This is a genomic window from Polaromonas sp. P5_D5, from assembly GCF_054049435.1.
The window spans coordinates 1-111,573 of sequence record NZ_JBFUMJ010000006.1; the positions used below are offsets into that span (position 1 = coordinate 1).

General features: G+C 62.9%; 106 protein-coding genes, 23 tRNA genes and 1 pseudogene (1 of these 130 only partly in view). 65 read left to right on the forward strand and 65 right to left on the reverse strand.

Translation table 11 applies throughout. The features are described 5' to 3' along the window. The 4 genes from ACXJKE_RS19615 to ACXJKE_RS19630 all read right to left on the reverse strand — a co-directional run. On the reverse strand, nt 1-586 hold a 586-nt coding region (locus ACXJKE_RS19615; protein ID WP_457282280.1), incomplete at its 3' end, for a GTP-binding protein. Between the two features lie 91 nt (nt 587-677). Beyond that, a tRNA-Thr gene (locus ACXJKE_RS19620) sits at nt 678-752 on the reverse strand. A 64-nt stretch (nt 753-816) separates the two neighbouring features. Next, nucleotides 817-890 (reverse strand) — tRNA-Gly (locus tag ACXJKE_RS19625). Between the two features lie 117 nt (nt 891-1,007). Further along, a tRNA-Tyr gene (locus tag ACXJKE_RS19630) sits at nt 1,008-1,093 on the reverse strand. A gap of 342 nt (nt 1,094-1,435) precedes the next feature. On the opposite strand from ACXJKE_RS19630, the gene ACXJKE_RS19635 reads away from it, so the two are divergent. After that, a complete protein-coding gene (locus ACXJKE_RS19635; protein WP_457282281.1) occupies nt 1,436-2,551 on the forward strand; it encodes a patatin-like phospholipase family protein in 1,116 nt (371 codons plus the stop codon). 78 nt (nt 2,552-2,629) lie between these two features. Here ACXJKE_RS19635 and ACXJKE_RS19640 read toward each other — a convergent pair whose 3' ends face one another. Beyond that, a complete protein-coding gene (locus ACXJKE_RS19640; protein WP_457282282.1) occupies nt 2,630-3,361 on the reverse strand; it encodes a uracil-DNA glycosylase in 732 nt (243 codons plus the stop codon). Nucleotides 3,362-3,372: 11 nt separating this feature from the next. Then, complete coding sequence (gene trpC / locus ACXJKE_RS19645; protein WP_457282283.1) at nt 3,373-4,179, reverse strand: indole-3-glycerol phosphate synthase TrpC; 807 nt, start codon at nt 4,177-4,179, stop codon at nt 3,373-3,375. A 183-nt stretch (nt 4,180-4,362) separates the two neighbouring features. Here trpC and ACXJKE_RS19650 point away from each other — a divergent pair, with 183 nt between their 5' ends. The 4 genes from ACXJKE_RS19650 to ACXJKE_RS19665 all read left to right on the forward strand — a co-directional run bounded on the left by ACXJKE_RS19650 (nt 4,363) and on the right by ACXJKE_RS19665 (nt 9,341). Next, nucleotides 4,363-5,142, forward strand: coding sequence for an inositol monophosphatase family protein (locus ACXJKE_RS19650; RefSeq protein WP_457282284.1), 780 nt, complete (start codon nt 4,363-4,365; stop codon nt 5,140-5,142). 67 nt (nt 5,143-5,209) lie between these two features. Beyond that, the gene (locus ACXJKE_RS19655; RefSeq protein WP_457282285.1) at nt 5,210-6,250 is read left to right on the forward strand and encodes an ABC transporter substrate-binding protein; all 1,041 of its coding nucleotides are present in this window, start codon (nt 5,210-5,212) and stop codon (nt 6,248-6,250) included. 73 nt (nt 6,251-6,323) lie between these two features. Beyond that, nucleotides 6,324-8,222, forward strand: a complete 1,899-nt coding sequence (locus ACXJKE_RS19660; protein WP_457282286.1) for an ABC transporter permease — start codon at nt 6,324-6,326, stop codon at nt 8,220-8,222. A 57-nt stretch (nt 8,223-8,279) separates the two neighbouring features. Continuing rightward, nucleotides 8,280-9,341 (forward strand): ABC transporter ATP-binding protein, encoded by a 1,062-nt coding sequence (locus ACXJKE_RS19665; RefSeq protein WP_457282287.1) that lies wholly within the window; start codon nt 8,280-8,282, stop codon nt 9,339-9,341. Between the two features lie 23 nt (nt 9,342-9,364). Here ACXJKE_RS19665 and trpD read toward each other — a convergent pair whose 3' ends face one another. Genes trpD through trpE form a run of 6 tightly spaced genes read right to left on the reverse strand, consistent with a single transcriptional unit; the run spans nt 9,365 to nt 14,621 of the window. Further along, the gene (gene trpD, locus ACXJKE_RS19670) at nt 9,365-10,405 is read right to left on the reverse strand and encodes an anthranilate phosphoribosyltransferase (protein WP_457282288.1); all 1,041 of its coding nucleotides are present in this window, start codon (nt 10,403-10,405) and stop codon (nt 9,365-9,367) included. 41 nt (nt 10,406-10,446) lie between these two features. Then, complete coding sequence (locus ACXJKE_RS19675; RefSeq protein WP_457282289.1) at nt 10,447-11,097, reverse strand: LysE family translocator; 651 nt, start codon at nt 11,095-11,097, stop codon at nt 10,447-10,449. A gap of 12 nt (nt 11,098-11,109) precedes the next feature. Next, a complete protein-coding gene (ltaE, locus tag ACXJKE_RS19680; protein WP_457282290.1) occupies nt 11,110-12,159 on the reverse strand; it encodes a low-specificity L-threonine aldolase in 1,050 nt (349 codons plus the stop codon). A 60-nt stretch (nt 12,160-12,219) separates the two neighbouring features. Further along, the gene (locus ACXJKE_RS19685) at nt 12,220-12,801 is read right to left on the reverse strand and encodes an aminodeoxychorismate/anthranilate synthase component II (RefSeq protein ID WP_457282291.1); all 582 of its coding nucleotides are present in this window, start codon (nt 12,799-12,801) and stop codon (nt 12,220-12,222) included. Nucleotides 12,802-12,804: 3 nt separating this feature from the next. After that, complete coding sequence (locus tag ACXJKE_RS19690; RefSeq protein WP_457282292.1) at nt 12,805-13,125, reverse strand: chorismate mutase; 321 nt, start codon at nt 13,123-13,125, stop codon at nt 12,805-12,807. After that, nucleotides 13,122-14,621, reverse strand: coding sequence for an anthranilate synthase component I (gene trpE, locus ACXJKE_RS19695; RefSeq protein WP_457282293.1), 1,500 nt, complete (start codon nt 14,619-14,621; stop codon nt 13,122-13,124). The genes ACXJKE_RS19690 and trpE overlap by 4 nt, the downstream gene beginning before the upstream one ends. Before the next feature lie 443 nt (nt 14,622-15,064). On the opposite strand from trpE, the gene ACXJKE_RS19700 reads away from it, so the two are divergent. Continuing rightward, nucleotides 15,065-15,652 (forward strand): chalcone isomerase family protein, encoded by a 588-nt coding sequence (locus tag ACXJKE_RS19700; protein WP_457282294.1) that lies wholly within the window; start codon nt 15,065-15,067, stop codon nt 15,650-15,652. A gap of 44 nt (nt 15,653-15,696) precedes the next feature. On the opposite strand, the gene gph is transcribed toward ACXJKE_RS19700, so the two are convergent. The 23 genes from gph to ACXJKE_RS19815 all read right to left on the reverse strand — a co-directional run bounded on the left by gph (nt 15,697) and on the right by ACXJKE_RS19815 (nt 19,749). Continuing rightward, a complete protein-coding gene (gene gph, locus ACXJKE_RS19705) occupies nt 15,697-16,407 on the reverse strand; it encodes a phosphoglycolate phosphatase (protein WP_457282295.1) in 711 nt (236 codons plus the stop codon). A gap of 300 nt (nt 16,408-16,707) precedes the next feature. Continuing rightward, nucleotides 16,708-17,268 (reverse strand): HNH endonuclease, encoded by a 561-nt coding sequence (locus ACXJKE_RS19710; protein ID WP_457282296.1) that lies wholly within the window; start codon nt 17,266-17,268, stop codon nt 16,708-16,710. Between the two features lie 35 nt (nt 17,269-17,303). After that, nucleotides 17,304-17,376, reverse strand: a tRNA-Val gene (locus ACXJKE_RS19715). A gap of 27 nt (nt 17,377-17,403) precedes the next feature. Continuing rightward, nucleotides 17,404-17,478, reverse strand: a tRNA-Lys gene (locus ACXJKE_RS19720). Between the two features lie 8 nt (nt 17,479-17,486). After that, nucleotides 17,487-17,562: transfer RNA gene (locus ACXJKE_RS19725), tRNA-His, on the reverse strand. Between the two features lie 15 nt (nt 17,563-17,577). Then, a tRNA-Ile gene (locus ACXJKE_RS19730) sits at nt 17,578-17,652 on the reverse strand. Between the two features lie 13 nt (nt 17,653-17,665). Beyond that, nucleotides 17,666-17,741: transfer RNA gene (locus ACXJKE_RS19735), tRNA-Asn, on the reverse strand. Nucleotides 17,742-17,768: 27 nt separating this feature from the next. Further along, nucleotides 17,769-17,954, reverse strand: a complete 186-nt coding sequence (locus tag ACXJKE_RS19740) for a hypothetical protein (RefSeq protein WP_457282297.1) — start codon at nt 17,952-17,954, stop codon at nt 17,769-17,771. Between the two features lie 35 nt (nt 17,955-17,989). After that, nucleotides 17,990-18,068: transfer RNA gene (locus ACXJKE_RS19745), tRNA-Arg, on the reverse strand. 14 nt (nt 18,069-18,082) lie between these two features. Then, a tRNA-Cys gene (locus ACXJKE_RS19750) sits at nt 18,083-18,168 on the reverse strand. Between the two features lie 9 nt (nt 18,169-18,177). Further along, a tRNA-Trp gene (locus tag ACXJKE_RS19755) sits at nt 18,178-18,254 on the reverse strand. Between the two features lie 17 nt (nt 18,255-18,271). Continuing rightward, nucleotides 18,272-18,356: transfer RNA gene (locus tag ACXJKE_RS19760), tRNA-Leu, on the reverse strand. 11 nt (nt 18,357-18,367) lie between these two features. Next, a tRNA-Leu gene (locus ACXJKE_RS19765) sits at nt 18,368-18,445 on the reverse strand. Between the two features lie 80 nt (nt 18,446-18,525). After that, nucleotides 18,526-18,601, reverse strand: a tRNA-Asp gene (locus ACXJKE_RS19770). 28 nt (nt 18,602-18,629) lie between these two features. Beyond that, a tRNA-Pro gene (locus ACXJKE_RS19775) sits at nt 18,630-18,705 on the reverse strand. Nucleotides 18,706-18,732: 27 nt separating this feature from the next. Next, a tRNA-Arg gene (locus ACXJKE_RS19780) sits at nt 18,733-18,812 on the reverse strand. Between the two features lie 21 nt (nt 18,813-18,833). Further along, a tRNA-Arg gene (locus ACXJKE_RS19785) sits at nt 18,834-18,912 on the reverse strand. Between the two features lie 21 nt (nt 18,913-18,933). After that, a tRNA-Ile gene (locus ACXJKE_RS19790) sits at nt 18,934-19,008 on the reverse strand. 10 nt (nt 19,009-19,018) lie between these two features. Next, nucleotides 19,019-19,097: transfer RNA gene (locus tag ACXJKE_RS19795), tRNA-Gln, on the reverse strand. Between the two features lie 10 nt (nt 19,098-19,107). Further along, nucleotides 19,108-19,198: transfer RNA gene (locus ACXJKE_RS19800), tRNA-Ser, on the reverse strand. Nucleotides 19,199-19,328: 130 nt separating this feature from the next. Next, nucleotides 19,329-19,406, reverse strand: a tRNA-Glu gene (locus ACXJKE_RS19805). A gap of 8 nt (nt 19,407-19,414) precedes the next feature. After that, nucleotides 19,415-19,499, reverse strand: a tRNA-Thr gene (locus ACXJKE_RS19810). A 174-nt stretch (nt 19,500-19,673) separates the two neighbouring features. Continuing rightward, a tRNA-Gly gene (locus ACXJKE_RS19815) sits at nt 19,674-19,749 on the reverse strand. Nucleotides 19,750-20,224: 475 nt separating this feature from the next. Here ACXJKE_RS19815 and ACXJKE_RS19820 point away from each other — a divergent pair. After that, complete coding sequence (locus tag ACXJKE_RS19820; protein ID WP_457282298.1) at nt 20,225-20,656, forward strand: hypothetical protein; 432 nt, start codon at nt 20,225-20,227, stop codon at nt 20,654-20,656. A 157-nt stretch (nt 20,657-20,813) separates the two neighbouring features. Here ACXJKE_RS19820 and ACXJKE_RS19825 read toward each other — a convergent pair whose 3' ends face one another. The 4 genes from ACXJKE_RS19825 to rpe all read right to left on the reverse strand — a co-directional run bounded on the left by ACXJKE_RS19825 (nt 20,814) and on the right by rpe (nt 26,637). Beyond that, nucleotides 20,814-23,342 (reverse strand): PAS domain S-box protein, encoded by a 2,529-nt coding sequence (locus ACXJKE_RS19825; protein ID WP_457282299.1) that lies wholly within the window; start codon nt 23,340-23,342, stop codon nt 20,814-20,816. Nucleotides 23,343-23,384: 42 nt separating this feature from the next. Beyond that, the gene (locus tag ACXJKE_RS19830; RefSeq protein WP_457282300.1) at nt 23,385-24,137 is read right to left on the reverse strand and encodes a response regulator; all 753 of its coding nucleotides are present in this window, start codon (nt 24,135-24,137) and stop codon (nt 23,385-23,387) included. A gap of 126 nt (nt 24,138-24,263) precedes the next feature. Then, a complete protein-coding gene (locus ACXJKE_RS19835) occupies nt 24,264-25,844 on the reverse strand; it encodes an adenylate/guanylate cyclase domain-containing protein (protein ID WP_457282301.1) in 1,581 nt (526 codons plus the stop codon). Nucleotides 25,845-25,941: 97 nt separating this feature from the next. Next, nucleotides 25,942-26,637, reverse strand: coding sequence for a ribulose-phosphate 3-epimerase (rpe, locus tag ACXJKE_RS19840; RefSeq protein WP_457282302.1), 696 nt, complete (start codon nt 26,635-26,637; stop codon nt 25,942-25,944). A 97-nt stretch (nt 26,638-26,734) separates the two neighbouring features. Between rpe and apaG the strand changes: the two genes are divergently transcribed. The 5 genes from apaG (at nt 26,735) to thiL (ending at nt 32,928) form a co-directional block, all read left to right on the forward strand. After that, nucleotides 26,735-27,130 carry a Co2+/Mg2+ efflux protein ApaG gene (apaG, locus tag ACXJKE_RS19845; RefSeq protein WP_457282449.1) on the forward strand — a complete coding sequence of 132 codons (396 nt, stop codon included), beginning with the start codon at nt 26,735-26,737 and terminating at the stop codon, nt 27,128-27,130. A 21-nt stretch (nt 27,131-27,151) separates the two neighbouring features. After that, nucleotides 27,152-29,113, forward strand: coding sequence for a site-specific recombinase (locus ACXJKE_RS19850; RefSeq protein ID WP_457282303.1), 1,962 nt, complete (start codon nt 27,152-27,154; stop codon nt 29,111-29,113). Nucleotides 29,114-29,511: 398 nt separating this feature from the next. After that, nucleotides 29,512-30,771, forward strand: coding sequence for a cation:proton antiporter (locus tag ACXJKE_RS19855; protein WP_457282304.1), 1,260 nt, complete (start codon nt 29,512-29,514; stop codon nt 30,769-30,771). Further along, nucleotides 30,761-31,900: a YbdK family carboxylate-amine ligase gene (locus ACXJKE_RS19860; protein WP_457282305.1), complete on the forward strand. Its 1,140-nt coding sequence runs from the start codon at nt 30,761-30,763 to the stop codon at nt 31,898-31,900. The genes ACXJKE_RS19855 and ACXJKE_RS19860 overlap by 11 nt, the downstream gene beginning before the upstream one ends. A 35-nt stretch (nt 31,901-31,935) precedes the next feature. Beyond that, a complete protein-coding gene (thiL, locus tag ACXJKE_RS19865; protein ID WP_457282306.1) occupies nt 31,936-32,928 on the forward strand; it encodes a thiamine-phosphate kinase in 993 nt (330 codons plus the stop codon). Nucleotides 32,929-32,956: 28 nt separating this feature from the next. Here thiL and ACXJKE_RS19870 read toward each other — a convergent pair whose 3' ends face one another. Then, nucleotides 32,957-34,354: an esterase-like activity of phytase family protein gene (locus ACXJKE_RS19870; RefSeq protein ID WP_457282307.1), complete on the reverse strand. Its 1,398-nt coding sequence runs from the start codon at nt 34,352-34,354 to the stop codon at nt 32,957-32,959. A gap of 78 nt (nt 34,355-34,432) precedes the next feature. Further along, nucleotides 34,433-34,624 (reverse strand): hypothetical protein, encoded by a 192-nt coding sequence (locus ACXJKE_RS19875; RefSeq protein ID WP_457282308.1) that lies wholly within the window; start codon nt 34,622-34,624, stop codon nt 34,433-34,435. A 147-nt stretch (nt 34,625-34,771) separates the two neighbouring features. Here ACXJKE_RS19875 and ACXJKE_RS19880 point away from each other — a divergent pair, with 147 nt between their 5' ends. The 9 genes from ACXJKE_RS19880 (at nt 34,772) to gshB (ending at nt 41,730) form a co-directional block, all read left to right on the forward strand. Then, nucleotides 34,772-35,686, forward strand: a complete 915-nt coding sequence (locus ACXJKE_RS19880) for a LysR substrate-binding domain-containing protein (protein WP_457282309.1) — start codon at nt 34,772-34,774, stop codon at nt 35,684-35,686. 5 nt (nt 35,687-35,691) lie between these two features. Then, the gene (locus ACXJKE_RS19885) at nt 35,692-36,228 is read left to right on the forward strand and encodes a phosphatidylglycerophosphatase A family protein (RefSeq protein WP_457282310.1); all 537 of its coding nucleotides are present in this window, start codon (nt 35,692-35,694) and stop codon (nt 36,226-36,228) included. Beyond that, nucleotides 36,225-36,740 (forward strand): CinA family protein, encoded by a 516-nt coding sequence (locus tag ACXJKE_RS19890; protein ID WP_457282311.1) that lies wholly within the window; start codon nt 36,225-36,227, stop codon nt 36,738-36,740. The genes ACXJKE_RS19885 and ACXJKE_RS19890 overlap by 4 nt, the downstream gene beginning before the upstream one ends. Nucleotides 36,741-36,825: 85 nt before the next feature. Then, nucleotides 36,826-37,314: a nuclear transport factor 2 family protein gene (locus tag ACXJKE_RS19895; protein ID WP_457282312.1), complete on the forward strand. Its 489-nt coding sequence runs from the start codon at nt 36,826-36,828 to the stop codon at nt 37,312-37,314. A gap of 34 nt (nt 37,315-37,348) precedes the next feature. Further along, nucleotides 37,349-38,281, forward strand: a complete 933-nt coding sequence (locus ACXJKE_RS19900; RefSeq protein ID WP_457282313.1) for an alpha/beta hydrolase — start codon at nt 37,349-37,351, stop codon at nt 38,279-38,281. A 15-nt stretch (nt 38,282-38,296) separates the two neighbouring features. Next, nucleotides 38,297-38,770: an OsmC family protein gene (locus ACXJKE_RS19905; RefSeq protein WP_457282314.1), complete on the forward strand. Its 474-nt coding sequence runs from the start codon at nt 38,297-38,299 to the stop codon at nt 38,768-38,770. Continuing rightward, nucleotides 38,767-39,384 (forward strand): DUF2238 domain-containing protein, encoded by a 618-nt coding sequence (locus ACXJKE_RS19910; protein ID WP_457282315.1) that lies wholly within the window; start codon nt 38,767-38,769, stop codon nt 39,382-39,384. The genes ACXJKE_RS19905 and ACXJKE_RS19910 overlap by 4 nt, the downstream gene beginning before the upstream one ends. Before the next feature lie 136 nt (nt 39,385-39,520). Then, entirely contained in the window at nt 39,521-40,768 is a 1,248-nt protein-coding gene (locus ACXJKE_RS19915; RefSeq protein ID WP_457282316.1) for a benzoate/H(+) symporter BenE family transporter, read from the forward strand. Next, a complete protein-coding gene (gshB, locus tag ACXJKE_RS19920) occupies nt 40,765-41,730 on the forward strand; it encodes a glutathione synthase (protein ID WP_457282317.1) in 966 nt (321 codons plus the stop codon). The genes ACXJKE_RS19915 and gshB overlap by 4 nt, the downstream gene beginning before the upstream one ends. 19 nt (nt 41,731-41,749) lie before the next feature. On the opposite strand, the gene ACXJKE_RS19925 is transcribed toward gshB, so the two are convergent. The 3 genes from ACXJKE_RS19925 to ACXJKE_RS19935 are packed head-to-tail and all read right to left on the reverse strand — an operon-like array spanning nt 41,750 to nt 44,242. Then, nucleotides 41,750-42,544 carry a class II glutamine amidotransferase gene (locus tag ACXJKE_RS19925; RefSeq protein WP_457282318.1) on the reverse strand — a complete coding sequence of 265 codons (795 nt, stop codon included), beginning with the start codon at nt 42,542-42,544 and terminating at the stop codon, nt 41,750-41,752. A gap of 1 nt (nt 42,545) precedes the next feature. Further along, nucleotides 42,546-44,033 (reverse strand): MFS transporter, encoded by a 1,488-nt coding sequence (locus ACXJKE_RS19930; RefSeq protein ID WP_457282319.1) that lies wholly within the window; start codon nt 44,031-44,033, stop codon nt 42,546-42,548. Between the two features lie 17 nt (nt 44,034-44,050). Then, nucleotides 44,051-44,242 carry a 4-oxalocrotonate tautomerase gene (locus tag ACXJKE_RS19935; RefSeq protein ID WP_411881369.1) on the reverse strand — a complete coding sequence of 64 codons (192 nt, stop codon included), beginning with the start codon at nt 44,240-44,242 and terminating at the stop codon, nt 44,051-44,053. A 277-nt stretch (nt 44,243-44,519) separates the two neighbouring features. On the opposite strand from ACXJKE_RS19935, the gene ACXJKE_RS19940 reads away from it, so the two are divergent. After that, a complete protein-coding gene (locus ACXJKE_RS19940) occupies nt 44,520-45,905 on the forward strand; it encodes a zinc-binding metallopeptidase family protein (protein WP_457282320.1) in 1,386 nt (461 codons plus the stop codon). A gap of 133 nt (nt 45,906-46,038) precedes the next feature. Then, entirely contained in the window at nt 46,039-46,374 is a 336-nt protein-coding gene (locus ACXJKE_RS19945) for a hypothetical protein (protein WP_457282321.1), read from the forward strand. A 21-nt stretch (nt 46,375-46,395) separates the two neighbouring features. On the opposite strand, the gene ACXJKE_RS19950 is transcribed toward ACXJKE_RS19945, so the two are convergent. The 6 genes from ACXJKE_RS19950 to ACXJKE_RS19975 form a co-directional block, all read right to left on the reverse strand. Beyond that, the gene (locus tag ACXJKE_RS19950; RefSeq protein ID WP_457282322.1) at nt 46,396-46,674 is read right to left on the reverse strand and encodes a hypothetical protein; all 279 of its coding nucleotides are present in this window, start codon (nt 46,672-46,674) and stop codon (nt 46,396-46,398) included. Nucleotides 46,675-46,703: 29 nt separating this feature from the next. Continuing rightward, nucleotides 46,704-47,141, reverse strand: a complete 438-nt coding sequence (locus tag ACXJKE_RS19955) for an OsmC family protein (RefSeq protein ID WP_457282323.1) — start codon at nt 47,139-47,141, stop codon at nt 46,704-46,706. Nucleotides 47,142-47,313: 172 nt separating this feature from the next. Then, nucleotides 47,314-48,132, reverse strand: a complete 819-nt coding sequence (locus ACXJKE_RS19960; RefSeq protein ID WP_457282324.1) for a fused MFS/spermidine synthase — start codon at nt 48,130-48,132, stop codon at nt 47,314-47,316. A 76-nt stretch (nt 48,133-48,208) separates the two neighbouring features. Next, nucleotides 48,209-50,752 (reverse strand): DUF1631 family protein, encoded by a 2,544-nt coding sequence (locus ACXJKE_RS19965; RefSeq protein ID WP_457282325.1) that lies wholly within the window; start codon nt 50,750-50,752, stop codon nt 48,209-48,211. 495 nt (nt 50,753-51,247) lie between these two features. After that, complete coding sequence (locus ACXJKE_RS19970) at nt 51,248-53,476, reverse strand: malate synthase G (protein ID WP_457282326.1); 2,229 nt, start codon at nt 53,474-53,476, stop codon at nt 51,248-51,250. Nucleotides 53,477-53,552: 76 nt separating this feature from the next. Further along, on the reverse strand, nt 53,553-54,260 hold the full coding sequence (locus tag ACXJKE_RS19975) for a haloacid dehalogenase type II (RefSeq protein ID WP_457282327.1): 708 nt from the start codon (nt 54,258-54,260) through the stop codon (nt 53,553-53,555). 248 nt (nt 54,261-54,508) lie between these two features. On the opposite strand from ACXJKE_RS19975, the gene atzF reads away from it, so the two are divergent. The 14 genes from atzF to ACXJKE_RS20045 all read left to right on the forward strand — a co-directional run bounded on the left by atzF (nt 54,509) and on the right by ACXJKE_RS20045 (nt 68,162). Continuing rightward, nucleotides 54,509-56,206, forward strand: a complete 1,698-nt coding sequence (atzF, locus tag ACXJKE_RS19980) for an allophanate hydrolase (protein ID WP_457282328.1) — start codon at nt 54,509-54,511, stop codon at nt 56,204-56,206. Nucleotides 56,207-56,270: 64 nt separating this feature from the next. Next, nucleotides 56,271-57,290 carry an ABC transporter substrate-binding protein gene (locus ACXJKE_RS19985; RefSeq protein WP_457282329.1) on the forward strand — a complete coding sequence of 340 codons (1,020 nt, stop codon included), beginning with the start codon at nt 56,271-56,273 and terminating at the stop codon, nt 57,288-57,290. A 5-nt stretch (nt 57,291-57,295) separates the two neighbouring features. Then, complete coding sequence (locus ACXJKE_RS19990) at nt 57,296-58,132, forward strand: ABC transporter permease (RefSeq protein WP_457282330.1); 837 nt, start codon at nt 57,296-57,298, stop codon at nt 58,130-58,132. Between the two features lie 158 nt (nt 58,133-58,290). Beyond that, nucleotides 58,291-59,112 (forward strand): ABC transporter ATP-binding protein, encoded by an 822-nt coding sequence (locus tag ACXJKE_RS19995; protein WP_457282331.1) that lies wholly within the window; start codon nt 58,291-58,293, stop codon nt 59,110-59,112. Between the two features lie 13 nt (nt 59,113-59,125). Beyond that, nucleotides 59,126-59,350 (forward strand): AtzG-like protein, encoded by a 225-nt coding sequence (locus ACXJKE_RS20000; RefSeq protein ID WP_457282332.1) that lies wholly within the window; start codon nt 59,126-59,128, stop codon nt 59,348-59,350. A 5-nt stretch (nt 59,351-59,355) separates the two neighbouring features. Continuing rightward, nucleotides 59,356-60,753 carry an AtzE family amidohydrolase gene (locus ACXJKE_RS20005; protein WP_457282450.1) on the forward strand — a complete coding sequence of 466 codons (1,398 nt, stop codon included), beginning with the start codon at nt 59,356-59,358 and terminating at the stop codon, nt 60,751-60,753. After that, nucleotides 60,750-61,136, forward strand: a complete 387-nt coding sequence (gene hpxZ / locus ACXJKE_RS20010; RefSeq protein ID WP_457282333.1) for an oxalurate catabolism protein HpxZ — start codon at nt 60,750-60,752, stop codon at nt 61,134-61,136. The genes ACXJKE_RS20005 and hpxZ overlap by 4 nt, the downstream gene beginning before the upstream one ends. A gap of 40 nt (nt 61,137-61,176) precedes the next feature. Then, nucleotides 61,177-62,280, forward strand: a complete 1,104-nt coding sequence (locus ACXJKE_RS20015; protein WP_457282334.1) for a BMP family ABC transporter substrate-binding protein — start codon at nt 61,177-61,179, stop codon at nt 62,278-62,280. Between the two features lie 40 nt (nt 62,281-62,320). Further along, nucleotides 62,321-63,412, forward strand: a complete 1,092-nt coding sequence (locus ACXJKE_RS20020; protein ID WP_457282335.1) for an ABC transporter permease — start codon at nt 62,321-62,323, stop codon at nt 63,410-63,412. Further along, nucleotides 63,409-64,329 carry an ABC transporter permease gene (locus ACXJKE_RS20025; protein ID WP_457282336.1) on the forward strand — a complete coding sequence of 307 codons (921 nt, stop codon included), beginning with the start codon at nt 63,409-63,411 and terminating at the stop codon, nt 64,327-64,329. The genes ACXJKE_RS20020 and ACXJKE_RS20025 overlap by 4 nt, the downstream gene beginning before the upstream one ends. A 32-nt stretch (nt 64,330-64,361) precedes the next feature. Beyond that, nucleotides 64,362-65,057, forward strand: a complete 696-nt coding sequence (gene biuH / locus ACXJKE_RS20030) for a biuret amidohydrolase (RefSeq protein WP_457282451.1) — start codon at nt 64,362-64,364, stop codon at nt 65,055-65,057. After that, the gene (locus ACXJKE_RS20035) at nt 65,054-66,643 is read left to right on the forward strand and encodes an ABC transporter ATP-binding protein (protein ID WP_457282337.1); all 1,590 of its coding nucleotides are present in this window, start codon (nt 65,054-65,056) and stop codon (nt 66,641-66,643) included. The genes biuH and ACXJKE_RS20035 overlap by 4 nt, the downstream gene beginning before the upstream one ends. A gap of 100 nt (nt 66,644-66,743) precedes the next feature. Continuing rightward, nucleotides 66,744-67,421 carry a cysteine hydrolase family protein gene (locus tag ACXJKE_RS20040; protein ID WP_457282338.1) on the forward strand — a complete coding sequence of 226 codons (678 nt, stop codon included), beginning with the start codon at nt 66,744-66,746 and terminating at the stop codon, nt 67,419-67,421. Between the two features lie 9 nt (nt 67,422-67,430). Next, nucleotides 67,431-68,162 carry a GntR family transcriptional regulator gene (locus ACXJKE_RS20045; protein WP_457282339.1) on the forward strand — a complete coding sequence of 244 codons (732 nt, stop codon included), beginning with the start codon at nt 67,431-67,433 and terminating at the stop codon, nt 68,160-68,162. Nucleotides 68,163-68,303: 141 nt separating this feature from the next. Here ACXJKE_RS20045 and ACXJKE_RS20050 read toward each other — a convergent pair whose 3' ends face one another. The 10 genes from ACXJKE_RS20050 to ACXJKE_RS20095 form a co-directional block, all read right to left on the reverse strand. After that, the gene (locus ACXJKE_RS20050; RefSeq protein WP_457282340.1) at nt 68,304-69,233 is read right to left on the reverse strand and encodes a dihydrodipicolinate synthase family protein; all 930 of its coding nucleotides are present in this window, start codon (nt 69,231-69,233) and stop codon (nt 68,304-68,306) included. A 50-nt stretch (nt 69,234-69,283) separates the two neighbouring features. Beyond that, on the reverse strand, nt 69,284-71,017 hold the full coding sequence (locus ACXJKE_RS20055; RefSeq protein WP_457282341.1) for an IlvD/Edd family dehydratase: 1,734 nt from the start codon (nt 71,015-71,017) through the stop codon (nt 69,284-69,286). 21 nt (nt 71,018-71,038) lie between these two features. Then, complete coding sequence (gene yjfF, locus ACXJKE_RS20060) at nt 71,039-72,073, reverse strand: galactofuranose ABC transporter, permease protein YjfF (protein WP_457282342.1); 1,035 nt, start codon at nt 72,071-72,073, stop codon at nt 71,039-71,041. Then, nucleotides 72,070-73,083 (reverse strand): ABC transporter permease, encoded by a 1,014-nt coding sequence (locus tag ACXJKE_RS20065; protein WP_457282343.1) that lies wholly within the window; start codon nt 73,081-73,083, stop codon nt 72,070-72,072. Before ACXJKE_RS20065 ends, yjfF begins: the two co-directional genes overlap by 4 nt. A gap of 34 nt (nt 73,084-73,117) precedes the next feature. Beyond that, nucleotides 73,118-74,644 (reverse strand): sugar ABC transporter ATP-binding protein, encoded by a 1,527-nt coding sequence (locus tag ACXJKE_RS20070; protein ID WP_457282344.1) that lies wholly within the window; start codon nt 74,642-74,644, stop codon nt 73,118-73,120. A gap of 55 nt (nt 74,645-74,699) precedes the next feature. Then, nucleotides 74,700-75,917, reverse strand: coding sequence for a multiple monosaccharide ABC transporter permease (gene mmsB, locus ACXJKE_RS20075; protein WP_457282345.1), 1,218 nt, complete (start codon nt 75,915-75,917; stop codon nt 74,700-74,702). A gap of 1 nt (nt 75,918) precedes the next feature. Next, nucleotides 75,919-77,424, reverse strand: coding sequence for a multiple monosaccharide ABC transporter ATP-binding protein (gene mmsA / locus ACXJKE_RS20080; protein WP_457282452.1), 1,506 nt, complete (start codon nt 77,422-77,424; stop codon nt 75,919-75,921). A 129-nt stretch (nt 77,425-77,553) separates the two neighbouring features. Further along, nucleotides 77,554-78,624, reverse strand: a complete 1,071-nt coding sequence (chvE, locus tag ACXJKE_RS20085; RefSeq protein WP_457282346.1) for a multiple monosaccharide ABC transporter substrate-binding protein — start codon at nt 78,622-78,624, stop codon at nt 77,554-77,556. A 65-nt stretch (nt 78,625-78,689) separates the two neighbouring features. Next, entirely contained in the window at nt 78,690-79,655 is a 966-nt protein-coding gene (locus ACXJKE_RS20090; protein WP_457282347.1) for an ABC transporter substrate-binding protein, read from the reverse strand. Nucleotides 79,656-79,708: 53 nt separating this feature from the next. Continuing rightward, on the reverse strand, nt 79,709-81,160 hold the full coding sequence (locus ACXJKE_RS20095) for an aldehyde dehydrogenase family protein (RefSeq protein ID WP_457282348.1): 1,452 nt from the start codon (nt 81,158-81,160) through the stop codon (nt 79,709-79,711). A 111-nt stretch (nt 81,161-81,271) separates the two neighbouring features. Here ACXJKE_RS20095 and ACXJKE_RS20100 point away from each other — a divergent pair, with 111 nt between their 5' ends. Next, complete coding sequence (locus ACXJKE_RS20100) at nt 81,272-82,231, forward strand: LysR family transcriptional regulator (RefSeq protein WP_457282349.1); 960 nt, start codon at nt 81,272-81,274, stop codon at nt 82,229-82,231. A 105-nt stretch (nt 82,232-82,336) separates the two neighbouring features. Here the strand turns inward: ACXJKE_RS20100 and ACXJKE_RS20105 are convergent, their stop codons facing one another. After that, the gene (locus ACXJKE_RS20105) at nt 82,337-83,122 is read right to left on the reverse strand and encodes an SDR family NAD(P)-dependent oxidoreductase (RefSeq protein ID WP_457282350.1); all 786 of its coding nucleotides are present in this window, start codon (nt 83,120-83,122) and stop codon (nt 82,337-82,339) included. 171 nt (nt 83,123-83,293) lie between these two features. Between ACXJKE_RS20105 and ACXJKE_RS20110 the strand changes: the two genes are divergently transcribed. After that, nucleotides 83,294-84,205 (forward strand): SMP-30/gluconolactonase/LRE family protein, encoded by a 912-nt coding sequence (locus ACXJKE_RS20110; protein WP_457282453.1) that lies wholly within the window; start codon nt 83,294-83,296, stop codon nt 84,203-84,205. Between the two features lie 49 nt (nt 84,206-84,254). Further along, nucleotides 84,255-85,181: an aldose 1-epimerase gene (locus ACXJKE_RS20115; protein WP_457282351.1), complete on the forward strand. Its 927-nt coding sequence runs from the start codon at nt 84,255-84,257 to the stop codon at nt 85,179-85,181. A gap of 14 nt (nt 85,182-85,195) precedes the next feature. Here the strand turns inward: ACXJKE_RS20115 and ACXJKE_RS20120 are convergent, their stop codons facing one another. Further along, nucleotides 85,196-85,924, reverse strand: coding sequence for an IclR family transcriptional regulator (locus tag ACXJKE_RS20120; protein WP_457282352.1), 729 nt, complete (start codon nt 85,922-85,924; stop codon nt 85,196-85,198). A gap of 108 nt (nt 85,925-86,032) precedes the next feature. Here ACXJKE_RS20120 and ACXJKE_RS20125 point away from each other — a divergent pair, with 108 nt between their 5' ends. Together ACXJKE_RS20125 and ACXJKE_RS20130 are read left to right on the forward strand one after the other, a co-directional pair. Then, nucleotides 86,033-86,977 (forward strand): hydroxymethylglutaryl-CoA lyase, encoded by a 945-nt coding sequence (locus ACXJKE_RS20125; RefSeq protein ID WP_457282353.1) that lies wholly within the window; start codon nt 86,033-86,035, stop codon nt 86,975-86,977. Beyond that, on the forward strand, nt 86,970-88,181 hold the full coding sequence (locus tag ACXJKE_RS20130) for a CaiB/BaiF CoA transferase family protein (protein WP_457282354.1): 1,212 nt from the start codon (nt 86,970-86,972) through the stop codon (nt 88,179-88,181). Before ACXJKE_RS20125 ends, ACXJKE_RS20130 begins: the two co-directional genes overlap by 8 nt. A 38-nt stretch (nt 88,182-88,219) precedes the next feature. Here ACXJKE_RS20130 and ACXJKE_RS20135 read toward each other — a convergent pair whose 3' ends face one another. Continuing rightward, nucleotides 88,220-89,152 carry a LysR family transcriptional regulator gene (locus ACXJKE_RS20135; protein ID WP_457282355.1) on the reverse strand — a complete coding sequence of 311 codons (933 nt, stop codon included), beginning with the start codon at nt 89,150-89,152 and terminating at the stop codon, nt 88,220-88,222. A gap of 101 nt (nt 89,153-89,253) precedes the next feature. Between ACXJKE_RS20135 and ACXJKE_RS20140 the strand changes: the two are divergent. The 15 genes and pseudogenes from ACXJKE_RS20140 to ACXJKE_RS20210 all read left to right on the forward strand — a co-directional run. Continuing rightward, a pseudogene (locus ACXJKE_RS20140) lies at nt 89,254-90,195 on the forward strand (ketopantoate reductase family protein); the annotation flags it as partial. 18 nt (nt 90,196-90,213) lie between these two features. Next, entirely contained in the window at nt 90,214-90,624 is a 411-nt protein-coding gene (locus ACXJKE_RS20145) for a VOC family protein (RefSeq protein ID WP_457282454.1), read from the forward strand. Between the two features lie 10 nt (nt 90,625-90,634). Beyond that, the gene (locus tag ACXJKE_RS20150; RefSeq protein WP_457282356.1) at nt 90,635-91,117 is read left to right on the forward strand and encodes a MaoC family dehydratase; all 483 of its coding nucleotides are present in this window, start codon (nt 90,635-90,637) and stop codon (nt 91,115-91,117) included. A 58-nt stretch (nt 91,118-91,175) separates the two neighbouring features. Beyond that, nucleotides 91,176-92,399, forward strand: a complete 1,224-nt coding sequence (locus ACXJKE_RS20155; protein ID WP_457282357.1) for a CaiB/BaiF CoA transferase family protein — start codon at nt 91,176-91,178, stop codon at nt 92,397-92,399. Further along, entirely contained in the window at nt 92,396-93,217 is an 822-nt protein-coding gene (gene aroE, locus ACXJKE_RS20160; protein WP_457282358.1) for a shikimate dehydrogenase, read from the forward strand. The genes ACXJKE_RS20155 and aroE overlap by 4 nt, the downstream gene beginning before the upstream one ends. Nucleotides 93,218-93,249: 32 nt before the next feature. Further along, nucleotides 93,250-93,948 carry a TetR family transcriptional regulator gene (locus ACXJKE_RS20165; RefSeq protein WP_457282359.1) on the forward strand — a complete coding sequence of 233 codons (699 nt, stop codon included), beginning with the start codon at nt 93,250-93,252 and terminating at the stop codon, nt 93,946-93,948. A 150-nt stretch (nt 93,949-94,098) separates the two neighbouring features. Continuing rightward, nucleotides 94,099-94,629 carry a TRAP transporter small permease gene (locus ACXJKE_RS20170; protein ID WP_457282360.1) on the forward strand — a complete coding sequence of 177 codons (531 nt, stop codon included), beginning with the start codon at nt 94,099-94,101 and terminating at the stop codon, nt 94,627-94,629. Then, nucleotides 94,626-95,909 (forward strand): TRAP transporter large permease subunit, encoded by a 1,284-nt coding sequence (locus tag ACXJKE_RS20175; protein ID WP_457282361.1) that lies wholly within the window; start codon nt 94,626-94,628, stop codon nt 95,907-95,909. The genes ACXJKE_RS20170 and ACXJKE_RS20175 overlap by 4 nt, the downstream gene beginning before the upstream one ends. 99 nt (nt 95,910-96,008) lie before the next feature. Beyond that, the gene (locus tag ACXJKE_RS20180) at nt 96,009-97,016 is read left to right on the forward strand and encodes a TRAP transporter substrate-binding protein (protein WP_457282362.1); all 1,008 of its coding nucleotides are present in this window, start codon (nt 96,009-96,011) and stop codon (nt 97,014-97,016) included. 82 nt (nt 97,017-97,098) lie between these two features. Beyond that, entirely contained in the window at nt 97,099-98,151 is a 1,053-nt protein-coding gene (locus ACXJKE_RS20185) for a Gfo/Idh/MocA family protein (RefSeq protein ID WP_457282363.1), read from the forward strand. 69 nt (nt 98,152-98,220) lie between these two features. Continuing rightward, a complete protein-coding gene (gene aroQ, locus ACXJKE_RS20190; protein ID WP_457282364.1) occupies nt 98,221-98,670 on the forward strand; it encodes a type II 3-dehydroquinate dehydratase in 450 nt (149 codons plus the stop codon). Nucleotides 98,671-98,691: 21 nt separating this feature from the next. Further along, nucleotides 98,692-99,480 (forward strand): SDR family oxidoreductase, encoded by a 789-nt coding sequence (locus tag ACXJKE_RS20195; RefSeq protein WP_457282365.1) that lies wholly within the window; start codon nt 98,692-98,694, stop codon nt 99,478-99,480. Nucleotides 99,481-99,578: 98 nt separating this feature from the next. Next, nucleotides 99,579-100,412: a shikimate dehydrogenase family protein gene (locus ACXJKE_RS20200; RefSeq protein ID WP_457282366.1), complete on the forward strand. Its 834-nt coding sequence runs from the start codon at nt 99,579-99,581 to the stop codon at nt 100,410-100,412. 100 nt (nt 100,413-100,512) lie between these two features. Beyond that, a complete protein-coding gene (locus ACXJKE_RS20205) occupies nt 100,513-101,445 on the forward strand; it encodes a LysR family transcriptional regulator (protein ID WP_457282367.1) in 933 nt (310 codons plus the stop codon). An 18-nt stretch (nt 101,446-101,463) separates the two neighbouring features. After that, a complete protein-coding gene (locus ACXJKE_RS20210) occupies nt 101,464-101,913 on the forward strand; it encodes a DUF2214 family protein (protein WP_457282368.1) in 450 nt (149 codons plus the stop codon). A gap of 21 nt (nt 101,914-101,934) precedes the next feature. Here ACXJKE_RS20210 and ACXJKE_RS20215 read toward each other — a convergent pair whose 3' ends face one another. Beyond that, nucleotides 101,935-102,576, reverse strand: coding sequence for a LysE/ArgO family amino acid transporter (locus ACXJKE_RS20215; protein WP_457282369.1), 642 nt, complete (start codon nt 102,574-102,576; stop codon nt 101,935-101,937). A 96-nt stretch (nt 102,577-102,672) separates the two neighbouring features. Here ACXJKE_RS20215 and ACXJKE_RS20220 point away from each other — a divergent pair, with 96 nt between their 5' ends. Further along, the gene (locus ACXJKE_RS20220) at nt 102,673-103,593 is read left to right on the forward strand and encodes an HTH-type transcriptional regulator ArgP (RefSeq protein ID WP_457282370.1); all 921 of its coding nucleotides are present in this window, start codon (nt 102,673-102,675) and stop codon (nt 103,591-103,593) included. A 147-nt stretch (nt 103,594-103,740) separates the two neighbouring features. Here the strand turns inward: ACXJKE_RS20220 and ACXJKE_RS20225 are convergent, their stop codons facing one another. After that, nucleotides 103,741-104,037: a PsiF family protein gene (locus tag ACXJKE_RS20225; protein WP_457282371.1), complete on the reverse strand. Its 297-nt coding sequence runs from the start codon at nt 104,035-104,037 to the stop codon at nt 103,741-103,743. Between the two features lie 134 nt (nt 104,038-104,171). On the opposite strand from ACXJKE_RS20225, the gene argS reads away from it, so the two are divergent. The 7 genes from argS to ACXJKE_RS20260 all read left to right on the forward strand — a co-directional run. Next, the gene (gene argS / locus ACXJKE_RS20230) at nt 104,172-105,857 is read left to right on the forward strand and encodes an arginine--tRNA ligase (RefSeq protein WP_457282372.1); all 1,686 of its coding nucleotides are present in this window, start codon (nt 104,172-104,174) and stop codon (nt 105,855-105,857) included. A gap of 54 nt (nt 105,858-105,911) precedes the next feature. After that, nucleotides 105,912-106,544 carry an SPOR domain-containing protein gene (locus ACXJKE_RS20235; RefSeq protein ID WP_457282373.1) on the forward strand — a complete coding sequence of 211 codons (633 nt, stop codon included), beginning with the start codon at nt 105,912-105,914 and terminating at the stop codon, nt 106,542-106,544. 128 nt (nt 106,545-106,672) lie between these two features. After that, a complete protein-coding gene (locus tag ACXJKE_RS20240; protein WP_457282374.1) occupies nt 106,673-107,320 on the forward strand; it encodes a thiol:disulfide interchange protein DsbA/DsbL in 648 nt (215 codons plus the stop codon). Between the two features lie 159 nt (nt 107,321-107,479). Continuing rightward, nucleotides 107,480-108,106: a lipopolysaccharide transport periplasmic protein LptA gene (lptA, locus tag ACXJKE_RS20245; RefSeq protein ID WP_457282375.1), complete on the forward strand. Its 627-nt coding sequence runs from the start codon at nt 107,480-107,482 to the stop codon at nt 108,104-108,106. A 14-nt stretch (nt 108,107-108,120) separates the two neighbouring features. Further along, nucleotides 108,121-108,912, forward strand: a complete 792-nt coding sequence (lptB, locus tag ACXJKE_RS20250; protein ID WP_457282376.1) for an LPS export ABC transporter ATP-binding protein — start codon at nt 108,121-108,123, stop codon at nt 108,910-108,912. Between the two features lie 145 nt (nt 108,913-109,057). Beyond that, entirely contained in the window at nt 109,058-110,593 is a 1,536-nt protein-coding gene (locus ACXJKE_RS20255) for an RNA polymerase factor sigma-54 (protein ID WP_457282377.1), read from the forward strand. Nucleotides 110,594-110,634: 41 nt separating this feature from the next. Continuing rightward, nucleotides 110,635-111,573, forward strand: the 5' portion of a protein-coding gene (locus tag ACXJKE_RS20260) for a THUMP domain-containing class I SAM-dependent RNA methyltransferase (protein WP_457282378.1). It continues 492 nt past the right edge of the window; the window shows 939 of its 1,431 coding nt (coding positions 1-939); the start codon lies at nt 110,635-110,637; the stop codon falls past the right edge of the window.

Below are 111,573 nucleotides of genomic sequence, written 5' to 3' on the forward strand. Positions count from 1 at the left end.
GCTTCAGCTTCATGATGGCTTCTTCGCCCAGGGGGCCCTTGTCGCCTTCCATGGCGAGCTTGGCGCTGCCGTGGATGATGGGGGTCTTGTCGCCGGGGAAATCGTATTTGTCGAGCAACTCGCGCACTTCCATTTCGACGAGTTCGAGCAGCTCGGCGTCGTCAACCATGTCGCACTTGTTCAGGAACACGATGATGTAAGGCACGCCCACCTGGCGGGCCAGCAGGATGTGCTCGCGGGTCTGGGGCATGGGGCCGTCAGCGGCGGAGCAAACCAGAATAGCGCCGTCCATCTGGGCGGCGCCGGTGATCATGTTCTTCACATAGTCGGCGTGGCCTGGGCAGTCGACGTGGGCGTAGTGGCGGTTGGCCGTTTCGTACTCGACGTGGGCGGTGTTGATCGTGATGCCGCGCGCTTTTTCTTCGGGCGCCGCGTCAATTTGGTCGTAGCCCTTGGCTTCGCCGCCGAACTTGGATGCCAGAACGGTCGTGATCGCCGCCGTCAGCGTCGTCTTGCCATGGTCCACGTGGCCAATCGTGCCTACGTTGACGTGCGGCTTGGTCCGCTCAAATTTACCTTTTGCCATTTTTTCAACTCCAGAAATTTATAAAGAGTTACAAAACCAGTTACCACTACAGCCAGCAACAGCGCCTCGTACGCCACACCGACTCAAAATTTGGTGCCCTTTGCGGGAATCGGACCCGCGACCTCTCCCTTACCAAGGGAGTGCTCTACCACTGAGCCAAAAGGGCTGAACTCAAAACCATAATTGCAACCCGGCGCAAGATTCAAAAGCAGAACCATAAAGCAGCTTTATGGAGCGGGAGACGGGAATCGAACCCGCGTCATTAGCTTGGAAGGCTAGGGTTCTACCATTGAACTACTCCCGCGCAGCTCTGCCAAATTCAACTCACACCAAAATCACTTACGACCCAAAACACGCTTTACGCGACACACTTTTACGTGATTACTTTGCGCCGCCCGCTTGCCAAAATCAAAACAAAATCTGGTGGATGAGGCTGGATTCGAACCAGCGTAGGCGTTAGCCAACAGATTTACAGTCTGCCCCCTTTAGCCACTCGGGCACCCATCCTTCAAGCGAACCTCGGATTATGCCACGGTTTTATGTCGGACGAAATGCCAAGGCATGGCAAAAAGCATTAAAAAAAGCTGCCGCATGCCTCGCCAGCGCATCTCCCGACCAAACCTTCACCCCGGGATGCCCGTGGGTACCGCGGAAAGCCCCCGAAAACGCGGCATAACCCGGTCCGGCCCTAATCCCCAGACCCTGCCGCACTCCCGTGGCGGCTGCGGCCAGGCTTCGGGCATGATGTGGCAGCCTTTCATCAATGCCAGAGTGAGTCGCATGGATATTGCCGTCCCGGGCACCCTCCCGCGCCACCGGCCAACCTGGATAACGTGAGACCGTCTACGCATGAGCACTGTCACCGTACCCGCACTGCCTTCCTCCCCCGCTGAGCCGTCTTCCCTGCGCCGGGTCAATCTTGCTTTGCAAGGCGGCGGATCGCACGGTGCATTCACCTGGGGCGTGCTGGATGCCCTGCTGGCGGACGAGCGCATCGAGTTTGACGGCATCAGCGGTGCCAGCGCCGGGGCGGTCAACGCCGTAGCGCTGGCACACGGATTCGCTACCGCCCAAAAAGACAATTCCCCCGAAAAAACCAACCCGCGGGAGGCGGCACGTGCGTCGCTCAGCCGGGTCTGGCAGGGCGTTGCCGCCATGGGCAGCCTCGGCTCCATGGCTGACAGCATCAGCAAGATGCTCATTGGGGGCTGGGCCGCTAACAAAGTGAGTGCAAACTTAATGAATAGTGCAATGACACAGTGGATGTCACCCTACCAGTCTAATCCGCTGGACATCAACCCTTTGCGCAAACTGCTGGAGGCAGAAATCGACTTTCACGCCATTGCGGCCATGCACACAACCAAGGCTTTCGTATCGGCAACCCACGTCACCACCGGCCGGGCAGAAATCTTTGCCGGCAAACGCCTGACTTTGCAGGCGGTGATGGCGTCCACCTGCCTGCCCACGCTGTTTCAGGCGGTTGAAATTGACGACCAGCACTATTGGGATGGCGGGTTTTCGAGCAATCCCTCGCTGCTGCCGCTCATCAGTGATTGCAGCAGCCGCGACATCATCGTTGTCCAGATCAACCCCTTGCGGCGCCCCGAGATTCCCCACACGCCTCACGACATCGCAGACCGGGTGAACGAGCTGACCTTCAACGCCAGCCTGCTGTCCCAGATGCGGACCATCGATTTCATCAACCGCCTGCTGGCCGATGGCCGCTTGCAGGAGGGCGAGAAATACAAGAGCCTGCTGCTGCACCGCATCGACGGCGGCGAGGCGCTGGAAAGCCTGCCCTCGTCCAGCAAGATGTCGGCCGATACGGCCATGATCGAAAAACTGTTTGAGATGGGCCAGGGCGCGGCCAAACGCTGGCTGCGCCGCCATTTCGAGGCGCTGGGCCTGCAAAGCACGGTCAATATCCGGCGCGACTACGTGGGCAGCCTTCCGGCGGAGTTTTAGCCCATCTTCAGAATTTATGGATTTTCGGCCTTCAAACCAAACAGGACAAGCGCGAGCAGCTATTAAAACAATAGCAAATCAGGCCTTTGGGTGTGCATCACGCCAGTCGCGCGCCTGTGAGAAATGGCCGCAACCAATAAAGGGCAAGGGTGGCCGCATGGCCGACAGCGGCGACGGGTGGTTGGCCACCAGCACCTTGTGACGCTTCGCATCAATCAACGACCGTTTGCTCTGGGCATGTGCACCCCACAGCATGAACACCACCGGGTGGTCGCCTTCCGCCACCTGGCGGATCAGGGTATCGGTCAATACCTCCCAGCCCTTGCCGGCGTGGCTGGCCGGCAGCCCTTCCTCGACCGTCAGGCAGGTGTTGAGCAACAGCACCCCATGTGTCGCCCACTTCACCAGGCTGCCGCCGGGCACCGGAAACTGGGGCGGCGGCGTCCCGAGGTCGCGCTGCAACTCCTTGAAGATGTTGCGCAGCGAGGGCGGCAGGGCCACACCGGGTGCGACGGAAAACGCCAGCCCCTCGGCCTGGCCCAACCCATGGTACGGATCCTGACCGAGGATGACAACACGCACTTCTTCGGGCGGCGTAAGCTCCAGCGCGCGCAACGGCTGCGGCGGAAAGATCGTCACACCCTCCGCCAGGCGGCCTCGCAGAAAGCCCAGCAACTTCTCGCCGGTGGGACTGCCAAAAAATGCATCGGTGGTCGGCCGCCAGCCGGGCGCTACCGGCCAGGCGGCGGGGTCAGCAGTGGTAAGCCGGTTGGGCAAAGGCGCCTTCATGGCGTCAAGCAGCTGGTTCATGGCTTTACAGCCTATCTTTTACCGAACAATTGAGCCAGTGCAAGGCCGGGTTCTTCCGCGCGCATGAAGGCCTCGCCGACCAGGAATGCATTCACACCTGCCTGACGCATGCGCTGCACGTCCGCCGGCGTGGCAATGCCCGACTCGGTAATCAGCAGGCGGTCCGCCGGCACCCTGGCCAGCATGCCCAGCGTGGTGTCCAGCGAGACCTCGAAAGTTTTGAGGTTGCGGTTGTTGATGCCGATCAGCGGCGTCTTGAGCTTGAGCGCACGCTCCAGTTCGGCTTCGTCGTGTACCTCGACCAGCACCGCCATGTCCAGCGACATGGCCAGCGCTTCAAGCGATTGCATCTGCGCGTCGTCCAGGCAGGCAGCAATCAGCAAAATGCAGTCAGCGCCCATGACGCGCGCTTCATACACCTGGTAAGGGTCCACCATGAAGTCCTTGCGCAGCACCGGCAGACTGCAGGAGGCCCGCGCCTGCTTCAGGTAATCAATGCTGCCCTGGAAGAACTGCTTGTCGGTCAGCACCGAAAGGCAGGCGGCGCTGATCTCGCCGTCACCTTCGGCATAGCTTTGCGCGATGTCGGCTGGAATGAAGTCGGCGCGCAGCACGCCTTTGGACGGGCTGGCCTTCTTGATTTCGGCAATCACCGCGGGCTGACCCGCTGCGATCTTGGCGCGCAGCGCACCCACAAAGTCACGCGTCAGGACACGCGATTCGGCATCTTCGCGCATCACGTCCAGCGGTTTGCGGCGGATGGCATCGGCAATTTCTTGACGCTTGACGGCAATGATTTGGTTCAGGATATCGGACATGCCCCGATTTTGGCAGATGCGGCCGGGCGACTCGCAGGGCCAGGTTTCGCGGCGTCTTAGCGCAAACCCGCTACAGCCGGATACGCCCCGGCACTAACATTTCGTTTTACCCGCTTTAGGTGCCACGCCTGACCCGGCTCGCACACAAGGCGACCTCCATCGGATATCCCCTACACCCTTCCCATGACCGCACTCACTGATGCCATTGAAGAAATTGTCCGTTCGGCCGGCACCATGATGCGCGACGCCTTCAACGCGCCAGACAAGCCCGCCTACTCGCTCAAGGGCCGGCAGGACTACCTGACCGTCACCGACGGTGCGGTAGAACAGTATGTGCGCGCGGAGATCGAACGGCGCTTTCCGGGAGACGCCGTGCTGGGGGAGGAAGCAGGAGGAGAAACCGGCGGCACAGCTCGCCTCTGGATTGTCGACCCGGTGGATGGAACGGCGAATTTCGCCCGGGCCATCCCGCATTTCTGCATCTCCCTGGGCCTGATGGTCAACGGCGAGCTCGAAGCCGGCGCCATCTATGAGCCCATGCACGACGAGCTCTTCATCGCGCAAAACGGCCATGGCGCATGGTGCAACGGCGTTCGGCTCCAGGTCAGCGAGCTGGCCGAGCTGGCCGCCTCCACGGTCGAAATTGGCTGGTCTTCGCGCCTGTCGCCAGACCCCTACCTCGCGCTGGTCAGCCAGTGCATGCATGCGGGCTGTTCGGTGCGCCGCGCGGGTTCCGGCGCGCTGGGGCTGGCCTATGTGGCCGCCGGGCGCTGCGAAGCCTACGCCGAAGCGCATATCAATTCATGGGACGTCGCGGCTGGCCTGCTGCTGGTGCGCGAGGCAGGCGGCCGCGTTAACGATTTCTGGGCCGAAGGCGGACTGACCCAAGGTAGCGCGGTGCTGGCCACCAACGCCAGGCTGGCCTCCGAACTAAGCGTTTTAACGGGTATACCGCTGCGCTGACGGCTGCTAAGGTGGCCTCAACGCCGCACCCCCAGGCGCTATTGACGACATAAAGAAGGAGACATAGATGAGACAGTTCACATTCAAATCACTCGTTCCGGGATTGCTTCTGGCGGCCATGGCGTGCGCGATATCGCCTTCGGTCCGCGCAGCCGAAGAACTGGTGGTTTACTGCAACGTCCAGGAAGAATGGTGCCGGCCCATGGTGACCGCCTTCGAAAAGGCCACCGGCATCAAGGTGTCAATGACACGCAAGAGCTCGGGCGAAACTTATGCCCAGATCAAGGCCGAGGCAGCCAACCCGCGCGGTGACGTGTGGTGGGGTGGCACGGGCGACCCTCATCTTCAGGCCGCTGAAGAAGGTCTGACCGAGCCCTACAAATCGCCCAAACTGGCCGACCTGCACCCTTGGGCAGTACGGCAAGCCGAGGCCTCCAAGTACCGCACGGTCGGCGTTTATGCCGGCGCCCTGGGGTTCAGCTTCAATACCGTCGAGCTGGCCAAACGCAAATTGCCCGAACCCAAATGCTGGGCAGATCTCATCAAGCCGGAGTTCAAGGGGGAAGTCCAGGTCGCCAACCCCAACTCCTCGGGCACTTCCTACACGCTGCTCGCCACACTCGTGCAGATCATGGGAGAAGACAAGGCGTTCGACTACCTGAAGGCCCTTCATCGCAACATCAACCAATACACCAAGTCGGGCGCTGCGCCGGCCCGTGCGGCAGCCACCGGCGAAAGCATGATCGGCATCACCTTCCTGCACGACGCCGTCACGCACGCCGTGACAGGCGCGCCCCTGAAGGTGGTCGCACCGTGCGAGGGTACGGGCTACGAGATCGGCAGCATGAGCATCATCAAGGGTGCCAAAAATCTGGCCAACGCCAAAAAATGGTACGACTGGGCCCTGACACCTGAAGCGCAGGACATTGCCACGGTCGCGCATTCGTACCAGAACCCCTCCAATAAAAAAGCATCCTTGCCGCCGCAGGCGCCCAAGCTGGCCGACGTCAAACTGATCGACTACAACTTCGCCAAGTACGGCGCTTCGGCCGAACGCTCGCGCCTGCTGGGCAAATGGGACAAGGACATCGGGGCACTGCCCAAGTGAGCGCTGAGCACATCCCGCAATTCCATTGCTCACTGATGAATCACGTCGCACCTTGACTACACCCATTGCAGTGATGGCAGCCGCCCCACGCGTGCGGGCTGATCCGCTGAGCTGGCTGCTGGCAGCACTGGGCATTGCAGCGGGCGTGCTGCTGATGCCGTGGACCCAGAGCTCAGCTTATGTTGCCGGCGGGTGCGTGCTGGCCGCCGTCGCAAGCCTACTGGCAACACGCGCCGGCGCTTTCAAGAGTGATGCCGCCATTTCCGGCATTGTCTGCATCCTGTCCCTGCTGCTGGCCATTTTTGTCATCTACCCAATCGGGCGCATGCTGCTGGCGGCTTTTGTGGACGAGCGGGGGAACTGGCTGATCCAGACTGCCGCCGCCCGGTTTTTCAGCGAGGACATCTGGGGCGCGGGTTGCATCGCCGGCAACGTCCGTTGCGGCGTGGCCATCAACTCCATCGTGCTGGCCACCCTTGCAGGCATCGGAAGCACGCTTTTCGGTTTTGCGCTGGCCCTGCTGGCCGAGCGCGGCGGTCAGCGTTTTCGCGGCAGCCTGCGCGTGCTGTCCATCCTGCCGGTGGTCACGCCGCCTTTCGTCATCGGCCTGGCCATCATCATTCTCTTCGGCCGCACCGGCATGGTGACGCAGCTGATGAGCGACTGGTTCGGCATTGCAAGGTCGCGCTGGATCTACGGCCTGCCGGGCGTACTGCTGGCGCAGGTGATTTGCTTTACGCCTTTGGCCTTCCTGCTGATCAGCGGCGCCTTGCGATTGGTCAGCCCGACGCTGGAAGAAGCCGGCCAGGTGCTGAGGGGTTCGCCGTGGCATGTATTTCGCACCGTGACCTGGCCCCTGGTGCGCCCCGCCATTGCCAATGCCTTCCTGCTGGGCTTTGTGGAAAGCCTGGCGGACTTTGCCAACCCGTTGGTGCTCTCCGGAAATTTCGAGGTGCTGTCGACGAAGATTTTCTTCGCCATCGCCGGGGCGCAGCACGACGCTTCGCGCGCCGCCATCCTCGCCGTCACCCTGCTGCTGCTGACGGTCGGCATCTTTGCACTGCAGCAGCGCTGGATCGGCAAAGCTTCCTATACATCCGTGAGCGGAAAAGGCGATAGCGGCCTGCCCGCCGCACTGCCCACCGGCGTCAAGTGGGGGGCGCTGGCGCTGGTTCTGCCCTGGGTCGCGCTGACCGTGCTGTCATACGGCATCATCCTGATCGGTGGCGTGGTCAAGGACATCGGAAGGTTTGACCTGACGCCCTCGCTGCAGCACTTTCAGACCGGGTTTGGGCTGAGTTGGGGCGCCGGGGGCCTGGTGTTTTCGGGCTCGGCGTGGAACAGCCTGTTCACCACGCTCGGCGTTGCCGCTGTTGCCGCACCCCTGACCACCGCGCTGGGCCTGCTGGGAGGTTATGTCGTGAGCCGACATGCATTCAAGGGTCGGCGGGCCTTCGAGTTCCTGACCATGGTGAACTTCGCCGTGCCGGGCACCGTCATCGGCGTGGCCTATATCGTCGCCTTCAACGTGCCGCCCCTTGAATTCACCGGCACCTTCGCCATCATCGTGCTGTGCCTGGTGTTTCGCAACATGCCGGTGGGCGTGAGGGCCACGGTATCAGCCCTGTCGCAGCTTGACCGGTCGCTGGACGAAGCATCCGCCACATTGCGCGCCAGCACATCACGCACGTTCGCGCGGGTCATCCTGCCGCTCTTGCGCCCGGCCATCATTGCCAGCCTGGTGTTCAGTTTTACGCATGCCATCACAGCCGTCAGCGCGGTGATTTTCCTGGCGACCGCCCAGCACAACCTTGCGACGGTTTACATCGCGGGCCGTGTCGAAGTCGGCGAATACGCATTGGCCATTGCCTATTCGTCCGTGCTCATCGTGATCATGCTGGCCTGTGTCCTGCTGATCCAGCGCTTCATTGGCAATGCGGAGCTGGGGCGGCGCGCGGTGTCGACCGCTTGAGCCTCTGCGCCATCGTCACATCTTTTTCGTTTCACTTATTTTTTAACAGGCCCTGCCATGACCCCGTCCCCCGCCGCTGTGGAGTTTCAAGGCGTCGTCAAGCGTTTCGGCAAGGTGGTTGCGCTGCATCCGCTTGATCTCACCATCGACAAGGCAGAGCTGGTGACCTTGCTGGGGCCTTCCGGCTGCGGCAAGACAACACTGCTGCGGCTGATCGCCGGCCTGGAGCTACCTTCCGAGGGCGTGATCCGCATCGATGGACGGGACGTGACCGGCAGGTCGGCCAACCAGCGCGACGTGAGCCTGGTTTTCCAGTCCTACGCGTTATTCCCGCACATGAGTGCGCTGGAGAACGTGTGTTACGGCCTGCTCGCATCCGGCATGAAGAAACCGCAGGCCGTGGCGTTGGCAAAAGCCAAGATGGATCTGCTCGGCATTGCCGATTACGCCGACCGGCTCTCGTCGGAGCTGTCCGGCGGGCAGCAGCAACGTGTGGCAGTGGCACGGTCACTGGTGCTGGAGCCGGCCGTGCTGATGTTTGACGAGCCCTTGTCGAACCTGGATGCCAAGCTGCGCCGCAAGGTGCGCCAGGACATCCGCGACCTTCAGCAGAACCTCAAGCTCACCGTGGTCTACGTGACGCACGACCAGGAAGAAGCGCTGGCGGTGTCGGACCGCATTGTGGTCATGCAAAAGGGACGCATTGCAACGATGGGCGCGCCGCGCGATTTGTACGAAGCGCCCGTCTCAAGTTTTGTGGCTGACTTCATCGGCGACGCCAACCTGATCAACGGCGAACTGGTCACACTGCAGGGCCAGCATTTCTTCCGCGCCGACCAGGTTGATGTGCGGGTGGTGCCGCCGCTAGGCATGCCGGACGGCGCTGTGGCGCTGGCCATACGCCCGCACCGCATCCGTATCGGCGAACTGGAAGCAAGCACGCTGACAGGAAAAGTCCTGCGGCAGGCTTATCTGGGTAGCCGGATCGAAAGTGTGGTGCTCACGCCGCTGGGTGAATTGCTGGTGTTCAGTGACGCCCTGCTGAGCGTGGCCGAACCAGGCAGCACGGTCGGCCTGCATTTCGCCGCAACCGACGCGCGCGTGACCGCACGGGAATAGATAGCTGCGCAGCCGGCAAGCCGTCAGGCGAGCTTCTGGCTGTGGCTGACCAGCTGATCGAGCTTGGCTCTGGCCGCGCCCGACTCCAGCGCCGCACGCGCCAGCACGATGCCAGCCTTCATGGAGTCGGCCACATTGGCGGCATACAGCGCCGCCCCGGCGTTCAGGACCACGATATCGCGCGCCGCGCCCGGCTGGTTGTCCAGCACGCCCAGCAGCATGGCCTTGGACTGCTCGGGGGTGTCTACGCGCAATGCGCGGTTGCTGGCCATAGGCATGTCGAAGTCTTCAGGATGGATTTCGTACTCGGTGATTTCACCGTTCTTGAGCTCGCCAACCACGGTGGCCGCGCCCAGGCTGACCTCGTCCATGCCGTCCTTGCCGTAGACCACCAGCGCGTGCTCGGCGCCCAGGCGCTGCAAAGCGCGAACCTGGATACCGACCAGGTCCGAATGGAACACGCCCATCAGGATGTTGGGCGCGCTGGCCGGGTTGGTCAGGGGGCCCAGGATGTTGAAGATGGTGCGCACGCCGAGTTCCTTGCGGATGGGCGCAACGTTCTTCATGGCCGGATGGTGGTTGGGCGCAAACATGAAGCCCACACCGACCTCGTCGATGCATTTCGCAATGGCTTCAGGCGACAGGCCGATATGGATGCCCAACGACTCGATCACATCAGCGCTGCCCGACTTGCTGCTGACGCTGCGCCCGCCGTGCTTGCTGACCTTGGCGCCAGCCGCCGCCGCGACGAACATGGAGCAGGTCGAGATGTTGAAGGTGTGCGAGCCGTCGCCGCCGGTGCCTACGATATCGACCAGATGCGTCTTGTCGGCCACATTGACTTTCGTCGAAAACTCGCGCATCACCTGCGCGGCGGCCGTGATCTCGCCGATGGTTTCCTTCTTGACGCGCAAGCCGGTGATGAGCGCGGCCATCATCACGGGCGACATCTCACCGCTCATGATCAGCCGCATGATGTGCAGCATTTCGTCGTGGAAGATTTCGCGGTGTTCGATGGTGCGCTGCAGGGCTTCCTGCGGAGTGATCTTGTGGGTGTTGGGCATGGCGTGTCTCGTTTCTTTATTCTGGGCTGGAAGAAAATGACTCAGCTCGCTGGATGGTCGGTCAAGGCGAGCTTGAGGCCGAAGGCAATGAACATGGCACCGGCTGCACGGTCCAGCCAGTGCATCCCGCGCTGCACGGCATCGCGCCGGGCCATCCAGGCCGCGGCCAGGGCCCAGCCCGAATTGACCGGAATGGCGTTCAGGTTGAACAGCACCCCCAACAAAACAAAGGCCAGGGCCTTGTTGTCGGTGCCGGGGGCGATGAACTGCGGCACGAAGGCCAGGAAAAAAATCGCCACCTTGGGGTTCAGCACATTGGTCCAGAAGCCTCCCATGAAGACGGCTTTCAGGCGCCGCTCCGGCTGGGCGGCAGCCGCCGCGGCGAGGTCGGTGGTGGCCTGCGGTGCCCTGGAAAACAAAATTTTCGCACCTATCCACAGCAGGTACGCCGCGCCTATCCACTTGAGCACGGTGAATGCCGTGGCCGAAGTGGCAAGCAAGGCACCGACGCCCACGGCCGCCGCGAAGATGTGGACGAAGCAGCCAGCCGTGATGCCGAGGCCGGCAACAATGCCGGCGCGCGCGCCCGAGCGCAGTGAATTGGTCACGATGTAAAGCACATCAGGGCCCGGCGTCAGGTTCAGCAGCCAGCCAGCCGCGATGAAAAGCAACAGGTGTTGAAAGTCAGGCATGGCTAAGTCCTTTCAGTTAAAAAACTGCCGGATGGCAGCGATGGCACGGTCCACGCCGGCAGTGTCCACGTCCAGATGGGTGACAAAACGCAGGCGGTACAGCCCCGTGGCCTCAATGCCCTGGCCGGCCAGGTGCTTGAGCAAGGCAGCGGACCGGTCCCGCGCCGCGCCGGTCAGGTCGACAAACACAATGTTGGTCTGTGGTGCCTCTACCTGCAGGCCGTCAATGCCCGCCAGGCCGTCGGCCAGGTATTTGGCCAGGGCGTGGTCTTGCGCGAGACGTCCGACATGGTGGTCCAGTGCATGCGACGCTGCTGCAGCCAGCATGCCCGCCTGCCGCATGCCGCCGCCGGCCATCTTGCGGATGCGGTGCGCCCGCGCGATGAATTCGCGCGAGCCGCACAGGGCCGAACCTACCGGCGCGCCCAGGCCTTTGCTGAAGCAAACCGATACGCTGTCAAAACAATCCGCAATGCGGCGCGCCTCCGCCAGCGGGTTGCTGCCCGTTTGCGCAGCCTGCGCCACAGCGGCGTTAAAGAGCCGCGCACCGTCCAGGTGGCGGGCCAGGCCGTGCTTCTTCGCCAGCACGGTCGCCCGCTGCACATACGCAAACGGCAGCAGCTTGCCGCCCAGGGTGTTCTCGAGCGCCAGCATCCGGGTGCGCGCGAAGTGCGCGTCGTCGGGCTTGATCGCTGCCTCGATCTCGGCAAGCGCCAGCGTGCCATCAGTGTGGTGGTTCAGCGGCTGCGGCTGCACGCTGCCGAACACCGCCGCGCCGCCGCCTTCCCAGCGGTAGCAGTGCGCCATCTGGCCGACGATGTATTCGTCACCGCGCTGGCAGTGGGAGAGGATCGCGCAAAGATTGCTCTGCGTCCCGGTGGGCACGAAGAGCGCGGCCTCAAAGCCCAGCAATCCGGCAATCTTTTCCTGCAGCGCATTGACGGCCGGGTCGTCGCCGAAAACGTCGTCACCCAGCGGTGCAGCCAGCATGGCCTCACGCATGGCGGCCGTGGGCCGGGTGACGGTATCGCTGCGCAGGTCAACGACTCTTTTATCAGTCATTTTTGCCCCCAGGGCAATATGAATAAGCGCGACCAGCTATCAAAGTAATAGCATCTTGGGTCATGCCGTCTGCTCCAGGAAGTTTTTCAGCATGGCGTGCCCGTGCTCGGTGAGGATGGATTCCGGATGGAACTGCACACCCTGGATCGGCAACTCCGTGTGGCGCACACCCATGATCTCGCCATCGTCGGTTCGCGCCGTGACGGCCAGTACGTCGGGACACGATTCTTTTTCGATCGCCAGCGAGTGGTAGCGGTTCACCACAAACTGCTCAGGCAACCCGGCGAACACGCCCTGCTGTGTGGTGGTGATGACACTGGTCTTGCCGTGCATGAGCTGCTGGGCGCGCACGATCTTGCCGCCAAAAGCGGCGCCTATGGCCTGGTGGCCCAGGCAGACGCCCAGAATCGGCAGCTTGCCGGCGAAATGCTGGATCGCCGCCACCGAAATACCGGCCTCGGCCGGTGAGCACGGACCGGGCGACACCACCAGCACGTCAGGAGCGCGCGCGGCGATTTCGGCCACCGTGATCTCGTCATTGCGAAACACTTCGACTTCGGCACCGAGCTCGCCAAAATACTGGACGATGTTATAGGTGAAGCTGTCGTAGTTGTCGATCATCAGGAGTTTGGTGCGCTTCATGGTTCAGTCTCCCTGGCGCAGGCGTGTGAACTCGCCGCGCTCAAAATCAATGGATGCGGCAATCATGGCGCGGTAGGTCGCTTCCATGATGGCCTCGGGGGCGCCGGCCGCACGGGCCTGTGCACGCACACGATCAACGATGAACTCGATGCGTGCGTTGTCGACAATCTGGCTGGCGCTTTGCTTGATGCGCGCGGCCTGCGCCACATAAGCGCTGCGCTCGGCGATCAGCGGCGCGATGCGGTCGTCCAGCGCATCGATGTGGCGGCGCACATCGGCCATGGTGTCGCAATGCTCTATGACGGGATGGGACAGCGTGCTCATTCCAGGCCCTCCTCCACCAGCTCGGACGCCCGCAGCAGCGCGCGCGCCTTGGCTTCGGTTTCCATCCATTCGAGTTCGGCCACGGAATCGGCCACCACACCGGCAGCCGCCTGCACATACAGCGTCTGGTCCTTGATGATGCCCGTGCGGATGGCGATCGCCACATCCATGTCGCCGGCATAGCTGAGGTAGCCGCAGGCGCCGCCGTAGAGGCCCCGCTTGGTCGGCTCGAGCTGGTCGATCAGCTCCATGGCATGGACCTTGGGCGCGCCGGTGAGCGTGCCCGCCGGGAAGGTGGCCTTGAGCACGTCCATGCTCGACATGCCGTCCAGCAGCGTGCCCTCGACATTGCTGACGATGTGCATCACGTGGCTGTAGCGCTCGACCGCGAAGGCTTCGGTGACCTTCACTGTGCCGGTTTTGGCGATGCGGCCGATGTCGTTGCGGGCGAGGTCGATCAACATCACGTGTTCAGCGCGCTCTTTGGGGTCGTTCACCAGTTCGTGTTCCACGGCCTTGTCGGCCTCAGGCGAAGAGGCACGGGGCCGCGTGCCGGCCAGCGGCCTGATCGTGATCTTCTGCCCCTCATCGACCTTTTCCTGCCTGACCAGAATTTCAGGAGACGCCCCCACCACGTGGAAGTCGCCGAAATGGTAGTAATACATGTAGGGCGAGGGGTTCAATGAACGCAGCGCGCGATACAGGCTCAGCGGGGACTCGGTGTAACGCTTCTTGATGCGCTGGCCGACCTGCACCTGCATGAAGTCGCCGGCTTCGATCAACCGCTTCGCGCGTTCCACGGCGGCGATGTAGTCTGCCTTGGCAAAGTCACGCTCAGCGGGATAACTCTGCGACGGTTTCACCACCGGCGCGCTGACGGAATACTTCAGCTGGTCCTTGAGTTCGCGCAGGCGTTTTTTGGCATTCGCGTAGGCCTCCGGCCGCGCCGGGTCGGCATAAACAATCAGGTAAAGCTTGCCCGACAGGTTGTCGATCACGGCGAGCTCTTCACACTGCAGCAACAGGATGTCGGGGCAGCCCAGTGTGTCGGGCGGGCAGGAGGCTTCGAGTTTCTTTTCGACGTAACGCACGGTGTCGTAGCCGAAGTACCCCGCCAGGCCGCCGCAAAAGCGCGGCAGGCCGGGCCGCAGGGCGACCTTGAAACGCTTTTGGTAGTCGCTGATGAAGTCCAGCGGATTGGCTTTGGAGGTTTCCACAACCTTGCCGTCCGTCACCACTTCGGTCAGGGTATCTGGCCCAAAACCGGATGCCCGCACCAGCGTGCGCGCGGGAAGGCCGATAAAACTGTAGCGGCCGAACCGCTCGCCCCCCACTACCGATTCCAGCAGGAAGCTGAACTTGCCGCCGTCTCTGGAATGCGCAAGCTTGAGATAAAGGGAAAGAGGTGTTTCGAGGTCGGCAAACGCCTCGACCATCAAGGGAATGCGGTTGTAGCCCTGGCCGGCCAGGCTTTTAAATTCGAGTTCTGTGATCACGGATGAGTCCTTCGCAAGGAGGCAACGCGCTCAAAGGCGTAGCCACCTGTCATTCAAAATACCCCGAAGCATGGGGCCGGGATGCTCCGGCAGGGCCGGAGCGCATCAAGGGGGGTGTCGCAAAAACCGCGGCAGATACACGGGCAAGTGGCAGTGTGCCAGCCCGCGTGCGCCTCAGGCGTGCGAGAAATGACAGGTACGCCAGGGCCAGGCTCCCCGGCCTGCACAACCTGTCTGAATGACGTGATGAATGAACATGAAGGACAAAGTGTAGCAAACAGCGGCCCATCGAGGCCTCCAGGCCAGCGCAGTTGGCAAAGTTACAACAACTGGTAGTAATGCTTATCTCGCAAACCCTCTTGTAAGGGAGGGTAGCCGCACCCAAAATGAACCCATAAAAAAGAACGCTCGTTCTATTTCCCCTATTATCTGGAGATAAATTCATGACTTTGACAACGCGATGCATGGCTGGCTTGGCCGGTTTGGTACTGTCGTTCAGCGCCCTGGCCGACCCTATGGAAGTTTCAGGCATCAAGCTCGATGACCCGGTCGAGGTGAGCGGCGCCAAGCTCCACCTGAACGGCGCAGGCGTTCGCTATAAAGCGGTTTTCAAGGTCTATGTCGGCGCGCTCTATCTCGGAAAAAAAGCAGTGACTCCTGAAGAGGTCTACGCGGCCCCGGGTCCCAAACGGGTCAGCATCACGCTGCTGCGCGAAATTGATTCGAACGAGCTCGGCAAGAGCTTCACCAAAGCCTTTGAAGAAAACACGCCGAAAAACGAGATGTCCAAGCTGATTCCCGGGCTGATCAAGATGGGACAGATATTCGCCAGCCAGAAAAAATTGGTGGCCGGGGACAACTTCACCATTGACTGGATTCCCGGCACCGGCACCATCATCACGGTCAAAGGCAAACCGCAAGGCGATCCATTCAAGGAAGCAGAGTTCTTCACCGCACTTCTGCGCATCTGGCTGGGCCCGCAACCGGCCGACTGGAAACTGAAGGACGCGATGCTCGGCAAACCCGCCTGAAGCGGCGCAAGTCACACTCTCTCAACGGGGCGCAAGCCCCGTTGTCATTTCTGAAACCGCAGCTCCGCCAGCGAGTCAATGAAGCCATCGGCATCCACAGCGCGAACCGGCTCGCCATGGTTATACCCATACGTCACCAGCAACACCGGACAGCCCGCTGCCCGAGCGGCCCGGGCATCGTTGCTGGAGTCGCCAATCATCAGCGTGCGGGCAGGCGAAGTACCGAGGCTCTCGCAGGTTTTCAGCAAGGGCAACGGGTCGGGCTTTTTCCGCTCGAATGAATCCCCGCCAAACACCTCCGCAAAAAAACCGTCGAGGCCTTTGAGCTTGAGCAGCTCACGGGCAAACGCCAGGGGTTTGTTGGTCAGGCAGGCAAGCGGCAATCCCGCCCGCTGCAACACATGCAAGCCCTCCAGGACACCCGGATAAACCGTGGAGTGCCAGCCATTGATGCGGGTGTAGTGCCGCTGGTAAGCGACGTAGGCCGCATCGTAAAGCGCTATTAAATCGATAGCTGTCAGCGCAATACCCATCTTCTCCTGGACATATTTCAGCGTGGTCTTGACGAGATGCTCCGAGCCTTTTCCAACCATGCGCTCCACTGCTGCAGCATCAAGCCCGAACGCCGGCGGGTGGCCCGGCAGCATTTCGGCCAGCATCAGGTTGAGGGCAGCCACAAAGTCGCCAAGGGTATCGACCATGGTGCCATCCAGGTCGATGATGGCAGCGTCAACACGGTCGTTGTCAAAAATCATTAGGGTTCAATACAAGGCAGTAACGCTCAAAACAGATAGCGGCCCGAACTGATGATACGGGTGGGTCATTCCTGGCACAGGAATTCTCCCCAAGACCAGTCACCGCCAGTACCTCATCGGGTTGATCTTAAAGGCAGATAGCCTGTTGCCTTCTGCCGCCGTGACTCCGGGCCGATCCTGCCATATGGCGGCAGTGGGCCGCGCACAGGCATGCTGGACGGCATGCCGATGATCCAGGGGACTATCGGCAATAAAAAAGCGGCGCACCACTTTCGCGACGCGCCGCTTCGGCTGCTGAACTCAATTCAGCCTGGATCCTTTGGGCAGCCGGGCGGCCAGCCACTCATGGACATCGGCCCGTACATTGCGGCCGCGCAGCAGGAAGTCTTCCCACAGCGACGGAACGTAAGGCAGGTAGACCAGCGGCATTCCAGCCTGCTCGGGGGTGCGGGCGCCTTTTCGGGCATTGCACGAACGGCATGCGCTGACCAGGTTGGTCCAGCTGTAGGCTCCACCCTTGCTGTCGGGAATGATGTGCTCGGCCTCGAGATCTTTTTCGAGGAAGACCTGAGCGCAATAAGCACAGGTGCAACGGTCCCGTCGCAACAGCTTGGGTTTCGATACGGCCGGCGTGACCTCAAACAGGTTGCGCCGCGGCGAACCGCGCAGGGCGATGATGGGCTGGATGACCATCAGCGATTGCCGGCCACGCGCCACATTCCACCCACCGCGAAGCGTGACGAGGGGGCTGTCGCCCTCCTCCCACGCCACAGTACCGGTGGCATAGTGCAACGCCGCATCTTCAGCCGTGATCCAGGCCTGGGGCGTCCCCTGGATGTCGAGCTGCAGAACGTGATGCATCGTGGCCTCCTGTAAGGTGAAAAGAATGAATTTTGTAGCTCTTGAGAGGATCGAACTCCCGACCATCGCCTTGTAAGGGCGCTGCTCTACCTGCTGAGCTAAAGAGCCGAAAAAACCGAAGAGCTGAATGACGAGTGGTGCGGGCAGAGAATTTCGAAATCTCGACCTACCGGTTAAAAGCCGGTTGCTCTTCCTCTGAGCTATGCCCGCAGGGGGGGTGGGGTGCAAGACCGGACTCGAACCGGTGACCCGCGGGGTCACATCCCGCTGCGCTGCCAACTGCGCCACTTGCACCAGAAAAAAGAAAATTGGTAGCCGCAGCTGGCATCGAACCAGCGACCTGTGCCTTATCAAGGCACTGCTCTACCACTGAGCTATGCGGCTATGAAGAAAAAATTGGCTCCACGACCTGGGGTCGAACCAGGGACGACGCGATTAACAGTCGCGCGCTCTACCAGCTGAGCTATCGTGGACTAACGGGGAGAGGGAACCAGGCGTGCTCACCACTCGCCGCATTCGCGGACGCGCTGATCGAGGTCGCGGTCATCTTGTGCATCTCCGCGCTTCGGCAAGACGTGACGATGCCGCGCGCTGCCGGCGGCGACGATGCTGCGCAGCAAGGCACGAACAATGCGACCGCGGGGTTTGGCCACCCTCCGGGAGGCCGCTGTGATTCTTGTTGTCATGGCAAATCTCCTTGAGGTTGGTTGAACGGGGAATGTGGCGCGCCTGGGCCGATTCGAACGGCCGACAAACCGGGGTAGAAGCCCAGCGCTCTTTCCTGGCTGAGCTACAGGCGCTGAAAGTAATGAGATGGAGGCGGTGGTCAGATTCGAACTGACGCGTGCTGACGCAGGCGGATTTGCAATCCGCTCCCTTCGACCACTGGGGTACACCGCCGGAAATCGCTGGCGGGCGCGAGAAGAATCGAACTTCTAACCTTCGGCTTTGGAGGCCGCTGCTCTGCCTGGTTGAGCTACACACCCATGAAAATCTAAAAAAATGGTGCCCCAGGCCGGCATCGAACCGGCATGCCCGAAAGCGCTGGCTTCTAAAGCCAGTGTGTCTTCCCATTCCACCACCGGGGCTAAAACTGTTCTGGTACTCAAGGGGAGACTCGAACTCCCAAAAGACCTGGTTTTGAAGCAGGCGCGTCTTCCGATTCCGCCACTTGAGCATTTATCTGGTGTCCAGCCCGGATTCGAACCGGCGCATGGGGTTATCGATCCATTGACCGAGGTAGCACGGCATGAATGGTGGCGGCCTGTACGGGAATCGAACCCGTGACCACATCCTGGACAGGGAAGTGCTCTACCAGCTGAGCTAACAGACCAAAAGAATGAAGAAGACCGGAATGAAGATGGTCCGTGTAGCAGGTCTCGAACCTGCGACCTCATGCTCCCAAAGCACGCGCGCTACCAACTGCGCCACACACGGATTGAATCGAGCTGAATGAAAACTGAATGGCCTCGCGTGAAAGATTTGAACTTCTGACCCTCTGCTTCGTAGGCAGATGCTCTGATTCCGGACTGAGCTAACGCGAGAAAAATCTATTGGGTTATTGCTGGTGCACGCAGGCAGACTCGAACTGCCGGCCTCGACCTCCGGAGGGTCGCGCTCTGAGTCCCGCTGAGCCATGCACGCAAATGGCTTGGGTGATGCAGGTGGTGGTTGCAGTTGGGACCGAGCCAACGACCGGCGGGTTATGAGCCCGCTGCTCTACCACTGAGCTATGCAACCCGAAAAAAAATGGCAGGCCGTGATGGATTCGAACCACCGAAATGTCGGGATCAAAACCCGATGCCTTGGACCAGCTTGGCGAACGGCCCATCAAAGAGATGGCGGAAGATAAGGGATTCGAACCCATGAGCCCACTTTCATGGGCTCTCGCTTAGCAAGCGAGTGCCTTGAACCTCTCGGCCAATCTTCCCAAAAATTCCCGGTTACGAGTTCCGGTGCCACCCTATCTTTGAGGCCGGTTTCCGCACTACGCTCTTGCAAGCACTGCGCTTCTTTACTGAACAGCTGCCAGCCAATTACCTGGCTGCCAGCGCTGGAGTTGGCGTCACGTAGGGGATTCGAACCCCTGTCTACAAGGATGAAAACCTTGTGTCCTGAGCCAGCTAGACGAACGTGACAAATACCCTGGCGCCCACGGTCGCGATTTGAACGGCCGACCCGCCGCTTACAAGGCGGCTGCCTTACCGCTCCATCGACTGAGCTGCGCGGGCGAAAAAACTGAATCCATTTCGGCTGTACCTGCATGTGGGCGGACGGCATGACACCGACCGAGGGTCTCCCACTGCACTGCATATCCGGGGCCATGAACCCCGGCTGCCAGCACACACGCCACCAGACCGTCTCCTCGGTCTCGCGCAGGTGACGTGAAACAGGCACACCCGAAATGGAGCGGACAGACGGCTTCGAACCGACGACATTGAGCTTGGAAGGCTCACGCTCTACCTACTGAGCTATGTCCGCAATTTTTGCGGGACTCGCTGCCATCCAGTGTTTGGCTGCTGTCCCGCTGCAAATTTTTAAAGACTCCCGCGCTTGAAGCGCATCGACGGCACGATCACCGTCAGGGAAAAACAAAAAGGCCCGGTTCCTTGCGGATACCGGGCCTCTGGGTGTCAGAGATTTAGAAGGTACGCTCAGGCGTCTCCTTCTCCCGGTTGTGTGGAATCCTCGTGGTTCTGCTTGGGCATGGCGGTCCGCAAAATGGACAACGCAAAAGAACTCAGCCCACGGCATTGGCCCAGATGAACGTCACGGCGACGCACGGCAGCACCGCCCCAGACGGGGGTGTTGTTTCTTGCGTTGGCGGCTATCGGTTTCATGATGAGTGCGTGGAAAGGGTTGATGTCAAAGTAGCGATGAAAGGTAATGTAAAATCTTTTTACACCGTCGTCAACGGGTCGATGCAAAATAATCTGGATTGTTGCAACCACGTCACATGGACTCCGAGAACGTCAATAGAAACCGGCGCAACAACCTGCTGATCATCATTCGGGAGTTCAGTGAGAAGGAGTTGGCCGCCGGCGAATCACCTGTCGGCATGCTGGGCCGTATCGCCAGACAGCTCGGCCTCAGCGCCGGGGGACTGAGCCAGTTCAAGGGTGACGCAAAGGGCACCGCGCGGAACATCGGCGATGCAGCGGCCGCGCAGATCGAGAGCAAGTCCGGAAAGCCAAAAGGCTGGATGGATACGGATCACGGCGGAGACGCAATCAATCCTGCAGAAAACGCTTTTATCGAACTCGCCCGCATTGCGTGGCGGACGACGGATGCCAAGGGCCGGCGGCTGCTGATGCAACTTGCGAAGCGGGGCTTTGGTGGACAGACTGGAGATGATCTATCCCACATGGCCAAGCCCGGTGACAAATGACGAATTTCTGCCGGGCCGGATACTGAGGGGTGAGGACTGCAACAACGCCGGCGGAACCTCATCTCGCAAAATCTGCATTACCCGCTCAAAGCCTCGATTTGGAGATACTTATTTCTTCATTCCAGATCGCGGTCCAGACGGCACAGCGCCGGTGCCATCAAAGAACGCCCCCGCGTTTCCCGTTGGAGCGGCTTTTGATGGCGCGCTTGATGCACTTCAGCAAGCGCTGCTCATCCAGCGGCTTTTCAAGCCACTCCGAGACGCCGAGCGACTGGTTTTCGGCATGCTGCCGGGCCTCTGCAGCGATAACCGACAAGACCAGCACCGGTAGCGTGGCGGTGCGCTTGTTGGCGCGCAGCTCACGAACAACGGTGAGGCCGTTTTCATAAGGCAGCTTGATATCCATCGTCATGGCGGCATACGTCTCCATCTTGAGGTAGTCGCGTGCCTGATCCGCGGTATGCGCCATGTCCGCGTCGTACCCGCCCTTGTCCATGATCATGCCGATAAGCTTGGCGACATCCGGGTCGTCCTCGCACACCAGCACGCGGGGACGTGCATACAGCCCCACCGGTGCGGTGACAGGGGGTGCTTCGCGCCATTCGGGCAAATCAAAGTAAAACGTCGTTCCCGCATTGCTCTCGGTCGTGAAACCGATGTTGCCCTCCATGCGCTCAAGAATGGCTTTGGAAATGCTCAGGCCAAGCCCGGTCCCGCCTTTCTGGCGGGTGTCGGAGGAGTCGGCCTGCGAGAACTTCTGGAAGATGCGCTGCCGGAATTCGTCGGGAATCCCGGGGCCCTTATCGGAGATCTCCACCCGGGCGCGACGGCCACGCTTGCGCACAGTCACATCGACCGTCCCCTCCGGAGGAGAAAACTTGATGGCATTGGACAACAGGTTGGTCACCACCTGGATCAACCGGTCGCTGTCAACGCAGACCTGCAGGGAATTTTCGGCCCTATGCAGGGCCAGCTTGACGCCGTGTTGAGCGGCAAAGCCCTCGTTATCTGCCAGGGCCCGCTCCAGCAATGGCTCAAGCTCCTGCGCCTGCAGCTCGAAACGCATCTTCCCTGATTCGATTTTCTCGCTGTCGAGAATGTCATTGATCAGCCGGATCAGCCGCTCGCAATTGCTTTGGGCAATGCCTACGAGGTTTTTGGCTTTTTCCGGAATTTCGCCGGCCACACCGCCCCATACCAGTCCCAATGACCCGCGTATTGACGTCAGCGGCGTGCGCAGCTCATGGCTGACGGTTGAAACAAATTCGGTTTTCATGCGGTCGATACGCTTGAGCTCGGTGACGTCCGTCCCAAGCGAGGAAAACCCGATGACCATGTCCTGCTCATCACCTTCCCCATATCGGGGAAAGTAGTTCATGACGTATTCGCGGCGGTCACCGCCGGCTGTCACATACTCGAACTCATGACGCACCGAGTAACCGGAAAGTGCTTCGCGTACATGCACCCTGACCTGGTCATACAGTTCGGCCCCCAGCACTTCCTGCATCGGCCGGTTCTCGATTTGTTCGGCTTTCAAACCAAACGCTTCTTCGTAGGCGCGGTTGTGGAATTGAAAGCGCTGCCCTCCGTCGATATAGGCAATCAGGGCCGGAACGGTATCGGTCAGCTGGCGCAATTGTTCCTCGCTGTTGCGAAGAGCCTCGGTAATGCGCACGCTCTCGGAGATGTCGTGAATGATGGCCGTGAAAAGCCGCTTTCCGCTCACATTGACATCGCCAAAGGACACATTGACGGGGAATTCGGTCCCGTCGTGGCGCTGGCCCAGGATCTTGACGTCCCACTCCCGGAAGCCGCGCTGGCGGCCGCCCAGCCCGGAGAAAAAGGCACTAAACCCCATGCGGTACCGCGTCGGCAGCAGCATGGTGACCTCCTGGCCAACCAGATCTTCGAGCCGGTAACCAAAAAGATGACGTGCTGCGCTGTTCGCGTGGACGATCAGGCCTTCGCCCGTTGCCGTGACCAGCCCTTCGGCCATGCTCTCAGTCACGGCCCGGCTCATGGCTTCGCTGTCCAAAAGCTGCGCCTCAGCACGGCGGCGCTTTTCCTGCGTCCGGAGAATCCTCTGGATCGCCCAGCCAAATATGCTGAGCGACAGCAGTCCGCCCATCAAAATCAGCTGCTTGACGGTTTGAGCAGTCTGGCGGGTTTCGGCCTTGGTGCGTTCAAGGGCTGACTCTTCACCCCCCTTGATACGGCCAACCAGGATTTCGATTTCATCGTGGAGCTGGCGGTTCAAGGGGCCACCCACGACGGCAATAGCGGCTTCCAGACCGGATTGCTGGCGTGCCGTAACAGTCTGTTCCATCAAGCCGACCGTTCGCGTGATCGCATCTTTCAGTGCAAGCCAATCTGCAGCGGAGGTGACAACATCCTGGCCGGGCCGCATGCTTTCGAGCGCCTGCTGGATCTGTGCAAGGGACTGCCGGTAGTCAGCCAGGTCGCTGGGGGCATTGGTCAGCAAATAACGCCGCTGCAGGGATTCCGTCGCCTTGAATCCAGAAACCACGCGCTGGAGAACGAGCGCCTTTTCCCGCGCTTCACTTTCACTCTGCGCATCGCTAATCAGCGAATTGATGGTGACATAGGATGCCGCAATACTCAGGGCGATCAGGACCATTCCGGCACACAGGGCCACGTTGATGCTTGAGCGAAAGGGCATTTTCATGGCGCTTGGAGCTTCTTCAGGCCTGTTCGCCGCAAAGGCGTGCTATTGGGTGCCCAGCACGGTGCGGACGGCCTGAATCAGTGATTCCGTCTCTACAGGCTTGGTGACATACCCGTCGGCACCACCCGCCAGGCCCTTCAGCACGGACTCCCGCGTTGCCTTGGCGGTCAGCATGATGACCGGAACGTCCTTGAGCACGGGATGGGAGCGAATCCGCAGCAGGATGTCGAAGCCGTCCGCATCCGGAAGCATCACGTCCAGAAGCACCAGATCGGGAATCGGCTGCTTGCGAAATTCCGCCACGATCTCGGCACGGGAACCGGCCGTGCGAACGTCGAACCCCTCGAACGTCAGATAACTTTGCAGAAATTTGGCGAGGTGCTCCTCGTCGTCCACGATAACAACTGACAGGCGTTCGCCAGCTGCGTGGGCACGGGGTGCTCCGCGTTTGCGCGCAATACGCACGTAATAGTTGGACTTCTTGAGCGTGGCCGCACAGGAGTCGGCTTCCGCGTCCGCCGCTGTCAGGGCCAACGGGCTGAGGTGGAGTTGCAGTGAGGCCGCAAACGGATCGGGCTGAACCATTTCCACGAGCCCCTTGGCATAGAGCAGATCGAGCGTGCCGTCTACTGTGGCACTGCCTGCTTCACCCATGCTCTGCCGGATCTGCGCGACCGTCAGGATGCCATCAAGGCGCACCAGCAATTCAATCTCAGGCTGCGAAATCGACGTGGCGGCACTGCGCAGTTCCTGTTGACCTTTGGGTGTAACCGCATAAATGTTGTTTGGATGCACTGTGGATGTCCTTTCGCGGGTAACGGGTAACAGTCGTGGCATGAGCCTGAATGCATTCTGATTCTAGTGGCTTGCGATGTAAGGAAACGATACACCTGCAGGTCCGGCCCCTCATGGATCGCCTCGCTAAGAGCCTGCGGCGGCCGGATCCGTCGGTGGTAACCCTGACTGCAGCGCAGCAATCAGCTCGCCCAGGGATGACTCCAGTTTCCCCAGTAAATCGTCCAGACTTTGGCGCGGCAGGCCCTCATTGATGGCCTGCTCAAGCGCGGCCGCATCCGCCGGCACGCGAATGGCTCCGATCTGGGCCGAAACGCCCCGCAGGGAATGGCTGAGCAGTTCGGCATTCTTCAGGTCGCCCGCATCCAGCGCTTCGCGAATGTGCCGGGGAGTATCCCGGCGGCCGTCGAGGTAGCGGCGCAGCATCGACAGATAAAACCCCTTCATGCCCATTGCGCGGGTCAGGCCGACGCTGAGATCCAGGCCGGCAATGCTCTCAGGCAACGTGGCGTCTGCGGCATCCGCCATGGGAATTCCCGTACCCGGCGTTTTGACGGTATCCCGCGGCGGCGGCTGCAACGTTGGCGGGGTCGCTGTCGCAACAGCCTGCGGCAAGCGCGCCGGTTTCAGCACGGCATAGACCGGAATGGGCTCCGCAAATCCCTTGGCCGTGACGGCAGGCCGTGCTTCGGCCTGGATTTCCGCCTGGACCAGTGCATGGGTTTCGCGGGAGATCAGCATCTGGCCGGGCTCTGCGGCCTGCTCAAGCCGCGCGGCAAGGTTCACCTCCCGGCCAATAATGGTGTAGTCCATACGCAGCTTGCTGCCGAAATTTCCGACATCGCAAAACCCGGAATGAATGCCGATGCGTATTTCAAAAGCCTTGTCGATACCCATCGTTTTCCACCGCACCTGAAGCTCATCAAGCCGCACCAGCATGGCCACCGCCATCCGGACGCACTGCACGGCATCCTGCTGCCGGCCAAGGGTGTGCGGGTCCCCGAAAAAAATCACGATGGCATCGCCGATGAATTTGTCCAGCGTGGCGCCATAGTCGGCCGCGATTTGCGACATCTCTTCAAAATAGCTGTTCAGCAGGAACGTGACTTCTTCCGGTTGCCATTTACCGGTCGATTCGGTGAAGTTCTTGATGTCCGAAAAAAACACCGTGAGCCATTTGCGCTGCGTCTCGATTTCAGCCTGGCGCGACCCGTCAAAGAGGGACTGGTAGACCTGCGGTGCCAGGTAACGCGACAGTTGTTCTGACAGGGTCTTCAGGCGCTTGGCATTGGCGCTGCGTTCAAGATGCATCCTGACGCGCGCCAACAGGATGGGCGGGCTGACGGGCTTGGTGATGTAGTCGGTGGCCCCCAGGTCCAGCCCATATTGCTCCTCCTCCACACTGGCAAGCGCCGTCAGGAAGATCACCGGGATATCAGCCGTGCGCGGATCGCCCGCCAGTTGCCGCATCACCTCGTAGCCGTCCATGCCGGGCATCATCACATCCAGCAGGATGATCTCGGGGCGCACACCTGAAGTTGCCGCCTGCAGGCCCTCCTCGCCCGACGCAGCGGCAATCACCTCATACCGGTCCTGCAGCAGCGTCGCGAGAAAATAACGTATGTCCTCGGTATCGTCCACCACCAGGATGCGCGCCCTCCGCGCGGAGGGCGTCTCGCTAACCGGCGGCTTCACAGGTTCAGTCATGATGCGGCTCTTCCATGAATGCCGGGCCAGTTGCGGCCCTACCGGTTTTCGGGCAGAGAGATATGGGAGACAGGGGTCTGCATCGTTGCAGTCTGCCTTATTTCACCAGCTCCACCCGCATGGCGTCAATCACCGCCCTGTAGTCGGGTTTCCCGAAAATCGCACTGCCCGCGACAAAGGTATCGGCACCGGCCGATGCCACGCGCGCGATATTGTCGGTCTTGATGCCCCCGTCGACTTCCAGGCGAATGTCTTTTCCCGAAGCATCAATGCGTTTTCTCGCATCTTCTATTTTGCGCAGCGCGGAGTCAATAAAGCTTTGTCCGCCAAAGCCCGGATTGACGCTCATGATCAGGATGAGATCAATATCCTCAATCACCCAGTCCAGCACATCCAGCGGAGAAGCCGGGTTGAACACCAGCCCCGCTTTGCAGCCTTTTGCCTTGATGGCCTGCACGCTGCGGTGCACATGGCCCGACGCCTCGGGGTGAAAACTGATGAAGTCGGCACCTGCATCGGCAAAGGCTGCAGCCAGTGCATCGACGGGCTGCACCATCAGGTGGACATCCACCGGCACGGCAGTGCCATCAGCTTTTTTTGCATGAGGCTTGAGGGCCTGGCAAATCATCGGCCCAAAGGTCAGGTTGGGCACATAGTGATTGTCCATGACGTCGAAGTGGATCCAGTCGGCTCCTGCAGCAATCACGGCTTTGATCTCGTCACCCAACCGGGCAAAGTCGGCAGACAAAATGGAGGGGGCGATCCGGTAAGTGGGTGGCGTGTTTTTAGGCATGGCCGGATTGTCGCAGCAAGCCGCCGCCGCGTCATGCCCGCACGCATGGCAGCCTCCCGGGCAGGCGGTTAACATGGACGCCAACCGTTTACCTGCCATGCCCAAATACCAGTTCTCCTGCGAAGTCGTTCCGCAATACCAGCCTGACCAGTCGGCCCCGGAAGACCACATCTACGGGTTTTCCTATACCGTCACAGTAACCAACACCGGCGACGTGACCGCCCAGCTGATTTCCCGCCACTGGATCATCAGCGACGCCAACGGTCACAACGAGGAAGTCAAAGGGCTTGGCGTTGTGGGTCACCAGCCGCTGCTCAAGCCGGGTGAGTCCTTCCAGTACACCAGCGGATCGCGCCTGCGCACGCCCACCGGCACCATGCACGGCAGCTATTTTTGTGTGGCCGAAGATGGCGAACGTTTTGACGTACCCATTGCCATGTTCGTTCTGGAAGCACACAACGGCAGCGCCCCGCACGGCCGGGTGCTGCACTGAACGGATGGGTTTGACCGGCTGATGAAGGATCTTGCTTCCCTCCTGAAGGCGCTCGACCCCGACGCCGACCTGGCCCAGCGCCACGTCTGGCTGATCAAGCTTTTCGAGTGGATTCGCGGCGACCAGACTTCCGTGCCTGCGGCCGTGTCACGAGTACAGGCGTTGATGGACGCCGTGGAGATGCAACCCGAAGTGCGCACACGGCTGCAAGCCTGGTGGCAAACGCTGATGCAGACCGTTGACATCACCACCTTGCTGGCCGACTTCGGCTTTGCTCCGCGCACGGCGTTTGTCAGCGAGCTGGCCGAACGCCTGCGTCGCAAGCTGCTACCCGGAACGCCCGAAACCACCGATGCTTCGGAGCTTTTCCCACTGGTCGCCCCCACACGTTTCGATGCCCAGTGGATGGGCGCACTGGAAGACGCCCAGATCAGCCGCCTCACGCAGCTGTTGTCGGCCAGCCCAAAGCTGGATGCACTGCACTGGCAATACAGCCTGATGGACGCCCTGACGTATTGCACCGCGCAGATTCGCGCCACCGGTTTTGCGCCGGAGCTGCGTCTGCGCATGAACCGCGCCACGCCACACGCCCGGGCCTTCCATGCCTTGCCCGCTGATATCGACGAGCTGCGCAACGCGTTCTTCAAGCCTGACCGGAACGAAGCCCAACTGCAATCCGCCATCGCACAGTACCGTGAGCGACTGGACGCCTGCCGCCAGGCCGTCAACAGCATTTACGTGCATCTTGAAGACCACGGTATCTCCGTCGGCATGGTGTTTCGCCTGCGCCAGTTGCGCGAACGCATCCTGCGCGTGCGCGAACTGCTGGACGCTCTGCTTTCGGCCAAACCCGGCATGGCTGCGCTGAAACTGCTGACGCGCCGCGTCATCACGGCGCAGGAGAGTAAAAGCATAGGCGCGCTGATCAGCGCCAACTCCACGCTGCTGTCGGCCAAGATGGCTGAGCGCAGCGCAGAGACCGGGGAAACCTACATCACCCGTACCCGCGAGGAATACCGCGAAATGCTGGGCAAGGCCATGGGCGGCGGAGCGATCACCGCTTTCACCACGCTCCTGAAATTCATGGTCGTGGCAGTTGGTCTTTCTGCCTTCTGGGGCGGCTTCTGGTCCAGCGTCGTCTATGCCGGCAGCTTTGTTGTCATCCAGCTGCTGCATTTCACATTGGCCACCAAGCAGCCTGCCATGACCGCACCGGCGATGGCGGCCAAGCTCAAGGACATCGGTTCGGTCGATACGACCGGCCCCATTGAAGCGTTTGTCGACGAGGTGACGCACCTGGTGCGTTCGCAAGTTGCGGCGGTGTGCGGCAATGTATTCATGGTCGTTCCGGCCGTGCTGCTCGTCAACACGCTGATCCAGGTCGTTCTGGGCCGGCCCATGATCAGCGTCGCCGACGCGCACCACGTGCTGGAAACCCTCACCGTGATGGGCCCCGCCCTGCTATGGGCCGGGTTCACCGGCGGCATCCTGTTCGCAGCCAGCATGATCGGGGGCTGGACCGAGAACTGGTTTGTACTGCATCATCTTGACTCGGCGATGCGCCACAACCCGCGCATCACTTCCGTGCTGGGGGGCGAGCGCGCTGCGCGCTGGTCCGGCTTCATGCGCGACAACATTTCGGGTTTCGCGTCCAACATCGCACTGGGTTTCATGCTCGGCCTCATACCGGCCTTTACCGGTTTCTTCGGGCTTGAACTCCAGGCCCGCCACGTCACCCTGTCAACCGGACAACTGGCGGCGGCCGGCGCCTCTCTCGGGCTCGAAGCATTCCGGCACTGGCAAATCTGGTCCTGCATTCTTGCCATTCCCCTGATAGGCGCGCTCAACCTCGGCGTGAGTTTTTACCTGGCGTTTCGCCTGGCCCTGCAGGCGCACAACGTGAGCAACCTGGACCGGGCCCGCATACGCATCGCCATCTGGGCACGCCTGCGCAGCCACCCGCGCAGCTTCTTCATGCCCTAAACAAGCAGCACCCCCGTCCAGGCTCACTGCGTGTAGCCTGCTCCCCCCTCGAGGGGGCGGCGCCTGCGGTCTGGCAAAGCCAGTCCCGCGGCACCTCTGGTAGTGCCCACTGAATTCTTCAAGCAAGCAGGGGCCGCGGAACCGGCTTTGCCGGGCCGCAGGCGCCGTCCCCTGCAAGGGGAAAAGGGCTACACGCGGTGAGCCCGATAGGGGTGTGCTTCATGTTCAGGTCTTGTCCTACAGCCCCCGCCGCGAGGCGCCTGTAAATTAATGCAACGTTTCTTTTCAAGAACACCATCGGGCTTCACGCCGCCAAGGCTGGCCACTCAACGCGCAACATGCCGCAGACACAGGCATGCTTGTAGAAGAAGTCCTGACGACAGTGGAGACAACCCCGTATGAACGAAATCCTGGCCATATGGGCTGAGTGGATCAAGCCGTCGGCAGGTTTGCCGACCGTGCAATGGTCCATCCTGCTGGCGGTAGCCGCCGCCGCCGGCCACCTCGCCAACCGCTACACCGGCCTGCCCAAGGTCATCGGCTATTCACTCGTCGGCGGCCTGGCCGGCCTGGCCGGTTTTACCGGCGCCGTGTGGCCATTGCAGGGCACCGGGCTTTTCCTGCTGGAGCTGGGCGTTGCCGTGGTGCTGTTTGAAGCGGGCGGGCGCATTCCGCTGCGCTGGTTTCGCCACAACCCCATGGTGCTGGTGCAAAGCCTGGCTGAATCTGCCCTCACCTATGTTTTTGTCCACTGGGCCCTGAGCAAGCTGGGTGTGCGCGAGATCGTTGCGGAGTCGCTCGCGCTGCTGGCCATGGCCGCTTCACCGGCCGTTCTCTCGCGCGTGGCGATCGACACAGGCGCCGCCGGGCCGGTGACGGAGCGCGCCCTGGTGCTGTCAACGCTGGGCACCCTGTATGCCCTCACACTGTGCAGCGCCCGCGCCGGCCTGATGCCGCGGGGCGAAGCCGCGCTGTCAAGCCCGCTCTATGCAGTGCTGGTGGTGCTGGGCCTGTCTGTCGTGGTCGGCGCTGTGCTCGCCCTCACATTGCGCATCGCCTTGCGGGTGATGAGCCCCACCAGCGAAAACACCGCCATCCTGCTGCTGGCACTGATCGCCACAGGTGCGGCGCTTGCAGCCCACTTCGGCGGCTCGGCGCCGCTGGCGGCCCTGCTGGGCGGCATGCTGCTCAAGCAACTGAACCCGCGCCCCTGGTCATGGCCGCGGCAGATGGGCACGGCCTCGTCGATGCTGACCATGCTGATGTTTGTGCTGGTCTCCGTCGTCGCCGCGCAAGCAGACTGGAGCGGGCCTGTTGCCGGGCTCGTCATCGGCATGGTCGTGGCCCGCATGGTTGCCAAGATTGCCGGTGTCGCCATCGGCAACGTGGGCAGCGGCGCCAGCTGGAAGCAGGCCCTCTGGGTCGGCTGCGCGATGTCGCCGATGTCATCGGTGGCGCTGCTGCTGGTCTCACAGTTTGCAGCGGCCTCAGGCGCGACCGGGCGCCAGATTGCCAGCGTGGCCCTGCCTGCGATCTTGCTGATGGAAGTGCTGGGTGCCGTGCTCGCCACCGTGGCCATCTACCGCTCAGGCGAAAGCTCCAAACCCTGGGCGCCGCTCACACGCAGCCCTTCAACAGGACCTGTTCATGAGTCTTGAACCTTTCCAGAAGTCCGCAGCCCTCTCGCTGGGTGTCGAGCTTGAACTGCAGCTCGTCAATACCCACGACTACGACCTCGCGCCGTATGCCGAAGACATGCTGCGCCTGATGGCCAAAATTCCGCTACCCGGCGCCGTGGTGCCGGAGATGACGTCCAGCATGATCGAGATCTCGACCGGCGTGTGCCATAACGCCTCGGAGGTGCTGGGCCAGCTTTCGCAGATTCGCGACGCGCTCGTCAAGAGCGCCGACAAGCTCAACATTGCGGTGGTGGGCGGCGGCACGCATCCGTTCCAGCAATGGCACGAGCGCCGCATTTACGACAAACCGCGCTTTCGCGAACTGTCGGAGCTGTACGGCTACCTTTCCAAGCAGTTCACGATCTTCGGCCAGCACGTGCACGTGGGCTGCCCCGACGCCGACAGTGCCTTGCTGACGCTGCACCGCATGTCGCGCTATATCCCGCACTTCATTGCCCTGTCGGCGTCTTCGCCTTATGTGCAGGGGCAAGACACAGCGTTTGATTCGGCGCGGCTCAACTCCGTGTTTGCCTTTCCGCTGTCGGGACGTGCACCGTTCGCGTTGACGTGGGACGACTTCACCGTCTACTTCGACAAGATGACGCGCACCGGCGTGGTCAAGAGCATGAAGGATTTTTACTGGGACATCCGGCCCAAGCCGGAGTTCGGCACCATCGAGATCCGCGTGTTCGACACCCCGCTGACCGTGGAGCGTGCCACCGCGCTGGCCGGCTTTGTGCAGTCACTGGCCTCCTGGTTCATGCACGAACAGCCCTTCATGCCGGTCGAAGACGATTACCTGGTCTACACCTACAACCGCTTCCAGGCCTGCCGCTTCGGGCTGGACGCAGTCTATGTCGACCCGGCCACGGGCGGGCACATGCCGCTGCGCGAGCACATCCTGCTGACCATGGCACAGATTGAACGCCATGCCACCGGCATGGGTGCCGGTGCGTCGCTGCACCTGCTGCGCAACAGCGTGGAGCGCGCCGACAATGACGCCCGCTGGCTGCGCGAAAAGCAAGGCGAGGAACACCTGCTGGCCGAAGTCATACGCCAGGCGGCCGACCGTTTCCGCGGTGGCGTCACGCACCAACAACATCCCTGATCCGGCTTTGCCGGATACCCTTGTATGCTCGGCATATGGGTGAATTTGACCTGATCGCACGCTATTTCACGCGCCCCACCGGCCGGGCCGTCCTGGGTGTCGGTGACGACTGCGCATTGCTGCAGCCCGCGCCCGGCACACAGCTGGCCATCTCCAGCGACATGCTGGTCGAGGGCCGGCATTTCTTTGCGGATGTGGATCCTTTTACGCTGGGCCACAAGGCGCTGGCCGTCAACCTTAGCGACCTGGCCGCCTGCGGCGCCCAGCCCCTGGCATTCACACTGGCCCTGGCCTTGCCCCGTATCGACGAGGCCTGGCTGGCCGCGTTTTCGCAGGGCCTGCTGGCGCTGGCCGACGCGCACGGCTGTGAACTGGTGGGCGGCGACACCACCCAGGGTCCGCTCAACATCTGCATCACGGTGTTTGGCGAAGTGCCTGTGGTCGGCGGCAAGAGCCAGGCATTGCTGCGTTCCGGCGCAAAGCCCGGCGACGACATCTATATCAGCGGCACGCTGGGTGACGCCCGGCTTGCCCTGGAGGCGCTGCGCGGCGCCCTGGCCCTGCCTCCAGGCGTCCTTGCACAGACCCGCCAGCGGCTCGAACAACCCACGCCGCGCGTCGCCCTCGGCCTGGCCCTGCGGGGTGTTGCTTCTGCCGCCATCGACGTGAGCGACGGCCTGCTGGGTGACTTGCAGCACATCCTCAAGGCGTCCGGCGCCGGTGCCACCATCGACAGCTCGGCCACTATCAATTTGATAGCTGCTTGCGCTCATCCTGATTGGCCTGAAGGCACAATTCCCCATGAAAAGCAGTTGGAATGCGTACTGGCCGGCGGGGATGACTATGAGCTCGCCTTCACCGCGCCGCCCTCCGCGCGTGAGGCCGTGCGGGCAGCTTCACGGCTTGCCGCAACGCCCGTCACCCGCATCGGGCAAATCGACTCCCAGCCGGGCCTTCGCCTGATCGACGCACAGGGAAAAGCTGTTTCGCAGCAGTTTTCCTCGTTTGATCACTTTGCCCGGAAGTAAGAAGCGTCGGAAGAAAGCGTCTGCGCCTTTACTTCGCGTCCACCAGGGTGCGAATGTCCAGCAAGGTCAGCTCATTGGCATCCGGCTTGCCGATTTCACGGCCTGACGAATACGGGAAATTGTTGTCGTTGACCAGCACGATGTGCGTGGCGTCAACAATCGCCAGCCCTTCAGGGCCCAGGTGCGGCAATGAAAACACCGCTTCATTGGGCCCCAGCCTGGCCAGCCGCTGCGGATTGGCGATGCGGGTCAGGTCGACATAGGCCACCTTGCGCACAAAGCCGTCCGCATCGCTTGCCGCCAGGTCGATCTTGTAGACACGCTTGAAACGCGCGGGCCGGGTGAAGCAGTCGGTGCGCGCTTCGCCTGGGCACGCCGGCGACTGGCCTTCGGTGCTGTCGTCGCGTTCAATCACCAGACCGGTCGTGGCGTCCAGCAACTGGAAGTCGGCGGCGACGTTGCCCACTTCTTCCAGCAGGTACTTCCACTGCTTGCCGGTGAAACTGCGCGAGGCTGCATCCACCTCATTGATGCGTACATAGGTTTTGTCGCCTGCCTTTTCCACGCTTTTGGCGGCGGTATCGAACAGCGGGCCTTCAAACATCGGGTACAGCTTGCTGCCGTCGGGCGATCGGGCCATGGCTTCAAACCCGTTGGAACGGCGCACCTCAAACAGGGCCTCGCCCGGCAGGTTGGGCAAACGGCCCTGCATGTAGTGATCGGGCGATGCCAGCAGCTTGCCGTTGATGACCGTCTCGGTCACGCCCAGCACGCGGCCCTGAAAGTCCGTGCGCAAGAGGTAGGGACCATACTCGTCGCCGATCCACCATTCGTTGCCCACCACCTGGATGGACTCGGGATCGAAATCGATGCCGGTGAGATAACGGCGCTGCGTGTTTTCGTTCTGGATGTGAAAAGGCACGCGCTTGTCGGGATCGCTCAGGAAGACGGTGCTGCGCCGCCGGACCTGGCCTTTGGCCCAGTCCACCGACAACCGGTGCACCATCAGCAGCGCGTCCTGCGAATTGACCTTGTTGCCAAAGCCGTTGTCGGTCAGCGCCAGGAAGTCGCCTTTGCCCAGGGACACAATACCCGAAAACCCCTGCACCGACTGCCCCTTCATGGGCAGGGTGCCGCCGGAAGCACGCGGGTATTTGGGGTCGCCCACAAAAGTGTTGGCGCTTTCGCTGCCCAGCCGCTCATTGCGCTGACGTTTTGCATTGGCAAATTTCCCGGCCGTGGCGAAAAAAGGACCTGCATCGCGAGGCGCTGCCACGGCCGTGGTGGCACTCAGGGCTGCATGGCCGGCAAGAACCGCCTCCACCGCCGGGGCCGCCTGTGTCTGCGCGCGCCCGGCACCTGAAGCCAGGCACAACGCGCAAGCCGCCGCCAGGGTCAATCCATTCATCTTTGTCAAAACCGACATGCTTATCCTCCGTATTGAAGCGGTGGACTTTGACGCCTTTCTGTGAAGCGGCTGTGACAGGCGGGTGCACCCGCGTGTTCAGGTCTCGGTGTGTTTGCGCAGCCGGGCATGGCGCGCCAGACTCTGTACAAACCGGGTTGCGGCCCGCAGGGCGGCCGGGGCGGCCCCATTGCCGAAATTCTCCACGGCCTCGCGGCGTAGTTGCCTGGCTCGCTGCCCGGCCAGATCGATCAGGCGATTGTGCTCGTCAAGCGAAAGGGTGCGGTTCATGATGTTTTCCTTTTCTGTCCCCGGGGTTTGCGGGGGGTGAAAGCACTGTAGGAAAAGCACGGCCCGCCGGAAACGGCATGGTCCGCAAATGGGTCTTGCGCTGGCTGCAAAGCCGCCCGCAGGCCTTGTACTGGTTACCATTGACCCATGCGCAACCTTGGCTTCGACGACATGCTCCTCTTTGCCCGCGTGGCCGAGCTGGGCACCCTCTCGGCTGTGGCCCGCGAACGCGACGTGCCGGTCAGCCAGGTTTCGCGCAGCCTGAGCCGCATCGAAAAAGCCTGCGGTACGCGCCTTATCCATCGCTCCACGCACGGGCTGGCGCCCACCGCCGAGGGCGAAACCTTTCTGCAGTACTGCCGCCGCATCGTGGGAACGCTCGACGAGCTGGAAGGCGAATTTGCCAGCCAGTCGCGGCAGGCCACCGGCTGGGTGCGTGTGGCGGCCAGCACGGTGGTCGCCCAGTACCTGCTGGCGCCCAGTTTTGACAGCCTTCACCAGCGCTACCCGAAGCTGTGCGTAGACCTCCAGGTGGAAGACCGCCTGGTGGACATGGCGCGCGATGGCATCGACATCGCGATTCGCACCGGTACACCGGTGACCGACACGGTCGTTGCACGGCAAATCGGTGCGTTGGGCCGGCGGCTGTATGCCGCGCCGGGCTATCTTCAGGCCTACGGAACACCCCGGCACCCCGATGAGCTGCACAGCCACCGGCTGATCACCAACAGCGGCGTGCCCATGCTCAACCACTGGCCCTTCGTGATTGACGGGAAACCCAGCGTGATCGTGCCCAAGGCATCCTGGCGATCCGACAATACCGGCATGACCGCCACGCTGACGCTGCAGGGGCTGGGCATTTCACGCTGCGCCACACTGGTCGCCGAACCGCTGGTGCGCCAGGGTTTGCTCGTCCCGGTGCTTGCGGACTTTGTCGACGACCAGCCCAGCCCGATTTACGCCGTGACGCTTACCAACCGCCACCGCCTGCCCAAAATCAAGGCCTGTATCGACCATTGGGCCGAGTGGCTGGAGAAAACCAGCGCGGCCCCAGCCTCATGATCCCCATGTCCGAACTCACTCCCCCATCAGAAACCCTCAGCCCACCGCGGTTCCGGCCCAACGCCCGGTTCCTGCTGTCGCACCCTGCGCATTTCATCGCCCTCGGTTTCGGCTCGGGCCTGAGCCCGGTGGCGCCCGGCACGGCCGGCACACTCTGGGCCTGGCTGGCTTTTCTGGTGCTGCAGCAATGGCTGTCGCCGGTCGACATGGGCTGGCTGATTGCCGCCTCTACGCTGATTGGCTGGTGGGCCTGCACCGTCACCGCGAAGGCCATGAACGTGCTCGACCCCGGCAACATCGTCTGGGACGAAGTGGTGGCCTTCTGGCTGGTGTTGTGGCTGGTCATGCCGGCGGGCTTCGAAGCGCAGCTCGCCGCGTTTTTGCTGTTCCGCTTTTTTGACGCCGTGAAGCCCGGCCCGGTGGCATGGGCGGATCAGGCTTTCAAGGGCTTTAGCTGGCGCGGCGGCTTCGGGATTTTGTTTGACGACTTCGTTGCCGCGTTCTGCGCCTTGCTGGTGATCGCCTTCTGGAGGTTCTGGTGAGCAACGAATTGCTATTAAAAGAGGAGCTGCTTGCGCCCGTATCTATTGGCTTGGTGGCCGATTTATTGCTCAAAAAGGGCTGGATGCTTGCGACGGCCGAAAGCTGCACCGGCGGCATGATTTCGGCGGTGTGCACCGACCTGGCGGGCTCCAGCACCTGGTTCGAGCGCGGCTTTGTCACCTATTCCAACGAAGCGAAAAACGAACTGCTGGGTGTAGATGCTGCGCTGATTGCCGTGCACGGCGCTGTCAGCGAGGAAGTGGCCCGTGCGATGGCTTCCGGCGCCCTGGGCCACTCCCGTGCGCAAGTGTCGGTGGCCGTCACTGGAGTGGCCGGCCCGACAGGGGGGAGTGCCGCCAAGCCTGTCGGTACGGTATGGTTTGGTTTTGCGCTGCCCGGCCGGCTGGTGTCTGAAGTCCGGCGCTTTGACGGCGACCGTGCCGCGGTGCGCAGCGCCACGGTGCAGCATGCGCTGCAGCGGCTGCTGCAATTGCTGCGCGAAGCCGGCTGACGCGTGAGCGACGCCGGCCCCTACCAAAGCGCTATAGAGTCGCGAAGCCACGAGGCCACCCGAAAACAACCACCCAGGAGACACCATGCACCCCAACCAGGCCACCCTCGAGAAGTTTTACAGCGCTTTTACACGGCTGGATTCCGACACCATGGCGACCTGCTACGCCCCGGACGCCGCTTTCGACGACGCGGCGTTTTCACTGCGGGGGCACCGCGAGGTCACCGGCATGTGGCACATGCTGTGCGACGCCACAAAAGCCAAGGGCATGGATGTCTGGAAACTCACCTACAGCGGGCTGGAAGCCGGCGCGAGCACGGGAAAATCACACTGGGACGCCTATTACCGCTTCAGCGCCACTGGGCGCATGGTGCACAACAGCATTGACGGCGCGTTTGAATTCAATGAACAGGGCCTGATCACGCGGCACCGTGATCACTTTGATTTCTGGACCTGGTCGCGGCAGGCGCTGGGCGCGCCCGGCCTGCTGCTGGGCTGGACGCCTTTCCTGCGCAACAAGGTGCGGGCACAGGCGGCGGCGAATCTGCAAAAATACCTGGTGACGCGACACTAGGCCCGCGCAAGAGTTGATTTGAACGGGAGTTTTCATGTCCTGGTTTGACGGTTTTGAATCACGCAGCTTTGAGGTCAACGGCGCGTCCATCAACGCGCGGTTTTCCCGGGTCGTGCCGGGCGATCCGCTGCGCCCGGCCCTGTTGCTGCTGCATGGTTTTCCGCAGTCGCATGTGATGTGGCACCGCGTGGCGCAGCGCCTGGCAAAACACTATTTCCTGGTCATGCCCGACCTGCGGGGTTACGGAGACTCTTCCAAAACCGCAGGCCTGCCCGACCACAGCAACTACAGCAAACGCAACATGGCGCACGACATGGTCGGGGTGATGGATGCCCTGGGTGTGGACCGCTTTTACCTCTGCGGCCACGACCGCGGCGGGCGTGTGGCGCACCGGCTGGCGCTGGACTATGCGGCACGCGTGCAAAAACTCTGCATCATCGACATCGCCCCCACACTGGACATGTACGAAGGCCGCAGCATGACGGAGCCCTACATGGCGTTTGCGCGTGCCTATTACCACTGGTTCCATATGTTGCAGCCGGCGCCGCTGCCCGAAATCATGATGGGCGCCAACCATCCCGAAACCGCCAAAGCCTACCTGCACGCCAAGCTCGGCGGCTGGGGCAGCGCGGGGCTCAATTACATCGAACCTCAGGCCCTGGCCGAATATGAACGCTGCTTTTGCAACGCCGAAGCGCTGCATGCGGCCTGCGAAGACTACCGGGCAAGCGCCGGGATTGACCTGGACCACGACCGCGAAAGCCGCGCGCAGCACCTGACGGTGGCCTGCGATTTGCTGCTCCTGTGGGGCGAACGCGGTGTGGTGCACCGGATGTTCGACCCGCTGGCGCTGTGGGAGGCGCAATGCAGCGGCGAGGTCTCGGGCCATGCCGTACCGGCGGGCCACTTCATCCCCGAAGAACAGCCCGTGGCGACGGCCACCGCGCTGCACAACTTCTTTCGCTGACTTCAAAGGGCGGCCATGTCGACTTACACGGCGGAGGTTTTGTGGGAAATCAACGGCGGCGATTTCCCGGGAAACCGCTACAGCCGCAGGCACCTGATCCGCTTCGACGGCGGCCTCGAAGTGCCGGGCTCTTCTTCACCGCATGTGGTGCCCTTGCCGATGTCGGACGCATCGGCCATGGACCCGGAAGAGGCATTCGTCGCCTCGCTGTCGAGCTGCCACATGCTGTGGTTTTTGTCGATCGCGGCCAAACGCAAGTTTTCCGTGACACGCTACTTTGATGCGGCCAGTGGCGTGATGGAAAAGAACGCTGAAGGAAAAATCGCCATGACCACCGTCACCTTGCGGCCTGACGTGGCGTTTGCCGGTGAACGCATGCCGACACGCGCCGAGATCGACAAGCTTCACCACGAGGCCCACAACGCCTGCTTCATCGCCAACTCGGTGAAAACCGATGTGCGCTGCGAGCCTGTGTATGGCGACGCATGACTGACCGCAGGCCGCTGCTGATCGCTCTCGGCCTGCTGGTACTGGCCGCGCTGGTGTGGTCGGGTATGGCACCGTATGACCGGGGCACCTGGATGCTCGAGGTGGCGCCCGCCGTCATCGCCGCGCCGGTGCTGCTGGCCACGGGCCGGCGCTACCCGCTGACGACCTTGCTGTATGTGCTGATTGCGCTGCACATGCTGGTGCTGATCGTGGGTGGCGCCTACACCTATGCCAGGGTGCCGCCGGGTTTCTGGCTGCAGGATTTGTTTCACCTGGGCCGCAACCCTTACGACAAGGTCGGCCACTTCATGCAGGGGCTGGTGCCAGCGCTGGTGGCACGCGAGGTATTGCTGCAGCGTGGCTACCTGGGCAGCCGCCGCATGGCAGGGTTTCTGTCGGTGTGCGTGGCCATGGCCATCAGCGCGGTGTATGAGCTGGTGGAGTGGTGGGCGGCCCTGGCGCTGGGTCAGGGCGCGGATGAATTTCTGGGAACCCAGGGGGACCCTTGGGACACGCAGTCGGACATGTTCATGGCCTTGATCGGAGCTGCGGTGGCGATCACGCTGCTGGGCCGGTGGCATGACCGGCAAATGCGCAAGCTGTCGGGTTTGTAGGCATTTGGGCCGCAGGGCAATTGGGTCGGGCGCAAGCCGCTATTGAATTCATAGCAAACGGATGAAATCCATCTGGAAGGCGGTTCTTCCTCTTGCGACCTCATGCCCTGCGTGCCAACCCTGCCAGAATCCCTCCATGCAATTTTTCAAAGACCTCAACCTCGCCGCCTTCACCGCGGGCTTCGTGGCAGTACTGGTCGGCTTCACCAGCTCGGTTGCCATCGTCTTTCAGGCAGCCCTTGCCTTCAACGCCACGCCTGCCGAGATTGCCTCGTGGATGTGGGCGCTCGGCATCGGCATGGGTTTGTGCTCTCTTGTGCCGTCGTTGTGGTTGAAGAAGCCGGTGATGGTGGCCTGGTCCACACCGGGTGCCGCCGTGCTGGCTACTGCAGGGCTGGCTGGCGGTTTCTCGATGGGAGAGGCGGTTGCGGCATTTATGGTCAGCGCGGCGCTGATCACCTTGTTCGGCATCACCGGCTGGTTTGAAAAAGTCATGAACCGTATTCCTGTGGCCATCGCCTCCGCGTTGCTGGCCGGTGTGCTGGCGCGCTTCGGCATCCAGGCCTTTGCGGCAGCGCAAACGGCTTTGCCTTTGGTGCTGCTGATGCTGGCGATCTACTTATTGGGCAAGCGGTTGATGCCGCGCTATGCGGTAGTGCTGACGCTGGTCGGAGCCATTGTGTTTGTCGCTGCGCGCGGGCAACTGGCGTGGTCTGAGGTCGCTTTTTCGTTGGCGATGCCGGTGTTCGTGATGCCGAAGTTCACACTGGCCGCCACTGTCAGCCTGGCCATTCCGCTGTTTGTGGTGACCATGGCTTCGCAGAATCTGCCGGGCGTGGCGGCCATCCATGCGGCGGGCTATGGGCCCGACAGTCCGGACGGCGGCATTCCGGTGTCAAAAATCATCACGCTGAGCGGCCTGGCCACGCTGGTGCTGGCGCCTTTTGGCGCGTTTGCCCTCAACCTGAGCGCCATCACGGCGGCCATCTGCATGGGCCGGGAAGCGCATGAGGACCCCGCCAGGCGCTACACCGCGACCGTTTGCTGCGGCGCCATTTACATCGTGATCGGCATATTCGGCGCAGCGATCACCGGCCTGCTGACAGCTTTTCCGAAGGAGCTGGTCGTCGCCATTGCCGGACTGGCGCTGCTGGGTACCATCGGCAACGGCCTGGCCGCGGCGGTGAAGGAGGAATCGCACCGGGAAGCGGCGCTTATCACTTTTCTCGTCACCTTGTCGGGCGTCGCAATAGCCGGTGTGGGCTCGGCCTTTTGGGGTGTCGTCGCGGGCGCGATTGCACTCTTTGTACAACAATATGGCCAACAGCGCCGCGAAGCCCGCTCCGGGGCGGCGCCAAACCCAGGGACACGTTCCACACCATGAACCTTCTTTTTGTTGCCGATCCGCTCGAGTCATTCAAGATTTACAAGGACACCACCTTTGCCATGATGCGGGAGGCGCAGCGGCGCGGGCACCGCATCAGCGCGTGTGAACCGGCCGACATGAGCTGGCAGACCGGCGCGAAAGTCACGGCCCAGGTGCGCCACATCACGCTGACAGGCGGCGCAGATGTGTGGTTCACGGCCGATGCCGCCCGGCCCGACGGCCGCGAAGCCATTGCGGGTTTTGATGCGGCGGTCATGCGCAAGGACCCGCCTTTTGACAGTGAATACTTTTACAGCACGCACCTGCTGGAGCAGGCCGAGCGCGAAGGGGCCAGGGTTTTCAACAAGCCCGCCGCCTTGCGCGACCATCCTGAAAAGCTCGCCATCCTCGAGTTCGCGCAATTCAGCGGCCCGACGCTGGTCACGCGCAGCGCGGCCGACATCAAGCGCTTTCATGCCGAACACAAGGACATCATCCTCAAGCCGCTGGACGGCATGGGCGGCATGGGCATCTTCCGCGTGAGGGAAGACGGCCTGAATCTGGGTAGCATCACCGAAACACTGAACAGGAACGGCGCCGAAAGCGTGATGGTGCAGAAATTTTTGCCCGAGATCGTCAAGGGCGACAAGCGCGTGCTGGTCATCGGAGGCAAACCGGTTCCTTTCAGCCTGGCGCGCATTCCCCAAGGCAGCGAAGTGCGCGGCAATCTGGCGGCCGGCGGCGTGGGTGTGGCGCAGCCGCTCTCAAAGCGGGATTTTGAAATTGCCGAAGCACTGGGGCCGGTGCTGGCCGCGCGCGGCCTGCTGCTGGCCGGTGTCGACGTGATCGGCGACTATGTGACCGAGATCAACGTCACCAGCCCGACCTGTTTCCAGGAAATCCACGACCAGGCAGGCTTTGACGTGGCGGCCATGTTCATTGATGCACTGGAACAGGCTGTCACGACAGCCGGCGCCTGACAGCCCAGGGCTGCGGCTGTCAGGCGGCGATGAGCGCACCGCCTTCAAACACCTTGAGTTCCCCGGGCGCAAATGACGTCCAGGTTTCGTTGGTGGTGAGCGGCGCCGTGACCACCACAGCGACGCGGTCGGTCGGCCTGGTGTGCTCGGCAAAGTTCACGCTCACGTCCTCGTCGCTCAGCGTGGCATGCGCAAAGGGGTGCTTGCGCTCCACGTAATAGAGGTTGGTGGACGCGTGCGCCCACAAGGCCTGACCGTTGCTGAGCAAAAAGTTGAAAGTGCCGTGGGTGGCGATGTGCGCGGCAAGTTCCCGCAGCGTGATGCTCAGTTCCTGCACGCTGGGAACGCCCGCGTGCGACTTGGCCATCTCTTGCATGATCCAGCAAAAGGCGCGTTCGCTGTCGGTGGTGCCGACGGGCCGGAAGCTGCCGTGCAGGCGGGGTGAAAAATCTTTCAGGTCGCCGTTGTGGGCGAACACCCAGTAGCGGCCCCACAGCTCGCGCACAAAGGGGTGGCAGTTCTCCAGCGCGACACGGCCCTGTGTGGCCTTGCGGATATGTGAGATGACGTTGCGGCTTTTGATCGGATAGCGGCTGATCAGCTCGGCCACCGGTGAACTGCAGGCCGGTTGATGGTCGACAAAGTGGCGCAGGCCGCGGTCGCTGCCACCGGCCACGCTGTCGTCACCTTCAAAAAAAGCGATGCCCCAACCGTCGGCATGGTGGTCGGTGTGGCCGCCCCGCTGCGCGAAGCCCCTGAAACTGAAGGTCACATCCGTTGGGGCATTACAGTTCATGCCGAGAAGTTGGCACATGTCAGTCCGCTTCCTGCTTGTTATTCGGTAAGTTATCAGGTTGGGCGGGGGGCGGCACGCGAAGCTGCCATGCGGCCACCACGGCCAGTACGCACAGGGCGGCCAGCATCAGGAAGGCTTCATTGAAAGCAGCCAGCCGCGCCGGGCTGCTGGTGGCGTTGGCCAGCGAATCGCCATGGGCCGCAAGCCGCCACTCCAGCACGATGCCGCACAGGCTCACACCGATCGCGCCGCCCAGCATGCGCAGGAAGTTGATGGCGCTTGCGCCCTGCGATAACAGATGCTCATGCAGTGGCCGGAGTGACCCGAGGTTGAGCGAAGGCAGGATAAAACCCAGCCCGATACGCCCCAGCGTGGCCCACGCCACCAGCATCCAGAGCCCCGAAGCCAGGTTCACCGTGAGCATCAATGCAAACGAGGCTGCCAGCAAAGCCAGCCCCGTGCTGACCAGCAGCCAGGTCGGGTGTTTGTCCGCCAGCCGGCCCACTCCCGCAATCGTGGCCGCCAACACCAGGCCCGCAGGCAACAGGATGGTGCCGACGTGCGAAGCCGAGAGATTCAAGCCCAGCTGCAGGTACACCGGCAGCAGGTAGGTGGAGCCAAACAGCGCGGTGCCGTAGATGAAAGCCACGATGCTGCCCATGGCAAAAGGCCGGTAGCCAAAGAGCGCCAGGTTCATCAGCGGTGCACCGCCCGAAGCCGCCAGGCGACGTTGCCACCAGATGAATGCTGCCAGCGCCACCAGCGCGGCGCCCAGCAATACAAAGGCATGCGCGCGCCCGGCGCCGTGCAGCTCAACCATGCCGTTGAGCAGGCACAGCGTGCCCACCGCGCCCAGCAACAGGCCGCGCCAGTCGATCATCGCGCCATTGCGGTTGGGCTCCACGCCGCCGGGCGCTGTGTCGGGCACGTAGCGGTAAGCCATCCACAGAGATACCAGGCAAAGCGGCACCACCATGAAAAAAATCGAGCGCCAGCCAAACAGGTCGACCAGCACACCGCCCACGCTGGGGCCCAGCGCCGGCGCCAGCACCACGCCCATGCCGAAGAGGCCGCTGGCGCGCCCCTGCTCGTGTGGCCCGAAGGCCCGCATGATGATGATCGCGGGAATCGGTTGCACCACACCGGCCGCCAGGCCCTCGGCCACGCGCGAACCCAGCACCAGCCCAAAGCTGTTGGCCAGACCGCCCACAATGCCGCCGGCCATCAGCAGCACCATGGTGCCCACATAGGTGCGGCGATAGCCGTAGCGCGAAAGCAGCCAGGGCGTGGTCAGCATGGAGACCGTCATGGCCACCATAAAGCCCGAGCTCACCCACTGCGCGCGCTCCTGCCCCAGCGTGAAGTAATGGCTCATGTCGGGAATCGCCACGTTCACGATGGTCGACGACATGATGGAAGCCATCGTGCCGATCATGACCGACAGCAGCAGCAACCACCGGTAACGCGGACCGTGGCGCGCCTGCAGGCCGGCAAGGGATGCGGGCATGGCCCGGGTGTCCGTCGTCAGTCTCTCGGCTCGGACCAGAGTTTGCCGCCGGTCGCCCAGTTTTCGCGCTTGATGTCGGTGATCAGGATGTCCACCGAGTCAGGCTGGCCGCCGAGAATTTCGACGCTGACGCGGGTAATGGCCTCGACGAGCTTTTTCTTCTGCTCGATGGTCCGGCCTTCCATCATTTCGACGTGGTAAGTGGGCATGGTGTCCTCTGGGGTGTGGTGGTTGATGCGGGTTGAACACAGGGTTTTACGGGTGTCCGGTTAACTGGCCCGCAAACATGTCTGATACCCGATGATAAAAGCAAGAGCCCGGCCTTGTTTTGTCGGCCTCCACTGACAGCATGACAGGTGTTGGCGCCGGGCCCCGGAGGCTTCGCCGGGGCTATCCTGTACCCTCGGGTTCTCCTGCCGGGTGTTCTCCTGCCAGGTGCTTTGCGCTTTCGGCCTTGCGGGCCCACCATTCATTCGGGCAAGCCACTTGTTTTTCACCACGCCATCCAGATCCACCGACCAACCCCTGCCTTTGCTGGCCGGGCGCAACTACCGTTGCCATTGCGGGCAGCCCGTCTTTTTTCGCAACAGCAAATGCCTGGCCTGCGGCACGCCGCTGGGTTATGACTGTGAGCGCGGCCTGCTGCTGCCGTTGATGCCTGGGCCGCAAGAGGGCACCTGGCAGGAATGGCAGGCCGCCGGCGCACCGGCCGGCGCGCCGCCCGACGACATCCAGCCGCCTTTGCTCGAGGAAATTCCTGGCCAGGAATCTGCGCCTGCCGCACCCGTTGAGGAAGCCGAGGCGACGCAGGCACCGCCCGCTCAGCCTGCCGAAAACGGCGAACCTCTTTACAGGCGATGCCTCAATCTCTCAACCCCCGCATCGTGCAACTGGCTGGTGCCGGTGGAGGACCCCGCCGACATGTGCCGGGCCTGCCGCCTCAACCGGACCATTCCGGACCTGACGGACCCAGCCCTGCCCGACAACGGTTACCTCTGGGGGCTGGTCGAGCTGGCCAAGCGCCGCCTGGTGTCCGCGCTGATCCTGCTCGGGCTGCCGGTGGCGTCCCGCATGAGCGAAGACACCGAGCGCGGCCTGATGTTCGACTTCCTGCGTTCGCCGGTGAACGGCCCGCACATCATGACGGGCCACAACACCGGCCTCATCACGCTCAACGTGGACGAGGCCGACGACGCCAAGCGCGAGGCGGTGCGCAAGGCCATGCGCGAGCCCTATCGCACGCTGCTTGGGCATTTCCGCCATGAAGTGGGCCACTACTACTGGGACCGCCTGCTCGCCGGCACTGCCTGGATGGACGGCTTTCACGCACTCTTCGGCGACGAAACCCTGGACTACAAGGCCAGCCTGCAGCGCAACTACGACGAGGGCCCGCCCGCGGACTGGCCGCTGCATTACGTGAGCGCCTACGCCAGTACTCACCCCTGGGAGGACTGGGCCGAGTGCTGGGCGCATTACCTGCACATGCGCGATGCGATCGACACCGCTTTAAGTTTCGGCCTGAGCGTCGATCACTTCGACCTGGAGTTCACGCCCTTCACGATAGATGCCTTGTATCAGCCGCAACACCCTGATGCCGAGCAGTTCCTCACCTTTCTGAACCACTGGACGCGCCTGACCACCATGCTCAACGAGATGTCGCGCAGCATGGGCCAGCCCGATTTCTATCCCTTCATCCTGCCAACGGAGGCGGTCGCCAAGCTGCACTTCATTCACCTGGTGGTGTCGTCGGGCAGCTGGCTGCAGGAGCAGGCCCCGGATGAGACACAGGCACAGACGCAGACCCAGAGCCCAACAGAGGAAGAAAATGGAGAAATGAAGGAATCGCAGCAGCAACAGCAACAGCAAGGCTAGCGCGCGATTTTCAGGCAGAAAGAAGTTGCAGGCCAATAAGGACGCGCGCAAGCAGCTATTTTTTTGATAGCGCCTGAATGGATTGCGATGCGTTAAAGTCGGCACAACGCCCACCCTCCACGCCCGCCCATTCATGCCCACCCGACCCAGAGGCCATCACTACAGCGTCTATGTGATCGAGCTTGGGCCCGAAGTGTGGAACGTGGCACGCTTTCGCCGCGCCAATCCGGACTACCAGCTGGGCAAGCCTTTTGTGTATGTGGGCATGACCGGGCTGGACCCGGATGTGCGTTTTGACAAACACAAGGCCGGCATTCAATCCAACCGTTTCGCCCGTGATTTCGGCGTGCGGCTTTTACCCAAGCTGTACGAGATGTACAACCCCATGCCCTACGACGCGGCGCGCGACATGGAAGTCGAACTGGGTATTGCCCTGCGCGAAGCGGGTTACGGTGTGTGGCAAGCCTGAGCGAGGCCGCACCAGGGCCGGCTATTCGAGTGCACTCACGGCCACGCCGTGCTGCTTCGAAAACGCCTGGAGTGTTGCGGCGACCTGGGGATCCTGCAGGGTGGTCGTCAACTCAATGATCTTGTTGCCGTCACCCTTGTGGCTGTCGCTCACCGTCACGGTGGCCGAAGGGTCGTCTGCGGCAAACAGCTTCTGCAGCGAAGGGCCCAGCGACCCCATCAGGCCGTCGCGCTCGTCCTGCGCGGCGCCTGACTGTGCGGCATATTGAACCTCAAAAGAAAAATTCGTCCTGGGATTCATATCGGGTTTCTTTCTGGGTGCGGAAAAAGCTACCGGCGTAATGTCGCTGCGAGGGTGATTTCGGGAACGCTGGCCAGGGCCCTGGAGAGCGGGCAGGCCTTTTTGGCGCCTTCGGCGAGTTCCTGGAATTTCGCTTCATCGATATCCGGAATCACGGCCTCCAGGGTCAGCGCAATGCGGTCGATGAGGAAGCCATCACCCTGCGGCACCAGACGGACCCTGGCGCGGGTGTCCACCGAGCTGGTGCCGAACCCAGCCTTGTCGCAGGCAAAAGAAAATGCCATGGTGAAACAGGCTGCATGCGCGGCGCCCAGCAACTCTTCAGGATTGGTGCCGCTGCGGTCGTCCTCAAAGCGGCTGCCAAAGCCGTAGGGATACGACTTGAGTGCAGCGGTGTCGGTGCTGATCTGGCCCTGGCCCTTTTTGCCTCGGCCTTCCCAGTGAACAGATGCGGTTTTTTCGGTCATGGGGTTCTCCAGGTTTGTGCGCGTGCAGGGTATATCCGTGCAGGACAGTGAAATGAAATGTTGAACGTTCCAGCGTGCCTGTTTTTTTGGGGGCTGGCCGTCGGACAGCACCGCACGTCGGGGTAAGGCCTTCCCGCCGTGGCCGGATCCGGTGTGAGCCGGGATGCACCGGTCAGGCGTCGTCTGCGCCCGGGTCTTTCATGTACCAGGTGATCCGCCCAAACTCGGCCCTGAGCTGGGCCCGGCCCTCGTCGTCCGCCAGTGCGGAAAGAGCTTGCGCAACCGAGAGCCTGCGCGCGGAAACGGGCTTCCCGCGGTAGGCAAACACGATGCTGTTGGTTTTTTCCTGGGCAAGAATTTCTGCGGAATTGCCATCGAAACTGCGCGCAATGCGGCCCGCCAGCAGCGGATAGTCCGGGTCATCGTAGTGCAGGTTCACCGCCAGTACGCCGCCCGGCGACAGCGCGGCAAAACAGTCGTCATAAAAGCGTTGCGAACAGAGGGCCGGCGGTTGCCCCTGGTGGTCAAACCCGTCGATCAGCAGCACGTCGAACCGGGAGGTACCGGCCTGCAGAAAATCGGCCCCGTCAGCGGCGATGACGCGGAACCGCGCGTCATCGTCGGGCACGTGGAATTCGCGCCGCAGCGCCACCACCTGAGGGTTGATCTCCAGCACAGTCATCTGGCTGGACGGCAGCTGCCGGTGGCAGAACTTGGCCAGGGAGCCGCCTCCGAGGCCGATCATTCCGATGTGCAGGGGCACGGGCCGAAAGAGCAGGAAACCCATCATCGTCAGCGTGTAGTCCACTTCCAGGTGCCAGGGGCTGTGCATCAGCATGCGGCTTTGCAGTTCACCCATCGTGAAGTGAAGCGACCGGGTGCTTCCGTCGTCATGCACAAAGGGCTGGGCATGCGCTGGCTGCTGCAATTCAGCAGGGCCAGCAGGTACAGCGGCGGCAGGAAATTGATTGAGGTCGGGCCAGGAGGTCATGAGGCTTTAAGCTGTACGGGTGGGTTCCGCCATGTATCCGGCGGCAGGTAACTGCCACCTCGTGCGGCCTCCCCCTTCAGACCGGCTGGGATTCCGGCTGCGCTGTGGTTGCGACTTCCGAAGCGACCGCATCCAGGGCCTGCGCCACCACACCCTGGCTGTCGACCGGCCGGAGCAGGCGTTCACGGATCAGCCGTTCGCAGCTACGCTTGGTCATCGAGTGGGGCTGGCCGCCGTGGCTCACGAACATGAACAGCGTGCCCTTGGTGCTGGCCCAGATCAGCTGGGCTCGCAGCCAGCGGCGCCTGGAGTACATATCCACCCAGTGGCCGGAACGCAGGCTGAGCAACAGGCGCTCGGCTTCACTTTGAGCCATGGCCGGTACTGCATTTGCGGAGGCTGCCGCCGCGGCAAGGTATTCCGGATGGCTGGAGTCGGGCTCATTTGCCGCTTGCATGGGTTCTATCGGCGGCGGTTCGTCTTCCTCGATCGGAGCAAGTTCTCCGGGCACAGTCGGCAGGGTGTCTTCAAACCCTGCGGCGTCCAGGTCGTCGCGCGCAAGCCAGGGGTGCGCGGCGGCCTTGGCAAGACGCTGTTCAGGCGTGGCCGAATCTTCTTCGGCCTCCAGTGGCACGGCGCCCGATTCTTCGGCGTCACGCCGGCTTTTCAGGCGTCGCAGCTTGAGCACGGGCCGGTGCAGCATCATCAGGCCCTCGAAGAAAGGCTCACTTTCGCGCGGGTCCTGCCCCAGCAACTCCAGCCCCTCATGCAGCTTGCCCAAAAGGCTGGGAATCATCTCGATCAGTTTGGCCGGGCGTTTCAGGGTGACTTCCCGCTTGACGCTCCAGAGCAGGTCAGGCACCACCGAACCGAAGCCCATCGGATCAACCTGGTTGCGTGTATCGGAGAGTCTGGCGTGCGCCATGGCCAGCGCCCAGGGGCCGAACAGGAAGTCCAGCACCAGGCCCGGCACCTTGTCCAGGTCCGAGCGTGTGCTCAGCTCAAAGGCGATCTGGTCCGCCTGCGTCTGGCGCTCTTCGGCGAAACGCAGGGCCTGCAGCACGTTGTTGCGGTTTTCCGCTTCGAACTGGTCCTGCTCGTCCCAGCCGTATTCGAGTTCGGCCAGTGCCATCGCAAAAGGCTGGGCATCTTCAATCGTCAGGCTGTTCAGCCCGTTGAATGCGCGCGTGACCGGCTCAAAAAACGCCAGGAACTCGGGGCTGAATTCGTCGTTGTACTTGAAGCTGCGCTGCGCCACGCGCTCCATGACGCGGCGCCCGGCGTGGCCTTCGTCGCTGAAAAAGCGCGGGTCCACCATGGCCAGGCGCAGCAACGCAGGCTCCAGCGCCACGATGGCCTCCCGCACCGGCACCAGCAGGCGCGGGTCTTGCGCGACCTGTTTGACCAGCTTGCGCACCACTTCCAGGCCGAGCACCTGGCCGACCTGCTTGGCTTCCTTCTTCAGCTGGGTCCGTACGATGGCGCGCTCGCGGGGGCGGGCGTACGAGCCCCAAACCTGCGGGCTGAGCTGGCTGCGCTCATCGACCATCCGCTGCGGACGGTCTACCGCCGGCAGGTTTTGGTATTCATGTGAGGGCGGGGCTTGCGACTCACCCAGCGGCGCGCCCGAAGAGTCGGGCGCTTCCTGAAGGGCGACCAGCTCTTCCTCGACCGTTTCGTAATAGGACGGCGCCAGCCCGTGATGGGCGTTGCTGCCGCCATGGAACAGGAAATCCTGGAACAGCTCGTCCCGGATCTCATAGTTGGAGAGGTCGGCATATTGCGGGGGCGGCTGGTGCTGGCCGGATTCGACGGAGCTCCCACCGTTTCCGCCCTCACCGCCGCCGACGCCTCCGGTACCGGTGCCCGACCCGGAGCCTGCGCCTCCCGCGCCCCTGGCACGGCCGGGGGCTGCGCTTGCAGGGGTCTGCAATACGCGGTAGCTGGCTCCCTGCACGTTGGCAAGTTCGAGCTGGTTAACCAGGCGTTCATAGACCTGCCCGAGTTCGCGCCCCAGAGGCTCGGCAAGATACCTGAGCCACAGCGAAACGACGGCCGGGCCCGCATTGCTTGCGGTGATCATTTCGCGCAGGGTTTGTGCAAACACTTCAGGGCGCAGCGGATTGAGCTCCGGGCGCACATTGGGCAGCCCCTGCACGGTGCTGATCAGCTTGTTGAGTTCGGCGAGGACGTGGTCGACCGCCGGCAGCACCAGCTGGAGCAGCCGTGACGATTCAATGGCCTGGGACACGTCCTCGTCATCGACGAGGGCGAAACTGGCATAAGACAGGGCGGCAAAGGTGCTGGATGCGGCGGCGGCTGAAGCAGCGAGCTGGTCTGGCGATGCTGCCGGCGTGCGCACCGCCTGCACCGCAACAGCCACATTCGCCTTGAAATGCACCAGCAGGTCTGCCGGGTATTGCACGACCCAGACGGGCTTGTTTTGTTGAAGTCCCCGCCAGGCCGCCGCGAGTTCGTCGCGCTCGGCCACTTTTGGGCTTTGTGACTCGGCAATCTGCAGCCCCGCCACGGCGTCATCAATGCACCGTTCCAGCGCAGGCCGGGCTGCTTTGGCAGCCGCCTGAAGACAGGATTGAAGGACGTCAGGTTGCGAAGCCATCGAGGAGTTCGGGAAAATTGGTATTAATCACATTTGCCGGCCGGCTTGCAACCGATCTGTGGCCGGAGAAGGGGGAGACGCTAGCGTAAGGGCCAACCGCGATTTCATTGAAGTACTTGCAAAGTGTTTCACTTGGTTTCCAACGCATACATATGAATTACAGGGTTTTTGTCACGGAACGGTCCATAACCAGCCCTTAAATCCCGCGAATGGCGATGAGCGGCCGGTTTTGCAAGATCGGCGGCTCTCTGTAAAGGTCAGTTTGGCGCAACACCTCCGCAAGCTCAGGGGTTATCAACGCCTGACCGGCTGTCATCCGCCATGGGGGGCGCACCGGCGCCAGCGGGCCGAACCCAGATTTCCAAGAGTATTTGGCCTGCAGGCCAATAGCAGCCTGCGCCAACAGCTATCAATTCAGTAGCAAGCTGGCTCTGTCAGGCACAGGCTGCAGCAGGCGCAAGCCCCCGTCCGCACCCCTGCCGCAGACTTAACAGCTCACAAGCCGGCTTTTACCTTCAGCCGCCAGGCGTGAAGCAGCGGCTCGGTGTAGCCACTGGGTTGCTCCAGGCCCTTGAAGACCAGGTCGCACGCTGCCTTGTAGGCCGCTGACGCCTCGAAGTTGCCCGCCATCTTTTTGTACAGCGGATCGCCCGCGTTCTGGCCGTCGACCACGGCGGCCATCCGTTCAAAGGTTTCCTTGACCTGCGCTTTCGTGACCACGCCATGCAGCAGCCAGTTGGCGATGTGCTGACTGGAAATACGCAGCGTGGCGCGGTCTTCCATCAGGCCGACGTTGTGGATGTCGGGCACCTTGGAGCAACCCACACCCTGGTCGATCCAGCGGACCACGTAGCCGAGGATGCCCTGGGCGTTGTTGTCCAGCTCCTGCTGCTTCTCGGCAGGCGTCCATTGAGCGTCGGGCGAGACCGGCACCAGCAGCAGCTCGGGCAGCAGGCGGGCGATTTCGGACTTCAGGTCGACCGTCTTCTCGATGTCTTTTTGCACCGCCGCCACATTGACCTGGTGGTAGTGCAGCGCGTGCAGCGTGGCGGCCGTGGGCGAGGGGACCCAGGCGGTGTTGGCGCCGGCCTGCGGGTGCGAGATTTTGGCCTTGAGCATGTCGGCCATCAGGTCGGGCATGGCCCACATGCCCTTGCCGATCTGGGCGCGGCCGCGCAGGCCGCAGGCCAGACCGACCAGCACGTTGCTGCGTTCGTAGGCGCTGAGCCAGGGGCTGATCTTCATGTTGCCCTTGCGGATCATCGGGCCGGCCTGCATGGCCGTGTGCATTTCGTCGCCGGTGCGGTCCAGGAAACCGGTGTTGATGAAGGCCACGCGGCTGGAAGCGGCGGCGATGCAGGCCTTGAGGTTGACGCTGGTGCGGCGCTCTTCGTCCATGATGCCGAGCTTGACCGTGCTGCCCGGCAGGCCGAGCATCTTTTCGACGCGGCTGAAAAGTTCGGCGGCGAATGCCACTTCAGCGGGGCCGTGCATCTTGGGCTTGACGATGTAGACCGAGCCCTTGCGCGAGTTCCTGATGCCGGGCTTGCCCTTGCGCTTGAGGTCGTGGATGGCGATCGTGGTCGTGATCACGGCGTCCAGGATGCCTTCCGGAATTTCCTTCGTGCTGCCATCCGCGGCGGTGTACAGCACGGCCGGGTTGGTCATCAGGTGGCCCACATTGCGCACGAACATCAGCGAACGGCCGTGCAGTACCACTGCTTTGCCCTTGGGTCCTTTCGGCGAGGTGTATTCACGGTCCGGGTTCAGGCCGCGGGTGAAGGTCTTGCCATCCTTAGTCACGCTTTCGGTCAGTGTGCCCTGCAGGATGCCCAGCCAGTTGCGATAGGCCAGCACCTTGTCGTCGGCGTCCACCACGGCCACAGAGTCTTCCAGGTCCATGATGGTCGACAGCGCAGCCTCTATCACCAGGTCGCTCACGCCGGCCGGATCCGTCTTGCCGATGGGCGTGCCGCGGTCAATGCGGATGTCGATGTGCAGGCCGTTATGCTGCAGCAGCACCGACGACGGCGCGGAGGCTTTGCCCTGGTAGCCGATGAACTGGCTGGCGTCTTCCAGCGCCGTTGTCTTGCCGCCTTTCAGGGTAACGACGAGCTTGCCGCCCTTGACCGCATAGGCGATCGAATCGATGTGCGAGCCCTTTTTCAGCGGCGCGGTGCGATCCAGCACATAACGTGCGTACTCGATCACCTTGGCGCCGCGCACGGGGTTGTAGCCTTTGCCTTTGGTGGCGCCGTCATCCTCGGAAAGGGCGTCGGTGCCGTAGAGCGCGTCATACAGGCTGCCCCAGCGCGCATTGGCGGCATTAAGCGCATAGCGCGCGTTCAGGATGGGCACCACAAGTTGCGGGCCGGCCTGTCTGGCGAGTTCGGCGTCCACGTTGGCAGTGGTGATGGTGACCTTCTTCGGCGAAGGCACGAGGTAGCCGGTTTTTTCGAGGAAAGCGCGGTAAGCCTTCATGTCCGCAATGGGGCCGGGGTGGGCCTTGTGCCAGGCGTCCATCTCGGCCTGCAGGCGGTCGCGCTCTGCCAGCAGGGAGAGGTTCTTGGGCGCCAGATCGGCCACGATGGCGTCAAAGCCCTTCCAGAAAGCGCTGCTGGGCACACCCGTGCCAGGCAGCACCTCGTCTTCGATGAAACGGTAAAGCCCGGTGGCGACCTGCAGACGGTGGCTGGAGGTGCGTGTGTTGGTGGTTGTGTTCATGGTGCGGTCCCTTTTCTCAAAAGCATCAGAAGAATCAAAAAAACTAAAAGACAAAAAATAGAACGAGCCTGCGAAATCAGTGCAGCGGCAGCGAGAGCACTTCACGCAGGCTGCTGCCGGTGTACAGGGGCTGCGTGCCCAGCTCTTCAAACGGCAGTTGGTAACGATTAACCCACAGCGTCTGGTAGCCATACCAGGTGGCCGCCAGTGCGTCCCAGCTGTTGCAGCTCACGAAGGCGATCTGTTTCGCCTCCAGCCCGGTGGCTTTCAGCCCGAGCGCATAGGCTTCGGGCGCGGTCTTGTATTTGCGAATGCTGTCCACGCTGATGATGTGGTCCAGCAGACCTTCAAGCCCGGCCGACTTGACGGCCACATCCAGCATGGAGGGGTCGCCGTTGGACAGGATGCCGGTGGTGATGCCACGCGCCTTTAGCGCCTGCAGCACCTCCCGGTTTTCGGGAAACGCCGACAGGTGGCGGTACTGGTTCATGAGCTGCTCCTCACGGGCGGCATTCAAATCCAGCCCCAGGCGTTTGCACGCATAACGCAGGCCTGCGCGTGTGAGGTCCCAGAACGGCCGGTAATGCGCGCCGCCGTTGCTGATGGTCACCAGGCGCGTGTACTCAATCTGCTTGTCGCGCCACAGCACGCCCAGCACTTCGCCTTTGCCCGGAAAGAACTGCTCCGCCAGCAAGCCCACGCTGTACACGTCAAACAGCGTGCCGTAGGCGTCAAACAGCACAGCACGAAGCTTGGGCTGTGGGTTGGAGCGGGACTTTTCCATAAGCCTCTACTGTATTTGATACATCGAGCGTGATTAATTACCCAAGAATCGCTTTATCCATGACATTCATACGCCTAATCGGATAACAAGCAGACATCAAAGTCCTTTTCGTCACTGGCAGTGCTGGGACGGCTCTACGGATTGGCACAGCTCTTGCATCTCATCTTGTACACAAGTATGGATGCTTTCAATTGGTGCACATCTCTTCATCGCCGAACTCTCCTCAATCGCTTGCTGCACCTGAGCAGGTGACGACATCTGCGGGCACGGACGCCGGCTGGGCTCCCGAGGCCTGGATTACCAGGACATCGTCTTTCCCGACCGGCCGCGGCGGCGCGCTGGCCGGGCTCTCATTTGCGGCCAAAGACAATATTGATGTAGCGGGCGTGCCAACCACCGCCGCCTGCCCCGCTTTCGCCTACACGCCGACGGCGCACGCCGCCGTGGTGCAAAAGCTGCTCGATGCGGGTGCGCAACTGCTGGGCAAGACCAACCTGGACCAGTTCGCCTGCGGCTTGAACGGCACGCGTTCGCCGTATGGCGCGGTGCCCAACGCCATCAACCCCGACTATGTATCAGGCGGATCGAGCTCCGGCTCCGCCTATGTAGTAGCGACCGGGCAAGCCGACTTTGCACTGGGTACAGACACGGCCGGCTCGGGGCGCGTACCAGCCGGCCTGAACAACATCGTGGGATTGAAGCCGTCCAGGGGTCTGGTCAGCGCGCGCGGCGTGGTGCCGGCCGCGCAGAGCGTGGACTGCGTCTCCATCTTCGCGCGCACCGTGGCCACGGCCGCCCGCGTGCTCGAAGCGGCCATGGGCTACGACCCGCTGGATCCCTACTCGCGCGTGCTGGCGATGGCCGACACCGCCTTGCCCGCAGGCTTTCGTTTCGGTGTGCCTTCAACACTGGGCTTCTGCGGCGACGCGCTGGCCGAGCAGGCTTTTGGCGAAGCTGTCACCCGCATGCAGGCCCTGGGCGGCGTGCCGGTGCCCATCAATTTTGCGCCGCTGGCCGAGGCGGCCGCGCTGCTCTATGAAAGCGCGCTGGTGGCTGAACGCTACACCGCCGTACGCGATTTTTTCGACACACATGAAGACGCAGTGATCGAACCGGTCCGCAGCATCATCGGCGCAGGCCGCCAATACAGCGCCGCCGACCTGTATGCAGCCCAAACAAAGTTGCGCGCGCTGGGCCAGCAGGCGGGCGCAATGTGGCGCGACATTGACGTGCTGCTCCTGCCGACCGCGCCCACGCACTACACGCTGCAGGCCATGCAGCGCGACCCCATCACGCTGAACCGCAACCTGGGCACCTACACCAACTTCGTCAACCTGCTGGACTACGCGGCCCTTTCCGTGCCCAGCAGCCTGCGTCCTGACGGCCTGCCTTTCGGCATCACGCTGGTGGGGCTGGCGGGCAGCGACTGGCAACTGGCTGAGTTGGGACAGCGCTATCACCATGCCACTGGTTTGCCGCTGGGAGCATTGAACGAAGCGCTGCCCGCACCCGCAGCGTTGCCAGGCATCCAGCCGGCGGCCACGGTCAGGCTGGCCGTGGTGGGCGCACATCTTTCGGGCATGCCGCTGAACAGCCAGCTGACAACGCGCGGCGCCACGCTGGTGGGCCCCGCACGCACCGCGCCTGACTATCGCTTCTACGCGCTGCCGGGTACGGTGCCGCCCAAGCCGGGGCTGCTGCGTGTGGCCCCCAACGAGGGCGCGGGCATCGCGCTGGAAATCTGGGAAATGCCGGTGCAGCACTACGGCTCTTTCGTTGCGCTGATCCCCGCGCCCCTGGGCATAGGCACGCTGGCGCTGGAGGGCGGCGGCAGCGTCCAGGGTTTTGTTTGCGAGGCGCACGCGCTGCAAGGCGCCGAGGACATCACGCATCTGGGTGGCTGGCGCGCCTACCTCGAATCACTGAAGTCCAGCGCACCGGCCTGAAGCTTTCATCACCCTTTACCAACCCGTTCATCCACCGTTTACCCATCACCAGCAGGAGCATTTCATGAAGCCCGTTCCCACACCGTCATCCGCCCCCCACGGCCCGGCACGCCGCTCGCTGCTCAAGGCCACGGCCGCCAGCGCCACTTTGGGGCTGCTGGGCACGCCCGCCTTCCTGCATGCGCAGGGCGGGCCGAAAATCCGCATCGGCTACTGGCCCATCGCCGCCGGCCTGCCGTTCTACTCAGCCATCGAGCTGGGCTACTTCAAAGAGGCCGGCCTTGACGTGGAGCCGCTCAAATTCGCCGGTGCGCAGCAGGTGATGGAGGCGGTGCTCTCGGGCCGCGCCGACGGTACCGCCAACGGCACCGGTTCGGCCAACATCGCCATCGGCGAGATCGCCCAGCCCGGCACCTTCAAGATCTTCTGCTCCAACCCCAGCAACGTGAAGAATGTGCTCGACGAGGTGATCGTGCCGGCGGCCAGTCCGGCCAAGGTGATGGCCGACCTCAAAGGCAAGCGCGTCGGCTCCGGCCCCGGCATCCAGAACGTGACACTGGCCAAGACCGTGCTGGAGCGCGGCGGCGCTACCGGCGCGACCGTGGTCGAGCTGCCCATCGGCCAGCATGTGGCCGCGCTTGCCGCCGGCCAGATCGACGGCGCCTACACGCTGGAGCCCACCGGCACCATAGGCCGCATGAATGGCACCACCCGTGTGCTTGAAGCCGGCGTGATTGCGCGCTATGTACTGGGCGACCCGATGGCGCCGTGGTTCGGCGGCTCGGCCTCGCTGTCTTCCGACTTCATCAAGAAGAATCCCGACGCGGCAAAAAAATTCGTCGCCGCCTATGGCAAGGGCGTGGCTTACGTGCGCAGCAAATCGGTCGAGGCACGCCAGTACCTCAAGGGCTACACCGCCATCGAAGGCCCGCTCACCGGCGAGGTACCGCTGGCCGCCTACACCATGTACAACGAGTTCACCCCGGCCGACGTGGCGCACTTCCAGAAATTCTTCGACCTGTTCTCCGAAAAAGGCATCTTCAGCTCGCGCCTCATCGTGGACACCATGCTCTACAAGGGTTGAACACCATGAGTACCACCTCTCCCGTGACGGCAACGCCCGCCAAACCCTGGACGCCTCCGGCCGCGCCGGCGGCCGTCGTGCAGCGCAAGCCGGCGCTGGACAAGGCCCTGCCCTTCATCGGCCCGGTGGCGCTCTTCATCATCTGGGACCTGGCCGTGCGCCTGGGCTTCATCAAGGCCATCCTGCTGCCGCCACCCATCGATGCGCTGGGTGCGCTGCTCAGCGGCCTGGCCGGCGGACCGCTGCTCAAGGACTTTGCGGTCACCGTATGGCGCACGGTGCAGGCCTTCATGATCGCCGCTGCGGTCGGCATGCCGCTGGGCGTGCTGCTGGGCAGCAATGAAAAAGCCTACCGTAGCGTCGAATTCCTGATCGACTTCTTTCGCTCCACACCGTCTTCGGCGCTGATCCCGCTGTTCCTGATGATTTTCGGCGTGTCGGACATCAACAAGGTAGCGATTGCCGCCTTCGGCGCGCTGCTGATCGTGGTGTTCAACAGCGCTTACGGCGTGATCAACGCGCGCAAGCAGCGTGTCATGGCGGCCAGGGTCATGGGCGCCTCGCGCTGGCAAGTGTTCAAGGACGTGCTGATCTGGGAAAGCCTGCAGCCGAGCTTTGTCGGCCTGCGTTCAGCGGTGTCCATGGCACTCGTCATCGTGATCGTCGCCGAGATGTTCATCGGCGCCGACACCGGCCTGGGCAACCGCATCATCAACTCGCAGCAGGTCATGAACGTGAAGGACATGTACGCGTCCATCCTGGCTGCCGGCGCCCTGGGTTATGCGCTGAATATCCTTTTTCTCGTCGCAGAGCGACGCATCGTGCATTGGAGCGGAAGATAAATGGCCCCCACGCTTTTCACTTCGTGTAATGCGCTTCCCCCCGAGGGGGCCGCTGCGCCTGCGGCCCGGCAAAGCCGGTTCCGCGGCCCCTGCTTGAAGGTGAGAGGCCTGCAGTCACTCACCGCTGTGTTTACCCATGGATCCCACCGGAGTCCGACATGTCCGCTGTAATTAATGCTCCCGTATTCGCCGACGTCCCGGTGCGTGAATTCCAGCCCGGCCCGGCCGGCACGCACATCACCATACGCGGCCTGACCAAGTACTTCGCCGGCTGGCCGCTGTACGAAGACTTCAACCTGGACATCCCCAAGCACAAGATCGTCTCGGTGTTCGGGCCCAACGGCTGCGGCAAGTCCACGCTGATCAACATGATCGCGGGCCTGATCCCCATCGACGCCGGCGAAATCCTGTTTGACGGCAAGTCGCTCAAGGACACCAAGATCGGCTACGTCTTCCAGAACTACCGCGAAGCCATGTTCCCCTGGATGCGCACCATCGACAACATCGCCTACCCGCTCAAGCTCGAAGGCAAATCCAAGGCCGAGGTCGACAGGCGTATGGCCGAACTCGTGGCCTCCTTCGACGTGAAGTTCGACCTGAACCGCTACCCCTATGAGCTCTCGGGCGGGCAGCAGCAGACGGCCTCCATCATGCGGGCGCTGGCGCCCAATCCCGAGGTACTGTTTCTCGATGAGCCCTTCTCGGCGCTGGATTTCGAGATGACGCTGTTCATCCGCGAAAAACTGCAGGAGGTGTTCATGCAGACCGGCACGACCATGCTGCTGGTGTCGCATGACCTGGAAGAAGCCGTGTACCTCGCCGACCAGGTACTGCTGCTGACCAAGCGCCCGACGCGCGTAGCCGAAATCCTGCCCTACGGCGATGCGCGTCCGCGCACGGTGGAGACCTTGTCTGAGGCCAGCTTCATCAGCACCAAGAAACTCAGCCTGGAAATCTTCCAGCGCGAAGTCAGGCGTTGAGAAAGCTGCAGCCATGATGGACGAAGCAAGCATTGCAAGTTATGTCGCAAGCGCCGGCGCGGTGCTGGGCCTGCCGCTGCCGCCGGACCGCGCGGCACGCGTGGCCGCCCACCTGCAGCGCACCACCGTCATGGCCGCGCTGCTGGACGCGGCGCCGCTGGCCCCGCACGACGAGCCGGCCGAAATTTACTGCCCGGCGGTTTTCCCGTCCAGCGACGGCGGGCGCGAGCAGTCATGAAAAGCATGGTGTTTGATGCGTCCGCCATGGCCGCCGCCGTTGCGGCAGGGCAGGTCAGCGCGCGCGAACTGCTCGATGCCAGCCTGGCATGCATTGACAGCACGGACGGCCGGGTCAATGCCTTCACCGAAACAACCCGCACCCGGGCCCGCGCTGAGGCCGACGCGGTGGACGCGCAGCGGGCGCGCGGCGAACCCCTGGGACCGCTGGCTGGCGTGCCGTACGCGGTCAAGAACCTGTTCGACATCGAAGGGCTGACCACACTGGCCGGCTCAAAAATCAACCGCGGCCTGCCCGCGGCTTCGGCCGATGCGGTCCTCGTCGCGCAGATGAAGGCGGCCGGCGCCGTGCTCGTCGGCGCGCTGAACATGGACGAATACGCCTACGGCTTCACCACGGAAAACACACACTACGGCCCCTGCCGCAACCCGCACGACCTGACGCGCATCGCCGGCGGTTCGTCGGGCGGCTCCGGCGCGGCGGTCGCGGCCGGGCAGGTTCCCCTCACCCTGGGCTCGGACACCAACGGTTCCATCCGCGTGCCGTCGTCGCTGTGCGGTGTCTGGGGCCTGAAGCCGACCTTCGGCCGGCTATCGCGCCGCGGCAGTTATCCCTTCGTGCACAGCATCGACCACCTGGGGCCGCTCGCCAGCAGCCTGGGCGGGCTGGTGCTGGCCTACGATGCGCTGCAGTTGCCCGACCCGCTGGACCCGGGCTGCCATGCGCTGCGTGTGCAGCCGGTCTCTCCGGTCCTGGGCAAGGGTGCAAGCGGCCTGCGCATCGGTGTGTTGGGCGGGTACTTTCACGACAATGCCGGGCCCGAAGCGCGCGAGGTGGTGGCGCTGGCCGCCCGCACCCTGGGTGCGCAAGCCGACGTGGTGTGGCCGGATGCTGCACTGGCGCGCGCGGCGGCCTTCATCATCACCGCGAGCGAAGGCGGCAGCCTGCACCTGGGCGACCTGCGCACGCGTGCCGACGAATTCGAACCGCTGTCGGTGGACCGTTTCATCGCCGGCGCGCTGCAGCCCGCTGATTGGTATGTGCGCGCACAGCGCTTTCGCCGCAGCTACCGCGACAAGGTCAACGCCCTGTTCCAGGACTGGGACGTGCTGCTCACGCCTGCCACACCGGTCGGCGCCACGGTCATCGGCACCGAGTGGCTGGACATCAACGGCGTGCGCCAGCCCTGCCGCGCCGCGATGGGCCTGCTCACCCAGCCCATCTCTTTTTCCGGCTGCCCCGTGGTCACCGCGCCCATGTGGCCGGCAGCCGGCGGCATGCCGATAGGCGTGCAGGTCATCGCCGCGCCCTGGCGCGAAGACCTGGCCTTGCGGGTCGCACAGGTGCTCGGCGACGCCGGCGACGCCCATATCCGGCCCGCCACACTGGTGACACAAGCATGAACCCCAGCCTTGCCATCAACCTCCCCGACGTCCTGGCCGAAGTCACGGCGGTGTTTGCGCGTTATGAGGATGCGCTGGTCAACAACAAGGTGGACGTGCTGGACGAGCTGTTCTGGAACAGCCCGCACACCCTGCGCTACGGCGCGACGGAAAACCTTTACGGCTACGCCGACATCCAGGCCTTCCGGGCAGGACGGCCGGCGCAGGGCCTGGAGCGGCGGTTGCTGAAAACCGTGATCACAACCTATGGCCGCGACATGGCGACCGCCAATACTGAATTCCAGCGCGCCGGCAGCGCCAGAACCGGCCGGCAGAGCCAGACCTGGATGCGCACGCCCGAGGGCTGGCGCGTGGTCGCCGCGCACGTGAGTCTTCTTGCCTGAGTTTCATTTCCTTGACCTCATAACCCCTGGAGCATTGACCATGAGCAACTTCCTCAATCGCCGCGATTCGATCAAGACCCTGGCCGCGCTCGGCGCCGCGGCAACCGGCCCGTTTGCCTTCGCGCAAAAGCCCCTGACCGTGGGCGTGATCTACGTCGGCCCGCGTGACGACTACGGCTACAACCAGGCCCAGGCGCAAGCGGCGGCCGAGCTCAAGAAGATGCCGGGCATCAAGGTGGTGGAAGAAGAAAACGTTCCCGAAACCGCGGCCGTGCAGAAGACCATGACCGGCATGATCGCGCAGGATGGCGCCAGCCTGGTGTTTCCCACCTCCTTCGGCTACTTCGATCCGCACATGCTGGCGGTGGCGGCCAAGTTTCCCGCGGCGCGTTTTGCGCATTGCGGCGGCATGTGGACGGAAGGCAAGCACCCGAAAAACACCGCCAGCTTTTTTGGTTACATCGATGAGTGCCAATACCTCAACGGCGTGATCGCCGGCCACATGACCAAGAGCAACAAGATCGGTTTCATCGCCGCCAAGCCGATCCCGCAAGTGCTGCGCAACATCAATGCCTTCACCATGGGCGCGCGTTCGGTCAAGCCCGGCATCACCACCAGCGTGATCTTCACCGGCGACTGGTCCATGCCCGTGAAGGAGGCTGAAGCCACCAACAGCCTGGCCGACCAGGGTGTGGACGTCTTCACCATGCACGTGGACGGCCCCAAGGTCATCGTGGAAACAGCCGCCAAGCGCGGCAAGATGGTCTGCGGCTACCACGCCAGCCAGGCCAAGCTGGCTCCGCAGGCCTACCTGACCGGTGCCGAGTGGAACTGGCTCACGGCCTACACCACCTTCATCGAGGCGGCACGCAGCGGCAAGCCGCACCCCAACTTCATACGCGGCGGCCTGAAGGACGGCTACGTGAAGATGTCGGCTTACGGACCCACCGTGACCGAGGCGGCGAAAAAGCAGGCCGACGGTGTCAAGGCGCAGATGATGGCGGGCAGTTTCGACATCTTCAAGGGTCCGCTCAAGGACAACAAGGGCGGCACCATCGTGCCTTCCGGCAAGGTCTTCAAGCAGACCGACCTTGAGCTCGAGAAGATCAACTACCTGGTCGAAGGCGTGATCGGCTCCGTGTGAACCGGCGGCTGACCTTGCGGGCCTGAGACTTTCCTTATCCATGCGCCACTCCCTCGCCAACTTCCTGCTGCCGGGCAGCGCCATCATCGCGGCACTGGGGGTGTTCGGGGTTTTCGCCTGGTTCGCCGGTGTCAGCCCCCTGGAGGTCTGGCTGCTGCTGTTCAAGGGCGCGTTCGGCGACTGGTATTCCTGGCAGAACACGCTGCAGCGCGCCGCGCCGCTGATGCTCACAGCCCTGTGTGTCGCCATTCCGGCGCGCGCGGGCTTGACAGTCATAGGCGGCGAGGGCGCGGTGGTGCTGGGCGGACTGGCCTGCGCCGGCCTCGCGCAAAGCCTGCCCCTGCCCGCGAACATGGCAGGCACGGTGATGGTCTGCCTCGCCGCCGCGCTGGCCGGTGCCTTGTGGATTGGGCTGGCTGGCTGGCTGCGGCAATACCGCGGCATCAACGAAACCATCAGCAGCCTGTTGCTGGCCTATGTGGCCGTCGGCCTGTTCAAGCACCTGGTCGAAGGGCCGCTGCGCGATCCGTCCAGCCTCAACAAGCCGTCGACTTTTTCGCTGGCCGAAGGCCTGCGCATCGGCGGCATCGCCGGCTCCGATGTGCACTGGGGGCTGGTGATCGGCGTGCTGGCCTGCCTGGCGGCGGGCCTGTGGTTTCGAATGACGCCCTCGGGCTTCGCGGTGCGCGTGGTCGGCGGCAACCCGCGTGCGGCGCAACTCGTCGGGCTACCGGCCTCCAGGCTGATCCTGCTGGCCTGTGCGCTGGGCGGGGCCTGCGCCGGCCTGGCCGGCGCCATCGAGGTCGCGGCCGTGCACACCAATGCCAACGCCGCCCTGATCGCGGGCTACGGCTACGCCGGCATCCTGGTGGCTTTCATCGCACGCCAGCATCCCGTGGCCATCATCCCGGTGGCCATCCTGTTCGGCGGCTTTGGCGCGGCCGGCAGCCTGCTGCAGCGCCGCCTGGGCCTGCCCGATGCCTCGGTGCTGGTGCTGCAGGGCATCGCCTTTGTGCTGATCCTGGCCAGCGAGGCTCTGCGCGATGTGGACTGGAAAACTTTTTTTGAGCGTATCAGCCGCTTCGGCCCTTCGGAGCCGAGCCCGATTCCTTTGCCGGAGGAAAAGCCATGACCACCGACCAGCTCCTGATCTTTTTCGCCGGTATCGTCGGCGGCGCGCTGCGCGTCGGCGCGCCCTTCCTCTTTGTCAGCCTGGGCGAATGCATCACCGAAAAATCCGGCCGCATTAACCTGGGGCTGGAGGGCGTGCTGGTGCTGTCGGCCATGTCGGCCTTCGGCGCCTCCTGGCTCTCGGGCTCGCCCTGGGTCGGTGTGCTGGCGGCGGCGGCCACCGGCGCGCTGCTGGCCGCACTGCATGGCATTCTCTGCTCGCTACCGCGGGTCAACGACATTGCCACCGGCATTGCGTTGATGCTGCTGGGCACGGGCCTGGCCTTCTACCTGGGCAAGCCGCTGATCCAGCCGCAGGCGCCGCAACTGCCCGCCATCGCGCTGGGCGGCTGGAGCAGCTCGGCCGCCGTCCGCTCGGCGCTGCAGATCAATGTGCTGGTGCCGATCGGGCTGGCGCTGGCCGTGGCCTTGTGGTGGGCCTTTGCCAACACACGCGCTGGCCTGATGGTACGCATGGCGGGGGATTCGGCCAACGCCGCTCGCTCGCTCGGTTATTCGGTGTCCGCCATCCGCATTGCCGCGACCGCCGCCGGCGGCCTGGTTGCCGGCCTGGGCGGCGCTTCGCTCACCCTGTTTTATCCCGGCAGCTGGAACGAAGGCATCTCCAGCGGCCAGGGCCTGATCGCGGTGGCGCTGGTGATCTTCGCGCGCTGGAGCCCCCTGCGCTGCGTGTACGCCTCGCTGCTGTTCGGCGGCGCCGGCGCCATCGGCCCGGCCCTGCAGTCCGTCGGCATCAACTGGGGATACCACCTTTTCAACATTGTTCCCTATGTGCTCACCCTGCTGATCCTGGTCATCACCTGCCGGCCAGGCAGCACCGTGAGTGGCAGCCCGGGCGAGCTTTCCGCCACCCGCTAGTGACTGCAAGCACTGACAAGGAAAACATCCAGATGGAACGCTTCGTCAACGCCAACCCCTACCCATGGCCGTACAACGGCGACCTGCGGCCCGGCAACACCGCGCTTATCGTTATCGACATGCAGACCGACTTCTGCGGTGAAGGCGGCTACGTGGACAAGATGGGCTATGACATCTCGCTGACGCGCGCGCCGATTGAACCGCTCAGGGCCCTGATGGCCGGCATGCGTGCCGCGGGCTACCACGTGATCCACACGCGCGAAGGCCACCGGCCCGACCTGTCGGACCTGCCGGCCAACAAGCGCTGGCGCTCGCGCCGTATCGGCGCCCACGGCGCGGGCATCGGCGACGACGGCCCTTGCGGGCGCATCCTGGTGCGCGGCGAACCGGGCTGGGAGATCATTCCCGAATTGGCACCGCTGCCCGGCGAGGTGGTGATCGACAAGCCCGGCAAAGGCTCGTTCTACGCCACCGATCTGGAGATGGTGCTGCGAACGCGCGGCATCGAGAACCTGATTCTCACCGGCATCACCACCGACGTTTGCGTGCACACCACCATGCGCGACGCCAACGACCGCGGCTTCGAATGCCTGTTGCTGTCGGACTGCACCGCCGCCACCGACCGCGGCAACCATGAGGCAGCGCTGAAGATGATCACCATGCAGGGCGGCGTGTTCGGCGCGCATGCTTCATCGGCGGCGGTGCTGGACGCACTGGCCACGCCATGAGTCCAGGCATCACCATCGGCAGCCTGCCGCCCGCCACCGGCGCGCTGGCGCTGGACATCTACCGCATGAGCATGCGGTTCGGCAGCTTCACGGCGCTCGACGGTGTCAACATGAAGGTGGCGCCGGGAACCGTGCATGCGCTTCTCGGTGAAAACGGCGCGGGCAAAAGCACACTGGTCAAGTGCGTGGCGGGATTCCAGCGGCCCTCGGAAGGCAGCATCGTCATCGACGACCGTGAGCAGACGATCGCCAATCCGGTGGTGGCTCGCGCGCTGGGCATTGGCATGGTCTACCAGCATTTCACGCTGGCGCCCGGCATGACGGTCGCCGAAAACCTGCTGCTGGCCGGCGGCAAGACGCCGGCGCTGATCGACTGGACGCAAAAACGCGCGGAGCTGGAGGCCTTTGTGCAAACCACGCCCTTCCGGCTGGACCTGGACACGCGTCCGCTGGACATGGCCGCCGGCGAGAAACAAAAGCTCGAACTGCTCAAGCAGCTCTATCTCAAGCCGCGCCTGCTGATCCTGGACGAGCCGACTTCGGTGCTGACGCCGCAGGAGGCCGACGAAGTGCTGGGCCATGTGCGCGACTTCGCACGTGCCGGCCACTGCACGGTGCTCATCATCACCCACAAGTTCCGCGAAGTCATGGCCTATGCCGACGACGTGACCGTCTTGCGCCGCGGCAAGGCGGTACACGTCACATCGGTGCCGGCGACCGACCCGGCGCGGCTCGCGCAGGCCATGGTGGGTGATGCGGCCGCGGCCCACCCCGAAAACCAGGCCACGGAACCCAAGGTGCCTGCCACCAGCGCCGTGCGGGCTGTCGATGTTGCGGCACAAACCGCATCCCTTGATGTTCACGGCCTGCAGGTCATGGGCGACCGCGGCACGCTAGCGGTGCGCGACCTGAGCCTGTCGGTGCTCGCGGGCGAGATCCTCGGCGTCGCCGGCGTATCCGGCAACGGCCAGCGCGAGCTGGTCGAAGCGTTGGTCGGCCAGCGGGCGCGCGCCGCCGGCATGGTGCGGGTGGGCGGCGAGCCTTACGCTGCTACGCGGGGCGAGAACCACCGCCTGAAGGTGCGCAGCCTGCCTGAGGAGCCGCTGCGCAATGCCTGTGTGGGTGACTTCAGCGTGGCCGAAAACATGGCGCTGCGCGACTTCGACCGGCCGCCGCTATGCGCCGCGGGACGCTTGCGATTCGGGCTCTGGCGCAGCCGCGCGCGCGAATGGATCAAGGGCTACGGCATCAAGACGCAGGGGGAGAACGCACCCATTCGCAGCCTCTCTGGCGGCAACGTGCAACGTGCCGTGCTGGCGCGCGAGCTGCATGGCGAGATCAAGGTGCTGATCGCCGCCAACCCGGTGTTCGGCCTGGACTTCGCCGCCGTGAAGGAAATCCACACCCGCCTGCGGGGCGTGGCGCAGCAGGGCGCGGCAGTGCTGCTGGTCAGCGAAGACCTGGACGAACTGCTTGAACTGGCCGACCGCATCGTGGTGATGAGCGAGGGGCGCATCGTCTTCGAGACCGCGGCCTCCGGGGCCCAGCGGCAGGTGCTGGGTGCGCACATGGGCGGGGGACGATGAGTTCCCCCCCGAAGCGGCCTGCAGCCGCTCCCCCCTCAAGGGGACGCCACCAGCAGCCCGGCAAAGCCGGTTCCGCGGTGGCCCACGAAGGAGCACTCCTATGAAAATCGCAGCGGCTCCTTTCGCCTACGAGTTCGAGCTGGCGCACACCGCGCTGGTCATCATCGACATGCAGCGCGACTTCATCGAGCCCGGCGGCTTCGGTGAAACGCTGGGCAATGACGTCTCGCTGTTGCAGGCCATCGTGCCGGCCTGCAAGGCCGTGCTGGAGGCCTGGCGCCGCGCGGGCGGGCTTGTGGTGCACACCCGCGAGGCGCACAGGGCCGACCTGGCCGATTGCCCGCCCGCCAAGCGCAGCCGCGGCAACCCGACCCTGCGTATCGGCGACATGGGAGCGATGGGCCGCATCCTGATAGCCGGTGAACCGGGAAACCAGATCATCCCCGAGCTGGCGCCGCTGCCCGGCGAGATCGCCATCGACAAGCCCGGCAAAGGCGCCTTCTATGCCACCGGCCTGCACGAGCGGCTGCAGCATGCCGGTATCACGCACCTGCTGTTCATGGGCGTGACCACGGAAGTCTGCGTGCAGACCTCCATGCGAGAAGCCAACGACCGCGGCTATGACAGCCTGCTGCTGGAAGACTGCACTGAAAGTTATTTCCCCGTCTTCAAGTCGGCGGCCGTGGCGATGATCCGCGCCCAGGGCGCCATCGTCGGCTGGACCGCCACCAGCGGCGAGTTGCTGGCGGCACTGCCGGCACAGCCCCAACACTGCTAGAGTTTCACCATGCACACTGCCTCCAACCCTCCCGCGAGCCTTGCCGCTGCGCTCGTCCACCGTTCGCGGGCCAACGAGGTGTACGACGAACTCAAGCGCGACGTCTCCGAGTTCAAGCTGGTGCCGGGCGACCGCTTCACCGAAACCGAAATCAGCGAACGTCTTGGCGTCTCGCGCACGCCCGTGCGCCAGGCCCTGTTTCGCTTGCAGCAGGAAGGTTTCGTCGAGGTGCTGTTTCGCAGTGGCTGGCGTGTGCTGCCCTTTGATTTCGACAAGTTTGAACAGCTCTACGACCTGCGCATGGTGCTGGAAACCACGGCCGTGCAGCGGCTGTGCGCCGGTAGCCAGACGATTGACACGGCGCTGCTCGATGAACTGGCGGCCATCTGGCTGGTTCCGGTGGGCGAGCGCAGCACCGATCATGTTCGGGTCGCCCAGTGGGACGAAGCTTTTCATTGCGCGCTGGTGGCGGCTGCCGGCAATGCCGAGATGGCGCGTGTGCACCGCGACGTGACCGACCGCATCCGCATCATTCGCCGGCTTGACTTCATCAAGCAGCCGCGCATTGAGGCCACCTATGAAGAGCACGCCAAGATTCTCAAGGCGGTGCGCGCCAAGCGTGGCGACCAGGCCGCCATGCTGCTGCGCGCCCACATCGAAACCAGCCAGGCCGAGGTGCGCAAGATCACCCTGCACCAAATGCACCTGGCGCGCCAGATCGGGTCTGGAACGCCTCGTTAATGGCCTCATAGGCGTGCAGCCCAACAAATATAGGCGCAAGCTGCTATCAAAAAAGAAGCAAAAACTCAGGCGGAAAGCGCAAATACCGATGCGGCAGAGGCCGTGCGGCGCGCGCCATGCCGCCTAAGTTGTTCCCGCCGTCTACCGCGCCCAGCGCAGCACAAGCGGATCAAGCCGCCTGGCGGTCGCCAGCAGCCCAGCACGCGTGTCCGGGTGCATGGCCGGAAAAGGATGACGCGGCGCCTCGCAGGCGATCACGCCGCCTTCCTTCATCAAGGTCTTGGCGGCCAGCAGCCCTGCCTGGCGATTCTCGTAATTGATCAGTGGCAGCCACTGCTGGTAAAGGGCATAGGCCTTGTCGTGATCACCGGCGCGGTGCGCCTCGATGATCGGACGAATGCCATCGGGGTAACCGCCGCCGGTCATGGAGCCGGTGGCACCGGCATCAAGGTCGGGCAGCAGTGTGATGGCCTCTTCGCCGTCCCAGGGCCCTTCCACCGCGTCGCCTCCCAAACGGATCAGTTCGCGCAGTTTGGATGCTGCACCGGCGGTTTCGATCTTGAAATAGGCGACGTGTTCAATCTCACGGGCCATACGCGCGAGGAAGCAGGCTGAAAGCACGGTGCCGCTGGCGGGCGCATCCTGGATCATGATGGGAATGTTGACCGCGTCCGACAGCCGCGCATAAAACTCGTAAATCTGCGGCTCGCTCACGCGAAAGGTGGCCCCGTGATACGGCGGCATGACCATCAGCATGGCGGCGCCCATGTCTTGCGCCCGGCGGCTGCGTTCGGCGCAAACCTTCGTGCCGTAGTGGGTGGTGGTCACGATCACCGGCACGCGGCCGGCCACATGTTCGAGGACGGTACGGGTCAGGGTTTCACGTTCTTCGTCCGAAAGCACGAATTGCTCGGAGAAGTTGGCCAGGATGCAGATGCCGTCGGAGCCGGCGTCGATCATGAAGTCGACGCAGCGCTTCTGGCTTTCAAGGTCAAGCTCGCCGGTTTCGGTGAAGGTGGTGGGGGCAACGGGGAAGATACCGCGGTAACGCGGCTGGCGGAGCGTGTTCATGGGGACTGGATCAGGTTGGATAAAGTTCAGTAGTTCACTGCTTGAGCGGTTTAATGGGAGTGCCGGGGAACTTCGGAGCCGCGGCAGCCGACCAGAAAATCGAAATCACAGCCCTCGTCGGCCTGCAGCACGTGGTCGACATACAGGCGCTGGTAGCCGCCACGCATGCCTGCAGGGGCCTTCTGCAGGGCGGCAAGGCGTTCAGCCAGTTCGGCATCGCTGATGTCCAGGTGCAGGCGGCCCGCATCGCAGTCGAGCTCGATCCAGTCGCCGTCGCGTACCGCGGCCAGCGGCCCGCCGGCCGCTGCTTCTGGCGCCACATGCAGCACAACGGTGCCGTAAGCGGTGCCGCTCATTCGTGCGTCCGAGATGCGCACCATGTCCTTGACGCCCTGGCGCAGCAGCTTGGGCGGCAGGCCCATGTTGCCGACTTCGGCCATGCCGGGGTAGCCCTTGGGCCCGCAGTTCTTCATCACCATCACGCAGCTGGCATCGATGTCGAGGTTCTCGTCGACGATGCGTTCCTTGTAGTGCTCGAGGTTCTCGAATACGACCGCGCGGCCGCGGTGCTTGAGCAGTTCGGGCGAGGCCGCGGAGGGCTTGAGCACGGCGCCGCGCGGCGCCAGGTTGCCGCGCAGGATGCAGATACCGCCGTCGGCGATCAAGGGGTTGTCGAGAGGGCGGATCACCTCGTCGTTGTACTGCGGCGCCTCACGCACGTTGTCCCATATCGACCGGCCATTGACGGTGAGCGCATTGGGATGCGGCAGCAAGCTGTTTTCACCCAGCCGGCGCAACACGGCGGGCAGGCCGCCGGCATAGTAAAACTCTTCCATCAGAAAACGGCCGGAAGGCTGCAGGTCAACGAGGGTGGGCGTGTTGCGGCCAATCCGTGTCCAGTCTTCCAGGTCCAGCTGCACACCAATGCGGCCCGCGATCGCCTTGAGGTGAATCACTGCATTGGTGGAACCGCCAATGGCGGCATTGACGCGGATCGCATTTTCGAAGGCTTCGCGTGTGAGGATTTTCGACAGCGTCAGGCCCTCGCGCGCCATCTCGACGGCCCGCGCGCCCGACATCTGCGCCAGCACATAGCGGCGTGCATCCACCGCGGGAATGGCGGCGTTGTGCGGCAGCGAAGTACCCAGCGCTTCGGCCATGCAGGCCATGGTGGAGGCCGTGCCCATGGTGTTGCAAGTGCCGGCCGAACGCGACATGCCGCCCTCGGCCGCCAGGAACTGGTGCAGCTGGATTTCGCCGGCCTTCAGTGACTCGTGCAATTGCCACACCGCCGTGCCCGAGCCGATGTTTTTGCCTTCAAGCTTGCCGTTGAGCATGGGCCCGCCGGTCACCACGATGGCCGGAATGTCGCAGCTCGCAGCACCCATCAGCAATGCGGGCGTGGTCTTGTCGCAACCGGTGAGCAGCACCACGGCATCAATGGGGTTTCCGCGAATCGCTTCTTCCACGTCCATGCTGGCAAGGTTGCGTGTGAGCATGGCGGTGGGACGCAGGTTCGACTCGCCGTTCGAGAACACCGGAAACTCGACCGGAAAGCCGCCCGCCTCTGAGATGCCGCGCTTCACATGCTCGGCAATCTTGCGGAAGTGGGCATTGCAAGGCGTGAGCTCCGACCAGGTATTGCAGATGCCGATGATGGGGCGGCCGTCGAACTCATGGTCGGGAATGCCCTGGTTCTTCATCCAGCTGCGGTACATAAAGCCGTTTTTGTCGGCCGTGCCGAACCACTCGGTGGAACGTAGTTTTCGTTTGGTGCTTGTCATGATGGTCTGGCCATTAAGGTTTCAGGAAGATTTGGGTGTGCGATTTGCCAGCAGCCGTTGCAGGAGGCAAAAAACAAACAGCAACACGCCGACGACAATGCGCGTCCACCAGGAGCTCAAAGTGCCGTCAAAAGAGATCAGGGTCTGGATGATTCCGAGCATCAACACCCCGAACAGGGTGCCGGCCACATAACCCACGCCGCCGCTGAGCAAGGTGCCGCCAATGACCACGGCGGCAATGGCGTCAAGCTCCATGCCGGTGGCGTGCAAGCCGTAGCCCGAAAGCATGTAGAAGGTGAAGACCACACCGGCCAGCGCCGAGCAAAAACCCGACAGCGTGTAAACCCCCACCAGCGTGCGGCGCACCGGCAGACCCATCAGCAGTGCCGATTGCTCGTTGCCGCCGACGGCATACACCGCGCGGCCAAAGGGAGTGCAGTGTGCAATGAACACCGCCGCCAGCAGCACCGCGATGGCGATCACGGCACTGATCGAGAGGGAAGCGTCTTCCCACAAGGGAATGCGCAGCTGCGAAACCTCTGAATAAAACTCGTTGGTGATGCTGATGGAATCGACGCTGATCAGGTAACACAGGCCGCGCGCCAGAAACATGCCGGCCAGCGTCACGATGAAAGGCTGCAGGCGAAAACGCTCAATCAGAAAACCCATGAAGGCGCCGAACGCCGTGCCCATGAGGAGCACCAGCGGAATCACCGCGGCCGGACTCCAGCCATGGTGCTCCACCAGCGCGGCAGACACCATGGTGGTGAGTGCGACCACGGAGCCGACGGACAGGTCAATGCCGCCCGACAGGATGACAAACGTCATGCCCACGGCGATGATGACCAGAAAGGCGTTGTCAATCAGCAGGTTGAGGAACACCTGAGCCGAAAAGAACCCGCTGTAGAGCACCGAACCCATGGTCGCCATGGCAACGAAGAGCGATATGGTGGCCGCCAGCGGCAGGTATTTGGGATTAAAACCTGAAGCCGGCGCAGCAGGTGCCCGTTGGCTGGAGGCGGCCTCTACGGGGGGCCGGGTGACGGTTGTGTTCATGGCCGCATCCCCCGCGCGGCCGGCCGCCGCATCCAGATACCGATCTCGGCCCGGAATTCAGCCGATTGCAGCAGCATGACCACAAATACCACCACAGCTTTGACCACCAGGTTGATCTCAGGCGGCACACCCAGCGAGTAAATGGCATAAGTCAGCGTCTGGATGATCAGCGCGCCGATCACGCTGCCCACGAGGCTGAAACGCCCACCGGTGAGGGCGGTGCCGCCCAGCGTCACGGCCAGGATGGCATCCAGCTCGAGCAACTGACCCGCGTTGTTGCCATCGGCGCTTTTGACGTTGGAGCTGATCAGCAAGCCCGCAATGCCCGCGCACAAGCCACAGAAGCCGTAGGCGGCAACCATCAGGCGCCTGGCCTGCACGCCCGCGACGCGTGCTGCGGTTGGATTAATGCCCACAGCCTGTATGAACAGCCCGAGGGCGGTGCGCGTCACCGCCAGGTACAGCAACGCAAAGACCACGGCCACGATAGAGAGCGAGAACGGCAGGCCCAGCAGGTAACCGCTGCCCAGGAAGAAAAATGGCGCGTAGTAGATGGTGATGATCTGCCCGCCGGTGATCAGCTGCGCGATGCCGCGACCCGCTACCATGAGGATCAGTGTGGCGATGATGGGTTGCATGCCTACCCTGGCGACCAGCAGCCCGTTCCATAGTCCGCACAGCAGCGCGATGGCCAATGCCGCCAGAATTGCCAGCGGCATCGGGAAACGGCTCACGCTCCCTGCCACCGACCCGCCAATCATCCAGGCGGCCACTGCGGCAGCAATGGCCACCACGGCGCCCACGGAAATGTCGATGCCGCGGGTGGCGATCACCAACGTCATGCCGAGCGACACCAGCACCAGCGGCGCGGCACGGTTGAGAATATCGATCAGGCTGCCGTACAAATGACCGTCACGCCACTCGACGTGCAGGAAACTGGCGTTAAACACTGTGTTCACAGCCAGCAGCAGGAACAGCGTGATGAGCGGCCAGGCCAGGCGGTGCCTCATGGCAGTGGCCAGAGGCGAGGGGTGGTGTTTCTCTTCAGGCATGTTCAGCCGCAATCAGTTCATAGACGGTGTCTTCGCTGCTGCCTGCCGGCAACTCACCCACCTTGCGGCGGTCACGCAGCACCACGATGCGGTGCGCCACACGAACCACCTCGCTCATTTCAGAAGAGATGAAAATCACCGCCATGCCAGCCTCAGCCAGGCGCAGGATCTGCTCCATGATTTCCTGCTTCGCGGCCACGTCGACGCCGCGCGTGGGTTCGTCCAGGATCAGCAGGCGCGGCTCGGTCGCGAGCCAGCGCGCGATCATGGCCTTTTGCTGGTTGCCGCCCGACAGCAGGCCTATGGGGGTGTCCACACTCGCGGTCTTGATACCCATCGCCTGGACAAAGCGTTCGGCCAATGCGGTTTGTTCGGCACGCGATAAAAAACGGCGCATGCCCATGCGGGCCTGCAGCGCCAGTACGATGTTTTCCCGGACTGAGAGCTCGGCCACGATGCCATCGGTCTTGCGCTCCTCGGGACATAGGGCGAGGCCCTGCCGGATCGCCTCGGCGGGATTGGAAAACGTGACCGCCTCGCCGTCGATTCTGAGCATGCCGCGGTCCGGCGTCTCCAGGCCGAACAGCAGGCGCGCCAGTTCAGTGCGGCCCGAGCCCAGCAGCCCGGCCAGGCCCACGACCTCGCCGGCACGCACGCGCAGGTCCACAGGCTGCAACTGACCGGTCTGGCCCAGACCTTCAGCTTGCAAAAGCGCCGGCGCAGCATCGTCAAATTCCGGAGGCACGGCGGCGGTGGCGGATTGCGCGGCCAGTTCCCGGCCCAGCATGGCCGCGATCAGTGCCTGCGGCCCCAGTTCACTGGCACGCCACTCGCCGACCCAACTGCCGTTGCGCAGAACGGTGATGCGATCCGACACCGCATACACCTGGTTGAGGAAATGAGTGACAAAAACAATGGCCAGCCCCTCGCCACGCAAGCGACGCAGCACCTCAAAGAGTTTTTGCACCTCGTCATCGTCGAGGCTGGAGGTTGGCTCGTCGAGGATCAGCACTTTGGATTCAATGCCGATGGCGCGCGCGATGGCCACCAGTTGCTGCACGGCGACCGGGTAGCTGGACAACAGGCGCGTGACGTCGATGTCCAGGCCCATGCGCGCGACCAGTTCGCGCGCACGGCGGTTCACGGTGGTCCAGTCGATGCGAGACCCCTGCGCAAACCCGTACCGCGGATAGCGGCCCGCGAAGATGTTTTCCGCCACCGACAGGTTGGGGCAGAGATTGACTTCCTGGTAGACCGTGCTGATGCCCAGCCGCTGCGCGGCCAGGGGAGAGTCCGGCCATACCGGTTTTCCGGCAAGTTGCATCTGGCCGCCGCTGGCTTCCAGCACGCCTGTCAACACCTTGATGAGCGTGGACTTGCCGGCGCCGTTTTGCCCCATCAAGGCATGGATTTCACCGGGAAACAGGCGCAAACGCACATCCTGCAAGGCCGGAATACCCGCGAACTGTTTGTGGATGCCCGCAAGCTCCAGCACGGGGGCGGCGTCGGCCACGGTCATGGAGCGGCCTTCGCGCCACGCGCCACGATATTCGCCTTCAGAACGGCCAGGAGGTTCATGCCTTGTTCTTGTTGTAGACGTCGACAAACACGGCGGCCAGCAGCACCACACCTTTGATGACTTGCTGGTAGTCGATGCCGATGCCCAGGATGGACATGCCGTTGTTCATCACGCCCATCACAAACGCACCGATCACCGCGCCCATGACCTTGCCGACACCGCCCGAAGCCGAGGCCCCGCCGATAAAGCAGGCGGCGATGACATCGAGTTCAAAGCCCAGGCCGGCCTTGGGTGTAGCAGTGTTCAGGCGCGCGGCAAACACCAGGCCCGCCAGCGCCGCCAGCACGCCCATGTTCACGAAGGTGTAGAAGGCCAGGCGCTCGGTCTTGATGCCCGACAGCTTGGCTGCCTTTTCGTTGCCGCCCAGCGCATAGACGCGCCGCCCGATGGTGGTGCGACCCGTGATGAAGTGGAACAGGAAAATCAGCGCGGCCATCACGATCAGCACATTCGGCAGCCCCCTGTAGGAAGCTAGCAGGTAGCTGAAATAGATCAGCAGTGCCGAGAACATCGCCGTTTTGACGAAGAAAATGGCGGCGGGCTCGGCCTGGATGCCGTGCTTGAGCTGCTTGGCCCGCGCGCGTATGCCGGCCACGGCGAGCACGGCGGCCAGCGCCACGCCCAGCAGCAGCGAAGTCATGCGCAGGCCTTCGCTGCTCAGCAGGTCGGGCATGAAACCCGAGCTGAGCATCTGGAATGAATCGGGGAAGGGGCCGACCGACTGGCCTTGCAGCAGTGCCAGCGCCAGCCCCTTGAACACCAGCATGCCGGCCAGCGTGACGATAAAAGAAGGGATGCGGAAGAACGCGACAAACCAGCCCTGAACCCCGCCTATCAGCGCGCCGCAGAGCAGGCACACCAGCGAGGCCGGCACGAAATGCCAGCCGTACTCCACCATCAGCACGGCCGCCAGCGCGCCGATGAAGCCGCACACCGAACCGACCGACAGGTCGATATGCCCGGCCACGATCACCATCAGCATACCCAGCGCCATGATGACGATGTAGCTGTTCTGCAGGACCAGGTTGGTGAGGTTGAGGGGCTGCATGAGCGTGCCCTCGGTCATGTACTGGAAGAAGCCCATGATGGCCACCAGCGTGATCAGCATGCCGTACTCGCGGAAGTTGTGCTTCAGGTAGTCGAGCGGCGATTTGCCGCTGGCAGCGGCGGTTTTTGCCGCAATCGCGGTGGCGTTGGAGGACTCGTTGTTCATTTCAGCTTGCTTTCATGATCGCGCGCATGATCTTTTCCTGGGAGGCTTCGGCCGTCGGCATCTCGGCGATGAAGCGGCCTTCGTTCATGACGTAGATCCGGTCCGTCATGCCCAGCAATTCCGGCATTTCCGAGGAAATCATGATGATGCATTTCCCTTCTGCCGCGAGCTGGGCCATCAGGGTGTAAATCTCGTACTTGGCGCCCACGTCGATGCCGCGCGTGGGCTCGTCGAGGATGAGCACTTCGGGACTGGTGAACAGCCATTTCCCGAGCACCACTTTCTGCTGGTTCCCGCCCGAGAGGTTGAGGACTTTCTGGCCGACGCTTGAGCACCGGATGCGGAGTTTTTCGCGGTAGCTCTGCGCGACCTGGTATTCGCGGCCGCTGTCGATGACGGAGGCACTTGAAACGCCCTTGAGGTTGGCCAGCGAGACGTTGAACTGGATGTCTTCGTTCAATATCAGCCCGTTGCCCTTGCGGTCTTCGGTCACATAGGCCAGACCATGGCGAACGGCTTTCTCTACCGTGCCGACATCAACAGGCTGGCCGTTCAGAAGGACCTGGCCGCTGATGCGGCGCCCCCACGAACGGCCAAAGATGCTCATGGCAAGTTCCGTGCGCCCCGCCCCCATCAGCCCGGCAATGCCGACGATTTCACCGCGCCGCACCTGCAGGCTGACGCCTTTGATGAATTTCCTGTCCGTGTGCAGCGGGTGGTAGACGTTCCAGTCGCGCACTTCAAACACGGTCTCGCCAATTTTCGGCTGGCGCGGCGGATATCGGTCAGCCATCTCGCGGCCCACCATGCCGCGAATGACGCGGTCTTCGCTGATGGCTTCGGCACGGCAGTCCAGTGTTTCGACGGTGCTGCCGTCGCGCAGGATGGTGATGGCGTCCGCCACGCGTGAAATTTCGTTGAGCTTGTGTGAAATAAGGATGCAGGTAATGCCCTGCCCCTTGAGTTCCAGCAACAGGTCCAGCAAGGCCTGGCTGTCGTTTTCGTTGAGGCTCGCCGTCGGCTCGTCAAGGATCAGCAACTTGACCTGCCTGGACAAGGCCTTGGCAATTTCCACCAGTTGCTGCTTGCCCACGCCGATGTCCGTGATCAGCGTGGCGGGCGATTCCTTGAGGCCCACTTTTTTCAGCAGGTCCTGCGTCTTGCTGTGCGCAGCCATCCAGTCGATCACGCCGCGCTGTGCAGTCTCGTTGCCGAGGAAAATGTTCTCGGCAATGGATAGCAGCGGCACCAGCGCCAGTTCCTGGTGGATGATGATGACGCCCAGCTGCTCGCTGTCGTGGATTCCGAGGAACTGGCGCTCCTGGCCTTCGTAGACGATGTCCCCGCTGTAGGAGCCGTGCGGATAGACCCCCGAGAGCACTTTCATCAAGGTCGATTTTCCGGCGCCGTTTTCACCGACGATGGCATGAATCTCACCCGCGCGCACGCGCAGGTTGACCTTGTTCAGCGCGACCACCCCTGGGAAGGTTTTGCGGATGTCGCGCATCTCGAGAATCGTTTCCAATGCCTGTCCTTTGGTACAAAAATCGCTCCGACGGCGACTGACACCGATGGGCGTAAACAGTCCCGCGCCTCCCCGGCACGGGACCGTCGTGCTTTCACCCTTCAGCCGGGGTTACTTGATTTGTGACTCTTTGTAGTAACCGCTGCCAATCAGAACCTGGTTCCAGTTAGAGGCATCCACAGCCACCGGTTTGAGCAGGTAGGAGGGCACCACTTTCACGCCGTTGTTGTAGGTCTTGGTGTCATTGATCTCGGGCTGCTTGCCAGAGAGGGTGGCGTCCACCATGTTGGCCGTCACCTTGGCCAGCTCGCGCGTGTCCTTGAACACCGTCGAGTACTGCTCGCCTTTCAGGATGGACTTGACCGAAGGAATTTCGGCGTCCTGCCCGCTGACCACCGGGCAAGGCTGCTGCGCCGTGCAGTAGCCGACACCTTTGAGCGAGGACAGAATGCCGATGGACAGGCCGTCATATGGCGACAGGACTGCGTGGACTTTTTCCTTGCCGTAGTAGGCCGAGAGCAGGTTGTCCATGCGTGCCTGGGCCACCGCACCGTCCCAGCGCAGCGTGCCGACCTTGTTCATGCCCATTTGCTTGCTGCGCACCACCAGCTTGCCGCTGTCGATGTAGGGCTTGAGCACGCTCATGGCACCGTCGTAGAAGAAAAATGCATTGTTGTCGTCCGGGGAGCCGCCGAAGAGTTCAATGTTGAAAGGGCCCTTGCCCTGCTTCAGGCCCAGCTTGTCGACGATGGAAGTAGCCTGCAGCACGCCAACCTGGAAGTTGTCGAAGGTGGCGTAGTAATCCACGTTCTTCGAACCCTTGATGAGACGGTCGTAGGCGATGACCTTGACACCCTTGTCGGCCGCGTTCTGCAACGCCTTGGACAGCGTGGTGCCGTCGATGGAGGCGATCACCAGCACCTTCGCGCCCTTGGTGATCATGTTCTCGATCTGGGCAAGCTGGTTCGGGATGTCGTCATCGGCATATTGCAGGTCGGTTTTGTAGCCGCGCTCCTTGAGTACCTTGACCATGTTGTCGCCGTCGGCGATCCAGCGGGCAGAGGATTTGGTGGGCATCGAAATGCCGATGCTGCCTTTGTCCTGCGCCTGGACTGACGGTGCAATACCGAGGGTTCCCAGCACGAGGCCGGCGAGCAGAGTCTGGAGAAATGTACGCTTCATGAAATAGTTTCCTTCTGGAGGTTTGAAAGAGCGCCCCAGTATCGAGGCGCCGGCCCGGATGCTGATCAGTATTTACGCTTGGGGAATTCCTTGGCGGCTACTTCCATCGGGAAAATACCCTCTTCGGTAACGATACGTTTCTGAACGGACTTGCCGGCCTTGATATCCTTGACTGCCGCCATCAGTTGCGGGCCCAGCAAGGGGCTGCACTCCACGGAGACGTTAAGCTTGCCGGCCATCATGGCTTCGAAAGCGCCCTTGACGGCATCGATCGAGATGATGGTGATGTCCTTGGCCGGCTTCATGCCAGCCTCTTCAATCGCCTGGATCGCACCGATAGCCATGTCGTCGTTGTGCGCGAAAAGCACATTGATCTTCTTGCCTTCGGCCTTGAGAAAGGCTTCCATCACTTCCTTGCCCTTGGCCCGGGTGAAATCACCCGTCTGCGAGCGGATGATTTTGAACTTCGGGTCGGCCTTGATGATTTCTTCAAATCCTTTTTTCCGGTCAATCGCCGGTGCGGAACCCACGGTTCCCTGCAACTCAACGATGTTGACCTGGCCGCTTGTACCCTTCATTTTTTCGACAAGCCAGCGGCCTGCCTTGCGGCCTTCCTCCACAAAGTCCGAGCCCATGAAGGAAACATACAGAGAGGTGTCTTTGACGTTCACGGAGCGGTCAGTCAGCACCACCGGAATTTTGGCGGCCTTGGCTTCACGCAAAACGGTTTCCCAGCCCGACTCGACCACGGGCGAGAACGCGATCACGTCCACCTTTTGGGCAATGAAGGAGCGAATCGCCTTGATCTGGTTTTCCTGCTTCTGCTGGGCATCGGAGAATTTGAGTTCGATACCCGCGTCCTTGGCGGCCGATTTGATGGATTCGGTATTGGCGGTGCGCCATTCGCTCTCTGCGCCGACCTGGCTAAAGCCCAGCACGATGGGCTTTTGTGCCCATGCTGAAACCGGCAACAGGCCGGCAAGGGGGGCGCAGGCGAGTGCGACGGCGAGGGTGCGGCGATGGATTTTCATTTTGTCTCCTTGGTTGAAATGGAACTGACAGCTCTCTGGTGATCTTCAATGGCTCAGGCTAGCACGTAACCGGTCTTGACGGTGGTGTAGAACTCGGCAGCGTAGCGGCCTTGTTCGCGTGAGCCATAACTCGACCCTTTGCGCCCGCCGAACGGAACGTGGAAGTCGACACCCGCAGTAGGCAGGTTCACCATGGTCATGCCGACTTCTGCGTGACGCTTGAAGTGCATGGCGTGCTTGAGGGACGTCGTGCAGATGCCTGCACAGAGGCCGAAGGGGGTGTCGTTGGCCAGGGCCAGCGCGTGTTCAAAGTCATCGGCCTGCAACACACACGCTATGGGTCCAAAAATCTCTTCGCGCGCAATGCGGTGTTCCGGCCGGGCCAGGAAGAGCGCCGGATTCATGTAATGCCCCGGTGTCGGGCGCTCCAGCAATTCGCCGCCCCAGACATGCTCGGCGCCCTCGTTGCGCCCTATGTCCAGATACGACTGGTTCTGTTCGAGCTGGCTGCGGTCAACCACCGGACCCATATCGATGCCCCGCTCCAGCGCGTGGCCCACCTTGAGCCCGGCAATGCGGTGGCGCAGGCGCGCAACGAATGCATCGTGTACAGGCGCTTCCACGATGAGCCGGCTTGACGCGGTGCAGCGCTGGCCGGTCGAAAAGTACGAGCCTTGCACGGCGCATTCGACGGCCTGGTCAAGATCGGCATCAGCCAGTATCACCAGCGGATTTTTGCCACCCATTTCAAGCTGCACTTTCGCGCGGCGCGCGGAAGCCGACTGAAGGATGCGTTCGCCGGTTGTCACCGAGCCCGTGAAGCTCAGCGCATTGACCAGGGGATGGTCGACCAGCGTTTGCCCGACTTCCCGGCCGCTTCCCATGACAAGGTTGAAGACGCCCGCAGGCAGCCCGCAGCGGCTGATGATTTCGGCCAGAGCCCAACCACAGGTGGGCACCAGCTCGGCCGGTTTGAAAATCACCGTGTTCCCATAGGCCAGTGCCGGCGCGATTTTCCAGGCCGGAATCGCCAACGGGAAATTCCATGGCGCGATGATTCCCACCACGCCGACAGGCTCACGCGTCACGTCGACCTGGATGCCGGGCCGGACCGATGCCATGGTCTCCCCCTGAACACGCAATGCTTCGCCTGCGAAAAACTTGAATATCTGGCCGGCCCGTGCCGCTTCGCCCACGCCTTCGGGCAAGGTTTTTCCTTCTTCCCGTGCCAGCAGCATGCCCAGCTCATCCTTGCGCGCCAGGATCTCGCTGCCGATCTGGTCAAGCACATCGGCCCGGCGTTGCGGCGTACTGTGGCTCCAGTGCGGCAATGCCTCGGCCGCGGCCCGGATCGCAAGTTCGGTCTGGTTGCGGTCGGCACGTGCGTACTCGCTGACCACCTCCCGGGTATCCGAGGGGTTGGTGCTGGTGCCGGTGGTGGTGCCGGTTTCCCAGCGCCCATTGATGTAATGCCGGGCGTTTTGTTGCAGTTCGCCGAATTTCATGAGAGTGAGAGCCTCGTCTTCATAGCGCTGCAGTCTAGAATTAATTTTGATATCAATCCAATCGTTTTTTTGACAAAATAGATATCGTTCTACGCATTCTGGAAAACCCCGATGAGCACCTACAACCACTGGTTCATACGCGCACGGCTCAAAACACGGCAATTGCTGTTGCTGGTTGCACTGGCCGAAGAAGGCAATATTCATCGCGCAGCACAGGTTCTCAGCATGACCCAGCCGGCGGCGTCCAAGTTGCTCAAGGATCTGGAAGATGTCTTGGAGGTACAGCTTTTTGAGCGCTTGCCCCGCGGCATGCGGCCAACCTGGTATGGCGAAACCATGATCCGGCACGCGCGCATGGCACTGGCCAGCCTGAACCAGGCACATGACGAGCTCACCGCCCTCAAAACCGGGCACTTCGGCCAGGTCGGCATCGGCGCCATCACGTCGCCGGGGCTGGCCTTGTTGCCGTCTGCGGTGGCCGTGGTCAAACAGGAGCACCCGAGCCTGCGCATTTCGCTGGACATCGAAACCAGCCCGGTACTGCTCGAGCGCCTGGAGCAGGGCAAGCTCGACATCCTGGTGGCACGCCTCTTTGCCGAACATGACAAGACCAATTTGCGCTATGAGCCCCTGGTCGAGGAGCCGGTGTGCGCCATGGCGAGGCCGGGGCACCCGCTGCTGGGTGTGTCTGGCCTCACCCTGCGCGACGTGGTGGCGGCCGCCTGGATTGTGCCGCCCGCGGGCAGTGTCCTGCGGCACCGGTTCGAGCTGATGTTCCGGGAGGATGGGCTTGCACCGCCGATCAACGTGGTGGAGTCTTCAGCCCTGCTTTTCATCACGCGCATGCTGCAGCAAAGCGACATGGTGGCCGTGGTCGCCGCCGATGTGGCGCGGTATTACGCCGCGCACGGTATCGTCTCGGTGCTGCCGCTGGACATGCCCTGCCACATGGACGCCTTCGGCATCATCACCCGTACCGACCGGCTGCCATCGCCAGCCGCCAAGGTCATGATGAAGGCCCTGAAGACTGCAAGTCTCACACTCTACGGGCGGAAACTCGAGATGGACTGAGAGCCCCAGCGGACTTAGGCCAGAGACACCGCGGAACCGGCTTTGCCGGGCCGCCAGTGTCGCCCCCTGAGGGGGGAGGCGCCGGAGGCGCTTCGGGGGGGAGGTCTACACCCAGCCGGCATCCACCGTGAACTCCTGCGCGGTGCACATGGCGGCGTCGTCGGATGCCAGGAACAGCACCATGCGCGCGATGTCGTGGGGCAGCAGCTTGTCGGGCAGGCACTGGTTGCGCTGGAGCTCCTTCTCGCCTTCGGCATCCAGCCAGAGCTTGATCTGCCGCTCGGTCATGACCCAGCCCGGCGACACGGTGTTGATGCGGATGCGGTCCCGGCCCAGCGTTTTCGCGAGTCCACGCGTCAGGCCGTTCACCGACGATTTGGCGATGGCATAACAGGGGTAGCCTGCGCCCTTGCCTTGCCAGCCGGTGGAACCCAGGTTGATGATGGAGCCGGCACCGAGGCGTTGCATGCCCGGCACCACCGACTGGATTGCAAAAAAAGCGGGCCGTTCATTGATCGCGATGCGGTCATCGTAGTAGGCGGGCGTTACAGACTCCAGACTGTGGCGGTCATCGCTGGCCACATTGTTGACCAGCACCGAGAAGTCGCCCAGCGCGCTTGCTGCGTCTGTGATGGCCGACTGCAGCGCGGCCACGTCCCGCACATCACAGGCGCGCCACCATGGGCGGGCGTACCCCGCATCCGCCAGTTCCTGCGCAAGTGCTTCACTGGCCTCCTTCGCGACATCGATGAAGGCAACGCGCGCGCCCTGCTGCGCAAAGGCTGTCACGATGGCGGCGCCTATGCCGCTGCCTCCGCCGGTAACAAATACCGACCGCTTGTTCAGACTGGGAAAGACGGAGAGGGTCTCGCTTGCGGGAGCGGCACGCATGGGGGCAGAGCTGGAAATGTTTGACATTGCAAGTTGTGTATCAATTAATATAAAAAGAATAAGTTTCCAACATCACTATGCATTGATATCATCCACCGCGTCAAGAGGCCAACCGCACAGCCCCGCACTACGGAGACATTAGTGACATTGATTCCAGACACGCCCGCGGGCATGCATCAGCAGCGGCTGGCCATGCCGGTCCCAGGCAAGGTGCACTGCGTCCATCCGGCGGGGGCCCTGCTGGGTGAGGGTACCTTGTGGTCGCCGCGGGAGCAATCCCTGTATTGGGTGGACATTCTTGGGCGCCGCCTGCACCGCTTTCACCCTGCCACCGGCGCGCGCAGCAGCTGGGCCTTTGACGAGGAAATTTCCGCGCTGGCCGAGCGGGCGCATGCGCCCGGTTTGATCGTGACCCTGCGGCGCGGCTTCGCGCTGTTTGACCCCGCTGGGGGCGGCGAACCACACTACCTGCACCAGCCCGAGGCTGCGTTGCCGGGCAATCGCTTCAACGATGGCAAGTGCGATGCGCAAGGCCGCTTTTGGGCGGGGACGATGGACTTTGACTGCGTGGCCCCCACCGGCGCGCTGTATCGCTATGACCCTGATGGCCGCTGCACGCGCCATGAAGAAGGCTTTGCGGTGACCAATGGCCCCACCTGGTCCGCCGATGGCCGCACCCTGTATTTCAACGATACCGTCAATGGCCGCATCCATGCGTATGACTTCGACAGCGCGGCGGGAACCTTGTCAGGCAAGCGGCTGTGGCTGGCCTTTGCGGCTGGCGACGGCGTACCCGACGGCATGACCACTGACGCCGCCGGCCGCCTGTGGATTGCCCACTGGGGCGGTGCCTGCGTAAGCTGCCATGACCCGGTCACCGCAGAGGAGCTGTGCCGCGTGCCGCTGCCCGCAAGCCAGGTGACCAACTGTGCCTTTGGCGGGCCGGACATGCGCACACTTTTCATCACCAGCGCCCGCATCGGGCTCACCGCTGAACAGCTTGCCGCAGAGCCGCTGGCCGGTGGCCTGTTCGCGGTGGCGATTGACAGCCCGGGTCTGCCTGCCGGTTTGTTCGGCGCCTGATGCTACGGACCAAACACCATCTACCTGCCCTCACCGCGAAAGATCTTCCATGACCAACTCCGCACATCCTGTTGTCTGGCTGCGCCACGCCGGCCAACGCCTGGGGCTGGTGCCCTCGCTCGGCGGCAGCGTCGCTGCCTGGCAACTCGACCGCGCGCAAGGGCCGCTGGACCTCTGGCGGCCCTGGGACGGCAAAACAGACGATCTCTATCAGACCGCTTCATTTGCCATGGTGCCATGGTCCAACCGCATCAGCGGAGGAGGCTTCACGCATGAGGGGCAATTCCACGCCATGCGTCCGAATCGCGCGGGCGAACCCTATCCCATTCATGGCGACGGCTGGCTGCAGCCGTGGCAGGTTTCGCAGCCGGCTGACGACACCCTGGTGATGACGCTGGTGTCGCACGGCTTCGACGGCAACCCGTACGACTACGAAGCCGTGCAGACCTTCCGGCTGGTCGAAGGCGGGCTGGACCAGCAGGTGCAGGTGCGCCACCTGGGCGTCAAGCCGCTGCCATATGGCTTGGGCGTGCATCCCTGGTTTCCCCGCACCCCGCAAACACGGATTACCGCGCCGGTGGAGGGCCTTTGGCTCTGCGGCGACGACCCGCTGCCGGTTGCGCACACGACCGACTTTCCGGCGGGCTGGGACCTGAACAAGGGTGCGCCGGCCAACGGCCCGCTCATCGACAACGGCTACACCGGCTGGGGCGGCAAGGCCTTCGTTGCCTGGCCCGAGCTGGGCCTGCAGGTCACGGCCAGCATGCCGGACTTTGCGCGTGACGGCGGTGCTGCGCAGCACTTCTGCCTGGTTTACCGCCCACCGCAAGGGCCCGCGTTTTGTTTTGAGCCCATCACGCAGCCTATCGATGCCTTTCATTTGCCAGGGCAGCCCGGCTTGCGTGTGCTGGGCCCAGGGGAACAGTTTTCGCTCAACATCCAGTGGCGCATCGAGCCCACTTCGGCGCAAGGCTGAACCGGGGGAAGCCTTTAAACCCGGCCTGTCAGGCGGCGGGCCGCTTCCAGTACCGGCTTGACATGGCGTTGGCTGTAACGGTTGCCGGGCATGGTCAGCGTCAGTGCGCCCGCCAGTGCGCCATCGGCCCCAAACACCGGGGCCGAAATGCCGGCCACCTCGGCCAGCCGGTCGCCCACAGCCGTGTAGTAACCCTGTTCTCGGATTTTGGCGTATAGCTGACGGTCTTTTTGGCCTCCAACCCTTAGCTGTCCTGCGCCGAATGCTATCAAAATGCGAGCGCCCGTGCCGCGGTCGGCGGGTAGCAGATCGCCGGCCTTGATGTGGTCGCGGATCGGGTGCGGCGAGTCCACGCGGTACAGGCACAGGCGGGCCGCGCCCTGGCGCACATGGTAGGCCGCGCTCTCGCCGGTGGCCGCAACCAGCTCACGCAGCACCGGCAGCACCACGCGGTCCAGCGAAAACGAGGCGGCGTACACACCATGCAGGCGCGCCACCTCGGCGCCCAGCGCGTAGCGGCCGTCGCCGAGTTTCTGGACCAGTCGCGCGTGTTCCAGCGAAGCCAGCAGCCGCAGCACCGTGCTCTTGTAAAGCCGCGTGCGCTCCGCCAACTCGCTCAGGCCCAGTGAGGCGTCGCCCGCCCTGAAGGCCGACAGCAGCGACAGGGCGCGGTCCACTGCCGCGGCACCGCCGGGAGCGGCATGGGCGTCTGCAACGGATTCGGTCTGGGCTTTGCGCGGCATGGCTCGATCTCCTGGGCCTTCGTGGTCAATTGCCTGCTTGACAGTGCCGGCAACCTGCTTCATCATTTCATTAGAAAGAATGTAGTTCTATCTTACAGAATATCGGGAATGATGCAAAACACCCAGCCCAGCCAGGTGCTGATCAGCGAAGTCGGCCCACGCGATGGTCTTCAAAGCGTTTCCCGCACGATGGCGACCGCCGACAAATTGCGCTGGATCACCGCCCTGCACGCGGCCGGCCTTCGCGAGATTGAAGTGGGTTCGTTTGTTCCCGCCAGGTTGCTGCCGCAAATGGCCGATGTGGCGGAGGTGGTACGGCACGCGCTCACCTTGCCCGGCCTCACCGTGATGGCGCTGGTGCCCAACCGCCGCGGCGCTGAAGCAGCGCTGCAGGCCGGCGTGCACAAGCTGACCATGCCGGTGTCGGCCAGCGCGGCGCATTCGCTGGCCAATGTGCGCAAGACGCGCGAAGAGATGGTCGAAGAAGTGCGGGCCATTGCCGGGCTGCGCCGTGAGCTTGCACCACAGGTAAAACTCGAGGCCGCCGTCTCGACGGCTTTCGGCTGCACGCTGCAGGGCGTAGTGCCTGAGGACGACGTGATCCGCCTGGCCGCGCAATGTGTTGCCGCCGGCGCGGATGAGTCGGGTTTGTCGGACACGGTCGGCTATGCCAACCCCGCGCAGGTGCGCCGCCTCTTCAGGCGCCTGCGCGCCGAGCTTGGCGACAAGGCAGGCGCCGCGCACATGCACAACACGCGCGGACTGGGCTTGGCCAACTGCCTGGCTGCGTATGAAGAGGGCGTGCGCACCTTCGATGCTTCGCTGGGCGGCCTGGGTGGCTGCCCCTATGCACCGGGCGCGTCAGGCAATGTGGTCACTGAAGACCTGGTTTTCATGTTTGAGGCCATGGGTATTTCCACGGGAGTGGATCTCGTCAAGTTGATGGCTGCGCGCGAGCCGCTCAAGGCCGGATTGCCGGGCGAACCGCTTTATGGCATGACACCCGAGGCGGGCCTCCCCAAAGATTTTGTACAAGGACGTTTGCATGGCTGAAGCCAGCGTATCCGGCGAACAAAGCCTGCCCTATGCAGGGCTGCGTGTCGTCGAATTCACCCATATGGTCATGGGGCCGACCTGCGGCATGCTGCTGGCCGACCTGGGGGCCGAGGTCATCAAGGTCGAGCCGATCTCGGGGGACAACACCCGCAAGCTGCTCGGCTCGGGTGCGGGATTTTTTCCCCTGTTCAATCGCAACAAAAAAAGCATCGCCGTTGACCTGCAGACCCCCGAGGGGCGAGAGCTGGTGCTCAAGCTGGTTGCCACAGCCGACATCGTGAGCGAAAACTTCAAGCCCGGCACCATGAAGAAGCTTGGCCTGGATTACGCCAGCCTCTCGCAGCTCAACGAGCGCTTGATCTATGTAAGCCACAAAGGCTTTTTGCCCGGCCCTTACGACCATCGCACCGCCCTCGATGAAGTGGTGCAGATGATGGGCGGCCTGGCCTACATGACGGGCCGCGCCGGCGACCCGCTGCGCGCCGGCAGCAGTGTCAACGACATCATGGGCGGCATGTTCGGCGCCATCGGCGCCATGGCCGCACTGGCCGCGCGAGAGAAGACGGGCAAGGGCCAGGAAGTGCAGGCCGCGCTGTTTGAAAACAATGTTTTCCTGGTCGCCCAGCACATGATGCAGTTCGCGGTGACGGGGCAGCCTGCCGCGCCCATGCCGAGCCGCATTTCGGCGTGGGCGATTTACGACGTGTTCACGGTCAGGGACGGTGAGCAGATTTTCCTGGCCGTGGTCAGCGACACGCAGTGGGCCATTTTTTGCGAGGCTTTTGGGCTGCAAGACCTGCGGGCCGACGCACGGCTGCTGACCAACAACGACCGGGTACTTGCGCGCGAGTGGCTGATGCCCCTGCTGCGCTCACATCTGGCTGGGCACAGCGCGGCCGAATTGGGTGCCGTGTTCGAAAAACATGCATTGCCGTTTGCGCCCATCACCCGGCCGCAGGATTTGTTTGACGACCCGCACCTCAAGGCCACGGGCGGGCTGGCGCCCATCACCTTGACCGACGGCGCCCGCACCGGGCAAACAAGCGCCACCGTCCTGCTGCCGCTGACCCTGGGCGGCAAACGTCCCGGGGTGCGCCTGAACCCGCCCAGGCTGGGCGAGCACACGCGCGAACTGCTGCGGGAGCTCTGTTATGACGACGACGCCATCCAGGCTCTGCAAGCCAACCGGGTGACGCGCTGAGTTTTGTTGCTATAAAAAATGTAGCTGCTCACGCCCAGCTATAAAGGGCTGGGGGCACTTTTCATAAACAACTCGGCACACACGCTGCGCAGCCAGCGGGAGGCCGGGTCGTGGTGGTAGCGGGCATGCCAGTGTTGCTTCACGGTAAATCCGGGAATCGCCAGCGGGCAGGGCAGCACCTGGAGGCCGGCGGCGCGGGCCAGGGTTTCGCCGATGTGGCGCGGCAGCGTGGCGATCAGGTCGGTGGTGGACAAAATGGCCGAGAGGCCCAGAAAGCCCGGCAGCTCCAGCAACACGCGGCGCGAGATGTTTTGTGACGCCAGGGCGCTGTCCAGCAGCTGGTAGCCGGTGCCGGAACTGATGCCGATGTGCGCCTCGGCCTGGTAGACAGCCAGGCTCCAGTCGGCACCCAATTCGCTGCCCACCCGCGGATGCCGGGCATTGGCCAGGCAAATCCAGTCCTGGCCGTACAGCGTCTGCTGGTAGAAGCCCGTGTCGAGCCAGGGCAGAAAGCCGACGGCAAGATCGGCCTCACCTGCTTGCAGGGCATGCGCCAGGCCGGCATCGATACGCGCGGCTTCCAGCGCCACGCCCGGCGCCACCGCCCGCACGTGGGACAGCAGCCGGGGCAACAGCGTGACGTGGCTGGCGTCGGTCATACAGATGCGAAAGCGCCGCTGCGCCGTAGACGGTTCAAAGGCAGCCTCTGACTGGGCCAGTCGCTGCAATCCGCCCAGCACCTCGCGCACCGTGGCAATCAGCATATCGGTGCGCGGCGTGGGCAGCATGCCCTCGGCCGTGCGCACAAACAGCGGGTCGCCAAGCTGCTTGCGCAGGCGCGCCAGCCAGATGCTGACCGTGGGCTGGCTTTGCCCCAAGGCCTCGGCCGACCGGGTGACGCTGCGGGTGGTGTAGAGCTGGTCCAGCAGCCGCAGCAGCTTGATGTCCAGCAGATCCAGGTCCTTTTCCATACCTCTATTGTGATACGCAATGATTGGTATTGCCCTCATTGCATGGACGACATGGTCGGACCCACCCAGAATTCGCTCCTGAATCACGAAGGAGTTGTGCAGTGAAGATTTGTGTTCTGGGCGCCGGCGCGCTGGGCTGTGCACTAGGCGGCGTGCTGACGGAGGCTGGTCACGAGGTCTGGCTCATCAACCGCAATGCTGCCCAGGTCGAGGCCATGAACAGCCGCGGGCTGATCCTGCGCGACGGCGGTGTAGACCGCCGCGTGCAGGTGCATGCCGCGACCTCCGCCGCAGGCGTGGCCATGAACACCGGTGCGGTGGACCTGGTGATCGTGCTGGTCAAGTCCTTCGACACCCGCCCGGCCATGGAGGCAGCCCTGTCGCTGCTGGGGCCGGACACGGTGGTGCTGTCACTGCAAAACGGGCTGGGACACGAAGACATCCTGGGCAGCATCGTGGGCCGCGAGCGCGTGCTGGCCGGCAAAACCTATGCGGGCGGCACGCAGCTCGGCGCCGGGCATGTGCTGATTGGAACGCGCGGCAAGGACACCCACCTGGGTGAACTGGATGGCCGCATCACGGAGCGCGTGCAGCGCATCGCCGCCGCCTTCAACGCCGCCGGGCTCGACACCATCGTCAGCCGCAACATCATCGGCACCATCTGGGACAAGCTGCTGGTCAATGTGGCCACCGGCGCCGTGAGCGCCATCACGCGCCTGACCTACGGCGATATGTACCAGGTGCCTGAGCTTGAGGCCTGCGGCATTGCGGCCGTGGCCGAAGCGATGGCGGTGGCACAAGCCAGCGGCATCACGCTCGCCACCACTGACCCGCGCCAGCCGTGGGTCAAGGCGGGCGAAGGCCTGCCCTACGCGTTCAAGACCTCGATGCTGCAAAGCCTGGAGAAGGGCTCCATCACCGAGATCGACTTTGTGAACGGCGCGGTGGTGCGCCAGGGCGCGAAATGCGGCGTACCCATACCCGTCAACCAGGCCCTGGTGGCCTGCATCAAGGGTATTGAGCGCGCACAGCCGCGTCAACGCGATTCAAAAGAGCACACCTTGGCCCCCCACAAACAAAAATCCTATGTAGAACACGTTGCGGTGCGCGTCAAAGACATCCGGTGGCATATCAACTTCTTCCTGGAGGTGCTGGGCATGGATGTGCGCGAGATCGACGGACCCGCCGATGCACCGCACCAGTACTGGACGATCGGCGGCCTGCAGCTCATGAGTACGCCAGGCTTTGCAGCGCCGCCGTCGAACGACGCCGGCTGGCTGGCGCATCTGGGCATCATGGTGGACGACCTGGAGGCCGCCTTGGCCGGGGCGAAGACATGGGGCGTGAAGCAACTGCCCCAGGGCCGCAACTGGCTGCAACTGCCCGATGGCCTGGCCGTCGAGCTGATCCAGGCCAGCACCGGCTGCGTGTCTGCTGTATTGGCAGTCAATCCCAGAGCCACCACTGCCTGAAAGGCGCCTCATGCCCAACCCCAACATCCAGTTCGCCACGCCGGAAAAATACTGGGACGACGCCCAGGTCGGCGACGAGTGCACCAGCCCGTCCTACACCTTCACCGCCGCGCGCATCGATGCCTACGCCGAACTCACGGGCGACTTCACGCCCGTGCATGTGGATGAAGCCTACGCCAATGCCTCGCACTTCGGCTGCCGTGTTGCGCACGGCCTGATGGGGCTGTCGGTTGCCGACGGCCTGAAAACCCAGAGCGAATACCGCTTCCTGCCCGGCATGTCGCTGGGCTGGACCTGGGACTTCCTGCTGCCGATCAAGATCAATGACACGCTGCACGTGAAATTTGGTGTGGCCAGCATGCGGCCCTCCAAAAGCAAGCCGGGCTGGGGCATCGTGGTGCTGCCGGCCGAGCTGATCAACCAGGCCGGGCAGGTGGTGCAAAAGGGCGAGCACCGCCTGATGGTGCCGCGCCGGCCATCGTCTGAAAAATGATTTGCTATCAAAAACATAGCTGCTTGCGCCCGATATACAAAGATGAATTCAGGTTTTTATGAATAAAACTACCCAAGCGCTGCCGCTGGCGGGCATCCGCGTCGTCGATTACAGCCATTTCCTGGCCGGGCCCTATTTGTCGCGCTGCCTGGCAGCGATGGGTGCAGACGTCATCAAGGTCGAGCGGCCCAAGGACGGGGATGCGGGACGCGCTCACGCTTACTTCATCAAGGGACAAAGCGGCTACTTTTTGCAGCAGAACATGGGCAAGAAGGGCTTGTGCATCAACCTCAAGGACCCGCGCGGCCTGGAAATGATGCACAAGCTCACCGACACAGCGGACGTGTTCGTCGAGAACTACCGCCCCGGTGCGTTGAAAAAGCTCGGCCTGGGCTACGAAGAGCTGTCCCGGCGCAACCCTGGCCTGGTGTACTGCTCGATCTCCGCCTATGGCCATACCGGCCCTGACGCGCACCGTGCCGGCTTCGGCCTGATTGCCGAGGCCAAGAGCGGCATCATGGCCATGGTCGGCGAGCCCGGCGGCGTGCCGCCGCTGCTGCGCGTTTCACTGGGCGACATGTACACCGGCATCCACGGCGTGGCGGCGGTATGTGCCGCACTGCTGGGCCGCATCAAGTCGGGCAGGGGTCAGCATATTGACTTGTCCCTCTACGACTGCCTGGTGTCCATGCATGACTATGCGGTGCAGTGTTACACCCTCTCAGGCGGCAAGGAAATTCCGCAGCAAACCGGCCACGACATGCCTCAAAGCACGTTGTACGGCGTATTTGCCGCCAGCAACGGTTACCTCGTGATTGCCGCGCAGGTCGACGACGCATGGAAGCGTTTTGCTTTGCTGATAGGCGGCGAAGCTCTGGCGCTTGACGCGCGCTTTCACAGCGCCGCAGGGCGCAACGAAAACCGCACCGAAATACTTGCCCTGGCGAAAGCCTGGGTAGCGGGCCGTACTGTGGCCGAGTGCCTGGCTGCGCTGGATGCGATTGACGTGCCCTGCGCCAAGGTGCAGAACATCGAGGAAGTGCTGAACGATCCGCAAATTCAGGCGCGCAACATGGTGATTGAGCAGGACCACCCGGTACTGGGCAAGATCCGCCTGCCCAACCTGCCTTTCAGGTTTTCGGAGTGCGACACCTCGCCCGCCTGCGTTGCACCCGGCATGGGCCAACACAACCGCGAGATCGCCGCGAGCGTTGGTTATAGCGCTGCCGACATTGAGGCGATGGAGCGCGACGGCGTGCTGTATGCAGAGGCGCAGCCATGACTGACCGGTATGCCGTCATCGGCAACCCGATAGGGTTCAGCAAATCGCCGCTGATCCACGGCATGTTCGCGCAGGCTACCGGGCAGGACATGGAATACACGGCTATCGAAGGGCCGCCAGGCGGATTCACCGGGGCCGTTGATGCCTTCCGCGCCCTGGGCGGCAAAGGCATGAACATTACCGCGCCATTCAAGCTCGACGCCTTTGCCTATGCCACCGAACGCTCGGAGCGGGCGCAGCTCGCGGGGGCGGCCAATGCCATGAGGTTTGAAGGCACACGCGTGATTGCCGAAAACTTCGACGGCGTGGGCCTGGTGCGCGACGTCACGCACAACCTGGGCTGCCAGCTGCAAGGCAAACGCGTGCTGCTGCTGGGCGCCGGCGGAGCGGCCCGGGGCGCGTTGCTGCCGTTTCTGGCGCAGGCTCCGGCCGAACTGGTGATTGCCAACCGCACGGTTGCCCGGGCACATGAACTGCAGGCCATGGGCGCGGCCCAGGCAAACGTCCGCGGCTGCGGCTATCCGGATCTGGCGGGGCAAACCTTTGACGTGGTGTTCAATGCCACCTCGGCAAGCCTGCGCGCCGAACTGCCGCCGGTGCCGGCAAGCGTGTTTGCTCCTGGTTGCCTGGCCTACGAACTGGCGTACGGAAAAGGGCTCACGCCGTTTTTGCGCCTGGCGCAAAACGCGGGAACCCGGCGGCTGGCCGATGGCGTGGGCATGCTGGTGGAGCAGGCAGCCGAAGCCTTTGCATGGTGGCGCGGCGTGCGGCCCGATACACGCGCCGCGATTGAACGCATCACCATTGCGCTGGTATGACATGACCTCAGCCTGCCCCCTATACTGCGCGAATGGACGAAACAGTACATTCGCAGGCAGCTTCGACCAAGGTGCGTGGGCGCAAAAGCAAGGCCCCGGCTGTGCAGACGGCCACGCGCACCAACGACCCGGCACGCACGATGGCCGGCATCCTCGAAGTGGCAACGGCCGAATTTGCCGAGAAGGGCCTGAGCGGCGCGCGCATCGACGAGATCGCGGCGGCCACCAAGACCAGCAAGCGCATGATCTATTACTACTTCGGCAGCAAAGAGGGGCTGTACCTCGCCGTGCTGGAGGAGTCGTACCGGCGCATGCGCAGCATCGAGGCGGAACTGCACCTGGAAGACCTGCTGCCGGAAGATGCGCTGCGCCGCCTGGTGGGCTTTACCTTCGACCATCACCACAGCAACCCGGGCTATATCCGGCTGGTGATGTCCGAGAACATGGAGCGCGGCAGCTACCTGGCGCAAAGCAAGATCATCCAGCAGCTCAATGTGCCGGCCATCGATGCCATCCGCAAGCTTTACGAGCGCGGCGTGGCGGCGGGCATATTTCGCATAGGCTTGGACCCGATCGACATCCATGCGTCGATTTCTGCGCTGACATTCTTCAATGTCTCCAACCAGCACACCTTCGGACTGATCTTCAAGAGCGACACCCAGTCGGGGCGCGCCATGACGGCGCGGCGCGACAGCATCATCGAAATGATCGTGCGCTTCGTGCGCAAGTAACTTCCGGATCGCGCCGGCCAGGGGCCGGCATGTCGGGTTTCTACCGATTCGTTTAAAACTAACTAGTTCGTACATTATGGATTAAAGCAATCTTCAACAGACTCAGGGCTGGACGGCTGCGCGCGCAGCCACGCATAAAAAGGAGACAACATGGACAAGTGGATAGACCGGTTTTGCCGGGTGCTGGACGGCGTGATTGCGCTGTTCCTGGCGCTGATGGTGGTGCTGGTGTTCGGCAACGTGGTGTTGCGCTATGGCTTCAACTCGGGCATCAATCTGTCAGAGGAGCTGTCTCGCTGGCTGTTCGTCTGGCTGACCTTTCTCGGTGCCGTGGTGGCGATCAACGAGCGCGGGCATCTGGGCACCGACATGCTGGTGGGTCGCCTGGGCCCCAGGGGCAAGAAAATTTGCCTCGGCATCAGTTACCTGCTCATGCTTTTTGCCTGTTGGCTGATGTTCCGTGGTGCGTGGGAGCAGGTCAAGATCAACTGGACCACCACCAGTGCCGTGATGGAAGTGTCCATGAGCTGGTTCTACGGCTCGGGCATGGTGTTCGCCGTGCTCGGCGGCCTGTTGCTGCTGCGGGACCTGGTCCGGCTGCTCAGCGGCAAGACCGGGGACGGTGAGCTGATGATGATCAGGGAATCCGAAGACCAGCCGCATGAAGGAGGTCCGGCATGACCATCGCTATATTCCTCGGATCGCTGCTTGCCGCCATGGCGCTGGGCATCCCGATCGCGTTTTCATTGCTGCTGTGCGGCGCGGCGCTGATGTGGCACCTCGACATGTTTGACGCGCAGATCCTGGCACAGAACGTCGTGAACGGCGCCGACAGCTTTCCGCTGCTGGCCGTGCCCTTTTTCATGCTCGCCGGCGAGGTCATGAACGCAGGTGGCCTGTCGCGCCGCATCGTCAACCTCGCCATGGCCCTGGTCGGCCACATCAAGGGCGGCCTGGGCTATGTCACGATTGTGGCGGCAGTCATCATGGCTGCACTGTCGGGCTCTGCCGTGGCCGATGCGGCTGCGCTGGCGTCGCTTTTACTGCCCATGATGGTGGCCGCCGGCCATGACAAGGCGCGCTCCGCAGGGCTGATCGCGTCGGCGGGCATTATCGCGCCGGTCATCCCGCCTTCGATCGCCTTTGTCATCTTCGGTGTGGCCGCCAATGTGTCAATTTCCAAATTGTTCCTGGCCGGCATCTTTCCAGGTCTCTTGCTGGGGTTGTCGCTGTGGCTCACCTGGTGGTGGCTGGTGCGCAAGGAAGTGGTGAAGGCCCCGCCGCGCAAGAGCCGTGCAGAAGTCCTGGTGGCGTTGAAGGAGTCGACCTGGGCGCTGGTGCTGCCGCTGATTGTGGTGTTCGGCCTGAAGTTCGGCATCTTCACGCCGACCGAGGCCGCTGTGGTTGCCGCGGTGTACGCAACGCTGGTTTCAGTACTCGTCTACAAGGAGCTCACGCTGAGGAAGCTCTATCCGCTGTTCGTGGGCGCCGCCAAGACCAGCGCGATCGTGATGTTCCTGGTGGCTGCGGCCATGGTGTCGGCCTGGCTGATCACGGTAGCGCAGATACCGGGCCAGGTGGTTGCCCTGCTGCAGCCGCTTCTGGACAGCCCGAAGTTGCTGATGCTGGCCATCATGGTGCTGGTGATGGTGGTGGGAACCGCGCTGGACATGACACCCACCATCTTGCTGCTGACGCCGGTGCTCATGCCGGTCGTCAAGGCCGCCGGCATTGACCCGGTGTACTTTGGCGTGTTGTTCATCATCAACAACGCCATCGGGCTGATCACCCCGCCGGTGGGCACGGTGCTGAACACGGTGGCCGGGGTGGGCAAGGTGAGCATGGACGAAGTCACCAAGGGCGTGTTGCCCTTTATGTGGGCCCAGTTCGCCATCATGTTCCTGATGGTGGCTTTTCCGCAAATCGTCATCATCCCGGCGCGCTGGTTTTACGGCGGCTGACAACTTTCCGCGCTGCCGGGCGTGCTGGGTACGCCACGGCCGGCAGCCACGTCAAAGCGTACCGTGACACCTCATCCCCTCAAAAAACCGGAGACAACCATGAAACGCCTGTTTATCAAATCCGTCCTCGCTACCGTCGCCCTGGCGGCCTTCGGCATGGCCTCAGCCCAGGACATCAAGGAACGCACCGTCAAGTTCGCCACGCAAAACCCGGACGGCCACCCGATTGTGCTGGGCATGAAAAAATTCGCTGAAACCGTGGCAGCGAAATCGGGCGGCAAGATCAAGGTCAACCTCTTCCCCGGCGGTGTGCTGGGCGGCGATGCACCGAACATCTCCGCGCTGCAAGGCGGCACGCTGGAAATGGTGGTGATGAATTCCGGCATCCTGGCCAGCCAGGCCAAGGAATTTGCCGTTTTCGATTTTCCGTTCATGTTTGCAAGCTCGCAGGAAGCCGATGCCGTGGTGGATGGGCCTTTCGGGAAAATGATGCTCACCAAGCTCGATGCCAAAAACATCCATGGGCTGGCCTACTGGGAACTCGGCTTTCGCAACATCACAAACAGCAAGCGCCTCATCACCAAGGTGGACGACATTGCCGGCCTGAAACTGCGCGTGATTCCGAACGCCATCAACATCGACTGGGTGACCGCACTGGGCGCCAACCCGACGCCCATGGCTTTTCCCGAGGTTTATGCCGCGATGGAACAGAAAGCCATTGATGGCCATGAAAACCCGTTCACGGTCATCAACGCGAACAAGTTCTACGAAGTGCAAAAGTACCTGGCGGTGACCAACCACCAGTACAACCCGCAAACCGTCATCGTCAGCAAAAAGCTGTGGGACACCCTGAGCAATGATGAGAAAAAAATCTTCTCGGATGCGGCCGCCGAAGCTGCTGCGTACCAGCGCAAGGCCTCGCGTGAACAGTCCGGCACTGCGCTCGAAAACCTGAAGAAGAACGGCATGCAGGTCAGCGAGTTCAGCCCCGCAGAAATGGCCAAATTCCGCGAGAAGATGAAGCCCGTGATCGAGAAGCACTCGGCCATCGTGGGTGCCGATGTGGTCGGCGCACTGCAGGCAGAGCTCGCCAAACTGCGGAAATAGGATTTCACGCCCCGGCCGGCCCAGCGCACCGGAGCGCCGGGCTGGCCTGTTCTTTCATTCCGGTTCCGGGTATCTTTCCTTCATGAGCAAAATCCGCATCGCTGTCGCAGGGGCCGGTTACATCGGTCTCGCCCACATGGATGTGGCTCAAGAGAGCCCAACCTGCATCCTTTCGGCCATTGTCGATCCTGCGCCGGCGGCAAAGGCTATCGCCGCCAGGGCGGGTGTTCCGCTGTACCCATCGCTGGATGAGCTGCTCAGCAAGGACCGCCCCGACGGCGTGATCCTTGCGACGCCGAACCAGCTGCATGTGCCGCAGGCCCTGCAATGCATCAAGGCCGGGGTGCCCATCCTGCTGGAAAAGCCCATTGCACCCACGCTGGCCGAAGGCGAGCAGCTGGTCAAGGCGGTCGCTGAGACGGGCGCCAAGGTACTGATCGGCCACCATCGCGCGCACAGCCCCATCATGGCCAAAGCGAAAGAAATCGTGGATTCGGGAAAACTCGGCAAGCTGGTTGCCGTGACGGGCAGTGCCACATTCTTCAAGCCCGACCGCTACTACGAAGACGCGTCATGGCGCCGCGAGATCGGCGGCGGCCCCATCCTCCTGAACATGATTCACGAGGTGCATAACCTGCGCATGCTGTGCGGTGACATCGTGGCAGTGCAGGCCTTTGCCTCCAATGCCACACGCGGTTTTCCGGTGGAAGACACGGTGGCCATCAATCTGCGTTTTGCCAACGGTGCGCTGGGCAGCTTCATGCTGTCGGACACCGCCGCATGCGCGCGCAGCTGGGAGCAGACCTCCCAGGAAAACAAGGCCTACCCAAGCTATGGCGACGAAGACTGCTACGTGATTTCGGGCACCAACGGAAGCCTGTCGGTTCCGACCATGCGCCTGAAAACCTATCCCAGCCCGGAAGACCGTTCCTGGTGGAAGCCATTTGACGAGAGCGTGGCCGACATGGTGCGCGACGATCCCCTCAAGCACCAGCTGGAGCACTTCGGCGCCGTCATTCGTGGCGAGGCGCCGCCGCTGGTCAGTGCCCGCGACGGCCTGCTGAACCTGCGCGTCACCGAGGCCATCGCCCAGGCCGCCCAAACCGGTCAGGTGATCGAGTTGCCCGTTGTTTAAGCAGCTCGACCCTCCCACATACAAATCAAATCACCACAAGCAACGTCAACCACCAGGAAAGAAATCACCATGAAAGTGCTCATGCTTCACGGCATCAACCACAACATGTTCGGCAAACGCGACCCGGCGCAGTACGGCACCATCACGCTGGACGAGATCAACACCAGCCTGCAGGCTTTGGGCCGGGAGCTCGGCGCCGAGGTGGACCATTTCCAGACCAACAGCGAATGTGACATGTGCGAACGGATCCACCAGGCATTTACCGACAAGGTCGACGCCGTGCTGATCAACGCCGGCGCCTGGACGCATTACAGCTACGGCATCCGCGACGCGCTGGCCATCCTCACGGTGCCGGTTGTCGAGCTCCATATGTCCAACATCCATGCCCGCGAGCCTTTCCGCCATGTGTCGGTGTTCGCCGAAATCGTCAAGGGGCAGATCTGCGGTTTTGGCGCGGACAGCTACCTGCTGGCATTGCGCGCCGCTGTTTCGGCGATCAACGCTGCAAGGGTTTCGTAAATCATCAGAAAGAGAGAGGCCATGTCGCAGGAGTTCGCTGGAAAAGTCATCGTTATAAGTGGCGCCAGCCGGGGCATCGGCCATGGCATCGCCGCTGCGTTTGCCGCACGCGGTGCGCAAACCGTTTTGGCCGCATCGTCCATTGAGAACCTGAAGACTGCAGCAGATGCAATTGCAGGCACTGGAGCACTCCGCCCTGAGGTATGTGCTGCGGATCTTCGAGGCGAAGAAGGTTGCAAAGCGGTATTCACCCTGGTGTCCGAAAAATTTGGACGCTGTGACGTGTTGGTTAATTCCGCGGGTGCCACGCGCGCCGGTGCGTTTCTGGACCTTCCGGAGGACGCATGGCATGACGGCTTTGCATTGAAGTTCTTCGGCTGTGTGAACTTGTGCCGCCTGTTTTGGCCGATGCTGAAAACTGCGGGTGGGCACGTTGTCAACATCATTGGCGGCGCTGCCCGTACGCCCGACCCGGGCTTCCTGATCGGTGGGTCGGTCAACGCTGCGATGCACAACTTCACCAAGGGCCTGTCCGGTCTTGGAAAGCGGGACGGCGTCAATGTCAACGCCATTCTTCCGGGCTTGACTGAAACCGGCCGTGTAGCGCAACTGTTTCAGCAGCGTGCAGCCGCAAGTGGAAAGCCCGTCGAAGAAGAACGACAGGCACAAATCGCACGCGAGGGACTCAGCCGGCTGGGGACACCCGAGGATGTCGCCGCACTTGCGATATTCCTGTGTTCGGAGAGTGCCCGCCACATTCAAGGCACGGCCATCGCTGTGGACGGCGGTGGCACCCCTGGCCTGTATTGATCGTCAAAGGCATCTTTGTTGCAGGCGAATGACCGTCAGCACTGATCATTCGGCATTATTTTCAACAGCGGTTTTAACTGCAAATTTCTGGAACCTCCATGATCAACGGCCATACCGAACTCATCGCCCACATCGGCTACCCGACGCATTCTTTCAAGGCGCCGATGATCTACAACCCCTACTTTGAACAGGCGGGAGTGAACGCGGTGGTCGTGCCCATGGGTTGCAAGACCGAAGACTACCCGGCCTTTCTGCGGTCGGTGTCTTGCCTGGAGAATTTCCGCGGCGCGCTGATCACCATGCCGCACAAGGTTACGACAGTCGATTTGCTGGACGAAGCCACACCCACAGTACGCATCGCCGGCGCCTGCAATGCCGTCAAACGCGACGCCAATGACAAGCTCGTGGGCGACATGTTCGACGGGGAAGGGTTTGTGCGCGGCGTGCAACGCAAGGGCTTTGATCCGCGCGGCAAGCGTGCCCTGGTCGTCGGCAGCGGCGGCGTGGGCTCGGCAATCGCTGCTTCGCTGGCCAAGGCCGGCGCGCGCGCGCTAGGGCTGTGCGACGTCAATGCGGCCTCCGCGCAGGCCCTGGCAGGGCGGCTGCGCCAGCACTATGCAGCACTGGAACTCCTCACAGGCTCAAACGACCCGGCGGGTTACGACCTGGTGGTCAACGCCACGCCCATGGGCATGAACGAAGGCGATCCGCTGCCCATGGACGTTTCACGTATCGCCGCCAACAGTTTTGTGGGCGAAGTGGTCATGAAGTCGGAGATGACCGCGTTTCTGGCAGCGGCCAAGGCGCGTGGCTGTACGGTGCAAGTGGGGTCCGACATGCTGTTCGAGCAGATCCCGGCCTACCTCGAGTTTTTTGGCCTGCCGACCACCACACCGGACGTCTTGCGATCGGTGGCCCGGCTGAGTTATTAAAAAAGTGTAAGAGGACACGCGCACCGTGCGTCCTGGGTGGGAAGTGTTGGAATCAATGCTAAAAACGGCTGATTTCAGACGTTCATGGACATAATCCAGCATGGACAAACTCAAGCAGCTTGAATCGTTCGTGTCGGTTGCGACACGCGGCAGCCTGACCGCTGCCGCGAACGCCGAAGGCGTGGCGCCGGCCATCATGGGGCGTCGGCTTGATGCACTGGAAGGCCGCCTGGGCGTCAAGCTGTTGGTACGCACCACCCGGCGCATCACGCTCACACACGAAGGCAGCGCCTTTCTTGAAGACTGCCAGCGCCTGCTGATTGATTTTGCCAACGCCGAAGCCAGCGTTTCGGCCGGCGGCGTCAAGGCCAGCGGGCATCTGCGCATCACCGCGCCGGCCGGCTTTGGCCGCCGCCACGTGGCGCCACTGGTCACACGCTTTCGCGAAGTGCATGCCGATGTCACGATCTCGCTGAACCTGAGCGACCGGGTAGTTGACCTGGCCGGCGAGGGTTTTGACTGCGCAGTGCGCGTCGGCGACATGCCGGACTCTTCGCTGGTGAGCGTGCGCATGGCTGACAACCGCCGGCTGTGCGTGGCCACGCCGGTCTACCTGGCCCGCCACGGCACGCCCCAGCACCCCAGCGAGCTGGCGAAATTCGACTGCCTGACGCTGTCCAGCGACGCCTCGCAAACGCGGGGCTGGGCGTTCCGGGTCCAGGACGAATTGATCCATCTCAAGCCGGGCGGGCCGCTCGACTGCTCGGACGGCCAGGTCCTGCATGACTGGTGCCTGGGAGGGTACGGCATTGCCTGGCGCAGCACCTGGGAGGTCGAGGCGGAAATTGCCGCCGGCCAGCTGGTGGCGGTGCTGGAGGATTTTGCCGCGCCGCCCAACGGTATTTACGCCGTATTTCCGCAACGCAAACACTTGCCGCTGCGGGTTCGCCTTTGGCTGGATTTTCTGAAACACCATTACAGCCAACCGGAGTTCTGGTGCTCGTCGCCAGCCGCCACCACCACAAAACCCTGACTGGAAAGGATCCCGACGATGGTTCTCGAATCTCTTTTGGCCTATGCCCACCTGCTGGCGATTCTCACCATGGTGGTTTTTCTGGCGAGCGAGGCGGCGCTGTGCCGCACCGAGTGGCTGAACGCCGCCGTGATCGAGAGGCTCGGCAAGATCGACATGGTCTACGGCATCTCGGCCGGCGCGGTTTTCCTGACCGGCCTGGCGCGCGTGTTTCTGGGCAGCAAGGGCGCGGCCTGGTACGCCCACAACCCCTTGCTGTACGTCAAGCTCGTCATGTTCCTGGCGATTGGGCTGATTTCCATCAAGCCGACCATGATGTTTTTGCGCTGGCGCCGTGAGTTGCGCGCCAGCGGCGCCCTGCCCGATGCGCTGGAAGTCAAACAAGCGCGGCGGCTGGTGATGGTGCAGGCGCACATCCTGCCGTTCATTCCGCTGGCCGCCGTCTTTCTGGCCCGAGGCTTTGGTTAGGCACGCACCCGCGCTGCAGCGTCAGGCTGAAAACAGGCCATGCACCAGCCAGAAGGCGGTGCCCCACATCATCAGCGCTACCAACAGGTCCATCGCGCGCCATATGGCCGGTGTGTTGAGCCTGCGCCCCACGCACCACAGCGCCACACCCAGGCCGGTAAACCACAGCAATGAACCCGTGATGGCGCCCAGGCCGAAGACGGCGTTGTCCGGCCGGGCGTAAGCCAGTGATGCGGTGCCGATGACCACGGCGGTGTCCAGCCATGCATGGGGGTTGAGCCACGACAGCGCCAGTGCCAGCCCGATGGCCTTGCGGCGCGGCATGGCCTCTGCGCCGGCCATATCGGGGTTCTGGGCAGACGCGTGCGCAGGCTGCAGAAAGCGCCGCATGGCCTGGGCGCCATACACCAGCAGCACCAGCGCGCCCGCGCCGGTCATGGCGCCCAGCAGCTTGTCGGAAAGACCGCCCAGTTGCGCAAGGCCGGCAACGCCTGCGGCGATCAGGGCCACATCGGTCAGCACACAGACGGCGACGGTGAGCCAGAGATGCTGGCGTAGCAGGCCCATGCGGATCACGTGAGCGTTCTGCGGGCCTATGGCCATGATGAGCGAGAGGCTGAGGACCATGCCAGTCAGGAAGGCGGGGGCGGTGAGCGGGTTCATGGCCGCAAGTGTGTGCCAGGGCTCATAATAGTTAAATAGAATTAACTAAAATTAGCTTTAGTCAATTATTAATTGATTTAGTAGGCGCCTAACAACATGCTCGATGCCCGACAACTTGAAGCATTGGCCGCCGTGATTGAGCACGGCAGTTTCGGCGAAGCCGCCAAGGCCCTGAGCCTGACGCTGGCTGCCGTGTCCCTGCGCATCAAGTCACTTGAAAACGCACTGGGGCAGCGGCTCCTGGTGCGCGGCAAACAGGTACGCGCCACGTCGGCCGGCCAGGCTTTGCTCGGGCACACCCGGCAGGTTCGCCTCATGGAGGGTGATCTGCTGGCCGGGCTGCAGGGCGGGGGAAAGCCCGCTCGCCTGCAAAGCCTCAGCGTGGCGGTGAACGCCGACTCCCTGAGCACGTGGTTCTTGCCGGGCGTGGCCTCAGCCCTGCACGCTAACGGCCTGCTGCTCGATGTCGTGGTGGACGATCAGGACCACACCCAGGAAGCCCTGAAAAGCGGGGATGTCACGGGCTGCGTCACCGCATTGGCGCAGGCCATGCGGGGCTGCGTGGCTGAACCGCTGGGCGTGATGCGTTACCGCTGCATGGCCTCGCCCGCGCTGGTGGCGCAGTGGAACGAGCCCGCGGCGGGTGGCAAGGCCGCACCGAACCGGCTGGCCCATCGCCTGCTGGCCAGCCCTGCCGTGATCTTCAACCGCAAGGACGCGCTGCAGGATACTTTTCTTGAACAGCATTTCGGGCTGCGCGACGCGCTGTACCCGCGCCACTTCGTGCCGGCGGTGGATGCGTTCGAGCTTGCGCTGGAGCTTGGCATGGGCTGGGGCATGGTGCCCGACCTGTTGCTGGCCGCGCGCACCCGCAAGCCGCCGCTGCAGGAAGTGCTGCCGGGCAGCACGGTCGACGTGCGGCTGTACTGGCAGCACTGGGCACGTGAATCCGTTGCGGCGCAACGATTGACACAGGCGGTCAAGCAGGCGGCGCAGGGGCAGCTGCTGCAGGTGTGACGGTGCATTTATAGATGAAAAGTACCGCTAGCGCTTTGTAGACAAGCGCAAACAGCTATCGAATTAATAGCACCCAGGAGGAATATTGGCACAAAAAAAGCCCGCCATGACATTCATGGCGGGCTGGTTTGATCTGAAAAGACCGGCTTACTTGCTCAGGCACTCTTTCATGAAGGCTTTGCGTTCGTCGCCTTTTTTGCCCTTGGCGTCGACGTTGCAGGTTTTCATTTTGGTTTGCTGCGTTGGTGCTTCTTTCTTGGCGCTCAGGCACTCTTTCATGAATGCCTTGCGCTCATCGCCCTTCTTGCCTTCAGCGTCCTTGTTGCAGGCGCCCATTTTGGTTTGCTGTGCGGTTTTGGCTGGAGCGTCCGCGGCGTGCGCCACCGGAGACAAGGCCATCGAGACGGCAAAAACGGCGGCGATCAGGGATAACAGCTTTTTCATGGTGGCTCCATTGGGTTGGGAAACAGGTTTGAGTTCCGGCTGGAATTCCAACACATAACGCCGCGCCGGGCAAATTCGATGACAGGGTATCTGAGGGGTCCGAACGGCAGATGGCTTAACCGTAAAATCAGACCATGCTCTCGATTAAAAAAGACCTGCTCGCGGCTCTGGCCGCGGGGCTGGAAGAACTTTCCCCCGGCGCAGGCGACAAAGCTGCCTTTGAATCCCCCAAGGTGGCGGCCCATGGCGACTTCGCCTGCACGGCCGCCATGCAGCTGGCCAAGCCGCTCAAGCTCAACCCGCGCCAGGTGGCCGAAAGCCTGCGCGCCAACCTGCTCAAGAAGCCCGCGTTTGAACGCTGGGTAGACGCCATCGAAATCGCCGGCCCCGGTTTCATCAACATCCGCCTTAAGCCCGCCGCCAAGCAGGAGACCGTGCGCGAAGTGCTGGCCGCCGGCGCGCAGTTCGGCGTGCAGCCGGCCGACCCGGCACGCAAGATGATCGTCGAGTTCGTCTCGGCCAACCCGACCGGCCCGCTGCATGTGGGCCACGGCCGCCAGGCCGCGCTGGGCGATGCGATCTGCAACCTGTTCGCCACGCAAGGCGCCAAGGTCTGGCGCGAGTTCTATTACAACGACGCGGGCGTGCAGATCCAGACCCTGGCCACCAGCACACAGGCGCGCGCCAAAGGCATCAAGCCCGGTGACGCCGGCTGGCCCGAGTCGGCCTACAACGGCGACTACATCGCCGACATCGCGGCCGACTTTCTGGCCAAAAAGACCGTCAAGTCGGACGACCGCGAATACACCGCCTCGGGCGACGTGGAAGACATGGACTCGATACGCCAGTTCGCCGTGGCCTATCTGCGCCACGAGCAGGACCTGGACTTGAAGGCCTTCTCGGTGAAGTTCGACAACTACTACCTTGAGTCCAGCCTGTACAGCTCGGGCCGTGTCGATAGCGCCGTGGCCAGACTGAAAGAGGCCGGCAAGACCTACGAGCAGGATGGCGCGCTGTGGCTGAAGTCGACCGACTACGGCGACGACAAAGACCGCGTGATGAAAAAGAGCGACGGCAGCTACACCTACTTCGTCCCCGACGTGGCCTACCACCTGGCCAAGTGGGAGCGCGGCTTCGGCAAGGCCATCAACATCCAGGGCATGGACCACCACGGCACCATTGCCCGCGTGCGCGCCGGGCTGCAGGCCGCCGGCGAAGGCATTCCCCAGGGCTACCCCGACTACGTCCTGCACACCATGGTGCGCGTGGTGCGCAACGGCGAAGAGGTCAAAATTTCCAAGCGCGCCGGAAGCTACGTCACCTTGCGCGACCTGATCGAATGGACCAGCGCCGACGCCGTGCGCTTCTTTTTGCTCAGCCGCAAGCCGGACACCGAATACATCTTCGACATTGACCTGGCGCTGGCCAAAAACAATGAAAACCCGGTGTATTACGTGCAGTACGCGCATGCGCGCATCTGCTCCATCCTCACCACCTGGGCCGGCCAGGGTGGCGACGAAGCCAGCCTCAAAGCTGTCGACCTCTCGGCGCTGGACAGCCCGCAGGCGCAGTCATTGATGCTGCTGCTGGCCAAGTACCCCGACATGCTGACCAACGCGGCTGACGGATTTGCACCGCACGACGTGGCTTTTTACCTTCGTGAGCTGGCGGCCAGTTATCACAGCTATTACGATGCCGAGCGCATCCTGGTGGACGACGAAGCTGTGAAGCTTGCCCGTCTGGCGCTGGTCGCCGCGACTGCGCAGGTGTTGCACAATGGCCTCGCAGTGCTGGGCGTGAGCGCCCCGCGCAAGATGTAAACCGTGGCGAAAACCATGCGAATTTCAGGACAAGGCAATGAACGTGGGCAAGGTATGAATACACAACGAGGCGGAACCCTGTTGGGGTTGATCATTGGCGCGCTGATCGGCCTGGGCGCGGCGCTGGCGGTGGCGGTTTACATCACCAAGGTGCCGGTTCCTTTCATGAACAAGAGCCAGGCACGCAACCCCGACAGCGATGCTGTTGAAGCCAAGAAAAACAAGGACTGGAACCCGAACGCCCCGCTGGCCGGCAAAAACCAGCCCAAGCCGCCTCCTCCGGCAGCGGTTGAAGTGCCTGGTGTTCCAGTACCCGACCCCTCCGCCGGAGCCACCCCCAAGGCCGCCGCTTCAGCGCCGGCCAAAGTGGCCAAACCAGCGCCTGCCGATCCGCTGGGCGATCTGGCAAAGGCCAAGGTCGAAGGCCTGTCATCCGGTCCGGGAGCGGATCCCTTCAGCTATTTCATTCAGGCCGGTGCCTTTCGCACGCCGGAAGATGCGGAACAGCAACGCGCCAAGTTGCTGCTGCTGGGCATGCAGGCCAAAGTGACGGAACGCGAGCAGGCTGGCCGCACCGTGTACCGCGTGCGTCTTGGCCCTTTCGACAAGAAGGAAGATGCCGACAAGGCCAAGGAGCGCCTGGACAACAATTCCATTGAAACCGCGCTGGTCCGGGTCCAGCGCTGAAGCCCTCATCCAACGATAGGCTGAACTTTTCACGAGGCTGGTGTACAAACCCCTATACCCCGCGCCACGAGGCATCCGCCAGAGGGGCGGTTTCCGGGCTATTTCTGTCATTCCAGGAGAAAAATCTGATGCAACGCCGTGAGTTTTCGTTTTCAGCCGCCGCCCTGGGCGGCATCGCCGCCCTGCCCACCCTGGCACAAGCCCAGGCCAAGGCCTTCAAGGACGGCGAGGATTACCTGACGCTGGACAAGCCGGCGCCGACCGAAGCCGCCGCCGGCCGGGTCGAGGTGGTGGAATTCTTCTGGTACAACTGCCCCCATTGCAACGCCTTCGAGCCGCAATTCGAAGCCTGGATGAAGCAGATCCCCAAGGACGTGTCCGTGCGGCGTGTTCCAGTGTCCTTCCGGCCCGATTTCGAACCTCAGCAGCGCCTGTATTACGTGCTTGAGGCCATGGGCAAAATTGAGGAACTTCACAAGAAGGTGTTTGCCACGATTCATGTGGAAAAACAACCGCTCAACACGCCTGAGCTGATAGCTGCATGGGCTGAAAAGCAGGGCCTCAACAAGGCCAAATTCGTTGAGTTCTACAACTCCTTTTCGGTCGCCTCCAAGGCGCGCAAGGCCACACAGCTGCAGGATAGCTACAAAGTGGCCGGCGTGCCGTCGCTGGGTATCGCCGGGCGTTATTACACCTCGTCGGACCAGACCCAAACCATGACCCGCGCGCTGCAGGTCACAGATCACCTGATCACCCAATCCCGCAAGGCCAAATAAAGAAAGCGCCCGCGGCCGTGCGCCGCGCCAAACACCGGCTCAAAAAACCCGCCCGATTTCCGGCGGGTTTTTTTATGCCCCTAATATTCCCCGTGCAAGCCATTCCCGCAGCTGGCATGGCTACAATGACCCAACACCAAGCAGCAAGATTCGTGCCTTATGAAACACCCCATTTTTTCCCTCATCCTGCCGGTCATCCTGGCGCTGGGGTCGGCTTTCCCGGCCGCTGCCGAAAAAGCTGATCGGGACAAACCCATGAACGCGGAGGCAGATGCCCTGCGTTATGACGACCTGAAGCAAACCAGCGTTTTTACCGGCAATGTGGTGATCACCAAGGGCACGACCATCGTGCGCGGCGAGCGCGTTGACGTCATGCAGGATCCCGAGGGCTACCAGCAGGCGGTGTCCGTCGCGGCGCCCGGCAAGCTGGCGTTTTACCGGAAAAAGCGTGACGGCGTAGACGAGTACATCGAAGGCGAAGGCGAACGCATTGAATATGACAGCCGCGCCGACCTGGTGAAGTTCATCAAGCGGGCGGTGGTGCGCCGCTACAACGGTGCCACCCTGGTGGACGAAACCACCGGCAGCCTGATTGTTTATGACAACAACACCGACGTCTTCACCGTGGATGGGGGCGCGCAAAACCGTACGGCCAGCAACCCCACGGGGCGGGTTCGCGCCATGCTGTCACCCCGCGCGACAGCCTCGGCACCCGTTGCGGCACCGCCCGCGGGCCCAGCCCCGGTTCTGCGCCCCAGCACGACGCTGGGCAATGAAAAGAACTAGAAAGACCTGCACAGATGGATGTGGTGACTGACACTTCAGCGGCCCCGGCCGCTCCTGCCCTGACCCCCAGCCGCCTTGTTGCGCAAGGTCTGCAAAAATCGTACGGCAGCCGCAAGGTGGTGCAGGACGTTTCGCTGTCCGTGCAAAAAGGCGAAGTCGTGGGCCTGCTGGGCCCCAACGGCGCGGGCAAAACGACCTCGTTCTACATGATCGTGGGCCTGGTGCGCGCCGATGCAGGCGAAATTTCCATCGACGGCGAGTCGGTCGAGCACATGCCGATTCACCTGCGTGCCCGCCTGGGCCTGAGCTACCTGCCGCAGGAAGCGTCGATTTTCCGCAAGCTCACGGTGGAAGAAAACGTGCGTGCCGTGCTGGAGCTGCAGCTCGACAAAACCGGAAAACCGCTGGGGCGCGCAGACATCGAGTCGCGGCTCGACGCCCTGCTGCAGGATTTGCGGGTAGATCATTTGCGCAATTCACCGGCACCGGCGCTCTCGGGCGGCGAGCGCCGCCGGGTCGAAATCGCGCGGGCGCTGGCAACCCAGCCGCGCTTCATCCTGCTGGATGAGCCCTTTGCCGGTATCGACCCCATTGCCGTGATCGAAATCCAGCGCATCATCGGTTTCCTCAAATCGCGCGGCATCGGCGTGCTGATCACCGACCACAACGTGCGTGAAACACTGGGCATTTGCGACCACGCCTACATCATCAGCGACGGCCACGTGCTGGCGCAAGGCACACCGTCCGAGATCGTGAATAACGCCGATGTGCGCCGCGTCTATCTCGGCGAACACTTCAAGATGTAGAACATGGTTCCCCCCTGTTGTCGCTCACTTCGTGTAGCTCCCTCTCCCCCTCCGGGGACGGCGCCTGCGGCCTGGCAAAGCCAGTTCCGCGGCGCCCGCTGGTTAAAGACGTATTGCCTCAACCTTCCGCAAGTTTGAAAATCCAGTGAAACAAGGTCTGTCACTCCGCGTCTCGCAGCATCTTGCGCTGACACCTCAACTACAGCAGTCGATCCGGCTGTTGCAGCTGTCGACGCTTGAGTTGAGCCAGGAGGTCGAGCAGATGCTCGACGAAAACCCGTTTCTGGAAGTGTCGGAAGAGACGGCGGTGCGCGAAGAGTTTGGGCTGGAGCACATCAACACGCCGGTAAGCCAGGACAGCCGCGAGTTTGAATCTGCTACGGATTCGATAGCTGGCGGCGCAGACGAGACTAGCGCTACAGCCCCGAATGACGCAGAAGTCAGTGCGGAGCCCAAGCTCGAGGAAAGCTGGGAAGGCGATGGCACGGTAGAAACCACGCCCGACGACAGCGAGTGGGGAAGCGACGCACCGGCGCGCAAGAACAACAATGAAGAGAGCGAAGCCGAGGCCTCCGACCTCACGGGCAGCCATGAGTCGCTGCAGGACCACCTGCACCGGCAATCGCTGAGCTTGCGCCTGTCGGAGGAAGACCGTGCCGCGCTGCACTTCCTCATTGAATCGCTCAACGACGACGGCTACCTTGAAGACAGCCTGGCGTCGCTCGCGGCCGGTCTTGCAAGAGATGACATGGCGCAGGCGGAAGAACTGGAGCAGCGTTTTGCGATGGCGCTCAAGCTGCTGCACCACATGGAGCCTGCCGGTGTCGGTGCGCGCAACCTGGCGGAATGCCTGAGCCTGCAGCTGCTGGACTGCAAGGACTGCGAAGAAACCCGCGCAGCCATTGCCATGTGCAAGCAACCGATGGAGCTGCTGGCCAAGCGCGACGTGAAACGCCTGTCGCACCTGTGCGGTTTCACCGAAGCCGCCATCAAGGGCGCGATCACGGTGATAGGCCGGCTCGATCCCAAGCCCGGGCGCCGCTTCGTGAACGTGGAGCGCAACCTGATCGTGCCCGACGTCATCGTCATCAAGTCGGGCCGGGGCTTCAAGGTTTCGCTCAATGGCGACGTCATGCCGCGCCTGCGCGTGCACGACATTTATGCCAATGCCCTCAAGCAGCACAAGGGCCAGGGCGGCCAGGCGCTGCAGCAGCGCCTGCAGGAGGCCCGCTGGTTCATCAAGAACATCCAGCAGCGCTTTGACACCATCCTGCGCGTGAGCAGTGCGATTGTGGAACGGCAGAAAAATTTCTTCACGCACGGTGAACTCGCCATGCGCCCGCTGGTGCTGCGCGAAATCGCCGACGAGCTGGGCCTGCATGAGTCCACCATCTCCCGCGTGACCACGGCCAAGTACATGGGCACCCCTTTCGGCACCTTTGAGCTCAAGTATTTCTTCGGCTCCGCGCTCGGCACCGAAACCGGCGGCAATGCTTCCAGCACGGCGGTACGCGCGCTCATCAAACAATTTGTCTCGTCCGAAAGCCTCAAGAAACCGCTCAGCGACAACCAGATTTCCGAAATGCTCAAGGAGCAGGGCATTGAATGCGCACGCCGCACCGTGGCCAAGTACCGCGAAGCCCTGCGCATAGCGCCCGCCAACCTGCGCAAATCACTCTAGCCGCCCAATCAGGCCGCGCTGCCCGTCCCTCAAAGTCAGTCATGAATCAACTCCAATTGTTTTTACCGTGCGCCGCAGGCGTCGAAACCCTGCTGGCCACCGAGGTCAAGCGTGTCACCGGGATCGACGGCAAAGCCTGGCGCGCCGGCGTGCAGCTGCAGGCGTCGTGGCGCGACGCGTTGCAGCTCAACCTGCACAGCCGGCTGGCGCAGCGTGTACTGATCGAACTGCAGCATAACCAGTACCGCAGTGAGCAAGACCTCTACAACGCTGCTGCCAACGTGGCCTGGGAAATCTGGTTCACGCCCAAGCAGACCTTCAAGGTCGAGATCACCGCCCAGCACAGCCCGCTGCAAAGCCTGAACTTCGCGGCGCTGAAGATCAAGGACGCGATCGCCGACCGCTTTCGCGCCAAGTTCGACGACGTGCGCCCCAGCGTCGACACGCGCTGGCCCGACGTGCGCGTCTACGTGCACCTGACGACGGACACCGTCACGGTCTACATCGACACCTCGGGTGAGCCGCTCTTCAAGCGCGGCTGGCGTGAAGACAAGGGTGATGCCCCGCTGAAGGAAACCCTGGCCGCCGCCATGATTGCCGCCAGCGGCTGGGACCAGCTCTGCAAAGAAGGCGTGCCGCTCTATGACCCCTGCTGCGGCTCGGGCACCATCGCGATTGAAGCCGCGCAGATCGCGTGCAACATCGCACCCGGCATCAACCGCCGTTTTGCCTTCCAGAAGTACCTGCCTTTCCAGGGCCATGTCTGGGACGGTCTGCTCGACCAGGCCGAAGCCGCCATCACCGAACCTACCGCGCCGGTGTTCGGCAGCGACGTGTCTTTCCGCATGGTTGACTTTGCCGAGCGCAATGCCGAACGTGCCGGTGTGGCCAATGCGGTGGAATTCCGCGGCGGCGACGCGCTGCAGCGTATGCCACCTGCGCCTTCGGGCGTGATGCTGGTGAACCCGCCTTACGGCGAA

Bases quoted from the DNA above. Each gene is read 5' to 3' on its own strand.
- ACXJKE_RS19635 (WP_457282281.1), top strand. From the start codon at position 1,436: ATGAGCACTGTCACCGTACCCGCACTGCCTTCCTCCCCCGCTGAGCCG.
- ACXJKE_RS19640 (WP_457282282.1), bottom strand. From the start codon at position 3,361: ATGAACCAGCTGCTTGACGCCATGAAGGCGCCTTTGCCCAACCGGCTT.
- trpC (WP_457282283.1), bottom strand. From the start codon at position 4,179: ATGTCCGATATCCTGAACCAAATCATTGCCGTCAAGCGTCAAGAAATT.
- ACXJKE_RS19650 (WP_457282284.1), top strand. From the start codon at position 4,363: ATGACCGCACTCACTGATGCCATTGAAGAAATTGTCCGTTCGGCCGGC.
- ACXJKE_RS19655 (WP_457282285.1), top strand. From the start codon at position 5,210: ATGAGACAGTTCACATTCAAATCACTCGTTCCGGGATTGCTTCTGGCG.
- ACXJKE_RS19660 (WP_457282286.1), top strand. From the start codon at position 6,324: ATGGCAGCCGCCCCACGCGTGCGGGCTGATCCGCTGAGCTGGCTGCTG.
- ACXJKE_RS19665 (WP_457282287.1), top strand. From the start codon at position 8,280: ATGACCCCGTCCCCCGCCGCTGTGGAGTTTCAAGGCGTCGTCAAGCGT.
- trpD (WP_457282288.1), bottom strand. From the start codon at position 10,405: ATGCCCAACACCCACAAGATCACTCCGCAGGAAGCCCTGCAGCGCACC.
- ACXJKE_RS19675 (WP_457282289.1), bottom strand. From the start codon at position 11,097: ATGCCTGACTTTCAACACCTGTTGCTTTTCATCGCGGCTGGCTGGCTG.
- ltaE (WP_457282290.1), bottom strand. From the start codon at position 12,159: ATGACTGATAAAAGAGTCGTTGACCTGCGCAGCGATACCGTCACCCGG.
- ACXJKE_RS19685 (WP_457282291.1), bottom strand. From the start codon at position 12,801: ATGAAGCGCACCAAACTCCTGATGATCGACAACTACGACAGCTTCACC.
- ACXJKE_RS19690 (WP_457282292.1), bottom strand. From the start codon at position 13,125: ATGAGCACGCTGTCCCATCCCGTCATAGAGCATTGCGACACCATGGCC.
- ACXJKE_RS19700 (WP_457282294.1), top strand. From the start codon at position 15,065: ATGACTTTGACAACGCGATGCATGGCTGGCTTGGCCGGTTTGGTACTG.
- gph (WP_457282295.1), bottom strand. From the start codon at position 16,407: ATGATTTTTGACAACGACCGTGTTGACGCTGCCATCATCGACCTGGAT.
- ACXJKE_RS19710 (WP_457282296.1), bottom strand. From the start codon at position 17,268: ATGCATCACGTTCTGCAGCTCGACATCCAGGGGACGCCCCAGGCCTGG.
- ACXJKE_RS19740 (WP_457282297.1), bottom strand. From the start codon at position 17,954: ATGACAACAAGAATCACAGCGGCCTCCCGGAGGGTGGCCAAACCCCGC.
- ACXJKE_RS19820 (WP_457282298.1), top strand. From the start codon at position 20,225: ATGGACTCCGAGAACGTCAATAGAAACCGGCGCAACAACCTGCTGATC.
- ACXJKE_RS19825 (WP_457282299.1), bottom strand. From the start codon at position 23,342: ATGAAAATGCCCTTTCGCTCAAGCATCAACGTGGCCCTGTGTGCCGGA.
- ACXJKE_RS19835 (WP_457282301.1), bottom strand. From the start codon at position 25,844: ATGACTGAACCTGTGAAGCCGCCGGTTAGCGAGACGCCCTCCGCGCGG.
- rpe (WP_457282302.1), bottom strand. From the start codon at position 26,637: ATGCCTAAAAACACGCCACCCACTTACCGGATCGCCCCCTCCATTTTG.
- apaG (WP_457282449.1), top strand. From the start codon at position 26,735: ATGCCCAAATACCAGTTCTCCTGCGAAGTCGTTCCGCAATACCAGCCT.
- ACXJKE_RS19850 (WP_457282303.1), top strand. From the start codon at position 27,152: ATGAAGGATCTTGCTTCCCTCCTGAAGGCGCTCGACCCCGACGCCGAC.
- ACXJKE_RS19855 (WP_457282304.1), top strand. From the start codon at position 29,512: ATGAACGAAATCCTGGCCATATGGGCTGAGTGGATCAAGCCGTCGGCA.
- ACXJKE_RS19860 (WP_457282305.1), top strand. From the start codon at position 30,761: ATGAGTCTTGAACCTTTCCAGAAGTCCGCAGCCCTCTCGCTGGGTGTC.
- thiL (WP_457282306.1), top strand. From the start codon at position 31,936: ATGGGTGAATTTGACCTGATCGCACGCTATTTCACGCGCCCCACCGGC.
- ACXJKE_RS19870 (WP_457282307.1), bottom strand. From the start codon at position 34,354: ATGTCGGTTTTGACAAAGATGAATGGATTGACCCTGGCGGCGGCTTGC.
- ACXJKE_RS19875 (WP_457282308.1), bottom strand. From the start codon at position 34,624: ATGAACCGCACCCTTTCGCTTGACGAGCACAATCGCCTGATCGATCTG.
- ACXJKE_RS19880 (WP_457282309.1), top strand. From the start codon at position 34,772: ATGCGCAACCTTGGCTTCGACGACATGCTCCTCTTTGCCCGCGTGGCC.
- ACXJKE_RS19885 (WP_457282310.1), top strand. From the start codon at position 35,692: ATGTCCGAACTCACTCCCCCATCAGAAACCCTCAGCCCACCGCGGTTC.
- ACXJKE_RS19895 (WP_457282312.1), top strand. From the start codon at position 36,826: ATGCACCCCAACCAGGCCACCCTCGAGAAGTTTTACAGCGCTTTTACA.
- ACXJKE_RS19900 (WP_457282313.1), top strand. From the start codon at position 37,349: ATGTCCTGGTTTGACGGTTTTGAATCACGCAGCTTTGAGGTCAACGGC.
- ACXJKE_RS19905 (WP_457282314.1), top strand. From the start codon at position 38,297: ATGTCGACTTACACGGCGGAGGTTTTGTGGGAAATCAACGGCGGCGAT.
- ACXJKE_RS19910 (WP_457282315.1), top strand. From the start codon at position 38,767: ATGACTGACCGCAGGCCGCTGCTGATCGCTCTCGGCCTGCTGGTACTG.
- ACXJKE_RS19915 (WP_457282316.1), top strand. From the start codon at position 39,521: ATGCAATTTTTCAAAGACCTCAACCTCGCCGCCTTCACCGCGGGCTTC.
- gshB (WP_457282317.1), top strand. From the start codon at position 40,765: ATGAACCTTCTTTTTGTTGCCGATCCGCTCGAGTCATTCAAGATTTAC.
- ACXJKE_RS19925 (WP_457282318.1), bottom strand. From the start codon at position 42,544: ATGTGCCAACTTCTCGGCATGAACTGTAATGCCCCAACGGATGTGACC.
- ACXJKE_RS19930 (WP_457282319.1), bottom strand. From the start codon at position 44,033: ATGCCCGCATCCCTTGCCGGCCTGCAGGCGCGCCACGGTCCGCGTTAC.
- ACXJKE_RS19935 (WP_411881369.1), bottom strand. From the start codon at position 44,242: ATGCCCACTTACCACGTCGAAATGATGGAAGGCCGGACCATCGAGCAG.
- ACXJKE_RS19945 (WP_457282321.1), top strand. From the start codon at position 46,039: ATGCCCACCCGACCCAGAGGCCATCACTACAGCGTCTATGTGATCGAG.
- ACXJKE_RS19950 (WP_457282322.1), bottom strand. From the start codon at position 46,674: ATGAATCCCAGGACGAATTTTTCTTTTGAGGTTCAATATGCCGCACAG.
- ACXJKE_RS19955 (WP_457282323.1), bottom strand. From the start codon at position 47,141: ATGACCGAAAAAACCGCATCTGTTCACTGGGAAGGCCGAGGCAAAAAG.
- ACXJKE_RS19960 (WP_457282324.1), bottom strand. From the start codon at position 48,132: ATGACCTCCTGGCCCGACCTCAATCAATTTCCTGCCGCCGCTGTACCT.
- ACXJKE_RS19965 (WP_457282325.1), bottom strand. From the start codon at position 50,752: ATGGCTTCGCAACCTGACGTCCTTCAATCCTGTCTTCAGGCGGCTGCC.
- ACXJKE_RS19970 (WP_457282326.1), bottom strand. From the start codon at position 53,476: ATGAACACAACCACCAACACACGCACCTCCAGCCACCGTCTGCAGGTC.
- ACXJKE_RS19975 (WP_457282327.1), bottom strand. From the start codon at position 54,260: ATGGAAAAGTCCCGCTCCAACCCACAGCCCAAGCTTCGTGCTGTGCTG.
- ACXJKE_RS19985 (WP_457282329.1), top strand. From the start codon at position 56,271: ATGAAGCCCGTTCCCACACCGTCATCCGCCCCCCACGGCCCGGCACGC.
- ACXJKE_RS19990 (WP_457282330.1), top strand. From the start codon at position 57,296: ATGAGTACCACCTCTCCCGTGACGGCAACGCCCGCCAAACCCTGGACG.
- ACXJKE_RS19995 (WP_457282331.1), top strand. From the start codon at position 58,291: ATGTCCGCTGTAATTAATGCTCCCGTATTCGCCGACGTCCCGGTGCGT.
- ACXJKE_RS20000 (WP_457282332.1), top strand. From the start codon at position 59,126: ATGATGGACGAAGCAAGCATTGCAAGTTATGTCGCAAGCGCCGGCGCG.
- ACXJKE_RS20005 (WP_457282450.1), top strand. From the start codon at position 59,356: ATGGTGTTTGATGCGTCCGCCATGGCCGCCGCCGTTGCGGCAGGGCAG.
- hpxZ (WP_457282333.1), top strand. From the start codon at position 60,750: ATGAACCCCAGCCTTGCCATCAACCTCCCCGACGTCCTGGCCGAAGTC.
- ACXJKE_RS20015 (WP_457282334.1), top strand. From the start codon at position 61,177: ATGAGCAACTTCCTCAATCGCCGCGATTCGATCAAGACCCTGGCCGCG.
- ACXJKE_RS20020 (WP_457282335.1), top strand. From the start codon at position 62,321: ATGCGCCACTCCCTCGCCAACTTCCTGCTGCCGGGCAGCGCCATCATC.
- ACXJKE_RS20025 (WP_457282336.1), top strand. From the start codon at position 63,409: ATGACCACCGACCAGCTCCTGATCTTTTTCGCCGGTATCGTCGGCGGC.
- biuH (WP_457282451.1), top strand. From the start codon at position 64,362: ATGGAACGCTTCGTCAACGCCAACCCCTACCCATGGCCGTACAACGGC.
- ACXJKE_RS20035 (WP_457282337.1), top strand. From the start codon at position 65,054: ATGAGTCCAGGCATCACCATCGGCAGCCTGCCGCCCGCCACCGGCGCG.
- ACXJKE_RS20040 (WP_457282338.1), top strand. From the start codon at position 66,744: ATGAAAATCGCAGCGGCTCCTTTCGCCTACGAGTTCGAGCTGGCGCAC.
- ACXJKE_RS20045 (WP_457282339.1), top strand. From the start codon at position 67,431: ATGCACACTGCCTCCAACCCTCCCGCGAGCCTTGCCGCTGCGCTCGTC.
- ACXJKE_RS20050 (WP_457282340.1), bottom strand. From the start codon at position 69,233: ATGAACACGCTCCGCCAGCCGCGTTACCGCGGTATCTTCCCCGTTGCC.
- ACXJKE_RS20055 (WP_457282341.1), bottom strand. From the start codon at position 71,017: ATGACAAGCACCAAACGAAAACTACGTTCCACCGAGTGGTTCGGCACG.
- yjfF (WP_457282342.1), bottom strand. From the start codon at position 72,073: ATGAACACAACCGTCACCCGGCCCCCCGTAGAGGCCGCCTCCAGCCAA.
- ACXJKE_RS20065 (WP_457282343.1), bottom strand. From the start codon at position 73,083: ATGAGGCACCGCCTGGCCTGGCCGCTCATCACGCTGTTCCTGCTGCTG.
- ACXJKE_RS20070 (WP_457282344.1), bottom strand. From the start codon at position 74,644: ATGACCGTGGCCGACGCCGCCCCCGTGCTGGAGCTTGCGGGCATCCAC.
- mmsB (WP_457282345.1), bottom strand. From the start codon at position 75,917: ATGAACAACGAGTCCTCCAACGCCACCGCGATTGCGGCAAAAACCGCC.
- mmsA (WP_457282452.1), bottom strand. From the start codon at position 77,424: ATGCGCGACATCCGCAAAACCTTCCCAGGGGTGGTCGCGCTGAACAAG.
- chvE (WP_457282346.1), bottom strand. From the start codon at position 78,624: ATGAAGCGTACATTTCTCCAGACTCTGCTCGCCGGCCTCGTGCTGGGA.
- ACXJKE_RS20090 (WP_457282347.1), bottom strand. From the start codon at position 79,655: ATGAAAATCCATCGCCGCACCCTCGCCGTCGCACTCGCCTGCGCCCCC.
- ACXJKE_RS20095 (WP_457282348.1), bottom strand. From the start codon at position 81,160: ATGAAATTCGGCGAACTGCAACAAAACGCCCGGCATTACATCAATGGG.
- ACXJKE_RS20100 (WP_457282349.1), top strand. From the start codon at position 81,272: ATGAGCACCTACAACCACTGGTTCATACGCGCACGGCTCAAAACACGG.
- ACXJKE_RS20105 (WP_457282350.1), bottom strand. From the start codon at position 83,122: ATGCGTGCCGCTCCCGCAAGCGAGACCCTCTCCGTCTTTCCCAGTCTG.
- ACXJKE_RS20110 (WP_457282453.1), top strand. From the start codon at position 83,294: ATGCATCAGCAGCGGCTGGCCATGCCGGTCCCAGGCAAGGTGCACTGC.
- ACXJKE_RS20115 (WP_457282351.1), top strand. From the start codon at position 84,255: ATGACCAACTCCGCACATCCTGTTGTCTGGCTGCGCCACGCCGGCCAA.
- ACXJKE_RS20120 (WP_457282352.1), bottom strand. From the start codon at position 85,924: ATGCCGCGCAAAGCCCAGACCGAATCCGTTGCAGACGCCCATGCCGCT.
- ACXJKE_RS20125 (WP_457282353.1), top strand. From the start codon at position 86,033: ATGATGCAAAACACCCAGCCCAGCCAGGTGCTGATCAGCGAAGTCGGC.
- ACXJKE_RS20130 (WP_457282354.1), top strand. From the start codon at position 86,970: ATGGCTGAAGCCAGCGTATCCGGCGAACAAAGCCTGCCCTATGCAGGG.
- ACXJKE_RS20135 (WP_457282355.1), bottom strand. From the start codon at position 89,152: ATGGAAAAGGACCTGGATCTGCTGGACATCAAGCTGCTGCGGCTGCTG.
- ACXJKE_RS20150 (WP_457282356.1), top strand. From the start codon at position 90,635: ATGCCCAACCCCAACATCCAGTTCGCCACGCCGGAAAAATACTGGGAC.
- ACXJKE_RS20155 (WP_457282357.1), top strand. From the start codon at position 91,176: ATGAATAAAACTACCCAAGCGCTGCCGCTGGCGGGCATCCGCGTCGTC.
- aroE (WP_457282358.1), top strand. From the start codon at position 92,396: ATGACTGACCGGTATGCCGTCATCGGCAACCCGATAGGGTTCAGCAAA.
- ACXJKE_RS20165 (WP_457282359.1), top strand. From the start codon at position 93,250: ATGGACGAAACAGTACATTCGCAGGCAGCTTCGACCAAGGTGCGTGGG.
- ACXJKE_RS20170 (WP_457282360.1), top strand. From the start codon at position 94,099: ATGGACAAGTGGATAGACCGGTTTTGCCGGGTGCTGGACGGCGTGATT.
- ACXJKE_RS20175 (WP_457282361.1), top strand. From the start codon at position 94,626: ATGACCATCGCTATATTCCTCGGATCGCTGCTTGCCGCCATGGCGCTG.
- ACXJKE_RS20180 (WP_457282362.1), top strand. From the start codon at position 96,009: ATGAAACGCCTGTTTATCAAATCCGTCCTCGCTACCGTCGCCCTGGCG.
- ACXJKE_RS20185 (WP_457282363.1), top strand. From the start codon at position 97,099: ATGAGCAAAATCCGCATCGCTGTCGCAGGGGCCGGTTACATCGGTCTC.
- aroQ (WP_457282364.1), top strand. From the start codon at position 98,221: ATGAAAGTGCTCATGCTTCACGGCATCAACCACAACATGTTCGGCAAA.
- ACXJKE_RS20195 (WP_457282365.1), top strand. From the start codon at position 98,692: ATGTCGCAGGAGTTCGCTGGAAAAGTCATCGTTATAAGTGGCGCCAGC.
- ACXJKE_RS20200 (WP_457282366.1), top strand. From the start codon at position 99,579: ATGATCAACGGCCATACCGAACTCATCGCCCACATCGGCTACCCGACG.
- ACXJKE_RS20205 (WP_457282367.1), top strand. From the start codon at position 100,513: ATGGACAAACTCAAGCAGCTTGAATCGTTCGTGTCGGTTGCGACACGC.
- ACXJKE_RS20210 (WP_457282368.1), top strand. From the start codon at position 101,464: ATGGTTCTCGAATCTCTTTTGGCCTATGCCCACCTGCTGGCGATTCTC.
- ACXJKE_RS20215 (WP_457282369.1), bottom strand. From the start codon at position 102,576: ATGAACCCGCTCACCGCCCCCGCCTTCCTGACTGGCATGGTCCTCAGC.
- ACXJKE_RS20220 (WP_457282370.1), top strand. From the start codon at position 102,673: ATGCTCGATGCCCGACAACTTGAAGCATTGGCCGCCGTGATTGAGCAC.
- ACXJKE_RS20225 (WP_457282371.1), bottom strand. From the start codon at position 104,037: ATGAAAAAGCTGTTATCCCTGATCGCCGCCGTTTTTGCCGTCTCGATG.
- argS (WP_457282372.1), top strand. From the start codon at position 104,172: ATGCTCTCGATTAAAAAAGACCTGCTCGCGGCTCTGGCCGCGGGGCTG.
- ACXJKE_RS20235 (WP_457282373.1), top strand. From the start codon at position 105,912: ATGAATACACAACGAGGCGGAACCCTGTTGGGGTTGATCATTGGCGCG.
- ACXJKE_RS20240 (WP_457282374.1), top strand. From the start codon at position 106,673: ATGCAACGCCGTGAGTTTTCGTTTTCAGCCGCCGCCCTGGGCGGCATC.
- lptA (WP_457282375.1), top strand. From the start codon at position 107,480: ATGAAACACCCCATTTTTTCCCTCATCCTGCCGGTCATCCTGGCGCTG.
- lptB (WP_457282376.1), top strand. From the start codon at position 108,121: ATGGATGTGGTGACTGACACTTCAGCGGCCCCGGCCGCTCCTGCCCTG.